The following is a 115343-nucleotide window of genomic DNA, read 5'->3' as shown; positions in this document are numbered from 1 at the left end:
GGTAGGCCACGGCGCGGGATATGACCTTGTGCTTGGTGGGCTTGCCAGTCAGCTTGAAGTACTGCTTGGCCAGCTTCCAGGCGGTCTCGACCGCCTCGCCGCCGCCGGTGGTGAAGAAGACCTTGTTGAGGTCGCCGGGCGCGTAGCCGGCCAGGCGCTCGGCCAGTTCGACGGCCTTGGGATGGGCGTAGCTCCACACCGGGAAGAAGGCCAGCTCCTGCGCCTGCTTGTACGCGGTCTCCGCGAGTTCGACGCGCCCGTGCCCGGCCTGCACGACGAACAGCCCGGCCAGGCCGTCGATGTAGCGCTTGCCCTGATCGTCGTAGATGTACGTGCCCTCGCCGCGCACGATCGTCGGCACGGGGGCGTTCTCGTACGACGACATGCGGGTGAAGTGCATCCACAGGTGGTCGTACGCCGTCTTGGAGAGGTCCGCGCTCATGGCTATCTCGTTCCCCAGGTGTAGGTCTGCTTACGGAGCTTGAGGTAGACGAAGCTCTCGGTGGAGCGCACGCCGGGCAGCGTCCGGATCCGCTTGTTGATCGTTTCGAGGAGGTGGTCGTCGTCCTCGCAGACGATCTCGATGAGGAGGTCGAAGGAACCCGCGGTGACGACCACGTACTCGACCTCGTCCATGGCGGTCAGCGCGTCCGCGACCGGGTCGAGATCGCCCTCGACGTTGACCCCGACCATCGCCTGGCGCCGGAACCCCACGGTGAGGGGGTCGGTGACGGCGACGATCTGCATCGCGCCCTGGTCGAGCAGCTTCTGCACCCGCTGCCGTACGGCCGCCTCGGACAGGCCGACGGCCTTGCCGATGGCGGCGTACGGGCGCCGGCCGTCCTCCTGGAGCTGTTCGATGATCGCCAGGGATACGGAGTCGATCGACGGCGTGCCGTTCTTGTCAGGTGTGGCCACGACGCTCACTGTGCACGAGCCTCGACGGTCTGGCAACCCTCGATCAATGAATTCCGTTGTTCGAAGGGTTTTAAATCACTGATTCCGTTGTTCTGGTGTGGCGGGTATGTTGAAAGCGTCGTCCTCGCGACTAGGGTGGTGTCTCACCCATTGGACAGCCGACAGGAGGGGTCGTACGTGACCACCGAGCTGCGTCGTTTGCGCAACTACATCGACGGGGAGTTCCGGGACGCCGCGGACGGGCGCACCACGGAGGTGGTCAACCCGGCCACGGGCGAGCCGTACGCCACGGCGCCACTGTCCGGAGCGGCGGACGTGGACGCGGCGATGAACGCGGCCGCGGCCGCGTTCCCGGCCTGGCGGGACCTGGTGCCCGGCGAGCGGCAGAAGGCCCTGCTGAAGATCGCCGACGCCTTCGAGGCGCGCGCGGAAGAGCTGATCGCGGTCGAGTCGGAGAACACCGGCAAGCCGATCGGGCTCACGCGGGACGAGGAGATCCCGCCGATGATCGACCAGATCCGTTTCTTCGCGGGTGCGGCGCGGATGCTGGAGGGCCGTTCGGCCGGTGAGTACATGGAGGGGCTGACCTCCATCATCCGCCGCGAGCCGATCGGGGTGTGCGCGCAGGTCGCGCCGTGGAACTACCCGATGATGATGGCCGTGTGGAAGTTCGCGCCGGCGCTGGCGGCGGGCAACACGGTCGTGATCAAGCCCTCCGACACCACCCCGGCCTCCACCGTGCTCTTCGCCGAGATCATCGGCGGGGTGCTGGCGGAACTGGGCCATCCGCAGGGCGTCTTCAACGTCATCTGCGGCGACCGTGACACCGGGCGGCTGATGGTCGAGCACGACGTGCCCGCCATGGCGTCCATCACCGGTTCGGTGCGGGCCGGTATGCAGGTCGCGGAGAGCGCGTCGAAGGACCTCAAGCGGGTCCACCTGGAGCTGGGCGGCAAGGCGCCGGTCGTGGTCTTCGAGGACAGCGACATCGCCAAGGCCGTGGAGGACATCTCGGTCGCGGGCTTCTTCAACGCGGGCCAGGACTGTACGGCGGCCACCCGCGTGCTCGTCCACGAGTCGATCCACGACGAGTTCGTGACCGCCCTGGCCAAGGCCGCCGCGGACACCAAGACCGGCGCCCCGGACGACGAGGACGTGCTGTTCGGCCCGCTCAACAACGCCAACCAGCTGACCCAGGTCAGCGGCTTCATCGAGCGGCTGCCCGCGCACGCCAAGGTCGAGGCGGGCGGCCACCGGGTCGGCGAGAAGGGCTTCTTCTACGCGCCCACCGTGGTCTCCGGGCTCAAGCAGGACGACGAGATCGTCCAGCACGAGGTCTTCGGCCCGGTCATCACCGTCCAGTCGTTCTCCGACGAGGCCCAGGCGGTCCAGTACGCCAACGGCGTGGAGTACGCGCTCGCCTCGTCGGTGTGGACCAAGGACCACGGCCGCGCGATGCGGATGTCCAAGGCCTTGGACTTCGGCTGCGTCTGGATCAACACCCACATCCCGCTGGTCGCGGAGATGCCGCACGGCGGATTCAAGAAGTCCGGTTACGGCAAGGACCTGTCGGCGTACGGGTTCGAGGACTACACCCGCATCAAGCACGTGATGACGTCGCTGGGTTGATGGCCCATAAGGGCCTTTGCGTCAGCGGCGGCTGAGCAGGGCGCAGAGGGTGCCGATGCGGTTGGTGGTGATCGCGTCGGCACCCGCCCGCAGCAGCCGCGCCATGGAGCGGCGGGTGTCGGCGGTCCAGGCGGAGACCAGCAGACCGTCGGCGTGGGCGCGTTCGACGAGGCCGGGGGTGACCAAGCCGAAGCGGTAGTTCAGCCAGCGGGGCCGCAGATCGGCCAGCAGGGTGGGCCGGGGCGGCGCGAGGGTCGTCCAGGTCAGGGAGATCTCGGCGCCGGGGTCCGCGCGGCGCACGCGGCGCAGCGCGGACAGCCCGCCGCAGTAGTACACCCGGTCCGCGGCCCCGGCCTCGCGCACCTCGGCGACGGCCGCGAGGGCGGCCGACGCGTCGGGCAGGTCGATCAGCAGCCGGGCCCCGCCGGTCGCGGCGAGCGCGTCGCGCAGCGTGGGTATGCCCCCGCCGGACAGCCGCCGCACCTCCTCGGCGGTCAGCGCGGACAGCGGCCGGTCGTGCCCCCACAGCCGTTTGAGGGTGGCGTCGTGGAGGAGGACCGGGACGCCGTCGCGGGTCAGCCGTACGTCGATCTCCACTGCGCCCGCCCCCGCGCGCACCGCAGAGCCGACCGACGCCAGGGTGTTCTCGCGGTGGGTGTACGGATCGCCGCGGTGGCCGACCGGGGTGAAGGCCGCGCCCACCGCCGTCATCGGCCCGCGACCGCCGTGTACGCGTCGATCTCGGCGGCCAGCCGCGCCTTGCCCGGCGCGTCCAGGAAGGACGCCTCGACGGCGTTCTTCGCGAGGGCCGCGACACCCGCCGCGTCCAGGTCGAGCAGCCGGGCGGCGACCGCGTACTCGGTGTTGAGGTCGGTGCCGAACATCGGCGGGTCGTCGCTGTTGATGGTGACCAGCACCCCGGCCTCGACCATCCGCTTGACGGGGTGCTCGTCGAGGGCGGCGACCGCGCGGGTGGCGATGTTGGAGGTCGGGCAGACCTCCAACGGAATGCGGTGCTCCGCGAGATGGGCGAGCAGCTTCGGGTCCTGGACGGCGCTGGTTCCGTGGCCGATCCGCTCGGCGCGCAGTTCGGTGAGGGCGTCCCAGACCGTCTGCGGCCCGGTGGTCTCGCCCGCGTGCGGAACGCTGTGCAGCCCGGCGGCGATGGCGCGGTCGAAGTACGGCTTGAACTGCGGGCGCGGCACACCGACCTCGGGCCCGCCGAGGCCGAAGGAGACCAGCCCCTCGGGGCGCAGGTCGCAGGCGATGCGGGCGGTCTCCTCGGCGGACTGCAGCCCGGCCTCGCCGGGAATGTCGAAGCACCAGCGCAGCACGGTGCCGAACTCGGCCTCGGCGGCCTTGCGGGCGTCCTCGATCGCCTCGGTGAACGCGGTGTCCGGAATGCCGCGCCGGGTCGAGCTGTAGGGGGTGACGGTCAGTTCGGCGTAGCGGATGTTCTGCCGGGCCATGTCGCGGGCGATCTCGTAGGTGAGCAGCCGCACGTCCTCGGCGTCGCGGATCAGGTCCACCACGGAGAGGTAGACGTCGATGAAGTGGGCGAAGTCACGGAAGACGAAGTAGTCGGCCAGCGCCTCCGGATCGGTGGGCACCTTGGAGTCCGGATGGCGGGCGGCCAGCTCGGCCACGATGCGCGGGGACGCCGAGCCGACGTGGTGCACATGCAGCTCCGCCTTGGGCAGTCCGGCGATGAAGGCGGTGAGATCGGTCAACGAGAACCTCCGGGTGACGGCCGCCGGCGGCGGGCTCCGGTCATCGTAGATGCGGGGGCCCGGGGCGGTGTTCGCAGGCCGTAGCATGGGCGGACATCGCTGTGGGGGAGATACATGGCTGACCAGCCCGACCAGGACCACCAGCAGCGGCAGCCGGAGCCGCGCGACCACGACCCCTGGGCCCCGCCGGCCCCGCGGACGTCCCTGGACAAGCCGCCGTCCCGGCCCTCGGTGGCCGAGCAGCAGACGCTCACCTCCCTGCCCACGGGGCCGCCCGCCCCGCCCCCGCCGCCCGTGCCGGGTCCGCCGCCTCCCGTCCCCGGGCCGCCGCCCGCCGCACCGGGTCCGCCGCCGGGCGGCGCGACGCTGCCGGGCGGTGCCGCCCTGCCGGGCGCGGTGCCCCCGCCGCCGCCCGCCCCGACCGGCCCGGGCACCCCGAGCGCGTACCAGGGCGGGCCGTACGGCACCGGCGGCTACGCTCAGCCGGGCTACGGCGGCCAGGCCCCGTACGGCGCCGGACCCGGCTACGGCTACCCCGGCACGGCGTACCCGGGCTCGGCGTACCCCGCCTACCCCGGCGGCGCCTACCCGGGCGCGGGCTACGGCCAGGGCTGGCAGCCGGGCGGGACCTATATGCCGGACAACGGCACCGGCACGGCCGCCCTGGTGCTCGGCATCATCGGGCTGGTCTTCTTCGCCAGCGTCGTACTGGGCATCATCCTCGGCGTCCTCGCGATCATCTTCGGGGTGCTCGGCCGCGCCAAGGCGGGCCGGGGCGAGGCGACCAACGGCGGCTCGGCCCTCGCCGGGCTCATCCTCGGGGCGGCCGCCGTGGTGGCGGGCGTGGTGATGATCTTCGTCTATGTCGCGGCCGCGAACCACGACAGCTCGGGCGCCTCCGACGACTCCGGCTACGCGGACATGTCGGTGGTGCGGGTGGTCCCGTCCGCCGATATGAGCCACTGACGCGCCTCCATCAGCGCGAACCCCAGCAGATTGAGGCCCCGCCAGCGGACCGGATCCGCCGCCCGCTCGTCGTCCGCCGCCAGTCCGATGCCCCATATGCGGTCCACCGGGCTGGCCTCCACCAGCACCCGGGAGTTGGTCCCCAGCAGATAGTCGCGCAGCGGCGGGTGCTGCCCGAACTTGTGCACACTGCCCTCGACGACCAGCGTGAAGCGGTGCGCCCGCCACCGCGCCTCGTCGAAACCGCGCACCGAACGCCCCGCGTCCTTGGCCTGCTTGGGGTGCGAGGCGGTCAGCGCCCGCCGCTCGGCGTCCGCATCGCCGAACAGCCGCGCCTTCCCGGCCATCATCCAGTGCTCGGCGGTCGGGTAGGTGATGCCGGCCACCTCGAACGGCGCGGGCCACCACTGGCTGAAGCACCCCGCGCCCAAGCCACCGTCGCGCCGCGGCCGATGGCCCCAGAAGTGCACGTACTCGAAGGTCTCGCCGCGCGCGGTCCGGTCCACCAGCTCCTCGACCGAGCGCGGGCCGCCGTCCGGCTCGGCCGGTACCGTCACCCCGTTCGTTTCCATGCCCCGGATTCTCGCACCGGCCACTGACAGCGCACCGGGATCCGAGGCCGGTCACCCTCGGGGCGTCGTCACCGAATCCGTCGAGAAACCAAAAAGCAACAACGGAATCCCTTGTTGAAGTGGGGGAGCTCTGCCAGGATCAGCCTCCGATTCCGGTTGGAGCTACGCCGCCTTCCCTCTGGGAGGGCGGTCCGGCGGAGGAGATCAGGCGATGGATCAGCGATGCGGTCCGACGGAGCGGCGGTTCGCCGAGGGGGCACAGCGTATGGAGTCACGGCACGAGCCCGAGAGCCTGTCCGCGCCGCAGCTCGCCGCGATCCGGCGCAGCGTGACCGGCGGCCGCATGGCGCTGAGCCGCCGTGGGCTGCTGCGTGCGGGCGGCGCCGGAGCGTTCGCCGTCGGCGGGCTCGGGGCGCTCAGCGGCTGCGGTATCCCGCCCGCCGGGCGCACCGGCGCCGCCGGCGCCGCCGACGACCACTCCGCCGAGGAGAAGCGAGTCGACTTCTCCAACTGGACCGAGTACATGGACGAGACCAAGGGCGGCCACCGCCCGACCCTGGAGGAGTTCCGGCGCCGCACCGGCATCACGGTGAAGTACACCGAGGACATCAACGACAACGTGGAGTTCTTCGGCAAGATCAAGCCGCAGCTCGCCGCCGGCCAGGACACCGGGCGCGACCTCATCTGCGTCACCGACTGGCTGGCCGCCCGGATGATCCGGCTCGGCTGGGTGCAGACCCTCGACGCGGCCAACCTGCCCCACGCCTATACGCACCTGGCGGCGGAATTCCGCGATCCGGACTGGGACCCGGGCCGCGCCCACTCCTATCCCTGGACCGGCATTCCCGCCGTCATCGCGTACAACAAGAAGGCCACCGGCGGCCGCAGCGTCACCTCCGTCTCCCAGCTGTTGGAGGACCCCCGGCTGAGGGGCCGGGTCGGCCTGCTCACCGAGATGCGCGACACCGTCGGGCTGACCCTTCTCGACATGGGCAAACGGCCCGAGGACGTCACCGCCGACGACTTCGGCGCGGCGATCGCCCGCCTCCAGAAGGCTTCCGACCGCGGCCAGATCCGCCGCTTCACCGGCAACGACTACACCGGCGACCTGACCCGGGGCGACCTCGCCGCCTGCATGGCCTGGGCCGGGGACCTCATTCAGCTCCAGGCCGACAATCCGGAGATCGAACTCGCCGTCCCCGACGCCGGTTACATGACCGCCACCGACAACCTGCTGATCCCGGCCAAGGCCCGTCACAAGAAGAACGCCGAACGGCTCATCGACTACTACTACGAGCCCGAGGTCGCCGCGAAGGTCGCCGCCTACATCAACTACGTCTGCCCGGTCGACGGCGTACGCGCCGAACTCGCGAAGATCGATCAGGCACTGGCGGACAACCCGCTGATCCTCCCCGACGAGGAGATGGCCGCCAAGTCCCATGCCTTCCGCTCCCTGTCGAGCAAGGAAGAGACGGCGTTCGAGGACGCGTTCGCCAAGCTCACCGGCGCCTGACGGCCTGACACGCGAGGATGCCCACCCCATGACCCAGCCCACCACCACCGGCGGCGACGTCCGGCTCGACGGGATCGGCAAGACCTACGGGTCCTTCACCGCCGTCCACCCACTGGACCTGCACATACCTGCCGGTTCCTTCTTCGCCCTGCTCGGCGCCTCCGGCTGCGGCAAGACCACCACCCTGCGCATGATCGCCGGGCTGGAGGAGCCCACCACCGGCACGATCCGGCTCGCCGGGGACGACATCACGGCCCTCCCGCCGCACCGGCGGCCCGTCAACACCGTCTTCCAGAGCTACGCCCTCTTCCCGCACCTCGACATCTACGAGAACGTCGCCTTCGGGCTGCGCCGACGCGGCATCAAGTCCGTCAAGAAGCAGGTCGGGGAGATGCTGGACCTCGTCCAGCTCGGCGACCTCGCCCGCCGCAAGCCCCAGCAGCTCTCCGGCGGCCAGCAGCAGCGCGTCGCCCTCGCCCGCGCGCTGATCAACCACCCCAGGGTGCTGCTCCTCGACGAGCCGCTGGGTGCGCTCGACCTCAAGCTGCGCCGCCGGATGCAGCTGGAACTGAAGCGCATCCAGACCGAGGTCGGCATCACGTTCGTCCATGTCACCCACGACCAGGAGGAGGCCATGACCATGGCCGACACGGTCGCGGTGATGAACGGCGGCCGCGTCGAGCAGCTGGGCGCCCCGGCCGAGCTGTACGAGAGCCCGGGCACCACCTTCGTCGCCAACTTCCTCGGCACCTCCAACCTCATCGAGGCCGAGATCACCGACAAGAGCGGCGGCGACCTCCTGCTCACGGCCGCCGGAGGCCGCCTCACCCTGCCCGTCGGGCGATGCCGCGCGGCCGTCCGTACCGGCGCCACGGTGCTGGTCGGGGTGCGCCCCGAGAAGATCTCCCTCACCCCCGCCGAGGGCTCCGGCGCCGTCCCCGCGACCCGCAACCGGATGACCGGCCGCATCGCGGACGCCGGCTTCATCGGCGTCTCCACGCAGTACGTCGTGGCCACCCCGGACGGCGCCGAACTGGCCGTCTACGAGCAGAACATCGAGCGCGACCCCCGGCTCGTCCCCGGCGCCGAGGTCGTCCTGCACTGGAACCCGGCCCACACCTTCGGCCTCGACCCGGCCCGGGGCCTCGACGCGGGCACCGACGCGGGCACCGGCCCCGGCTCCGCCACCGGCCCCGGCTCCGGCTCCGGCGCCGGCACCGGCGGGGAGGCGGCGTGACGGCCACGGAGACGCGCGACGCGGCCCCCGCCGCGGGTGCCACGCCCCGTAAGCCATCCGTACGCAAGCGGCTGGTGCCCTACTGGCTGCTGCTCCCCGGCATCCTGTGGCTGCTGGTCTTCTTCGCGGCCCCGCTCGTCTACCAGGCGTCGACCTCCGTCCAGACCGGCTCCCTTGAAGAGGGCTTCACCGTCACCTGGCACGTCCAGACCTACTGGGACGCGCTCACCGAATACGCCCCGCAGTTCCTGCGCTCGGTGCTGTACGCGGCCACCGCCACCGTGCTGTGCCTGCTGCTCGGCTACCCGCTCGCGTACCTCATCGCCTTCCGGGCGGGCCGCTGGCGCAATCTGCTCATGATCCTGGTCATCGCGCCGTTCTTCACCAGCTTCCTGATCCGCACGCTCGCCTGGAAGACGATCCTGGCGGACGGCGGCCCGGTGGTGGGGGCGCTGAACTCCCTGCACATCCTGGACGTGACCAGCGGTCTGGGGATCACCGAGGGGCAGCGGGTGCTGGCCACCCCGCTCGCCGTGGTCTGCGGGCTGACGTACAACTTCCTGCCCTTCATGATCCTTCCGCTCTACAGCTCCCTGGAACGCATCGACGGCCGGCTGCACGAGGCCGCCCGCGACCTCTACGCCCGCCCCAGCACGGTCTTCCGCAAGGTCACCTTCCCGCTGTCCATGCCGGGCGTGGTCGCGGGCACCCTGCTCACCTTCATCCCGGCCGCGGGCGACTACATCAACGCCGAGCTGCTGGGCTCCACCGACCAGAAGATGATCGGCAACGTCATCCAGTCGCAGTTCCTGCGGGTACTCGACTACCCGACGGCCGCCGCGCTGTCCTTCCTGCTCATGGCGGCGATCCTCGCGATGGTCACCGTCTACATCCGCAAGGCGGGGACGGAGGATCTCGTCTGATGGCCCTCATCCGCTGGACACGGCGCAACCTGGTGGTCCTCGCGGGGCTCGCCACCCTGGCGTACCTGATCCTGCCGAACGTCGTCGTCCTGGTGTTCTCGTTCAACAAGCCGAACGGCCGCTTCAACTACGCCTGGCAGCGGTTCTCCACCGACGCCTGGACCGATCCGTGCGGCGTCGCCGACCTGTGCGGCTCCCTCGCGCTGAGCCTGCGGCTCGCGGTGTGGGCCACGCTCGGCGCGACCGTCCTCGGCACGATGATCGCCTTCGCGCTGGCCCGCTACCGCTTCCGGGCCCGCCCCGCCGTCAACAGCCTGATCTTCCTCCCGATGGCGATGCCCGAGGTCGTCATGGCCGCCTCCCTCGCCACGCTCTTCCTCAACATGGGCGTCGGCTTCGGCTTCTGGACGATCCTCATCGCCCACATCATGTTCTGCCTGAGCTTCGTCGTCACCGCCGTCAAGGCGCGCGTCATGAGCATGGACCCCCGGCTGGAACAGGCCGCCCAGGACCTCTACGCCTCACCGGCGCAGACCTTTCTGCGCGTCACCCTGCCGATCGCCGCACCCGGCATCGCCGCCGGTGCGCTGCTGTCCTTCGCGCTCTCCTTCGACGACTTCATCATCACCAACTTCAACGCCGGATCCACCGTGACCTTCCCCATGTTCGTGTGGGGATCCGCGCAGCGCGGCACCCCCGTCCAGATCAACGTGATCGGAACGGCGATGTTCGCCCTCGCGGTGCTGTGCGTCCTCGCCGGTCAACTGGCCGGCGCCCGCCGAAAGAGGAGCTGACCACCATGGCCGCAGACGCCATGCCCCGCTCTCCCGGAGGCAGCGACGCTCCCGGACCGCCCGTCCTGGAAGCCCTCGCCGACGTCGCCTACACCCCGTACTGGCTGGACGACCCCGGACGGCCCCGCCCGAACCCCGCCCTGGTCGGCGACGAGCGCTGCGACCTGCTCGTCATCGGCGGCGGCTACAGCGGACTGTGGACCGCCCTGACCGCCAAGGAACGCGACCCCGGCCGCGACGTGGTCCTGGTCGAGGCCCAGGAGTCCGGCTGGGCCGCCTCCGGCCGCAACGGCGGCTTCTGCGCCGCCTCCCTCACCCACGGCCTCGGCAACGGCGCTGCCCGCTGGCCCCAGGAACTGGCCGCACTGGAACGGCTCGGCCACCGCAACCTCGACGCCATCGAAGCCGCGGTCGCCCGCTACGCCATCGACTGCGACTTCGAGCGCACCGGCGAGATCGACGTCGCCACCCGGCCCCACCAGATCGCCGAACTGCGCGAAACCGCCGCCCGGGCCGCCGCGCTCGGCGTCACCGAGCCCCGGTTCCTGGACCGCGACGCGGTGCGCGCCGAGGTCGACTCGCCCACCTTCCTCGCCGGGCTGTGGGACCGCCGGGGCGTGGCCATGCTGCACCCCGCCAAGCTCGCCTGGGGCCTGAAGCGGGCCTGCGCCGAGCTGGGCGTACGGATCTACGAACACACCCCCGCCGAGCAGCTGAGCCGCGCCGGAACCGGCACCTCCGGCATGCTGGCGCGCACCCCCTACGGCCGGGTACGGGCCCGGCGGGTCGCCCTCGCCACCAACGCCTTCCCGGCTCTGGTGCGCCGCGTCCGCCCGTACATCGTCCCCGTCTACGACCACGCCCTGATGACCGAGCCGCTGACCGGCGCCCAGCTCGCCGCGATCGGCTGGCAGCGGCGGCAGGGCCTCAGTGACACCGCCAACCACTTCCACTACTTCCGCATCACCGCCGACCACCGCGTCCTGTGGGGCGGCCACGACATCGTCTACCGCTACGGCGGCGGGGTGCGCGCCGAATACGACCACCACCCGGCCACCTACCGCACCCTCGCCCAGCACTTCTTCCGCTGCTTCCCGCAGCTGGAGGGCGTGCGGTTCAGCCATGCCTGGGGCGGCGCGATCGACACGTGCTCCCGCTTCTCCGCGTTCTTCGGCAGCGCACACGGCGGACGCGTCGCCTATGCCCTCGGCTACACCGGCCTCGGCGTCGGCGCGAGCCGCTTCGGCGCCGAGGTGATGCTCGACCTGCTGGCCGGGGACCACACCGAGCGGACCCGGCTGGAGATGGTGCGCAGCAAGCCGCTGCCGTTCCCGCCGGAACCGGTCCGCTGGGCGGGGATCGGCCTCACCCAGTGGTCGATGAGCCGGGCCGACGCCAACGGGGGACGGCGCAACCTGTGGCTCAAGGCGATGGACCGGATGGGGCTGGGCTTCGACAGCTGAGGTCCCTCTGCCCGCTTACCCGGTCTTTTGCCGTACGCGCAGGACCGCCCACAGCAGACAGCCGCACAGACACCAGCTCCCGGCCACGTCCAGCGGCCAGTGGTACGCCCGGCGGACCAGACCCACCCCCACCGCGAGGTTGAGCAGGACGACGGCGCCGATCAGCCACCCCCGGAGCCGTCCGCGCAGGAGAGGGAGCAGCAGCACGGCCGCCGCGCCGTAGGCGACGACCGCCGTCGCGGCATGGCCGGACGGGAAGAACCCGGTCTCGCCCGCCAGCGGGCCGGGCGGGCCCGGGCGGTCGATCAGCGCCTTGAGCGGCGCGACCAGGGCCGGGACCGCCGCCATCGCCAGCGCGGCGGCCAGCGGCCCAGGCCAGCGGCGCGCTGCCGCCGGGGAGCGCCACGCCGCGCAGGCGAGCGCGACGCCGAGGACCGGGAGCGCCACCGCCGTATTGCCGAGGTCGGCGAGGAACTCCGCGACGGGGGAGGGGAAGGGCGATCCGGCGATCGCGCGGCCGAGCCGCTCGTCGAGCGTCAGCAGCGGACCGTGGGCGGCGACCTGCCAGGCGCACAGCGCGAAGATCACCAGCAGCACCGTGGGGAGGGCGAGCGCCCGGAGGAAGACAGACGGCGGCCCCGGAACAGGGGGGGTGGTTCCGGGGCCGCCGTGGCGACCGGTGTGCCGCACGCCCCGGGGGGTTTGGGGCGGGCGGCCGTCCGATCGGTGAGGAGATCCGGAGCCGGAGGCTCCAGTGGTGTGCGCGAGGGCACAGCCGGGTCGGGGCTGGGGAAGCACCGGCTCGGCATCGCCCGCAGTCCCCTGCGAGCGGGGTGTTTCTCTCATCTGCAACGACCGTACGGCAGCGAGAGGCTGTCGGACAGGCCGATCACCCACCTGTCATCGGCCCCGCACATCTTCTTCACGCGGCTCGACGATCCACCCACAGTCACAGCTCGGCGAAGGCAGCCTCGAGGACGTCCAGCCCCTCGTTCAGCAGGTCCTCCCCGATCACCAGCGGCGGCAGGAAACGCAGCACGTTCCCGTACGTACCGCAGGTCAGGACCAGCAGTCCGGCGGCGTGGCAGGCCTTGGCGACGGCCGCCGTCGCCTCCGGGTTGGGGTCCTTCGTGCCGGGCTTCACCAGTTCGACGGCGATCATCGCGCCGCGGCCCCGGAGATCGCCGATGAGGTCGAACTTCTCCTGCATCGCGGACAGCCGGCCCTTCATGACCTCCTCGATGCGCTTGGCCTTCGCGTTGAGGTCCAGCTCGCGCATCGTCTCGATCGCTCCCAGCGCCGCCGCGCACGCCACCGGGTTGCCGCCGTAGGTGCCGCCGAGGCCGCCGGAGTGCGCCGCGTCCATGATCTCGGCGCGGCCGGTGACGGCGGCCAGCGGAAGCCCGCCCGCGATGCCCTTGGCGGTGGTGATCAGGTCCGGCACGATGCCCTCGTCCTCGCACGCGAACCACTGGCCGGTGCGGCAGAAGCCGGACTGGATCTCGTCCGCGACGAAGACGATGCCGTTGTCCTTCGCGAACTCGGCGATCCTCGGCAGGAAGCCCTTGGCCGGTTCGATGAAGCCGCCCTCACCGAGGACCGGCTCGATGACGATCGCGGCCACGTTCTCCGCCCCGACCTGCTTGCTGATCATGTCGATGGCCTGGGCCGCGGCCTCCTCGGCACAGTTCTCCGGGCCCGTCAGCCAGCGGTAGGGGTAGGCGAGCGGAACCCGGTAGACCTCGGGCGCGAAGGGGCCGAAGCCGTGCTTGTACGGCATGTTCTTGGCGGTGAGCGCCATGGTGAGGTTGGTCCGGCCGTGGTAGCCGTGATCGAACACGACGACCGCCTGGCGCCTGGTGTACGCGCGGGCGATCTTCACCGCGTTCTCGACCGCCTCCGCGCCCGAGTTGAACAGCGCCGACTTCTTGGCGTGATCGCCCGGCGTGAGCCGCGCCAGCTCCTCGCAGACCTCCACGTACCCCTCGTACGGCGTCACCATGAAACAGGTGTGCGTGAAGTCCGCCAGCTGCGCCGACGCCCGGCGCACCACGGCCTCGGCGCTGGAGCCGACCGACGTCACGGCGATGCCGGAACCGAAGTCGATCAGCGAATTGCCGTCCACGTCCTCGATCACACCGCCGCCCGCACGCACCGTGAAGACCGGCAGCACACTGCCCACACCGCCGGCGACCACCGCGTTCTTACGGGCGAGCAGCTCCTGCGACTTCGGGCCGGGAATCGCGGTGACGACGCGACGCTCCTGGGGGAGGGACGGGCCTCCGGACAGTTCGGTCATGAGGTACTCCACGGAAAGAAAGGGACGTGACAGGGGCTTTACTCGCAGGCTAGGCGCGCGGCGAGCGAAGCGGCATGTTCCGTTCGGGAGCACTGGGTGGGGTGCGTTGTCCGCGACGGCCATAGCCGTGGCCCCGGCGCCTTCCCGGCACCTTGTGAGGTGCCACCCCGGTGGGGTCGCTGAACTCCCCGGGCGGGAACACTAGATTGAGCGGTGGCGCGGTGGCGCGAAACGCAGAGGCACAGCCGGTCAGGGGGCAAGGGGTAGCAGATGGACACCGAGGGCACGTTCGACTCCCGCAACACCCGACCCACCCCCCCGCCCATCCCCCCTGCCCCGCCCGGGGTGCCTGACCGGCCTCCGTATGCCCAGCCGTACCCCGAGCAGGCGCCCGCGACGGCCGTGGGCCGGCCGGCGGGGCCGCCGCCCATGCCGTCGGCAGCACCCACGACCCCGTCCGCGACGGTCTCAGGCGCGCGGCCGTCCTTCGCCGCATGGCTGCGGGCGCCGCGCTCCGAGGAGGCGGGGCCGGGGGTGTGGCGGTATGGGCACAAGCCCAAGCCATCGGAGGATCCGGAAAGGATCCCCGGACGACGCCTGATCAGCGGCGCGCTGATCGCCGGCCTCTGCGGCTGGTTGGTCTGGTCGCTGCTCTGGAACGGGTACCTCGGCGGCTACTGGCTGTGGCCGATGTATCTGCTGACCCCCGACTCGTGGTACGAGCGCGGAGGCAACACAGACGCAGGCTGGTGGTCTCAGCGCATCTATATCGGCGTCTGCGTCGCCGTCCTCGCCGTCCTCTTCGGCCGCGTCGGCCACTGGGGCGAAGTCTGGCGCCGCTACGTCACGCCCCTCTTCCGGCGGGCCTGGGACGAGACGGACGCCGCGGCCGAGCCGAGTCGGCCCGAGGCCGACCCCGTCGAGTGGCCGCATCTGCGGGCCGCCGGGGCGCATGGGGCGGCTGATCGGCTGGCGGCCGACGCGCGGGCCGGGGCGATGAACGACGTCGATCACGCGCGGATCGAGCACGCCTGGCAGTCCGTGCGGGCCGGACGGAATTCGCTCGCCGCGTTCACCGACACCGTGCTGCGCCACGGCGCCGCCTCGCACGGCCATCCGTCCGGCGCCCGGGACCTCCCCGCGCGCACGGCCGAGCACGATCTGCTCGCCCGCCAGGTCCGCCTCGGGACCGCCCTCGACGATCCGCGCAATCCGTATCAGCACCGCGGCGCCGGGCTCGCGCTCGACCCCGATGTGCTGGGGACCTCGCTGCTCGCCGTCGGGCCGCCCGGGTCGGGGAAGACCGGGCGGCTGGTGCGGCCCGTCGTGGAGTCGCTGTGCCTGCAGGCGCTCGCCGGACGGGTCGCGGTGGTGGCCGTGGGGGCGGCGGGGGCGGGTCTGGGCACCGACGAGGCGTTCGACGTCGTCGTGAAGATCGGCCGGCCCGACTCCGTCTACGACTTCGACCTCTACGGCGGCACCACGGACCCCGACGAGGCCGCGGGCATCCTCGCCGAGGCGCTGATCGGCGACATGGCCGCCTCGCTGCCCGGCGGCGACAGCCGCCGGGCAGCGACGGCGCTGGCCCAGCTGCTCGGCCCCTATCGCGCCGCTCACGGCCGCTTCCCGGCCGTGCCGGAGCTGCGCGAGCTGCTCGACGGCGCGAAGACGGCGGTCGGCGCGCTGCGCGAGGCGCTGGAGGCGGCGGGGGAGCGGGCGCAGGCGCGGGAGCTGGAGGCGCGGGTACGGCAGTCGGGTGCGCCCGGGGACGTCGGCGCGCTGCTGGCCGACCGGATCGCGCTGCTGGACCGGCCCGCGTTCGCCGACTTCTTCGACACCACCGGCGACCGCCGTCCGTTCTCCCTCCGCGCCCTCGAACACCCGTTGCGGGTCCGGATCGATCTGCCCGAGCGCGGGCACGCCGAGGCGTCCCGCATGCTGGCCCGTCTCGTGCTCGCGCAGTTCACCGAGTGCGCCGTGGGCCGCGCCGACCGGTCCCTCTTCGCCTGCCTGGTCCTCGACGACGCGTCGCACACCATCACCCCCGAGGCGCTGCGCGGCATCCAGCGCCTCCGCGCCGCCCACGCGGGCGCGGTGCTCACCCTCCGCACCCTCGACGACGTTCCCGAGGCGCTGCGCAGCGCGCTGCTGGGGGCGGTCGGGTGCCGGATGGCCTGCGCCGGGGTGACGACGTGGGACGGGGCCCGGTTCGCCGAGGTGTGGGGCACGGAGTGGGTCGAGACCCGGGACGTCACCGACCGGCAGATCATCTCGGACGAGCCGTTCACCAAGGTCCTGCACTTCATTCGCAAGGTCGTGACGGGGAAGGCCGTCACGACCCAGTCCGTGACGGTGCGCAAGGTGGAGCGCGAGCGCTGGTCCGCCTCGGAGCTGGCGCATTCGGTCCCCGCCGGGCACGCGGTGCTGTCGGTGACGTCGGTACGGGGCGAGGGCGGGCCGCCGGTGCTGGTGGATCTGCGCGGGTGACCGGCCGGCGCCGTACGGCAACGGCGCGGATACCACGGATTCGTCCATTGAGGCAGAATCGGCAGTAGCCGTTCATACGGGGCGGTGCAGTCGCATTCCGTGAAGTCGCATTCGTCGTCGCATCCGCATCGAAGGTGCCATGCCTCCCACGCTCGCCTCACTCGTCCACCACACCGCGCTCAAGCTGTCCGTCCTCGCGGGAGAGGACCGGCTGGAGACGCCGGTGCGCTGGGCCCATGTCAGCGAGCTCGCCGACCCCGTGCCGTATATGGAGGGCGGCGAGCTGCTGCTCATCACCGCGATGAAGCTGGACGCCGAGGACCCGGCCGCCATGGCCCGCTACGTCCGGCGGCTGGTCGGCGCGGGGGTGGTGGGGCTGGGCTTCGCGGTCGGCGTCGCGTATGACGAGGTGCCGGGGGCGCTCGTGGCCGCGGCGAAGGAGGAGGGGCTGCCGCTGCTCGTGGTGCCGCGCCGTACGCCCTTCATCGCCATCAGCAAGGCCGTCTCGGCGGCGATAGCCGCCGACCAGTACCGCGCGGTGACCGCCGGATTCGAGGCGCAGCGCGAGCTGACCCGCGCCGCGATCGGCGCCGAGGGGCCCGCCGCGCTGCTCGCCCGGCTCGCCGCGCACGTCGACGGCTGGGCGGCGCTCTACGACGCCTCCGGCTCCGTGGTCGCCGCCGCCCCCGACTGGGCGGCCCGCCGCGCCGCCCGGCATACGGCCGACGCCGAGCGGCTGCGCGCCCGGCCCGCCCCGGCGAGCGTGGTGGTCGGCGGGGGCGGCGCGGAGGCGGGCGACGAGGCGACGGACCGGGTGGAGCTTCAGTCGCTGGGCACCGGGCGCCGTACCCGGGGCGTCCTCGCGGTCGGTACGGGCGCGCCGCTGGGCACCGCCGAGCGCTACGCCGTGCACTCGGCCGTGGCGTTGCTGACCCTGACCACCGAGCGCTCCCGGGCCCTGCGGGAGGCCGAGCAGCGGCTGGGCACCGCCGTGCTGCGGATGCTGCTCGCGGGGGAGCCGGACCATGCCCGTGCGGTGGCCGGGCGGCTGTACGGGGAACTGCTGGACGCCCCCTTCCGGATGCTGGTCGCGGAGGCGGTGCCGGGCGGTGGTGGGCAGGCGTCGCACACGGCGTACGCCACGGACGAGACGGCGGCGGAGACATCCGCGGACGGCGATACGAGCGGTGGCGCGGGCGACCCGGACCGCGCCGATCCCCTCGGCGCGCTCGTGGACGCCATGGAGGCGGCCGCGGCCCGCGCCGGCGAGGCGGTGCTCGTCGTGCCCGACGGCGAACGGCTGATCGTGCTGGCCCCGGACGGCGGAGCCGCGGTCGCCGGCTGTACGGAGCACGCCGAGGGGATCGAGAGCCGCCGCGGTACGGCGACCCGCCCCCGCGACCGCGGCGCCGCCGCGGCCCAGGGCGGCGACCTGGTCATCGGCCTGTCCGCCCCGGCGGGCCCCATCGCGGCGGCGGCCGCCTACCGGCAGGCGGAGCAGGCCCTGTCGGTGGCCCGGCGGCGCGGCCGGGTGCTGGTCGAGCACGAGCACGTCGCGGCGGGTTCGCTGCTGCCGCTGCTCGCCGACGACGCCGTACGGGCCTTCGCCGACGGCATGCTGCGCGCCCTGCGCGACCACGACGCGACGGGCCGCGGCGACCTGGTCGCCTCGCTGCGCGCCTGGCTGTCCCGGCACGGGCAGTGGGACGCGGCCGCCGCCGACCTGGGCGTCCACCGGCACACCCTGCGCTACCGGATGCGCCGCGTGGAGGAGATCCTGGGCCGTTCCCTCGACGACCCGGATGTCCGCATGGAGCTCTGGCTGGCCCTGAAGGCCACGGCCCCGGCGACGCCCACGCTGAAGTCGTCCTGAGGAAGCCACAGGGGGTCACGCCATTGCGGTGCGCTGCGGGCGCCGACTGCGCCGCCTCGGACAAACGCGCCGCGCGTCCCACGCGCCTACGGTGGGAGGCGAGAGACAACCGCACCATCACCCCACCACTTCAGAAGGGTCGGGATCCGCTGTGCCAGACACAAACGAAGCTGTCACCCATGCGTTCTGGCTCGCCGGTCGCGAGGCGACGGGCGAGAGCACGCTCGAGGTCACGTCGCCCTGGGACGGCCGGCGCGTCGGCGCGGTGAGCGTCCCCACCGAGGCACAGATCGAGGAGGCCGTGGCGGCCGCCGAGGCCGTGCGCGGGGAGTTCGCCGCGACGCCCGCGCACGTACGGGCCGCCGCCCTCGACCACGTCGCGCGACGGCTCGCCGAGCGCACCGAAGAGATCGCCCGGCTCATCTCGGACGAGAACGGCAAGCCCATGAAGTGGGCGCGCGGTGAGGTCGGCCGCGCCGTCTCCGTCTTCCGGCTCGCGGCGGAGGAGGCCCGCCGGTTCAACGGCGGCGAGGCCCAGCGGCTGGACACCGACGCCGGGGGTGAGGGGCGGCTCGCGCTGACCCGCCGCTTCCCGCGGGGCACCGTGCTCGGCATCGCGCCGTTCAACTTCCCGCTGAACCTGTGCGCGCACAAGGTCGCCCCGGCCCTCGCCGTCGGCGCGCCGATCATCCTCAAGCCGGCGCCCGCGACCCCGCTGTCCGCGCTGGTCCTCGGCGAGCTGCTGGCGGAGACGGACCTTCCGGCGGGCTCCTGGAGCGTGCTGCCGGTGCCGAACGACCAGATGCCCGCGCTGGTCCAGGACGAGCGGCTGCCGGTCATCTCCTTCACCGGTTCGGACAAGGTCGGCTACGCGATCCAGGCGTCCGTGCCGCACAAGCACTGCACGCTGGAGCTGGGCGGCAACGGCGCGGCGGTGGTCCTGTCCGACTACGCCGCCGACGCCGACCTCGACTGGGCGGCCACCCGCATCGGCACGTTCTCCAACTACCAGGGCGGCCAGTCCTGCATCTCCGTGCAGCGGGTGATCGCGGACGCGTCGGTGTACGAGCGGCTGCTGCCGAAGGTCGTCGCGGCCGTCGAGGCGCAGGTCACCGGCGATCCGTCCGAGGACGCGACCGATGTCGGCCCGCTGGTCAACGAGGACGCGGCCAAGCGCGTCGAGTCCTGGGTGGACGAGGCGGTCCAGGCCGGTGCGAAGCTGCTGACGGGCGGCAAGCGCGAGGGCGCGAGCTACGCCCCGACGGTACTCGCGGACGTCCCGGCGGACGTCACGATCTCCTGCGAGGAGGTCTTCGGCCCGGTGCTCACCATCCAGCGGGCGGCGGACGAGGAGGCGGCGTTCGCGGCCGTCAACGACTCCAAGTACGGGCTGCAGACGGGCGTCTTCACCCGCGATGTGCAGACCGCGTTCCGCGCGCACCGCGCGCTGGAGGTCGGCGGGGTGATCGTCGGCGATGTGCCGTCGTACCGGGCCGACCAGATGCCCTACGGGGGCGCCAAGAAGTCCGGCGTGGGGCGCGAGGGCGTGCGGTTCGCGATGGAGGACTACACCTACGAGCGGGTCATGGTCCTCACCGGGATCGACCTGTAGGCCCACCGCCGGATCGGATACGGCCCGCCCCGGGCTTCTACGGGCCCTCAGCCTTCGAAGCCGAGGCGGGCCAGCCGCAGGGCCCCGCGCAGCGTGACGTGGAGGTCGTGCACGCCGGTCGGTGGCGTGGGCAGATCGGCGCGGACGGCCGTGTACGCGTAGCGGCCGCCGGTGGGCGGGATGGCGACGGTGGCCAGGGGCGTGCCGTCGGCGAAGTGGAGTTCGACCGCCGCCTCGTCGACTGCCGCGCCGCTGTCCGTCGCGCCGCTGCCCGTCGCCCCGGCCGCCCCCTCGCGCGCCGCCTCGACCGTGACCGCCGTCGCGCCCGCGCCGAAGTCGCAGGCGCGGAAGAGCAGCCGGCCGACCGCCTCGTCGCCGCACGCCACGGCGTCACCGCGCGCCTTGGCGCGGTCGACGAGCACGGTGCCGTCCGCCGCGTCGTAGTCCGCGGCCTCCAGCCCGCGCCGCAGCACCGGGCGCGGGGCGGGTGGCGGGCCGTCGAGGGTGAGGGCGGTGGTGCGGCGGATGTCCGCGCTGGAGGCGCCCGCGTGGATCTCGTAACGGTCCGGGTCGACGGTCCAGCGGCCGTGCGCCACGTCCCAGAACCCCAGTGCCTCGTCCACCGGAACGGTGAAGAACAGCCGCACCCGCTCGCCCCGGCGCAAGGCCACCCGGCGGTGGGCGATCAGCCGTCGGTGCGGGCGCGGCACGCGCGCCCCCGGCGCGCTCACATAGATCTGCGCCACCTCGTCGCCGTCGCACGGGCCGGAGTTGGTGACCGTGCACTCGACGTCCAGCACCCCGGCAGGGGCGGTGTCGTCGTGCTGCCGCACCGACAGGTCGTCGTAGTCGAAACGCGTGTACGACAGGCCGTGCCCGAAGGGGAAGAGCGGGGCGCCGTCGAAGTAGAGGTAGGTGGCGCGGGAGGCGATGATGTCGTAGTCCAGCAGGTCGGGCAGCTCGTCCTCGGAGGCGTACCAGGTCTGCGGCAGCCGCCCGGCCGGTGAGACGTCGCCGAACAGCACCCGGGCCAGTCCGGTGCCCGCCGCCTGGCCGCCGTGCGCGGTCCACAGCAGGGCGGGCAGCGCGTCGGCCGCGTCCCCGACGGCGTACGGATAACTGCTGGTCAGCACCAGCGCGGTGCGCGGATTGGCGGCGTGGGCCGCGCGCCACAGCCGGTCCTGCCCGGCGGGCAGGGCGAGGGTGGCGCGGTCCTCGGTCTCGCGGCCGTTGATGTGCGGATCGTTGCCCAGGACGACGACGACCGTGTCGGCGGCCGCGGCGGCGCGCGCGACGGCGTCCTCGCCGCGTTCGACGACGTGCCGGTGGAAGACCTCGGCCCGGGAGCGGTCGGCAACCTTCAGGCCCTCGGCGGCGACACAGACATATCCGCCCGTCCCGCCGTGTCTGAGGAGATGTCCGTCCCCGTGCCGCTCCAGCGCGAACGTCTCCTGGACCACCCAGCCGCCGGGCTGCTCGGCGGCGGCCCGTACGAAGCCGTCCCCGGCGACCGTCAGATAGCGGCCGGAGGGGGCGCGCAGCGTGAACACGCCCCCGCCCCAGTCGGCCAGCGCCAGGTCGGTGGGGGTGTCGCCGATGGTCAGCGGCGGCAGATCGGTGCGCGCGGCCAGTTGCGCCGGATTGAGCGACGCCTCCCGCGCCCCCTCCCGGTCCCTATCCCCGGCCACGGCACCGGGCGGCACCCGAACCCAGCCCGCCGCGGTGCGCAGCCGTACGGTGTCCGTTCCCTCCACGTACACCACACGGTCCGCGCCGAGCCGCGCGGCCAGCGCCTCGCGCGGCGAACTGCGGCGCAGCAGAGCGCCGCTGTACCAGTCGAGCTTGCACTCGTCGGCGAGCGGGCCCACCACGGCCAGCGTGCCGGTGGTGGACGGCGACAGCGGCAGCAGCCCGTCGTTCTTGAGCAGGACGACGGCCTGTTCGGCGGCCTCCAGGGCGAGCGCCCGGTGCGCGGGCGTGTCGAAACCGGCGCTCCGCGGGTCGGCGTACGGATCGTCGTCCCCGTCGAACTCGCCCAGCGCGCACCGCATCGTCAGCAGCCGCCGCACCGCCGTGTCGATCACGGAGGCGTCGATGAGCCCGCGCTCCAGCGCGCCCCGCACCCGGCCGATCGTCTTCGAGGCGTCCTGGTCGTGGTCGGTGAAGCTGTCCACCCCGGCCAGCAGGGCGGCCGCCACGCCCTCCTCATGGGTGGCGAAGTAGTGCTCGGAGTCGACCAGGTTGGACGGCGCGCCCGCGTCCGAGCAGACCACCAGCTCCTGGCCGGTCCAGGTGCGCAAGTGGTCCCGCAGATACGGGGAGACATGGTTGGGCCGCCCGTTGACCAGGTTGTACGCGGGCATCACCCCGGCCACCGCGCCCGCCCGCACCGCGCCGCGGAAGGCCGCGAGGTCGTATTCGTGCAGGACGCGCGGGCGCACGGAGGACGACGTGGTGTCGCGGGCGGTCTCGTTGTTGTGCGCCAGCCAGTGCTTGAGGACCGGGGCGGTGCGCCAGCGGTCCGGATGGTCGCCGCGCAGCCCGCGCGTGTACGCGGCGGCCAGGGCGGAGGTGAGGTACGGATCCTCGGCGTACCCCTCCTCGTTGCGGCCCCAGCGCGGATCGCGCAGCAGATTGACCGTGGGCGCCCACACGTTGAGCCCGACCCGGGGGTCGCGGGCGCGCATGGCCCGTACCTCGGCGCCGACCGCCTCGCCGATCCGCCGCACCAGGTCCGGGCTCCAGGTGGCGCCGAGCCCGACGGCCTGCGGGAACACGGTCGCCGGTCCCATCCAGGCGACGCCGTGCAGCGCCTCCTGCCCGGTGCGGAAGGCGGCGAGGCCGAGCCGTTCCACCGCGGGGGCGTACTGGTGGAGCATCGCGATCCGCTCGTCGGGCGTGAGCCGGGTGAGCAGGTCGTCCACGCGGGCGCCGAGCGGCAGCCGCGGATCGCGGAAGGGCGGACGGGTCGCCGGCGCACCGGGCTCGCAACCGCTCACAGGTCTCCTCGCGGAGGTCGGAGGTGTGATTCGAAGCGCTTCGATGCTGGAGGGCCGAACCGCGCCCTGTCAAGGCTTGATCAGTCAACGCGCCTTTTCCGCCACCCGGTTGGGATGGCACAAGAATCAACGGGCCTTCGCCGACTCCTTCCCGCCCGGCCCTTGCGCGACCTGACCCCCCGACTTAATCTCAGCGCAATATCGAAGCGCTTCGACCATCGGTCGTACGGCGGGCTCGCCACGAAGGGTTGACGCAATGCCGAACTCCCAGGCTTCGGCCTCCACTTCCCCTCCCAGCCGGAGAACCTTCCTGGCCTCCACGGCGATCGCCGCGGCGGCCGTGACGGGAGGCGTTCCGCTGTTGTCCGCGTGCTCCACGGAGGACAGCGGCGGCAAGAACGGCACCACCTCCGGCAAGGACCTGAAGAAGCTGCTGCCGACCTATGTGGCCTCGAAGGTGGCGGACCCGGATATTCCGAGCGTCAACGGCTCCAGCCCCGGCTACACCAAGGCCCCGCCCGCCGCAGCCCTGGTCGCCTCCGTGAAGGGCAAGCCCGGCCACGGCGGCAGCTACACCATGTTCGAACCGCTGTGGGGCACTCCGCCGCCCAAGAACAACGCCTATTACAAGGCCGTCAACGAAGCGCTCGGCGCGACGATCAAACTTCAGCCACAGGACGGCAACACCTACGGTGAGAAGCTCAGCGCCGTCCTCGCCTCCGGAGACATCGCCGACATCGTGATGATTCCGCTGTGGGAGATGGGCGGGAAGATCCATGGCGCGGTCAGCGCCAAATTCGCCGACCTCGGCCCGTATCTCTCCGGCGACAAGGTCAAGAAATACCCCAACCTGGCCGCCATTCCCACCGCCGCCTGGCAGATGTCCGTCTTCGGCGGCAAGCTCCGCGGCCTGCCGATGCCCGCCCGCCCGCTCTCCGGGGTCATCCCGTACTACCGCGAGGACCTGTTCAAGAAGAACGGATATCAGGTCCCGAAGAGCCCGGACGAATTCCTCGCCCTCGCCAAGGAGATCACCCGGCCCAAGAGCAAGGTGTGGGCGTGCGACGACATGTGGTGGGCGGCGCAGAAATTCTTCGGCTGCCCGGGCGAGAAGCCGTACTACTGGGTGGAGAAGGACGGAAAGCTCGTCCACAAGGTGGAGACCGACAACTACCTCGAGGCCCTGGAGTGGTGCCGCAAGCTCTTCGCCAAGGGCTATGTCCATCCCGACGCGGTCGCGGGCAAGGCCAATGACGCGCTGACCCGCTTCACCTCCGGCCAGACCCTCATCTACAACGACGGCGACGGCAAATGGTACGGCGCCACCTTCGAACAGGCCGAGCCCAACCCCGGCTTCAAGATCCAGGGAATGGACTATTTCGGTCCCGACGGCGGCGACCCGGTCATCTATCTCGACCCGCCCGCCCAGATCTGGTCCTTCCTCAGCAAGAACCTCGGCAAGGAGCAGATCGAGGAAATCCTCGCCGTCGCCAACTTCATCGCCGCGCCCTTCGGCACCAAGGAGCAGCGGCTCATCGACTACGGCGTCGAGGGCGTGCACCACACCATGAAGGACGGCGTCCCGGTCAAGAACGCCACCGGTGTGCGGGATGTCCAGGACACCTACCGCTTCATCGTGTCCCCGCAGGCCAGCGTCGCTTACCCGGACTTCCCGCAGATGGTCAAGGACTACTGCGGCTGGATGCAGCGCATGGGCAAGTTCGCGAAGAAGCCGCTCTTCTACGGCATGCAGATCCAGGAGCCCAACCGCTACGCCTCCCTCTACACCCCCTTCGAGGACCTGGCCAAGGACGTCACCCGCGGCCGCAAGTCGATCAAGGACGCCCAGCGGGCCATCAGCGACTGGCGCAGCGGCGGCGGCGACCGGCTCCGCGACTGGTATGCCAAGCTCCTCGACGAGAACGGCAGCGGCGCCTGATGGCGGTGGACCTCCCCGACCGGAACCTCCGCGACCGGAACCTCCGCGACCGGAACCTCCGCGACCGGGCGGAAGCCCACGGCCGCCGCCCCGCGCATGGCGTCCGGTGGTGGCACCGGCTGCGCCGCGACCGCACCCTGCTGCTGATGACGGCCCCCGCCGTCGCTCTGCTCCTGCTCTTCACCTATGTCCCGCTGCTGTGGACCACGGTCGCCTTCAAGGACTACGACCCGTTCACCCAGGGGCTGTGGACCAGCCCCTGGACCGGGTTCGACAACTTCACCCTGCTCTTCCAGGACAGCCGCTTCTGGGACGCCTTCGCCAACACCCTCAGCATCACCTTCATCCAGCTGGTGCTGTTCTTCCCGGTGCCGGTCGCGCTCGCGCTGCTCCTCAACAGCGTGCTCAGCGACCGGCTCCGGGGACTGGTGCAGTCGATCCTGTATCTGCCGCACTTCTTCTCCTGGGTGCTGGTCATCACGATCTTCCAGCAGATGCTCGGCGGCGCCGGGCTCCTCGCCCAGCAGTTGCGCTCCCACGGGTACGAGGGCTTCGACCTGATGACCGACCCGGGCGTCTTCAAGTTCCTGGTCACCGCCCAGCTGGTGTGGAAGGACGCGGGCTGGGGTGTGATCGTCTTCCTCGCCGCGCTGTCCGCCGTCAACCAGGACCTGTACGAGGCGGCCGCCGTGGACGGCGCCGGACGGTGGCGCCGGATGTGGCACGTCACGCTGCCCGCGCTGCGCCCGGTGATCGCCCTGCTGCTCGTGCTGCGCGTCGGCGACGCGCTGACCGTCGGCTTCGAGCAGATCCTGCTCCAGCGTGACGCGGTGGGGCCGGGCGCCTCGGAGGTCTTCGACACCTATGTGTGGTGGGTCGGCATCGCCAACACCGACTACGGGATCGCCGCCGCGGGCGGCCTGATCAAGGGCGTCTTCAGCCTGATCCTGGTGCTGATCGCCAACAAAGTCGCCCATATGCTCGGCGAGCAGGGGGTTTACCGGAAATGACGCCGGACATGACCGTGACCGAGCGGCCCGCCGCCCCCGCCGCGACGCCCTCCGCCCAGCCCCTGCACCGGCGCGGCGGGGAGAAGCGCCCGGTGTGGGAGGAGGAGCCCGGCAAGGTCGGCCAGGGGCTCAAGGGCATCACCCTCACCGGAGTGTGCCTGGCGATCCTCGGCCCGCTGTGGGTGGTGATCGTCACCAGCCTCTCCGACCAGAGGACCATCACCGACGCCGGCGGTCTGGTCATCGTCCCCAAGACGATCACCTTCCGGGCCTATACCGAGCTGCTGAGCGGCGGCACGGTGACCCGCGCGACGCTCGTCAGCCTCGCGCTCACCGCGGTGGGCACCGCGATCAGCACGGTGGTCTCCGTGCTGTGCGCCTACGGACTGTCCCGCTCCGGGTCGTTCCTGCACCGTCCGATCCTGATGCTGCTGCTCGTCACGATGTTCTTCAACGCCGGTCTGATCCCCACGTATCTGCTGGTCACCGGGGTCGGCCTGGAGGGCAGCTACTGGTCGATGATCCTGCCGAGCGCCATCTCGGTCTTCAACGTGCTGGTGCTGCGCGCGTTCTTCCAGGACACCGCGCCCGAGCTGGTCGACAGCGCCCGCATCGACGGCGCGGGGGAGTGGCGGATCCTGTTCCGGATCGTGATGCCGCTGTCCAAGGCGGTGATCGCGGTGGTCTCGCTGTTCTACGCGGTCGGCTACTGGAGCCAGTGGTTCAACGCGATGCTCTACCTGAACGACCAGCAGATGTGGCCGCTGCAGATGATCCTGCGCCAGCTCGTCATCAAACAGCAGGCGCCGCAGGGCATGTCCCAGATGATCTCCAGCCAGCAGGTCCCGGGCCTGGCCGTGCAGATGGCCGTCATGGTGCTCGCGCTGATCCCGGTCGCGATCCTCTACCCCTTCGTCCAGAAGCACTTCACCAAGGGCATGCTCATCGGCGCCGTCAAGGGCTGATCCGAGCGAGCCGCCCGCCCGTTCCACCAGCCAGCCCCGACCCGAAAGAGCCGGAATGCCCGACCTGAACGACGCCACCCGCGGCCGCGTCCTCTACGGCGCCGACTACAACCCCGAGCAGTGGCCCGAGAGCGTCTGGCACGACGACGTCCGGCTGATGCGCGAGGCGGGCGTCACCACCGTCACGGTCGGCGTCTTCTCCTGGGCCACGCTCGAACCCCGCCCCGGGGCCCGCGACTTCGACTGGCTCGACCGGGTCATGGACCTGCTCCACCAGGGCGGCATCGAAGTGTGCCTGGCCACCCCGACCGCCTCCCCGCCGCCCTGGATGGGCGCCCGCCACCCCGAGACGCTGCCGCGCGACGAGACCGGCGGAGTCGTCTGGTACGGCTCGCGGAACCAGTTCTGCGCCTCGTCCCCCGTCTACCGCGACTACGCGCTGCGCATCACCGAGGACCTGGCCGAGCGCTACGGGAACCACCCCGCCCTGCGGATGTGGCACGTGGGCAACGAGTACGGCACCCACTGCTGGTGCGACACCACCGCCGCCCACTTCCGCCGCTGGTTACGCGCCAGGTACGGCCGCCTCGACGCGCTCAACGAGGCCTGGGGAACCGCCTTCTGGAGCCAGCGCTACGACTCCTGGGAGGAGATCATTCCGCCGCGCCGGGCCCAGTACCTCGGCAACCCCGGGCAGGCGCTGGACTTCCGCCGCTTCACCAGCGACGCGCTGCTGGAGTGCTTCACCGCCGAGCGCGACGCGCTGGCCGCCCGCACCCCGCACATCCCGGTGACCACCAACTTCATGTCGCTGTTCATCGGCCAGGACGGCTGGGCCTGGGCCGCCGAGGAGGACGTCGTCTCCGTCGACGTCTACCCCGACCCCAAGGACCCGCACAGCGGCGCGTACGGGGCGATGATCCACGACCTGACCCGCTCCCAGGCCGGCGGGCCCTGGGTGCTGATGGAACAGGCCGCGGGCCCGGTGAACTGGCGCGGCGTCAACCACCCCAAGCCACGGGGCCTGATGCGGCTGTGGTCGCTGCAGGCCGTCGCGCGCGGTGCCGACGGCGTCTGCTTCTTCCAGTGGCGGCAGTCCCGGCAGGGCAGCGAGAAGTTCCACTCCGGCATGGTCACCCACGCCGGGGAGCACAGCCGCACCTACTCCCAGGTGCGTGAACTCGGCGCCCAGCTGCGCGAGCTGGGCTCCGTCGCGGGCAGCGACGTGCCCGCCCGGGCCGCGATCCTGCACGACTGGCACGCCTGGTGGGCGAGCGTCCAGGACGGCCGCCCCTCCTCCCGGCTCCACTACGACCAAGTGCTGCGCGCCTGGCACCAGGCCCTGTGGGAGCGGAACCTCACCACCGACTTCGCTCATCCGCACGCCGACCTCGCCGACTACGCCCTGGTCGCCGTGCCCCATCTCTATCTGCTGACCGATGAGGCGCTGGAGAACCTGGCCGGTTACGTCCGCGGCGGCGGCACCCTCGTCTGCGGCTTCTTCACCGGCGTCGCCGACGAGGACGACCGGGTCCGCCCCGGCGGGGTCGACCAGCGGCTGCGCGACATCCTGGGCCTGCGGACGGTCCACGAGTGGTGGCCGCTGGACGAGGGCGAGACCGTGACCGCCGAAAGCCCCTGGCTCGGCCCCTTCACCGGCACCCTCTGGTCCGAGGACCTGGAGCCGGCCACCGCCGAGACCGTCGCCCGGATCAAGGGCGGCGAGCTGGACGGACTGCCCGCCGTCACCCGCAACGCCTACGGCGACGGCACCGCCTGGTACGTCTCCACCCTCCCCGAACCCGCCGCCCTGCGCGCCCTGCTGGCCCGCGCCGCCGGCGAGGCGGGCCTGCGGCCACCGCTGCCCGGCATCCCCGAGGGCGTCGAGGCCGTGCCGCGCGGCGACTGCCTCTTCCTCCTCAACCACGGCCGCGCCCCCGCGGTCGTCCCCCTCCCGTCCGCGCGGACCGACCTGCTCACCGGCCGCGTGTACGACACCCAGGTCCACCTCGACCGCTATGCGGCCGTGGTCCTGACCCCGCTCGATTCCCCCCACCCGAAGGGAGCAGCACCGTGCACCGAGCCGCTCGAAAGCTCTTCCTGACACCGCTGTTCGCGCTCCTCGCGCTCATCGGCTTCGCCGCCGCCCCCGCCCACGCCGCCACCTGGTCCTCCTCGGAGCAGTGGGGCAACTGGTCCACCGGCGGCTACACGCTCTACAACAACATCTGGGGCTCCGGCGCGGGCGCCCAGTCCATCTGGGCCAACTCCGCCAGCGACTGGGGCGTCTGGGCCAACCACCCGAACACCGGCGGCATCAAGTCCTACCCCAACGCCAAGAAGGTCGTCGGCAAGAAGATCAGCGCCATCAACAGCCTGAAAAGCAGCTACAACGTCACCGTGCCGTCCTCGGGCGCGTACAACACCTCGTACGACATCTGGGACAGCAACCACGCGTACGAGATCATGCTGTGGGTCAACAAGACCGGCCCGGTCGGCCCCCTCGGCACCTCCCAGGGCACCGTCACCCTCGGCGGTCACACCTGGACCGTCTACAAGGGCAGCAACGGCTCCAACCAGGTCTTCTCCTTCATCCGCAGCTCCAACTCCAGCTCCGGCACCGTGGACATCAAGTCCCTCGTGAACTGGATCAAGAACACCAAGGGCTGGTTCGGCGACGTGACCATCGGCGACGTCCAGTTCGGCTACGAGATCACCTCCTCGTCCGGCGGCCTGGACTTCAAGACCAACAGCTTCGGCGTGTCCTCCAGCTGATCCCGCCCGCCGCCACCGCGTGCCGCCGCTCCCCGGGAGCGGCGGCACACGGCGTTCAGGAGCGCCCTGCGCGCCGTCGGCGCAGGCCCTCCGCGCACACCCCGCACAACGCGCCCCACAGGGCGTTGACGGCGAAGAGCGGGACGATCGCGATCGGCTGGGCGAGCGGCCCCTGCAGCCGCCCGGTCAGCGCGGGCGAGAGGACGCCGCTCAGCACGAGGACGGCCAGCGCGTATCCGAGGCCGGCGGCGACAAGCGTCGGCACGGGTCCGGGCGCGCGGCCGAGGCCCACGACGAGGATCCAGGTCAGCGAGATGGCCGCGGTGAGGATGAGGGGCGTCGCCGGTTTCCCCAGCGCGTCACTCAGGCCGGTGACGGAGCACAGGGGCCGGATCAGCGCGACGGCGGTCAGGCCCGCCACCAGCGGCGGATGGAGCCGACGATGCCAGGGTGCGGTGCGGCGGCGCTTGTCGTACGCGTTCATGCCCGCAGCGTGGCGGTACGGCCCGCGGCCGGGCATCGGCCCGCCGACGACACCTGGGGTGCCCCTCCGGTTGCGCCCCCGCCGCCCCGCGTACTCCCCGAGTCGCGGTCCGGTCCGGGCCGCTCCGCCATGCGGAGGAGGGGCGCGTACGCGAGGCGGCTCTAGGGTGAGCGCATGGTGTCTCGCGGCTCTCTCGCGCGTGTGTGGCCGCCGCGCGGCCGGTGGGCGGACGCGGTGCCGGCCGGCGGTGTCTTCGTGCTGGCGGCGGTGGGCGGCATGAGGCCGCTCGTCGGCGAGCGCGCGGAGCCCTGGCCGGTGACGGCCTTCGGCTGGGCGATGATCGTCGCCGCCTGTGGGGCGCTCTGCTTTCGCCGCCGCCGTCCGGTGGCCGTCGCCCTCGGCGTGCTGGCCGCCACCGCCGCCTACTACCTCACCAGCACCTACGACGGGCCGCTCATGGTCGCGTTCGTCGTCGCGCTGTACGCGGTCGCGGCCCAGGGACAGCCGCGGGCGGCCGTCGCCGTCGCCGCGCTGAGCGTCGTCGCCGTCGGCGTCGGCACGCTGGAGGGCAACGGCGACGTCAACGGGGTCGCCCTCTTCATGCTCACCGGCTGGCTGGTCGCGGTGGTCGCGCTCGGCTGGGCGCGCCACACCCGCCTGGCCCACGTCCACGAGGTGGAGCAGCGCGCGGCCGGCGAGGAGCGGCTGCGCATCGCCCGGGAACTGCACGACGTCATCGGCCACCACATCTCCCTCATCAGCGTCCAGTCCTCGGCCGCCCTGCACCGCATCAGGAAGGACCCCGGGCAGGCCGAGACGGCCCTCGCCGCGATCAAGAAGTCCAGCCGTGAGGCGCTGCGCGAGCTGCGGACCACGCTCGGCCTGCTGCGGCAGGTCGACGAGGCGGCGCCCACAGCGCCGCCGCCGGGCCTGTCCCGGATCGGCGAACTCGTCGAGGCGGCGCGGTCGGCCGGGTTCGAGGTGCGCGCGGACACCAGCGGTGAGCGGGTGCCGCTGCCCACCGAAGTGGAGCTGGCCGCGTACCGCATCGTCCAGGAAGCGCTCACCAATGTGGTCCGCCACTCCCGGGCCACCGCCGTCACCGTCCATGTCGGTCACGCGCCCCGCGAGGTCCGGATCGAGATCACGGACAATGGGCGCGGCCCGCACCGGACCGCCCCCGGCAGCGGCATCAGCGGCATGCGCGAGCGCGTCCGCGCGCTGGGCGGCGAGCTGGTCGTCGGCCCCGGGGGACCCGGGCCGGGCGGCGGCTTCGCCGTACGGGCCAGACTGCCGCACCGGAACGGAGCACCATGGCAGCCATGATCAAGGTCTTGCTGGCGGACGACCAGCGGTTGGTGCGCGCCGGATTCCGTTCGATCCTGGAGGACGAGGACGACATCACGGTGGTCGCCGAGGCGGGCGACGGAGACGAGGCCGTCTCGGCCTGCCGCGCGCTGCGCCCCGACGTGGCGCTGCTGGACGTCCGGATGCCCGGAACCGACGGCCTGGAGGCGGCCCGGCGGATCACCGCGGACCCCCGCCTGGAGGGCGTCAAGGTCGTCATCCTGACCACCTTCGACCTGGACGACTATGTGTACGGCGCGCTGCGCGCGGGCGCCACCGGCTTCCTGGTCAAGGACACCGAACCGGAGGAGCTGATCCATGCTGTGCGGGTGGCGCACCGCGGTGACGCGCTGATCAGCCCCTCCGTCACCCGTCGGCTGATCGCCGAGTTCGCCGGACGGGTCAGGGCCCCGGAGCCGGGCCCGAGGCTGCGCGCCCTCACCGGCCGCGAGCGCGAGGTGATGGAGCTGGTGGCCGCCGGGCTGACGAACGACGAGATCGCCGCCCGGCTGGTGCTCAGCCCGGCCACCGCCAAGACCCACGTCAGCCGCATCATGACCAAGCTGGACGTGCGGGACCGCTCCCAACTGGTCGTGCTGGCCTACGAGTCCGGGATGGTCAGCCCCGGCTGGCTGGCCGGGTAGCGCGGCCCTTTCCGCGGACCACGGCCACGACCGCGACCGGGGCAGTACGCGGGCGCGGCGCCCGGCAACCCGTGGGGTACGGCAGATGTCCGCCCCGGGCCGACGCCCCGGGGCACACCGGGCCCGGATGCTGCGGCCCATGAGCGACAGAAGCGACACGAGCGACACGACCGCGACGACCGAGCCCCCGGCGGGCCGGACGCCCCACCCCGCGGGCGCCTTCGGGCGCCTCGCCTCCTGGTCCCAGACCCATCGCTGGGGCGCCCTGCTCCTGTGGGTCCTCGTGGTGGCCGCGATCACCCTCGGATCGCAGGCGGTCGGCAGCGCCTACCGCAACGACTTCGCCCTGCCCGGCACCGACTCGCAGACCGCCACCGACCTGATGGCCGAACACGGAGCCCGGCAGGCGGGCGACAGCGTGCAGATCGTCTTCAAGGACGAGGGCGAGGGCGGGCTGCGCGCCGAGCGCGGCCGCGTCGGGAAGACGCTCGCCCGGATCGGCGGCCTGCCCGGCGTCGCCGAGGTGCGCGGCCCGTACGCGGACGCCTCCGCGATCTCCCGGGACGGCACCATCGGCTATGCGACGGTCACCCTCGACGGCAAGGCGGAGCAGGTGCCGAAGGGGGACATCACCAGGATCATCGACATCGCGAAGGCCGCCGAGGGGCACGGCCTCACGGTCGCGCTCGGCGGCGAGGCGGTGCGCGGCGCCGAGGAGGAGGGCGGCGCGGCGGAGGGCGCGGGCATGCTCGCGGCGCTGGTCATCCTCGTCATGCTGTTCGGCTCGCTGATGGCGGCCGCGCTGCCGCTGGTCACCGCGCTGTTCGCGGTGGGCGGCGCCATCGGTCTGATCGCCCTGGCCTCGCACGTGTTCACGGTCGCCGACTTCACCCCGCCCGTCATGATGCTCGTCGGGCTCGGGGTGGGCGTGGACTACGCGCTGCTGATCTTCTACCGCTACCGGCACGAACTCATCGGCGGCGCCGCCTCGCACACCGCCACCCGCACCGCGCTGGACGCGGCCGGCCGTACGGTCTTCTTCGCCGGCTGCACCGTCATCATCGCGCTCCTCGGCCTGGTCGCCCTGGGCCTGGGCGCGCTGCGGGGCGTGGCGCTCGCGGTCGCGCTGACGGTGCTCGTCACCATGGCGGCTTCCCTGATCCTCCTGCCCGCGCTGCTCGCGGTCCTCGGCGGGCGCGTCAGGCGCCAGGTGCTGCGCCGCGCCGAACGCGCCCGGAGCAAGGGGAAGGAGGAGGGCCGGCGCTGGCGGGACCTGGCCCTCGCCGTGCAGCGGCGACCGCTGCCCGCGCTGCTGGCCGCCGTCATGGCGCTGCTCGCGCTGTCCGCCCCCGCGCTGGGCCTGCGTCTGGGCTTCGCCGACGCGGGCAACGACCCGGCCACGTCCACCAGCCGCCGCGCCTACGACCTGCTCGCCGAGGGCTTCGGCCCCGGGTTCAACGGCCCGCTGGTCGTGGTGAGCCAGGGCGACGCGGTGGCCGCCCGGGAGCTGCGCGCCACGCTCGCGCGCACCGACGGTATCGCCGCCACCACCCCGCCGCTGCCCTCGAAGGACGGCGCCGTCGCCACGGTCCTCGCCTTCCCCACCACCTCCCCGCAGGACGAGGGCACCGCCGACCTGGTGCACACGCTGCGCGACCGCGTCCTGCCGCGGCTCGGCGAGCGCACCGGCGCCGACTATCTGGTGGGCGGGTCCACGGCCGCCGCACAGGACTTCGCCGACTCCGTCGCGGACCGGATGCCGCTGTTCGTCGCCGTCGTGGTCGGCCTGTCCGCGCTGCTCCTCATGGTCGTCTTCCGGTCCGTACTGATCCCGCTCAAGGCCGCGCTGCTCAACCTGCTGTCCATCGCGGCCGCCCTGGGAGTGATCACCCTGGTCTTCCAGGAAGGCTGGTTCGGGGCCCAGCCCGGCCCGATCGAGGCGTTCGTTCCCGTGATGATCTTCGCGATCGTCTTCGGCCTCTCCATGGACTACGAGGTGTTCCTGGTCTCCCGCATCCATGAGGAGTGGGAGCGGACTCGGGACCACTCCCACGCGGTACGCGAAGGTCTCGCGGCCACCGGCAAGGTGATCACGGCGGCCGCCGCCATCATGATCGTGGTGTTCGCGGCGTTCGTCCTCAGCCCGAGCCGCATGCTCCAGCAGTTCGGCCTCGGCCTCGCGGTGGCCGTCCTGCTGGACGCGGTGGTGATCCGTTGTCTGATCGTGCCGGCCGTCATGCGGTTGCTCGGCAGGCACGCCTGGTGGCTGCCCGGCCCGCTCGCCCGGCGGCTGCCGAAGGTGGCGCTGGAGCGGCCGGCCGAGGGCTGAGCGGCCGGTCGACGGCTGAGGCGGGCGCCGACCGCCCGTCAGGGCTCCCGCACCGGCAGCCGGGCGCCGTCCCGCAGGAACAGCGGGATGCGGTCCAGCGGGGCGGGGACGGTCACCGACCGGCCGCCGTCGTACTCCTCGCCCGTCCAGGCGTCCGTCCAGCGCGCCCCCGCCGGGAGGTACGCCGTCCGATCAGTGGCGCCCGCCTCCAGGACCGGGGCGACCAGCAGGTCGGGGCCGAGCAGAAAGGCGTCCGCGACGCCCCAGGCCGCCTCGTCGCCGGGGAACTCCAGGAAGAGCGGGCGCATGGGCGGCAGCCCCTCCTCGTGGGCGGCGCGCATCTGCGCCAGCACATACGGCTTGAGCCGCTCGCGCAGCCGCAGACAGGAGCCCAGGACGCGCTCGGCCTCCTCGCCGTACGACCACACCTCGTTCGGGCCGCCGGTCATGCCGGGCCCGAGCGGCAGCCCGGGGTCGCGGAAGCCGTGCAGCCGCATGATCGGCGACAGCGTGCCGAACTGGAACCAGCGGATCAGCACTTCGCGGTAGGCCGGGTCGTCCGGGTCGCCGCCGTGGAAGCCGCCGATGTCGGTGTTCCACCACGGGATGCCGGACAGCGCCACGTTGAGCCCGGCGGCGATCTGGCGGCGCAGGGTCGCGAAGTCGGTGCCGATGTCGCCGGACCACAGGGCGGCCCCGTGGCGCTGGCTGCCCGCCCACGCCGAGCGGTTGAGGGTCACCACCTCCTCCTCGCCCGCCGCGCGCAAGCCCTCGTGGATCGCGCGGGCGTTCTCACGCGGGTAGAGGTTGCCCACCTCCAGACCCGGCCCCGCGTGATAGCGCAGATTCGCCGGGAAACCGGGCTTGATCTCCGGTTCGCAGGCGTCCAGCCAGAAGGCGCGGATCCCGTACGGCTCCAGGTAGTTCTCCCGCACCCGCGACCACATGAACTCCCGGGCCCGCGGATGCGTCGCGTCGTAGAAGGCGACGTGGATCCGCTCGCCCTCGCGCACATCGGGCCAGTCGGCGTGCGCCGTGGGCCCGTACTCGGTGCCCACCAGGAAGCCCCGCTGCTCCATCGTCTCGTGGTTCTCGCTCAGCGGGGAGACCGAGGGCCACACCGAGACCACCAGCTTGATGCCCAGGTCGTCCAGCTCGCGCGTCATCGCCGCCGGGTCGGGCCAGGCCACCGGGTCGAACTTCCAGTCGCCCAGGTGCGTCCAGTGGAAGAAGTCGCAGACGATCGCGTCGATCGGCAGCCCGCGCCGCTTGTGCTCGCGGGCCACGGCCAGCAGCTCCTCCTGGGTGCGGTAGCGCAGCTTGCACTGCCAGAACCCGGCCGCCCACGCCGGCAGCATCGGCGCGCGGCCGGTCACCGCGGAGTAGCGGCGCTGCGCGGCGGCCGGGTCCCCGGCCGTGATCCAGTAGTCGATCTGGCGTGCGCTGTCGGCGACCCAGCGGGTGCCGGTCGCGCCCAGCTCGACGCGCCCGATCGCCGGGTTGTTCCACAGCAGGGTGTAGCCGCGGCTGGAGGTGAGGAGCGGGATGGACACCTCGGAGTTGCGCTGCACCAGGTCGATCACGGCGCCCTTCTGGTCCAGCAGACCGTGCTGGTGCTGGCCGAGACCGTACAGCCGCTCGCCCTCGTAGGCCTCGAAGCGCTGCTCGATGCGGTGGTAGCCGTTGCCCGTGGCGGTGCGCAGCCGCGGCCCCGGCCACCAGAAGTGGGCGCGCTGCTCGGCGAGCAGTTCCCGGCCGCCCTCGGTGGTCTCGAACCGGATCATGCCCTCCGCGGAGATCCGGGCGGTGATCGCGCCGCAGGTCAGCGACGCCTCCCCGGCCCCGATCGCGACGCGCGCGGCCGCCTTCGGCGGGCCGTCGAGGAGCGCGCCGGGCAGGTCCTCCAGCAGCGGTCCGCTGAGCCGGGAGCGCACCCGGATCGCGTCGGGTCCCCACGGCTCCAGACGTACGGTCTCCTGCCGCCCGCTCCACTCCAGCGCGCTGCCGCGCTCGGCGAAGGTGCCGACGGTGGGGGAGGACTGGGCGAGCGAGTAAGAGGCGGGCGAGACGGAAGAGGCGGGCGAAGGCGGCGACGGGTTCACGGATGCGCTCCTCGGGGGTGCGGCGGTGAGGGGGCGTACGGTCGGTGCGTACGGGTCGCGGCGCTAGGGGCGCTAGGCGGGGGCCGGGCCCGAGCTGGCCCGTGCGGTCAGCTCCGGTGCCAGCAGCGCCACCTGCTCGGAGGCGTCGCCCTGCAGCTTGGCCACCACCAGCTCGACGGCCCGCCGCCCCATCTCCTGCGCGGGGATGGCGACCGAGGTGAGCCGCACGGACGCACTGGTGGCCACCTGGTCGGGGCAGATGGCGACCACCGAGACGTCCTCGGGGACCGCCCGCCCCTGCCGCCGCAACAGGCTCAGCAGCGGATCGATGGCCGCCTCGTTCTGGACGATGAAGCCGGTGGTGCCGGGGCGCTCGTCGAAGATCCGGGACAGGGTGCCGTCCATCGACTCGTAGCTGCCCTCGCACGGGCGGTGCAGCAGCCGCAGCCCCAGCTCGCGGGCGGTCGTGCGCAGCCCGTCCAGGGTCCGTTCGGCGAATCCGGTGTGGCGCTCGTAGACCGCCGCCGCCTCGCCGATCACCGCGATCTCCCGGTGGCCGAGGGCGGCCAGATGCTCAGCGCACAGCGCGCCGGTGGCGGTGAAGTCGAGATCGACGCAGGTCAGGCCGATGGTGTCGGCGGGCAGTCCGATCAGCACGGTGGGCTGGCGAGCCGCGTGCAGCAGCGGCAGCCGCTCGTCCTCCAGCTCGATGTCCATGAGGATCATGGCGTCGGCGAGCCCGCTGCCGGTGATCCGGCGCACCGCCGCCGGCCCCTCCTCACCGGTGAGCAGCAGCACGTCGTACCCGTGCGCGCGAGCGGTGGTGGCGACCGCGATGGCCACCTCCATCATCACCGGTACGTAGATATCGGTCCGCAGCGGCACCATCAGCGCGATGATGTTGGAACGGCTGCTGGCGAGGGCGCGGGCTCCGGCGTTCGGGTGGTAGCCCAGCTCCTTGATCGACCGCTCCACGCGCTCCCGGGTGGGCGCCGAGATCGAGCGCTTGCCGCTGAGGACGTAGCTCACCGTGCTGGCGGAGACTCCGGCGTGGCGGGCGACCTCGGCGAGAGTGACCATGCAGGGAACTCCGTCCGGCGGGGAGGGGACTGCGAAGCGCTTCGATGCAGACAGTAAGCCTCGAGGGGAGCACTGTCCAGAGTATGTCGAAGCGCTTCAACACGGTGAATCCGCGCCGCACCGCTTTGCCGACCCGGCCCGCCGGAGGCACACTGAACAGCGGTACGTGCCGGTAATGTCACGAGATCGTCATTTGCGGCAAGGGAGCACCGATGACCGCATCATCCGTCAGGCCGGTGTCCGAGCGTGAAGCGCGCCAGGTCGCCGAGGCCGCACGCGAACAGGTATGGCACAAGCCGAGTTTCGCCAAGGAGCTGTTCCTCGGCCGCTTCCGCCTCGACCTGATCCACCCCCACCCCGCCCCCGCGCCGGACGACGTGCGGCGCGGCGAGGCGTTCCTCGCCAAGCTCCATGAGTTCTGCGAGACCCGGGTCGATCCCGCCCGCATCGAGCGCGAGTCGCAGATCCCCGACGAGACCATCAACGGTCTCAAGGAACTCGGCGCGCTCGGCATGAAGATCGACACCAAGTACGGCGGCATGGGTCTCACCCAGGTCTACTACAACAAGGCCCTCGCGCTGGCCGGCTCCGTCAGCCCCGCCATCGGCGCGCTGCTCTCCGCCCACCAGTCCATCGGCGTACCGCAGCCGGTCAAGCTGTTCGGCACCCAGGACCAGAAGGACCGCTTCCTGCCGCGCTGCGCCCGCACCGACATATCGGCCTTCCTGCTCACCGAGCCGGACGTGGGGTCCGACCCGGCCCGGCTCGCCACCACCGCGATCCCGGACGGGGACGACTACATCCTCGACGGCGTCAAGCTGTGGACCACCAACGGCGTGGTCGCCGATCTCCTCGTCGTCATGGCCCGGGTGCCGAAGTCCGACGGCCACAAGGGCGGGATCAGCGCCTTCGTCGTGGAGACGGCCTCCGAGGGCGTCACCGTCGAGAACCGCAACGCGTTCATGGGGCTGCGCGGCATCGAGAACGGGGTGACCCGCTTCCACCGGGTCCGGGTCCCCGCGGCCAACCGCATCGGCCCCGAGGGCGCCGGTCTCAAGATCGCGCTGACCACGCTCAACACCGGGCGGCTCTCGCTGCCCGCGATGTGCGCGGGTGCCGGGAAGTGGTGTCTGAAGATCGCCCGTGAGTGGTCCGCGGCCCGTGAGCAGTGGGGCAAGCCGATCGCCCGGCACGAGGCCGTCGGCGCCAAGGTCTCCTTCATCGCCGCGACCACCTTCGCGCTGGAGGCGGTCATCGACCTGGCCTCCCAGATGGCCGACGAGGACCGCAACGACATCCGCATCGAGGCGGCGCTCGCCAAGCTGTACGGCAGCGAGATGGCCTGGCTGATGGCCGATGAACTGGTCCAGATCCGCGGCGGCCGCGGCTTCGAGACCGCGGCCTCCCTCGCCGCCCGCGGGGAGCGGGCGGTCCCCGCCGAGCAGATCCTGCGCGACATGCGCATCAACCGGATCTTCGAGGGCTCCACCGAGATCATGCATCTGCTGATCGCCCGGGAGGCCGTGGACGCGCATCTGTCCGTCGCGGGCGACCTCATCGACCCGGACAAGTCCCTGTCGGACAAGGGCAAGGCGGCCGCCAAGGCGGGCGGTTTCTACGCCCGCTGGCTGCCGGGCCTGGTCACCGGACCCGGCCACCTCCCGCGCGCCTACGCCGAGTTCTCCCCGCCCGGCCACCGGGACCTGTCCCCGCATCTGCGCTACGTCGAGCGCTCGGCGCGCAAGCTCGCCAGGTCGACGTTCTACGCCATGTCGCGCTGGCAGGGCCGGATGGAGACCAAACAGGGCTTCCTCAGCCGGATCGTGGACATCGGCGCGGAGCTGTTCGCGATGAGCGCGGCCTGCGTACGCGCCGAGATGCTGCGCAGCCGCGGCGACCACGGCGTCGAGGCGTACCAGCTGGCCGACGTCTTCTGCCGGCAGGCCCGGATCCGCGCGGACGAACTGTTCGGACGGCTGTGGACCAACACCGACGACCTGGACCGCAAGGTGGTCTCCGGGGTGCTCTCCGGCTCGTACGAGTGGCTGGAGGCGGGCGTCCTCGACCCCAGCGGCGACGGCCCGTGGATCGCCGACGCCACCCCCGGCCCGTCGACCAGGGACAACGTCCACCGCCCCATCAGGTGACCGCCGTACCGGCGGGCTGGATCCGGACGGCGGGATCCAGCCCGGCGGCCCGGGGCGGGCCGGGCCCGGTCATCCGCGGGCAGCGACACGGGCAACAATGGGCAGATGACGGATTCCCTGGCTGACCCGCATCTGCGCCCCCCGGCAGCCCCCGCCGACCCCGGCAGCCCCCGCGACATCGTGATCCTGGGCTCCACCGGATCGATCGGCACCCAGGCCATCGATGTGATCCTGCGCAACCCGGACCGCTTCCGGGTGACCGCCCTGTCCGCCGCCGGAGGGCGGGCCGGGCTGCTCGCCGAGCAGGCCCACCAGCTGAAGGCCGCCACCGTCGCGGTCGCCCGCGAGGACGCGGTGCCCGAGGTGCGCGCGGCGCTGTCCGCGCGGTACGGCGCGGGCGAGCCGCTCCCGGAGGTCCTGGCCGGGCCCGGCGCGGCCACCGAACTGGCCCGCTCCGAGTGCCACACCGTGCTCAACGGCATCACCGGCTCCATCGGCCTCGCGCCCACCCTGGCCGCCCTGGAGGCGGGCCGGGTGCTGGCACTGGCCAACAAGGAGTCCCTCATCGTGGGCGGGCCGCTGGTCAAGGCGGTCGCCAAGCCGGGGCAGATCGTGCCCGTCGACTCCGAGCACTCCGCGCTCTTCCAGGCCCTGCTCGGCGGCGGCCGCCAGGAGGTCCGCAAGCTGGTCGTCACCGCGTCGGGCGGCCCGTTCCGCGGGCGTTCGAAGCGTGAGCTGGCCCAGGTCACCCCGGATCAGGCGCTGGCCCACCCCACCTGGGACATGGGCCCGGTCGTCACGATCAACTCCGCGACCCTCGTCAACAAGGGGCTGGAGGTCATCGAGGCCCATCTGCTGTTCGACATTCCCTTCGAGGAGATTGAGGTGGTCGTCCACCCTCAGTCGTATATCCACTCGATGGTTGAATTCACCGATGGCTCGACGCTCGCCCAGGCGAGCCCGCCCGATATGCGGATGGCGATCGCGCTCGGCCTCGGCTGGCCCGAGCGGGTGCCGGACGCCGCCCCCGGCTGCGACTGGACCAGGGCCCACACCTGGGAGTTCTTCCCCCTGGACACCGAGGCGTTCCCCTCGGTGGACCTCGCCCGGCACGTCGGCGGCCTCGGCGGCACCGCCCCGGCCGTCTTCAACGCGGCGAACGAGGAGTGCGTGGACGCCTTCCTCGCCCGGAAGCTGCCCTTCAACGGAATTGTCGATACGGTCGCGGAAGTGGTCGCCGAGCACGGCGCCCCCTCCGCGGGAACTCAGCTCACCGTCGCGGACGTCCTCGAAGCCGAGACGTGGGCCCGTGCCCGCGCCCGTGAACTGGCCGCCCGCGCGGCGAAGGCGACCCCGGAGGGTCACGCATGACGACATTGATGACGGTCCTCGGCATAGTCGTATTCGCCGTCGGGCTGGGGATCTCGATCGCCTGGCACGAACTGGGCCATCTCTCCACGGCCAAATGGTTCGGCATCCGGGTCCCGCAGTACATGGTCGGTTTCGGGCCGACGGTCTTCTCCCGCAAGAAGGGGGAGACCGAGTACGGCATCAAGGCGATCCCGCTCGGCGGCTTCATCCGCATGATCGGGATGTTCCCGCCCGGCGAGGACGGCAAGGTCACCCAGCGCTCCACCTCGCCGTGGCGCGGCATGATCGAGGACGCCCGGTCGGCCGCCTACGAGGAGCTGGAGCCCGGCGACGAGAAGCGCATGTTCTACACGCGCGCGCCGTGGAAGCGCGTGATCGTGATGTTCGCCGGGCCGTTCATGAACCTGGTCCTCGCCGTGGTGATCTTCGTCGGCGTGATGATGAGCTTCGGCGTCAACACCCAGACCACCAGCGTCGGCACCGTCTCCGCCTGTGTGGTCCCGGCCTCGGCCGCCGCCGACAAGTGCCCCAAGGGCGCCAAGGACTCCCCGGCCAAGGCCGCGGGCCTCCAGCCCCGGGACAAGATCGTCGCCTTCGACGGCCACCGCGTCTCCGACTGGGGCACGCTCCAGAAGGACATCCGCGAGACCACCGGCCCCGCGACGATCACCGTCGAGCGGGACGGCGCCCGCAAGACCCTGCATGCGAACCTCATCACCAACAAGGTCGCCAAGTCCGACGGGAACGGCGGCTACGTCGAGGGCCAGTACGTCAGCGCCGGGTTCCTCGGCTTCACCCCGGCCAACGGCGTGGTGAAGCAGTCCCTCGGCCAGTCCGTGGACCGCATGGGCACCATGGTCGAGGACGGCGTCCAGTCCCTGGTCGACCTGCCCTCCAAGGTGCCCGACCTGTGGAACGCGGCCTTCGGGGACGCCCCCCGCAAGGCGGACTCCCCGATGGGCGTCGTCGGCGCCGCCCGGGTCGGCGGCGAGGTCGCCAACCTCGACATCCCGCCCTCGCAGCGCATCGCGACGATGCTCTTCCTCGTCGCCGGGTTCAACCTCTCGCTGTTCCTGTTCAACATGCTGCCGCTGCTGCCGCTGGACGGCGGCCACATCGCGGGCGCGGTGTGGGAGTCCCTGCGCCGGCGGCTCGCCCGTCTGGTCCGGCGGCCCGACCCCGGCCCCTTCGACGTGGCCAAGATGATGCCGGTCGCCTATGTGATCGCCGGCATCTTCATCTGCTTCACGCTGCTCGTTCTGGTGGCCGACGTGGTGAACCCCGTGCGAATTTCCTGATGATGTGAACTGTCCCGAAGTTCGCCTTTGGGTGGACTTCGGGGCCGGAGTGTGCTGGGGCACCACCCGGTGCCGTAATCTCGGATCCGGAGCCCGCTGATCTCGGGCCACTCAAACACCTTCTTGGGGCTACGAACCAGATGACTGCGATCTCGCTAGGAATGCCGTCCGTACCGACCAAGCTCGCCGACCGCCGGGTCAGCCGGAAGATCCAGGTCGGGCCGGTCGCCGTGGGCGGCGATGCGCCGATCTCGGTGCAGTCGATGACCACGACGGTGACCGCGGACATCGGGGCGACGCTCCAGCAGATCGCGGAGCTGACGGCGTCCGGCTGCCAGATCGTGCGCGTGGCCTGCCCGTCGCAGGACGACGCCGAGGCGCTGCCCGTGATCGCCAAGAAGTCGCAGATCCCGGTCATCGCGGACATCCACTTCCAGCCGAAGTACGTCTTCGCCGCGATCGACGCCGGATGCGCGGCCGTGCGGGTGAACCCGGGGAACATCCGGCAGTTCGACGACAAGGTCAAGGAGATCGCGCGGGCGGCCTCGGACGCGGGCGTGCCGATCCGCATCGGCGTCAACGCGGGCTCGCTGGACAAGCGGCTGCTGGAGAAGTACGGCAAGGCCACGCCCGAGGCGCTGGTGGAGTCGGCCCTGTGGGAGTGCTCGCTGTTCGAGGAGCACGGCTTCCGGGACATCAAGATCTCGGTGAAGCACAACGACCCGGTGGTGATGGTCAACGCCTACCGCCAGCTTGCCGCCCAGTGCGACTACCCGCTCCACCTCGGCGTCACCGAGGCCGGGCCCGCGTTCCAGGGCACGATCAAGTCGTCGGTGGCCTTCGGCGCGCTGCTGAGCGAGGGCATCGGGGACACCATCCGGGTCTCGCTGTCGGCGCCGCCCGCCGAGGAGGTCAAGGTCGGCATCCAGATCCTGGAGTCCCTGAACCTGCGCCAGCGGCGGCTGGAGATCGTCTCCTGCCCGTCGTGCGGGCGTGCGCAGGTCGACGTCTACAAGCTGGCCGACGAGGTCACCGCCGGACTCGACGGCATGGAGGTCCCGCTGCGCGTCGCCGTGATGGGCTGCGTCGTCAACGGCCCGGGCGAGGCGCGCGAGGCGGACCTCGGCGTGGCGTCCGGCAACGGCAAGGGGCAGATCTTCGTGAAGGGCGAGGTCATCAAGACCGTGCCGGAGTCGAAGATCGTGGAGACCCTGATCGACGAGGCCATGAAGATCGCCGAGCAGATGGAGAAGGACGGCATCGCCTCCGGCGAGCCCCAGGTCTCCGTCGGCGGCTGAAAACACAGGGGTGCCCCCGCCCTCCCGGCCGGGGGCACCTCCCAGCGGTAGCCAAGGGAGGCTCCCCCGGAGGCAGACCGAGCCTTCTCGGAAGAGGGCGGTACAGTGCGGGGAATCGACTCCCCTCCGGCCCGCAGGCCCCGCAACCGGTGAGGCAATCCGACACGTGCTGACGACGTCCACCACCAGGGTCCTCGAGCCCCAAGAGCTCGACTCGGCCCTCGCGGTGCTCAACCGCGACCCCATCTCCAATGCCTTCGTCGCCGCCCGCGTCCAGGTCGCCGGCCTGGATCCCTGGCGGCTGGGCGGCGAGATGTGGGGCTGGTACAACGGCGGACGGCTCGAGTCGCTCTGCTACGCGGGGGCCAACCTGGTCCCCATCTGCGCCACCCCCGAGGCCGTGCGCGCCTTCGCCGAGCGGGCCCGCCGGTCCGGGCGGCGCTGCTCCTCGATCGTCGGCCCCGCCGACACCACGGCCGAGCTGTGGTCCCTGCTGGAGCCCAGCTGGGGCCCGGCCCGTGAGGTCCGCGCCCGTCAGCCGCTCATGGTCACCGCCTCGATGCCCGCCGACGTCCCGCCCGATCCGCGGGTGCGCCGGATCCGCAGGGACGAGATGGACGTGATCATGCCCGCGTGCGTGGCGATGTTCACCGAGGAGGTCGGCGTCTCACCGCTCGCGGGCGACGGCGGACTGCTCTACCAGGCGCGCGTCGCCGAACTCGTCGCCGCCGGCCGCTCCTTCGCCCGCGTCGAGAACGGCCGCGTCGTCTTCAAGGCCGAGATCGGCGCCGCCACCCCGCACGCCTGCCAGATCCAGGGCGTCTGGGTCGCCCCCGAATACCGCGGCCGCGGGCTCTCCGAGACCGGCATGGCCGCCGTGCTGCACTACGCGCTGAACGAGATCGCGCCCGTGGCGAGCCTGTACGTCAACGACTACAACACCGCGGCCCGCGCCGCGTACCGCCGCGTCGGCTTCCAGGAGGTCGGCGCGTTCATGAGCGTGCTGTTCTGATCGCCGGACCGGGCCAGTAGGGTGCCGCCCATGCTGCAGATGCCCGGGGGCCATCCCCCGGACCCCCGAGGTGCCGTCGTCGGCCCGCTCGACCTCGCCGCACGCGTGGACGAGGCGCTCGCCGTGCAGGCCGTGGCCTTCGGGCTGACGGAAGAGGAGATCGGCGTACGGCGGCACATCGTGCTGCGCCACCTCACCAGCCCCGGCGCCCGCGCCCTCGGCGCGACCACCCCGCAGGGGCGGCTCGTGGGCTTCGTGTACGGCATGCCCAACGACCGCACGCACTGGTGGTCCACCATCGTCCAGCCCTATCTGCGCGCCGCCGGGCACGAGGACTGGCTGGACGACGCCTTCGTCATCACCGAGCTGCACGTCCACCCCGACTACCAGAACCACGGCATCGGGCGGCGGCTGATCACCGCCATCACCGACGGGGCCGTCCAGCCGCGCTCGATCCTCTCCGCCCTCGACACCGACAGCCCGGCCCGCTGCCTCTACCGTTCGCTGGGCTACCGCGACCTGGCCCGCCCGGTGCTCTTCCCGAGCGCGCCGAGCCCGTACGCCGTCATGGGCGCCCCCCTGCCGCTGCGGCGCTAGCGCGCGCCTCCGGATAGCGCATTTCCGGGTTGCGTCCCCGGGCGGCTAACCTCCTGACATCCATCTCGTACGCAGGAGAAGACCCCATGGCCAACGCCGCCCACGTCCAGCGCATGTCCACCTTGATGCTGAAGACGCTGCGCGAAGACCCGGCCGACGCCGAGACCGCCAGCCACAAGCTGCTCGTCCGGGCCGGCTACGTCCGCCGCGCCTCCGCGGGCATCTGGACCTGGCTGCCGGTCGGCAAGAAGGTCCTGGACAACGTCTCCCGGATCGTCCGCGAGGAGATGGACGCGATCGGCGCCCAGGAGGTGCTGCTGCCCGCGCTGCTCCCCAAGGAGCCGTACGAGGCGAGCGGCCGCTGGGAGGAGTACGGCGACCTGCTGTTCCGGCTGAAGGACCGCAAGGGCGGCGACTACCTCCTCGGCCCCACCCATGAGGAGATCTTCACCCAGACGGTCAAGGACCAGTGCACGTCCTACAAGGACCTGCCGGTGATGCTCTACCAGATCCAGACCAAGTACCGGGACGAGGCCCGGCCGCGCTCGGGCGTGCTGCGCGGCCGCGAGTTCCAGATGAAGGACTCGTACTCCTTCGACACCAGCGACGAGGGCCTGGCCGAGTCCTACCGGCTGCACCGCGAGGCCTACCAGCGGATCTTCGAGCGCCTGGGCCTCGACTACCGCATCGTCTCCGCGGTCTCCGGCGCCATGGGCGGCTCCGCCTCCGAGGAGTTCCTGGCCCCCGCCGCGGCCGGTGAGGACACCTTCGTGGACTGCCCGAACTGCGACTACGCGGCCAACACGGAGGCCGTCACCACCACCGTCCCGCCCGTCGAGGGCGGCCGGCACGGGCCGGTCGAGGAACTGGACACCCCCGACACCCCCACCATCGAGACCCTCGCCGAGCACCTGGGCGTCCCGGCCTCCGCGACCCTCAAGAACCTCCTGATCAAGGTCGACGGCGAGATCACCGCGGTGGGCGTCCCCGGCGACCGCGAGGTCGACCTCGGCAAGCTGGGCGAGCACCTGGCCCCGGCCGAGGTCGAGCTGGTCACCGCCGAGGACTTCGAGGGCCGCCCCGACCTGGTCCGCGGCTACGTCGGCCCGCAGGGACTGGCGGGCAAGTCCTTCCGCTACATCGCCGACCCGCGGGTCGCCCCCGGCACCTCCTGGGTGACCGGCGCCAACAAGCCCGACACCCACGCCCGCAACGTCGTCTGCGGCCGCGACTTCGAGGTCGACGACTACCTGGACGTCGTCGTCGTCGAGCCGGGCGACCCCTGCCCCAAGTGCGGCGCGGGCATCGCACTCGACCGGGCCATCGAGATCGGCCACATCTTCCAGCTCGGCCGCAAGTACGCCGACACCTTCCAGCTCGACGTGCTCGGCCAGAACGGCAAGCCGGTACGGGTCACCATGGGCTCGTACGGCATCGGCGTCTCGCGCGTGGTCGCCGCCCTCGCCGAGCAGACCCACGACGAGTCCGGCCTCTGCTGGCCCCGCGAGGTGGCCCCGGCCGACGTCCACATCGTCGCCGCGGGCAAGGCCCTCCAGACCGAGCTGGCCCTGGACATCGCCGAGAAGCTGGGCACGGCGGGCGTCCGGGTCATGGTGGACGACCGCGCCGGCGTCTCCCCGGGCGTGAAGTTCACCGACGCGGAGCTGATCGGCGTCCCGACGATCCTGGTCGTCGGCCGCGGCGCGAAGGACGGCGTGGTCGAGCTGAAGGACCGCCGCACCGGCGACCGCGAGGAGCTCCCGATCGACGAGGCGATCACCCGCCTCACGTCCTGACCCCCGCCCCGCACCCCGCCAAGGGTCTGCCACCGCATCCCCGGAGCCGGGCCCGCCCGCCCGGCCCGGGGGCTGCCGGGCCGACGCGTTGTGCCCCGCGGCGCCGGTCCCGGCCGTGGTTCGGCTACGTCCCGCGCCGGGGCTGCGCCCGCGCGTCCGGCCCGCGGCTGTGGCCCCGGTCCCGGCCGGCGCTCTGCTCGCTCCACGCTGGGCGTCGTGCCCGGGCCTGGGCCCGCGCACGGGGCCATGGTGCTGTGTGCCGTGCTGGTGGCTGGGTCTGTGCGTGCGTCCCGGGGGCTGCCGGGCCGACGCGTTGTGCCCCGCGGCGCCGGTCCCGGCCGTGGTTCGGCTACGTCCCGCGCCGACGCCGCGCCCGCGGCTGTGGCCCCGACCCTGGCCGTCGCTCTGCTCGCTCCACGCTGCGCGCCGGGCCCAAGGGGCTGTCCGGGCCCGTTGTGCTGCGCCTGTTGTGCGTCCGGCCCGGTGCTGACGGCCCCGCGCAGGGGGCCGTGGCGCCGGGCCCGGCCGTCGGGCTCTCGTCTCACGCTGGACGCCGCGCCTGGGCGCCAGGCCCAGGGGCCCGCGCCGGGGCTGCGCCCCTCCGCGCCCCGCTCGGGCGCGGAGCGCCCCTGCTTGCGTCGCGTGCCCTCCCCGCCGGGTGGCACCCGCGCGTCGGGGGCCGGGGGCGGAGTCCCTGCCACGCGGCGGAGCCGCATATCGACAGGTGCGGGAAGGGGCGGGGCGGGGGACTACAGCCAGCCCGCGAACTCCAGCAGCAGCTCGGCCCGCCGCCGGTCACCGGCCGCCCCGTACCGCAGGCCCGCCTCCACGGCCCGGAAGAGCGCCCAGCCCCGCAGCCGGTCGCGGTCCACGTCCAGCGAGTCGGCCAGCTTCGCGATGCGGCGGCGCGCGGCCGCGGCCGGGCCGGGGCCCGCGGCCAGGTCCTCGCAGCGGTCGAGGACCAGCCGCGCCAGGTCGTAGGCGCGCTCCCCGACGACAGGGGCGGGCCCCACCGCGAGCCAGGGCGCCCGCTCCCCGGCCAGGACCTTGCCCTGCCGGAAGTCGCCGTGCAGCAGCAGCCGTTCGGGCGGCTGGGCGGTCAGCCCGGACCGCAGCTCCAGGGCCTCGTCGGCCAGCGGGCGTACGTCGGCCGCCCAGACCCCCGAGGCGAGAACGGGCAGCACCTCGGCGGCCGCCCCCGTCCGCCCCTCGACGGAGTCGAACGGATGCTCGGCGGGCGCCGGCACCCACAGCCGCCGTACCGTGCCCGCCGCCTCCAGCAGCGCCTTCGCCTCGGGCAGGGAGCGCAGCGACACGGCGGACTGGAGCCGTTCGATCAGCAGCACGCCGTCGTCCTGGCCGGCGCGCAGGAGCCGTGCCGCGCCCCAGCCGTTCCAGTGCGCGAGGGCGGCCGCCTCATGGGCCGCGCCGGGACGGGGCACGGGGAGCTTGAGCGCGGCGGGGGTGCCGTCCGCCTGCCGTACGAGCACCACCAGGCCGCCGCGGCCGCCGGGGGCGACCACCCGCTCGGGGGTCAGCTCCCATTCCAGCAGCCGCCGCGCGGCCAGCTCCGGCAGGGCGGCGAGCCAGCTCCGTACGGGCTCGGCCGGATCGTCGCCCACCGCGTCCAGGAGCCGCTTCGGCACCTGGAGGGAGGCTCTGTCCCCGGTGCCGGGTTCCCGCTCCGCTGCCATTCCGAGCTGCCCCCTGTCACCCACGCACGTGCGCCACCGAACCAACGCACGTACACGATCGTCTCGAACTGTCAGACCCCGTCGGCGGCCCCGGTCGCCGAGGCGGACGGGGTGGCCGGCGCGGCGCGTTCGGTGAGCCCAGGGAAGGCTACGCCGCCGCCTCGCCAGCGCACCGACCGGACCGCCGCCTCGCGCAGCGCGCCCGCCGCCTGGCGCCGCAGGGCGCCGTCGGAGGTCCGTACGAGGTCGGCGTAGACCGCGGCCACCCGGCTCTCCAGTTCGGCGGCGAGCCGGACCGCGGCGGCCGAGTCGGGCACCGCGAACGGCAGGGCGTACGCGGGGGCGGCGCTCTGCGGCGTGCCGCCCATGCCGCGCACGGTGCGCACGAGGTCGTCGCGGCGGGAACGGTGCGCGGCGTACCCCTCGCGCGCCTCGGCGAGACGGTCGTCGCCGATCCGGCCGCCGACGACGCCGTATCCGTACACGGCGGCGTGCTCGGCGGCGAGCGCGGCCTGCGTGGCCTTGAGCGTCGCGGCACGGTTCATCCGGGTACTCCTTCCGCGCGGAGGGGGGCTGAAGAGGGGGAACGTCATGAGTCCGGGTCGGCCTGGGTGAGGAGGTACACATGGGCGGCCCCGCAGGCCGCGACGGAGGCCAGCAGCCGGGCCAGTTCGGGCGGCGCGCCGAGGAGCGCCGTGGTGCGGCTGTCGGCGGTGTGCCGTTCGGCCTGGGCGAGGGCGCCGAGGGCCTTCTTCTCTTCCTCGGGCACCTCGGGCAGCCGCCGCCCGCCCGCGGCCGGTGAGCGGGACGCGCTCGCGGAGGCGGACGCGGAGGGGTCCGTGGAGCCGAACGCCGCGATGTGCGCCGCCGTCTCCGCCCGCAGCGGCCGCAGCCGCCGCGCGAGCCCGGCATGGGCGTCGATGGTCGCGTCGTAGCGCGCGAGGAGCGCGGCCGAGTCCCGTACGCCCCGGGCGCGCAGCGCCGCGGCGGCAGCGGAACCGGACGAGCGGTGTCCGTCGTCCGAATCACCGGAACAGCCGACCAGCAGCGCGGCGGCCCCGGCCGAACCGCCGGCCAGCAGCAGACTTCGACGCCGCGGGGACGCGGCCTGGGGGAGTGACGGGGACGTGGGTCGAGGTGGGGGATTCGTGATCGACACGTTCCTCTTTCCGGGCTGCGGCAGCTCCCGGCCGCCGTTAGTGATCACAGCAGGCGAGCGTACCCGCGCGGGGCCGGAAAGCCGGGCAGCGGCCACCGAATCGTCAGCCCGCCGCCGGAACAGATAGGCTTTGAGCTGACACGCGACCTTCCCACAACAGCACACGCGGCCGAGGAGTCACCCGGATGAGCACGACCCAGAGCGAAAGGCTGCGCGGACTGCTGGAACCGCTCGTCAGCGCACGGGACCTGGATCTGGAAGAGGTCGAGGTGACACCGGCCGGGAAGCGGCGCGTCCTTCGCATCGTGGTGGATTCCGACGACGGCGTGCAGCTGGATACGTGTGCGGAGCTGAGCCGGGCGATCTCGCAGTCGCTCGACGAGTCGGACGCGATGGGTCAGACCCCGTACGTCCTGGAGGTCACTTCCCCCGGCGCCGAGCGCCCCCTGATAGAGCGGCGCCACTACCACCGGGCCACCGGCCGGTTGATGAAGGCGCAGCTGGTGGAGGGCGGCGAGCTGATCGCCCGGATCATCTCGGTGGATGACGACGGGCTGGATCTGGAAGTCCCCGGCGTGAAGGGGCGCAAGCCCACCGCGAGGCGGCTGGCCTTCGAGGAGATCTCCAAGGCGCGCGTGGAGATCGAGTTCAACCGCAAGCCCGAGGGCGACGAGAGCAAGGAGGAGGCGTAGCCGTGGACATCGACATGAGTGCCCTGCGGGGTCTGGTGCGGGAGAAGGAGATCTCGTTCGACCTGCTGGTCGAGGCGATCGAGTCGGCGCTCCTCATCGCCTACCACCGCACCGAGGGAAGCCGCCGCCGGGCCCGGGTGGAGCTGGACCGCACCAGCGGCCATGTGACCGTGTGGGCCAAGGAGGAGGCCGACGACCTCACGGAGGGCGAGGAGCCCCGCGAGTTCGACGACACCCCCTCCGGATTCGGCCGCATCGCCGCCATGACCGCCAAGCAGGTCATCCTGCAGCGGCTGCGGGACGCCGAGGAGGAGATCACCTTCGGCGAGTACGCCGGACGCGAGGGCGATGTCGTCGCGGGCGTCGTGCAGCAGGGCAAGGACCCGAAGAACATCCTGGTGGACATCGGCCGCCTCGAGGCGATCCTGCCGGTGCAGGAACAGGTGCCCGGCGAGGACTACGCGCACGGCACCCGGCTGCGTACGTACGTCGTACGAGTGGTCAAGGGTGTGCGCGGGCCGTCGGTGACCCTTTCGCGTACGCATCCCAATTTGGTGAAGAAACTCTTCGCGCTCGAGGTCCCGGAGATCGCGGACGGCTCGGTGGAGATCGCGGCGATCGCCCGTGAGGCGGGCCACCGCACCAAGATCGCCGTCCGGTCCACCCGTTCGGGTCTGAACGCCAAGGGCGCGTGCATCGGCCCGATGGGCGGCCGGGTACGCAGCGTGATGGCCGAGCTGCACGGCGAGAAGATCGACATCGTCGACTGGTCGGACGACCCCGCCGAACTGGTGGCGAACGCGCTGTCGCCTGCCCGGGTGAGCAAGGTCGAGGTCGTGGACCTGGCGGCCCGGTCCGCGCGGGTCACCGTGCCCGATTACCAGCTGTCACTGGCGATCGGCAAGGAAGGGCAGAACGCCAGGCTCGCTGCCCGGCTCACGGGCTGGCGGATCGACATCCGGCCGGACACCGATCAGTCCGCCGAGCAAGCCTGATTACAGCTGATCGAGCACAGATCAAGGCTTGTTCAAGCCGCGGACATGCGGGATCCAGCCGAAATCGTGTGACGGTTCGATCACTCCCCCCCAAGGGGTGAGGTCGGCGCAGGGAGGTAGACTTAAGCAGTGTCTGGCCGCACGCGAGCTCGTGCCTGCCCTGAGAGAACCTGTGTGGGATGCCGGGATCGGGCGGCCAAGGATGATCTGCTGCGCGTCGTGGCGGTCGAGGGTGTTTGCGTCCCCGATCGGCGCGGTACGCTGCCCGGTCGGGGAGCTTATATGCACCCCACACGGGTCTGTTTCGACCTGGCGGTCCGCCGCCGGGCCTTCCCCCGGGCCTTCAGGGGACCGGGGGCGTTCGACACCACGGCACTGCGCCGTTATGTCGAGCACCAGGGTGACCAGTCACCCCCGTAAGAAGAACGGCACGGGACAACCGTGCGGTCAGGTACCTCGCGAGTCGGAAGTAGGTCGAGATTGCGATGAGCACTCGATGAGTACGCGATGAGTACGCCCATGAAGTAGCGACGGTCCGGCGGTAACCCGGACCTAAAAGGAGCGAAGTGGCTAAGGTCCGGGTATACGAACTCGCCAAGGAGTTCGGCGTTGAGAGCAAGGTCGTCATGGCCAAGCTCCAGGAGCTCGGTGAATTCGTACGGTCGGCGTCCTCCACGATCGAGGCGCCGGTAGTCCGCAAGTTGACTGACGCTTTCCAGGGTGGCAATGGCTCCGGCCGTGCCTCCGGCAAGCCTTCGGCGCCGCGCAAGGCGACGCCCAAGCCCCCGACGCCCGGTCCGGCGTCGGCGGCCCGTCCCGCTGCCCCCAGGCCCCCGACGCCCGGCCCCAAGCCGGCCGCCGCCGAGGGTCCGAGCAGCACGCCGTCCGCGGCGCCCACTCCGGGCCCGCGCCCGACTCCGGGCGCCCGCCCGACCCCCGGTCCCAAGCCGGGTCCGGCGCAGCCCGCGGCTCCGGCGCAGCCCGAGTTCACGGCCCCGCCGGCCACGCCCGGCCCCAAGCCCTCCCCGGCCAAGCCGGGCCCGGGCGGCCCCGCCAAGCCGGGCGCCACGCCCGGCCCGCGCCCCGGCGCCCGTCCCGGCCCCGGTGGCCAGGGCGGTCAGGGCGGTCAGGGCCAGGGTGGCCAGGGTCAGGGCGGCCAGGGCGGTCGTCCCGGCGCCCCGCGTCCGGGTCAGGAGCGCGGTGGTCCGCGTCCGGGCGGCGGTCGTCCGTCCGGTCCGCGTCCGGGTAACAACCCCTTCACCTCCGGCGGCTCCACCGGCATGGCGCGCCCGCAGGCGCCCCGTCCCGGCGGCGGCGCCCGTCCGGGCCCCGGCGGCCAGGGCGGTGCCGGTCCGCGTCCGCAGGGCGGCGGCCAGGGTGGTCCCGGTGCCGGTCGCGGCCAGGGTGCCGGCGGTCCCCGTCCCACTCCGGGTTCGATGCCGCGTCCGCAGGGCGCCCAGGGCGGCGGCCCCCGTCCCGGCGGCGGCTCCGGCGGCCCGCGTCCGAACCCGGGCATGATGCCGCAGCGTCCGGCCGCGGGTCCGCGTCCGGGCCCCGGTGGCGGCGGCGGTCGCGGTCCCGGCGGCGCCGGTCGTCCCGGTGGCGGCGGTGGCCGTCCGGGTGGCGGCGGCGGTTTCGCCGGTCGTCCCGGTGGCGGTGGCGGCGCCGGTCGTCCGGGTGGCGGCGGTGGTTTCGCCGGTCGTCCCGGTGGCGGCGGTGGCCGTCCGGGCTTCGGCGGCCGTCCGGGTGGTCCCGGTGGCCGTGGTGGTACGCAGGGTGCGTTCGGCCGTCCCGGCGGTCCGGCGCGTCGTGGCCGTAAGTCGAAGCGGCAGAGGCGCCAGGAGTACGAGGCCATGCAGGCCCCGTCCGTCGGCGGCGTGATGCTGCCGCGCGGCAACGGCCAGACGGTCCGGCTGTCGCGGGGTGCGTCGCTCACCGACTTCGCGGAGAAGATCAACGCCAACCCGGCGTCGCTCGTCGCCGTGATGCTCAACCTCGGCGAGATGGTCACCGCGACCCAGTCCGTCTCCGACGAGACGCTGCAGCTCCTCGCCGACGAGATGAACTACAACGTCGAGATCGTCAGCCCGGAGGAGGAGGACCGCGAGCTTCTCGAGTCCTTCGACATCGAGTTCGGCGAGAACGAGGGCGGCGAGGAGATGCTCGTCGCGCGTCCGCCGGTGGTGACCGTCATGGGTCACGTCGACCACGGTAAGACGCGACTGCTGGACGCGATCCGCAAGACCAACGTGGTCGCGGGCGAGGCCGGCGGCATCACCCAGCACATCGGCGCGTACCAGGTCTCGACCGAGGTCAACGACGAAGAGCGCAAGATCACCTTCATCGACACCCCGGGTCACGAGGCGTTCACCGCCATGCGTGCCCGTGGTGCCAAGTCGACCGACATCGCGATCCTCGTGGTGGCGGCCAACGACGGTGTGATGCCCCAGACGATCGAGGCGCTGAACCACGCCAAGGCGGCCGACGTGCCGATCGTGGTCGCGGTCAACAAGATCGACGTCGAGGGCGCGGACCCGACCAAGGTGCGCGGTCAGCTGACCGAGTACGGCCTGGTGGCCGAGGAGTACGGCGGCGACACCATGTTCGTCGACATCTCCGCCCGTCAGGGTCTGAACATCGACGAACTGCTCGAGGCCGTCGTCCTCACCGCGGACGCCTCGCTCGACCTGCGCGCCAACGCGGAGCAGGACGCGCAGGGCATCGCGATCGAGGCGCACCTCGACCGCGGCCGCGGCGCCGTGGCCACCGTGCTGGTCCAGCGCGGCACCCTGCGGGTCGGCGAGACGATGGTCGTCGGCGACGCGTACGGCCGCGTCCGGGCGATGCTCGACGACAACGGCAACCAGCTCCAGGAGGCGGGTCCCTCGACCCCGGTCCTGGTGCTCGGTCTGACCAACGTGCCGGGCGCGGGCGACAACTTCCTCGTCGTCGAGGAGGACCGCACCGCCCGTCAGATCGCCGAGAAGCGTGCCGCGCGCGAGCGGAACGCCGCCTTCGCCAAGCGCACCCGCCGGGTCTCCCTGGAGGACCTGGACAAGGTGCTCAAGGCCGGTCAGGTCCAGCAGCTCAACCTCATCATCAAGGGCGACGCGTCCGGTTCGGTGGAGGCCCTGGAGTCCTCCCTGCTCCAGCTCGACGTCGGCGAAGAGGTCGACCTGCGCGTCCTGCACCGCGGTGTGGGTGCGGTCACCGAGACCGACATCGACCTGGCGACCGGCTCCGACGCCATCGTCATCGGCTTCAACGTGCGCGCCGACGGGCGTGCCACGCAGATGGCCGAGCGCGAGGGCGTGGACGTCCGCTACTACTCGGTCATCTACCAGGTGATCGAGGAGATCGAGGCGGCCCTCAAGGGCATGCTCAAGCCGGAGTACGAAGAGGTCGAGCTGGGCACGGCGGAGATCCGCGAGGTCTTCCGCTCGTCCAAGCTGGGCAACATCGCGGGTGTGCTCATCCGCTCCGGCGAGGTCAAGCGGAACACCAAGGCCCGCCTCGTCCGCGACGGCAAGGTCATCGCGGAGAACCTCAACATCGAGGGCCTGCGCCGCTTCAAGGACGACGTCACCGAGATTCGCGAAGGCTTCGAGGGCGGTATCAACCTCGGCAGCTACAACGACATCAAGATCGACGACGTCATCGCGACGTACGAGATGCGCGAGAAGCCGCGCGGCTGACGCGCTGCCTCTCATCCGGGGCCGGTCGGCGGAGAATTTCCGTCGATCGGCCCCGGCCCTTGCGTGTACGGTTCGAGAAGCCCGAACCTCCGAGGCCCCACGGGTGGCTTGACCCGGAATGCATGTATGTAGGGACGTTGTCCTTCGACCTGCTCCTCGGCGACGTACGGTCGCTGAAGGAGAAGCGCTCCGTCGTCCGCCCGATCGTCGCCGAGCTGCACCGCAAGTACGCGGTGAGCGTGGCGGAGGTCGGCGACCAGGACCTCTACCGCAGGGCCGAGATCGGCCTCGCGGCGGTCTCCGGGGACGCGGGCCACCTGACCGAAGTCCTCGACCACTGCGAGCGGCTGGTCGCGGGGCGCCCGGAGGTGGAGCTGCTGTCGGTACGACGGCGGTTCCACGGTGGCCACGACGAGTGAGGGCCGGGGGCCGGCGGCCGGTCGACGACCGTCCCTGACCATCGATGAGTGAAGCGAAGAAGAGAGAAGAAGACGCATGACCGACACCGCGCGGGCACGCAAGCTGGCGGACCGCATCCGGGTCGTGGTCGCGGAGACGCTGCAGCGGCGGATCAAGGACCCGCGGCTCGGCTATGTGACCATCACCGACACCCGGATCACCGGTGATCTGCGGGAGGCGACCGTCTTCTACACGGTCTACGGCGACGACGAGGAGCGCGCGGCCTCCGCCGCCGCCCTGGAGAGCGCCAAGGGCGTGCTGCGGTCGGAGGTCGGACGGCAGACCGGGGTGCGATTCACTCCGACCCTGACGTTCGTACCGGACGCGCTGCCGGACAACGCCCGTACGATCGACGACCTGCTCGCCAAGGCCAAGGCGGCCGACGCCGAGGTCCGCGAGGCGTCCTCGGGCGCCACGTACGCCGGTGAGGCGGACCCGTACCGCAAGCCCGGCGAGGAGGACGAGGACGAGGACACGGACGGGAACGACGGCGAGTCCCCCTCCGGCGGCAAGGGTGCCGCGGGCGCATGACACGCAAGGGCAGGGCCGCCTCCGCCGCGCCGGACGGCCTGGTGATCGTCGACAAGCCGGCCGGGTTCACCTCGCACGACGTCGTCGCCAAGATGCGCCGCTTCGCCGGTACGCGCCGGGTCGGGCACGCCGGGACGCTGGACCCGATGGCCACGGGCGTGCTCGTGATCGGCGTCGAGAAGGCGACCCGGCTGCTCGGCCATCTGGCGCTGACCGAGAAGGAGTACACGGCCACCATCCGGCTCGGCCAGACCACGGTCACCGACGACGCCGAGGGGGAGATCACCGCCTCGGCCGGGGCGGCCGGGACCGCGCTCGACGCCGTGCGGGCCGGGATCGGCGAGCTGACCGGGGACATCCAGCAGGTGCCGTCCAAGGTCAGCGCCATCAAGATCGACGGCAAGCGGTCCTACACCCGGGCCCGGGAGGGCGAGGAGTTCGAGATCCCGGCCCGGCCGGTGACCGTCTCGTCCTTCGTCCTCCACGACGGCCGCGAGGCGAAGACCGAGGACGGCACGCCCGTCCTGGACCTCGACGTCACGGTCGTGTGCTCCTCGGGTACGTACATCCGCGCCCTGGCCCGCGACCTCGGCGCCGGGCTCGGCACCGGCGGCCATCTGACGGCGCTGCGCCGCACCCGGGTCGGCCCGTACGGGCTGGGGGCCGCGCGGACGCTGGAGCAGCTGGAGGAGTCCCTCCGGATCATGCCCATCGCCGAGGCAGCGGCCGCCGCCTTCCCGCGCTGGGACGTCGACGCGCACCAGGCCCGGCTGCTGGGCAACGGCGTACGGATCGACATGCCGCCCCGCGAGGGCGCCGGGGCGGGCCCGGTGGCGGTCTTCGGGCCGGAGGGGCGCTTCCTGGCCCTGGTGGAGGAGTCGAAGGGCCGGGCCAAGAGCCTCGCCGTCTTCGTCTGAGGGGTCCGCGGGTCCCCCGCCGACCGGCCTCCGGTGCACGGCGGGGGCAGGCGGCATGGCAGTCTTAGATCTGCGAAAGCGATAAGTCGGCAGAGTCAAAGGTTCGGGCGAGGAGCGGGCATAGTGCAGCGCTGGCGTGGCTTGGAGGACATCCCCGAGGACTGGGGGCGCAGCGTCGTCACGATCGGTTCCTACGACGGAGTGCACCGCGGGCATCAGCTGATCATCGGCCGCGCGGTGGCCCGCGCACGGGAGCTGGGCGTACCGGCGGTGGTGGTCACCTTCGACCCGCACCCGAGTGAGGTCGTGCGGCCCGGCAGCCATCCGCCGCTGCTCGCCCCGCACCAGCGGCGTGCGGAGCTGATGGCGGAGCTGGGCGTGGACGCGGTGCTGATCCTGCCCTTCACCCAGGAGTTCTCGCGGCTCACCCCCGCCGACTTCGTGGTGAAGGTGCTGGTCGACAAGCTCCACGCGCGAGTGGTGGTGGAAGGCCCCAACTTCCGGTTCGGCCACCGGGCCGCCGGAAACGTCGACTCGCTGCGCGAGCTGGGCGCCACCTACGACTACGAGGTCGAGGTGATCGACCTGTACGAGCGCGGCGCGGCGGGCGGCGGCGAGCCGTTCTCGTCGACCCTGGTGCGCAGGCTGGTCGCCGAGGGGGACGTCACGGGCGCCATGGAGGTCCTGGGGCGGCCGCACCGCGTCGAGGGCGTCGTGGTCCGCGGCGCGCAGCGCGGGCGCGAACTGGGCTTCCCGACGGCCAACCTGGAGACGCTGCCGCACACCGCGATTCCGGCCGACGGCGTCTACGCGGGCTGGCTGACGGCCGAGGGCGAGGCCATGCCCGCGGCCATCTCGGTCGGCACCAATCCGCAGTTCGACGGGACCGACCGGACCGTGGAGGCGTACGCGATCGACCGGGTCGGCCTGGATCTGTACGGACTCCATGTCGAGGTGGACTTCCTCGCGTTCCTGCGCGGCCAGGAGAAGTTCGACTCCATCGAGGCGCTGCTGGAGCGGATGGCGGCCGATGTGAAGCGGGCGAGCGAGCTGGTGGAGGAGCACGGCAGCCGCCGCTGACCCCGCTTCTCCGTACGCAAGCGTCGTAACGAGGCGATCGCCCCGCCGGACCGGTGTTCAACCGGTCCGACGGGGCGATCGCCTTTCGTACGGGGCTACCGCGGGGGCGGAGGGGGCGGCGGCTGGTGCTGCCACGGCTGCCCCTCCTGCTGGGGCGGCGCCTGCTGGCCCTGCTGCCACGGCTGCCCCTCCTGCTGCCAGGGCTGGCCCGGCTGGGGCTGCTGCTGCGCCTGGTTCGGCTGCGGCGGCGGCTGCCAGCCCTGCTGCGGTCCGGGCTGGCCGGGGTGACCGGGCTGGCCCGGCTGGGGGTAGCCCGGCTGCTGCGGGGGCGGTCCCTGCTGCGGATAGCCGTACCCGTACGGCGGCGGCTGCTGGCCCTGCTGCGGCGCGTACGCCCCCGGGTAGGGCTGCTGGCCCTGCCCGGGCAGCGGCGGGGCCATCTGCGGCGGCTGGGCGCCGCCGTCGGCCGTCCACAGCCCCTGCGCCTGCTGCGCGCGGGAGAAGTCCTCGGCGACCATGGCGGAGAGGTTGAAGTACGCCTCCCGGGTCTTCGGGCGCATCATGTCGAGGTCCACCTCGGCGCCCGCCGACAGATGCTCGTCGAACGGCACGACGACCACGCCGCGGCAGCGGGTCTCGAAGTGCGACACGATGTCCTCGACCTTGATCATCTTGCCGGTCTCGCGGACCCCCGAGATGACCGTGATGGAACGCGACACCAGGTCGGCGTACCCGTGCGCGGACAGCCAGTCGAGCGTGGTGCTCGCGCTGCTCGCACCGTCCACGGAGGGCGTGGAGATGATGATCAGCTGGTCGGCGAGGTCGAGCACCCCGCGCATCGCGCTGTAGAGCAGACCGGTGCCCGAGTCGGTGAGGATGATCGGGTACTGCTTGCCCAGGACGTCGATGACGCGGCGGTAGTCGTCGTCGTTGAACGTCGTCGAGACCGCCGGGTCCACGTCGTTGGCGAGGATCTCCAGCCCGGAGGCCGCCTGCGAGGTGAACCGCCGGATGTCCATGTAGCTGTTGAGGTACGGGATCGCGGTGACCAGATCGCGGATGGTCGCGCCGGTCTCGCGCCGCACCCGGCGGCCGAGCGTGCCCGCGTCGGGGTTGGCGTCGATCGCGATGACCTTGTCCTGGCGCTCGGTGGCCAGGGTCGAGCCGAGCGCGGTGGTCGTCGTGGTCTTGCCGACACCGCCCTTGAGGCTGATCACCGCGATGCGGTAGCAGGAGAGGACCGGCGTACGGATCAGCTCCAGCTTGCGCTGCCGCTCGGCCTCCTCCTTCTTGCCGCCGAGCTTGAACCGCGAACCGCCGGTGTTGTTCTTCTTGGGCTTCTGCTTGCCCCGGATCAGCCGGTCCGAGGACAGCTCGACCGCCGCCGTGTACCCGAGCGGGGCGCCCGCGTTGCCCTGCCCGGCGCCCGGGCGCTGCCGCTGGTCGGGCGTGACGACAGGCCAGCCGCCGGTACGGGGATCGGCCGGTGCGCCGGCGTCGGGGCGCGGGTAGCCGTAGCCGTCCTGCGGCTGGGGCGGCTGCTGGTGGTGTGGCTGCGGCTGCTGGGGCTGCTGCGGGGCGGGCGGCGGGTACGGCCCCTGGCCCTGCTGGGGGCCGGGGTACGGCTGCTGAGGCGCGGGCGCGGGCGCGGGCGCGGGTGCGGGCGCGGGTGCGTCCGGGCGCGGATAGCCGTAACCGTCCGGGCCGGGCACCGGGGGCTGCTGTCCGGCCTGCGGATAGCCGTAGTGAGGAGCCTGGGGCGCTTGCGGAGCCTGCGGGGCCTGCGGGGCCGGGGGAGGAGCCTGGGGCCCCTGCGGGTTCTGCGCACTCTGCGGACCCTGGGGACCGTGCGGCCCCTGCGGCCCCTGCGGACCGGGCGCGAGGGGACCGCCCTGAGGGTAACCACCCGGCTGGGCAGCCGGATTCGGCTCCGCCGCGGGCTGTGGCCCCGGAGCCGGGGCGGCCGGACCGGGAGCGGGCTGACCCTGCGCACCCGTCATCGGCGGCGCCCAGGGACCGGCCTGCGGCGGCAGCGGACCACCGGCGGCGCCGGGCCCGCCCGTACGCTGCTCCGGGACCGGGGCCGGGCCACCGCCCGTACCGCCCGAATCCGGCGCGGCGGGCTGGAAGTCCGGCGGCAGCGGCGGCAGCCCGGACTGCGGAGCGGCGGGCGGCGCCCAGCTGTTGCCGGTCTCCTGCGGCGGTGCCGTGGAGTCGGGCGCGGCGTCCTGCTCGGCCTCGGCGCTCGCCGCCTTGGCGCGCTCCTCGGCTTCCCGGCGCAGCGACGCCGCCGAGAAGCGCATGGTGCCCTCGCTGCGCACCTCGCCGGTCCCGGTGTCGGCGTCGTCGTCCGTCCCGGCGGCGCCCGATTCGGCGTCGGCGGCCTGCTTCTGCTCCGCGATCTCACGCCGCAGCGAGGCGGTGGAGAACCGCACCGTGGAGTTGCCCCCCACGGCGCCGCTGTCGGGCTCGCCGTCGTCGTCGCCCGTTTCGGGCGTCTCGGCGGCGGCAACCGGCGGGGACGGGGGCGCGGCGGGCGCCAGCGCGTAGTCGTCGTCCTCGGCTGCGGCGTCGGGAAGGCCGGACGCGTGCTGCTCGACGCGGTCGCCGTCCGGCGTGTCGTCGTCACCTGTCCTGGCGTCAGCCGGGCCCGGAGCGACAGGGTTTGCGGCGAAATCGGGCAAAGAGGGTGTTCCGTCGGCTTCGTCGTCCCGCGGCCTGGCTTCCGCCTCCGCGTCGCCCGCGTCCTCGGCGGTCCCGTCCGGCGCGGCCTGGTGCACGGAAGGCTCGACCGGCGCGGGCTCGGGGGAGGGCGCCGCGGGCGGAGGCGTCCACGCCCCCTGGAAGCTGTCCGGTTCCGGCGGCCCGGGCATGGACACCGGGTTGCCGACCGGCGGCGGGGGCGGCGGAGGCGGTACCGCCCCGGCCCCCGCGTCCGCCCCGGTCCCCGTGGCGGGTGCCGACGGCGAAGCGTTCTGCGTGTACCAGGCCGGTGGGGTGTAGTCGATGGTGAACTCGCCCGTGTGCTCGGTCTCGGCGTCGGACCGATCATCGCCGGGTGTGGTTCCGCCCGTGCGGATCTCGTCCCGATCGCTGCTCACAATGCCTCCTGGTGTGGTCGAACACCCTTGAACTTCATGGCGAGGCCGATCTGTTGCCGATCGCTACTGTCGTCCGACCGTTCGGCTTTCCCCTGTTGCGACCCGGGGAGCCTGATCAGGTTCTCCACCGCGTACACACCAAGCCTAATCACCATGAGCGACCCTTTGGCAGGCCCGTCCCACCCCGCGGTGCCGGGAGTGCGTCAGTCCACCCGGCGCGGGGCTCCCAGGAGCCCGGATTCCGCGTCGGTCGCCTGCAGCGATACGTAGCGCCGCGATCCGCGCGTACACCACAGGGTGACCCAGTCGGGGATGTTGGACAGGGCCGTGACATCCGCCTGCGGCAGTGCCATGATCCGGCCGATCTCCTTCGCCTCGTCCGGCGAGACCCGCTGGATCCCGACCAGTCCGGCGTGCTCCAGCAGCCGGGGGGCCGCGGGACTCAGATACGGCAGCAGCGTGAGCACCGACTGCCAGGGCAAGGCGGAAACCCGGCCGCGCGGCGGCCGCATGCCGCAGTCCCGCACGACCAGCACCGGGCTGCTCACCGAAGGACCCTGCGGGGGCACGCGGCCCACGTCGAAGACGGTCATGCACTGTTGTCCGCCGCCCGCGGCCTGCACGAGATTCGCCCACATCCGGGGGCGGCCGGTTTCGACGGCGATCCGCGTGCCCGTACCGGCGGCTCGCAGCGCCAGCGCCTGTGCTGTCCACAGACCGCCGATCAGCACCACATCGAACGGTTCCGGGCGGCTGAAGCCGAGAACCGCCGGCTGCCCCTGCTCGTCGGCGCCGACGACCACGCCGTCGTCACCGACGGGGAGTGCCAGCCCCTCCAACTGGTCCGCCGACAGCAGATGCCGTTCCCTTCGTGGTCCGATGAGCCCGAAGCCGGGCCGCGTCCTGAGCGCCGCGGTGGGCGCGTTCGGGTCCTGCGGGTCCGAAGAGGTGGTGCCCCCGCGGGGAGCGGCGGTGATGGCCATCAGCGTGTGCCTCCCAACGGCAGAGTGGCGAGCATGCCCGGCACCTGCTCGCGGTCCAAGCGTACGAGCCCGACCTTCACGCCCCGGGCCGCCCGTTCCAGCGTCTTGCGCGAGTCGACCAGCTCGGAATCGCTGCGTCCGGTGATCCGCACGTGCGCACCTGCCCGCAGGTCGCTTCCGTTCCGGCTCGCGTGGGACAAAGTGAGGCTGAAGGTGGTCGCGAGGGCGGGCAGGGAAGTGAGGAGCGCGACGACCTGCGGCAGCGGGGTGCTGCCCGCGCCCAACTGCGGCCAGCGCGCCATCCAGTAGGTGGTGTGCCAGCGGTCGTCACATCGCCAGGCGCGTGAGGTTTCGACCGTGCGGCGCGAGGACGTGTTCGCGCGTCCTGCCTGGGTGGTCGCCATCGGGTTGGAGCACGCGGACGTCGCGACGGCGGCGGCCAGTTCGCTCTCGTCCAGCGCTTTGGCCGCGAAGCCCGCGCCCGTCAACCGGCTCGACAGCTGGTCGACGGCCCGCACAAGACAGCGCTGCACACCTTCCAGTCCGCCTCCGCGTGCCTCGATCGCCTCGGGGCACAGCTCCGGATGCAGCTTGAGCGCCACCCAGGTCGTGCGGACGGCAGGAGCGCCGCTTTGTTCATGGAGCGGCGCATAGCTCCGCGCGGCGACCGACTGCTGGGGCAGATGCGGTGCGGGCGCCGGCTGGGTGTGCAGCACGATCTGGACGGACTCCAGGCGGATGTCGTCCACCGTCAGCGTGTCGTGCAGCAGCTCGACCGGCAGCGGCCGTTCTGTGCGCGCCGGGCGCAGCGGGCTGTCCGTGCCCTGGACCTGGAGGACGGCGGTGAGGAAAGTCCCGTCGCCGATCATTCCGATCTGCCGTCGGTCACGAGCGACGTACGTGGACGTGCGCAGCGCCGGGTCGCATTCGACCGCAGGTGCGAGAGAGGGGTCGATATCGGCGGGAATCGGTTCTTTGGCGAGCTTCTGGCGGTGACGCAGTGCGCTCGCCGTGGATATCCATTCGGAGATCGGCTGCTGTCGGCGGCGCAACACCGCGAAGAGAATGAAGGGCAGGGCGGCGACCGCCAGCAGTGGCCTGTTCCACGCGATCAGGAGCAGCGCGGCGGCGACCTCGAGGAGCACGAGCTGTTGCAGCCGCAGAAACCTGAATCCCGTGCCACGTGAAGGCTGCCGCGAGGCGCCACGCTCGGGAGAGCGTGCGCGGGTGTGAGTGGCAGAGCTCATCAGGAGACCACTTTGTCCTTTTTCGTTGGTACAACACGGCTCGCGGGACGGCGGATCGCGCTGTCACGGTATCGGAAAGCCGTATGGCTGTTGAGCACCGTCTTGCCTTCCTCGCCCACCTCGATCGCGCGCCCGCATCGCTTACCGGCATAGTAGAGAGCCGGGGGCCGGTAGCGGGCCCGAGTCGGCGCCTGATTGTTCGGGCCAAGGACACATAACCGGGGAGAAGCGGCGACACATGGCATCGCGGCGAGATGAGCTCAACGCTTACACCTTTGCGAAAAAGCGGACTGTTGCGGCGTTTCTACGGCCTTCGTTCGGCGTCTCGGAAGAGGCCGCACCGCGGCCATTGCGCTCGGTCGTGCCAGGCGTTGTGATCGGGGCGCTGATTCTGGCGGGGTTCGGGGCGTGGGGCATGTTCAAACCCACGGCGCCCAAGGGCTGGGACGAGCCCGAGTCCCACATCATCGTCGGCAGCGATTCGACGACGCGCTATGTGATCCTCAAGACCGGTGGCAAGAAGCAGCTTCATCCAGTGCTCAACTTCGCCTCCGCCAAGCTCCTCCTCACGCCGGACAAGTCCAGCATCGTCGACGTGAAGGAGTCGGAGCTGGACGACGGTCACATTCCTCGCGGGCCCACCCTGGGTATCCCGTATGCCCCGGACCGCATGCCGTCGGAGAGCGAAGCCCGCAAGAGGAAGCGCTGGGCGGTCTGCGAACAGCCCGGCGGCAACCAGAACACCACGCAGAAGGCGGTCTTCCTGTTCGCCGACCGCGAGGCGAGGAAGGTCGAGGGCACCCAGCGGCTGCGCGGCAACAAGGCCCTCTACGTGGAGGGCAGCGGGGGAGCGCGCTACCTCGTGGATCCGAATGGTACGAAGTACCTGATCGGGGGCGAGAAGGGCAAGCAGTCCACGAGCGAGGGCGAGTACAACCTCCTGCTGCGTGTCCTCTTCCACGACGGGGCGAAGCCCCAGCAGGTGACCAACGACTGGCTCAACACCTTCAAGGACGGCTCGCCCATCCGCTTCCCCTCGGTCCAGGGGGAGATCAAGGCCGATGCCGGGGTCGACACTCTGAGCGCGAAGGCCAACCGGGTGGGCATGGTCTTGCAGGCCAAGACGGGGCCGGGGACCCAGCACTATGTGGTGCTGCCCGGCAAGGTCGCACGCATCTCGGACTTCGTCGCCAGGCTGCTGCTCGGCAGTGATCAGCTGCGTTCGCTCGATCAGGCCGGGGTGCCGGAGCGCGTCAGCGCGGCCGACTTTGCGTCCGACGGCGGGGAGTTCTACGGCGACAACGACTGGCCCAGCCTCGCGCCGCGGCAGGCCAACTCCGTCAACGCCGCCGAGGGCGGCGCGGCGCGTGACACGGTGTGCAGCATCCTCGAAGGGGTCAGCGGCAACGGGACCCCCAAGCTGGGTGCTTGGGCGGGCACCGAATACCCCGCGACCGTCGTCGACGGCGCCACCAGCGCATACGTCACCCCCGGCACCGGACTCCTCTACCGGCAGTACAAGGGCAGGGGAACCAAGACCGGATCGGTCTTCCTGGTGACCGACACCGGCCTGCGCTACCAGGTCCAGTCGAACGGTGACAGCAGCGCGGGGAAGCCGAAGGTCGGCGACGGCGATGCCAAGGCCGACCAGACGAACCCGTCGAACGTCAACCAGGCGCAGATCCGGCTGGGTTACGAAGGTGTTGACCCGCTGCCGATTCCGGCGACGTGGTCGGAGTTCCTTCCCATCGGACCGCGGCTCGACTACAACAGCGCCAGGAAGCCGCAGGGATCGTAGTGCCGAAGAAGAAGCCACGGGTGAACCCACTGAACGCAGTGCCGTCCACGAAGCATGTCGCCAGGCTGGTGGCAGCGGGCCTGCTCGTCGGACTCACCGGAGCCGTGGGCCCCGTCCACTCCGCGGCGGCCGACTCCCCGTCGTCCAATCCCTCCCGCACGGTCCCGGACGGGAGCGGCGAATGCACGTTCCCGATGAAGAAGCAGATCAAGGGCACCCCTTGGGCTCTGCAGCGCATCGTTCTCGATCAGCTGTGGAAGGACACCAAGGGCCGCGACTCCAAGGGGAAGCCGGTGCGGGTCGCCGTGATCGACACGGGAGTGGACGACACCAACCCCCAGCTCAAGACGGCGATCGAGGCCGGCAGCGGATACAACTACCTCCCGAAGGACAAGAACGCGCCCGAGTCCGAGAAACCGCCGTCCAAGGACGGCACGGACGATCTGGTCGGCCACGGCAGCAAGGCGGCGGGCATCATCGCCGCGCGTCCACATGAAGGGACCGGCTTCGTGGGCCTGGCCCCGGAGGCGAAGATCATCCCCCTCCAGCAGAACGACGAGCGCGGCCGGGGCACCCCTGCGACGATGGCGCAGGCCATCAAGAGGGCCGTCGGCGAGGGGGCTGGGGTCATCAACATCTCTCAGGACACCAAGGGGGCCCGCCCCTCGACCGTCCTGGAGGAGGCGGTGGCCTACGCGATCGAGCGCAATGTCGTCGTCGTCGCCTCCGCCGGCAACGACGGCGCCGACGGCAAGTCGAAGAACACCTACCCCGCCTCCTATCCGGGCGTGCTCGCCGTGGCGGCCTCCGACCGCAACAACGAACGTGCGGTCTTCTCGCAGAGCGGTGACTTCGTGGATGTCGCGGCACCGGGGGTCGACATCGTCTCGACCGTCCCCAAGGGCGGCCAGTGCGTCGACAACGGAACCAGCTTCTCGGCCCCCTACGTGGCGGGCGTCGCGGCTCTCGTCAGGGCCAAGCATCCGGACTGGAAGCAGAACCAGGTCGTCGCCCAGATCGAACAGACCGCGGAGCGCGGCGTCAGCGGACATGACCGCTTCGTCGGCTGGGGGGTCGTGGACCCGGTCCGCGCCCTCACCGACGACGCCCATGCCATCGACCGGCCCACCGAGAACCGCGGAGCCACCAAGAACGTTCCGCAGCCGCAGGCCGCGAAGCTCATCCAGGGGGAGACACCCCAAGAGCGTCAAGAGCGGCTTGCCACCTACGCCCTGGGCATCGCCGCGGTTCTGGTCTCGCTCACGGCGGGCGGAGCGGTCGTCCTCCGCGACTGGCGTCGTCGGCGGCCTCATGGGGAATAGCACTGGACAACTCGGTCGCACTCGATCAAAGTCGTAACGGCGCTGTCACAACCGGCCACCTCGCCAACCCCATTGTTTCGTGGGCGGTTAGAGTGACTGGCGACGACATGAATCCACGCCCCGGCGAGGTGCCGTCGAGGTGGCGGCCGTCTCATACCGGATTTCATGGGGGAAGGTGCGATATGGCAGACAAGCTTCGGCTTACAGGTAGCGAGATCGACAAGTTGATCAAAGATCTCCAGCACATGGAAGACGGGCTGACCGGCAGGCTCAACGCGCTCAACGAGGTGATCAACTCGGTTGAGGGGCACTGGAAGGGCATCGCGGCCAACGCGTACAACCATCTGCAGACACAGGCGAACGAGGACGTCAAGCGCATCCAGAAGCTTCTGGCCTTCACCAGGGAGGCGGTGGAGGCGAGCAAGGGGGGCTTCGACGCGCAAGAGGTCGAGCATCTCAACGAATTCAAGCGGGCCGCGGAAGGCGTGGGAAGCAACCACGTGCTCGACCAGTTCCAGGTCTCCTGATCCCCCTCACCCGCCCGCATCGTCATAGGAGACACAGCTTCCATGGAGATTACTTACTCTCGCGTCGTTGAGGCCGCGAACCAGGTCAAGCACACCGCCAACACCATGAAGAGCGAGCTCGACACGCTCATGGGCCAGGTGAAGAGGGTCGTCGCCACCTGGGACGGTGAAACCCAGCGGGCGTTCTACGACCGTCAGCGCGACTGGGAAACGCAGGTGGGCAACCTTCACGAGCACCTGCTGTCGATTTCGTCGAAGATGACGAAGGCCACCGAGGGCTACCAGAGCAACGACAAGGCCCAGGCTCGCCGCTTCCAGGGCTGAAGGAACGGGCCGGAAACGGTCGGGGGGATTCTCCGACTTCGTGGGTGTGAGATGCGATCAGAGCATCTCACACCCACATCTGTCGATTTCAGGAATAACGGGGAGGTGCGTTGTGGGGCACGAAGAGTCGGGGGGGAAGAAACATGGCTCCTCCCAAGGCAAGCTCGATGTCGGTGAAGACCTGGGGGAGTTCAAGAAGCGTGTCGACAGGCTGATCGATGACTTGGACAAGTCGGAGGCCAGCCACAAGAAGATGACGGGCAGCAAGCTGGCCCAGACCGCGTTCGGGTCAAAGAGCTTCACGGAGGCCGGCGTGTTCGCCACGGCCTACGAGACGGTGCACGCGCAACTGGAACTGCTGTCCGCGACGCTCGGGCAGCAGCTCGAGGCTATGGGGATCACGGTCCACATGGCTGAGGGCGACTACAAGCAGATCGACGAAGAGGAGGCGCTGCGCCTCCGGAGGATCCAGAAGCGCACCGAGCGGTTCTGGGAGCAGCACCAGAAGGAAAAGAATCCCCCCAAGCCGCCCGAGCACGGCAAGGAAGATGGTGGCGGCAAGGGCAAGGGCAGCGGCGGAGCCGGTGGTTGACTTGAACGGGGTGCACGGACATGGGTGATCCAAAGGAGAAGGCGCCTTCCTGCTCGGACGGGAACCACCTCATGACGCGGGATCTCGACGAGCTTCTTTCCATGATCGAGGGCGCGGACTGGCAGGCCATCCAGGACAAGGGTGATGCTCTCAAGAGCGCGTCGAAAGCGCTCGACAAGATCGGCGACGAGCTGAAGAAGCGCGTGGAGCGGGTCAAGTGGGAGGGCGAGGGCGGCGATGCTTTCCGGGAGTGGGGAGACCAGTTCGCCAAGGAAGTGCTGAAGCTGTCGAAGTTCACGGGGGACGTGGGCGCCCTTATGGACCACGCAAGCACAGCTGCCCACAAGGCCATCAAGAACAAGCCCGGGCTGCCGCCGTGTGAGAAAGACGAGACGCTGGCCGAGCGGAAGGAGAAGACGGACCAGCTTCGGGACGACTTCGCTACTAAGTACATGATCCCGCTGGCCAACGCCTACACCTCGGGCAAGATGGCCATTGACAATTCCAAGCCGCCGGTCTTCAAGCCACTGCCCACTCAGATCGTTCCAGATCCCCAACTCGGAGAAGGCCAGTCCGCATACGGTTCCTCCGGAGGCGTCGGGGGCGTGCAAGCAGCCCCGTACGCTGGCGGTTCGTCCGGCAATCAGCATCTCTCCGTCTCTCCGGCGGATGTGGGATCTGGGGGGAGTGCTGGGGGCGGTCCCAAAGACGTCGGGCAAGTGCACGTCCCTGAGGCGACAGGTACGAACATCGACGGAACGCACATGCCGGAGGCGCCGCCTGTCACACCAACGCCGTCCGATGCGCGCACCGTCCCTTCCCCAACTCCCGGGGACCCTGGCCCGGGACGCGTGATGCCGCCCGTTCCCACCGGCACTCCCCCCATGACGACTGGGGGACGCTCCGGGAAGGGCCCGGGCCCCATGCCGACTGTAGGACGGCCCGGCCCGGGTCCCGGGCCCGTGGGGCGCGTCACGCCCACCGGCCCCGGACCGGTGGGTCCTGGAACGAACCCTCAGAGTCGGCCTCCCCTCACGCCAGGCCCCAACAGGCCCATCGTGGGAGGCATGCCGACGCATGGCCCAACGAACGCGCCACGAGGTCAGGTGCGCGGCACGGTCATCGGTAATGAGTCCTCCCAAGCCGTCGGGCGCGGAATGATGGGTGGCGGAACCCATGGAGCGGTGGGCGGCGGTCCCCGCTCGTCCGGAACCCAGGGGGCGCGCAGGAACTTCACTTCCGGCGGCTCCGGACTGGTCCGCGGGGCCACGAACGCCAACGGCTACGTGGGACCGATCGGTGGCACGCCCGCGAAGATTCGGCGCCGGAACGATGACCGTGAGGAAGGGGCACGCCCGGGCTACCTCATGGACGATGATGATCAGAACATCGGACGGCGCGACATCGTGCCTCCCGTGATCGAGTAGGACGGGCTGTGGGAGCAGCAGCCGTCGATGGTGAGTGAAGAACGGTGGGTGGCATGGAAGCGACAGGCACGCTTGCGTGGAGGAAATGGCGAGCGGTGACCTCCCTGCTCGCTTCCATGCTCGTCGTCGGGGGCGTCATGGCCCCCTCCGCTGCGGCAGAGACCATGCGTGACCGCGAGTGGTATCTCGATCGTATGCAGGCCGAGCGGGTGTGGAAGGTCAGCACGGGCAAGGGCATCACGGTCGCCGTGGTGGACGGCGGGGTCAACGCCTCCGCGCCGGAGTTGAAGGGCAAGGTCCTCAAGGGGAAGAACTTCGTCGAACCGGACAAGGACGCTCGTCAGGACCCGGATGGTCACGGTACGGCGATGGCCATGCTCGTTGCCGGCAATGGCTTGAACGGCCAGGGAATCAAGGGTCTTTCCCCGGATGCGCGCATCCTTCCGTTGACGGTATTTGGTTCGACCAAAGAGGCTGGTACGAACAATGTGCCTGCCCTGATCAAATCGATCCGTTATGCGGCCGACAGTGATGCGCAGATCATCAGCATGTCGCTGGGGACCCCGTATTATCAAGTCACGGCTACTCAAAGGTCGCAGCTTCAAAAGGCGATTGACTACGCAATAAGTCGCGGCAAGTTGCTGTTCGCTGCGTCAGGGAATTCTGGCGACGAAGGAAATGACGTGACGTATCCGTCGGTCAGCAACGGTGTGGCCGCTGTCGGAGCGGTAGACGACACGTTCACCGTGACGAAGTTCTCGTCATACGGCCCGCATGTGGCGCTCGCGGCCGCGGGTGACGACATCCCCATTCGCTGTATGAACAACAAGCCCGGCTACTGCAAGAGTCGGGGCACCAGCCAGGCAACAGCCATCACCTCCGCCTCCGCCGCCCTCATCTGGGCCAAGCACCCCAAGTGGACCGGCAACCAGGTCCTCCGAGTCATGATGCAGACCGCGGCCAAGCCGACCGAGGGCAAGATCCCCAGCCGCTACATCGGCTACGGCACCGTCCGCCCCCGCATCAACCTGCTGGACGGCAAGGGCGATCCGGGGCCGGCTGATGTGAATCCACTCGTGAAGGCGAACAAGCCGGACGATTCTTCTTCGGGTGACTCCAAGAGCCCCGCGCCGTCGGCGCCTTCGAAGAGCAAATCCGCCGCACCCGCCGATTCCTCGGCAGGCGCGGCGGACAAGGCGGTGGGCAAGAAGAGCAAGGGCAGCGGCGTCATTCCCTGGGTTATCGCCGGCGTCGCTGTTGTGGTCGTGGCGGCCCTCGCACTGTTCGTGGTCCTTCGCCGCCGAAAGGCCGGAGCGCAGTCGCTCCCGCCTCAGCCGAGCGCACCGCCCTTCGCGTACACGCCGTACGGAGCTCCGCCGCCCCCGACGACTCCGCCCCACCAGACACCCCCGAACTCGTTCGGCCCCCCGCCGTAGTAGGACGGACGCTGGTCGTTCACATCCGGCAACGGCCCCCGGTCACTTCGCTGAGCGAGTGACCGGGGGCCGTTGGTTGTGACCTCCCGGTGAAGATTGATTCATTCCTGTCAGGGGGACGATTCAATTGGAGTGCCACGCGTGATAATTGATGCCCCAGCGTCAGTGTCGTGCTAGCGTTCGAGAGTCGAGTTCCGGATGGGCGTGCGGCCTTTGATGTGTGAACGCAAGGGGCAAAAGGATCGTACGCGGCCAGACAGGGGGAAGTGTGACTGACGACATCTTTCGAGGGATGCGGGAGTTCCAGCAATATGCGGAACAGCTCCAGCAACTTATGACGGATATGCAGGAGCAGATTCCGCAACATGCTGTAGGCGAAGACGTGCAGGGGGCCGTCACTGTCCAGCTGGGTCCTGACAAACTTCCAGAGTCCATCAAAGTGGCCTCCGACTGGGAACGCAGGCAGAGCCCGGACGGCCTCGGTCAAGCAGTCTTCGAGGCGTATGAGTCCGCGTTGCGGGAACTGATGGAAGGCTGGTCACGCAGCCTCGAACAAACAGGGTGGGAGGAGCGGGCCGAACGGATCGACAAAGACTTCGAACTGTCCGAGTCGTCGGCGTCGCCCCCCATCCCGCAATGGATGGGCAGCCAGGGGGCGCACCAGGCCGTTCACCGCCCCGCACAGGATGCGATCGAGGACACACTCTCGGCTTTCGAGGCCCTTGAACGACTTGACACGGACTCGTTCCAGCCGCCCGAGGTCAGGGGAGAGTCCGCCGCGCGCCGCGTCATCGTTGCCGTGACCCCGCAGACCCTCGTCTCCTGCGAGATCGATCCCCAGTGGGCAAGTAAGCAGTCAACTGTCCGGTTGAACCAGGCGCTCAGCGAAGCGTTGAACAACGCCCGCGCCAAGTTGGCCACGACTCAAAGTCCCGGTGCGGCCGGCGCTTCGAACTTGGGGGCGCAGGGCCAAGGCCTTATGAGCGAGTTTCTCGCCATGCTCAACGATCCTCAGCAGCTTCGCTGACTGGCTCTGAAGGGAACTGACAGCATATGAGTAAATCGCATCTCAAGGTCGTGACAGACGCGATACGCAGTGAAGCCCGGATGTGGGACCGGCAGGCCAAAGCCATAGGCGAGGTCGGGACCACGATCAAGGGGCTGCGCCCCGGACTGGTCGAGTGGGGCATGTTCACGCCTCTTGTATCCGCTTACACGGGCGCCATCGATCACCTGGCCGATCGTTGCTCCGAGGGGAAGAACCGGATGACGGAAATAGCCGACGCACTGGTCGAGAACGCGAAGGCGTATGACAACCATGAGGCAGAAACCAAGAAATCCGTCGAAGGCGCATACTAGCAGTCGGAAGCTGGAGAGGCGGGGAAGGTAATGGAGTTCAGTAAGACGGCGTTTGAAGAACTCATCGAGAAAATCGAGCGCAATATTCGGAAGCTCGGGGAGCATAATGCCGATTTCGCCAAGAAAGGCGAAAGTGCGGCAAATAAATGGTATATACCCGGCCCGCTTGCCCGGGTGATTATTGCTGCGGTGAACAAGCTGGTCAAGTTCATTAACTGGGTGACCAAGAAGCTCACTGATCTTTTCAAGGGCTCGTTCGCTCCTCTCACGCTGCACCTGGACTCTCTCGTCTGGCAGGACGAAACCGTACGGGGAAAGGCGAGCAGCGCCTCCTCCAATACTATGAAGGTAAACCTGCTGGCGCCTAGGAAGTGGGAAGGGGATGGTGCCGACAGCTATGTAGGTGCCATTTGGGGGCAGTCAGCCGCCGCGGGTCGAGTGAGCACCAGTGCTGTTTCCATATCAGATACGCTCAGCTCAGTTGCCAATGCGGGCATTCTCTTCTACGCAGCGATGGGCGCCTTCTTGGTCCAGTTCATCTTCGCCGTGATCGCTGCCGCTGGCACGGCGGCTACTGGGATCGGCATCCCCATCGCTGTGGTCACGGCCATGGGCGAGGGGGCGGCCGGCTGGCTCGTCGTCGGCGGTGCTCTGGCGGCACTGGCGAAAATACTCAGTGAAGCGTCGAAGGCCCTCGGAGATTTGAAGGGTGACTCCGTGGACGACACCGGGTTCCCGGAGGACGGCCACTGGCCGAGCGGAACCGCCTGACCCGAGAAGATTGGAGTGGACCTGTGCTCGCTCGCCTTGTCGCCTGGACCATCACGGGTCTGGCGGTGTTGTGGTTGCAGATGCCAGTTCTCACTGACCATGCCGTCGGGCCTGCGCCCAAGCCGGTGATCATTATCCTCTGTGTGCTGGGTGCAGGATCTCCGGCCGTGGGTGAGGTGATTGCGCGACGGCAACAGCAGCGCGAGCGTCGCTGACCACCGCTGCGTGGTCCTGCCGTTCGTGGCAAACGAAGCCTTGAGGGCCCCGGACCGCACCCGGGGCTCGGGCGTCACCGCTGCCTCACTCCTCCCGCAGCCAGGCCGTCGGGGGCAGCGATGCGTCGCCCGGGATACGGCTGCCGATGAGGGTGTCCATGTCGGCGACGATTGGTTCCAGCGTCTCGTGTCCGTCTTGAAGGACCGCCAGCCGTCGATGATCAGGAAGGCGTCGCCCCACAGTTCGCCCGGCAGCTGTCCGAAGGCGTGGAGCTGACGGTAGGTGGCGATGGAATCGATGTTGTTGTCCCGGAAGAACTTCTCACGCTGGTTGAGGATGCCTGTGACCTGTTGAGGTATCCGCCTCGTCGTTCGGTTCAAGAGGTGAGGAGTCGGTATGTACGGGCCTCGGATTGTCCTGTGGTGCGCCACAATTCTGTCGTTCGGGTGGTTTGGCATGGGAGTGTGGACCGGTGATGCCAGAAACTCGCCGAGTAATATTTACTTGATCTCCGTACTCTTTTTCGTCGCCGCTCTCGGCCCGGTATGCGCGGAATCGTACGCGCAGCGCCGCAAGCGACGTGAGTGGTATGCGAGTAACTTCTCGTCGATCGACGAACTGCGTGCGTCGCTGGATATGGACGAGCTGCGGCGGATCCGGGCGAAGAAGGGGGAGTGGCTGGCTGTCCTCGCCGTTCGGGCCCGATACAGGTTGCTTCCCAAGGATGTCGCGCGCCAGCTCGTCAGGGAGTTGTGAGAGCTGCACGCCGGGGGCCAACTTCTGGGTTCCGCGTCACTTCATCGCACCGCAATGACTCTGTCACAGCAGACGACAAAAGCATCAAGAAGCGACACAACCTTACCCACCCCCCCGTAATCTTGTCCTGGTTCCTCGGGATCTGACATGCCATACGGGGGTGTGGGGATGGGTGTCGTCTTACCGGATGAGTTGGCCTTCGTGCTCGACCTCATCGGCGTGGCCTGGCCGAACGTGGATGAGGACGACTATCGCGACATGGCCGACGCGCTGCGTACGTTCGCGGACGACGTCGACACGGGGCGGGGCGACACCAACACCGCCCTGAACAGGCTGATCTCCACCAACCGCGGCGAGATGGCCGACGCCATCGACGCGCACATGCGCAAGCTCAACGCCGAGCATCTGCACAATCTCGCCCAGGCGGGCCGGTTGCTGGGTGGTGCGCTGGACGGGGCCGCGGTGATCGTCGAGAGCGCCAAGGGCGCGGCGATCGTCCAGCTCGGCATTCTCGCCGCGGAGGTCGCGGCCCCCAGGCCGCGGCGCCCTTCACGCTGGGCCTGTCCGAACTCGGGGCCGTGGCGGGCGTGGCGACCACGCGCACCATCGTGAAGCGGTTGCTGAAGGAGGCCGCCGAGTACGCCGCCGAGGAACTGCTCGCCATCGCCACCGGACCCGTCTTCGCCGCGCTGGGTGCCATGGCGACGGACCTCATCGTCCAAGTAGCCGCCGACGGGGCGGGTATCCAGGACGGGGTCGACCTGGGGCAGACCGCACAGGCCGGCAAGGACGGCGTGCAACTGGCGAGCGCCGGGGGCGGCGGGCTGGTGCTCGCCGGCGTGGGAAGCGGGGGAGCGGGCGGCGGCGTCGGCGATCTCGTCTTCGACGATCACGAGCACGGTTTGTTCGCCACCCGGGTGAGCGACCATTCCCGCCACCTTGACGAGAAGGGCGGGGCCCACCTCGGCCGGGGGCGCATGTCCTTCAACCGCACCAAGGGTCGTGGGTCGCTGGCCCAGGCGATCGAAGGGGTCGTCGAGGAGGCGATGACGTCCCTCGGCGACGCGCACAGCAAGCTGAAGACGCATCTGAACAAGGTCGGGGACGGGCTGGTCAAGGCCGGCGGGGGGCAGACGGCCCAGAACCAGAAGGCGCGCGCGAGCTTCGAGAAGGACCGCGATCCGAACGGGGCCTGCCTCCCGCGAACGGGGGCGGCGGTGGCGGCAACCCTCCCGGCGGCGGCGCCGGCGGATCGGGCGGCGGGCCGAACTGGCATGGCCGCACGGCCCGGGAGACACGGCACCACCGTCTGGACGTCCGTGATGTCCGGGGTCGGCCTCCCGAGGAGCAGAGGCGGGCGCTGGAGGAAGAGTCGAAACGCCTTGCCGATAAGGCGAGAGAACCGCGGCCGCAGAGCGAAAAGGGTGTGGCGCCCATCGGAAAGAGCCGTGTGCAGACGGGCTGCGCCGGAAGCTTGATGCACGACGGGCAGATCACCTCGCACACCAGCTTTCAGGCGAAGAAGGTGAGCGATGACCTGCCGGAGCACGAGCGCGCGAGGGAGCAGGCTGGGCAGACGCCGGATGTGCATCCGGCCCTGCAACGTACCCTGGACAGCATCGAAGCGGATGCCGACGCGGGTAATGGAGTCAAGGGGATCGGGCACGGCAAATGTGCTGAAGTAGCTCTGATTTCCGATCGCTTGCATCAACTCGACCCCACGGGCCAGTCCATCACGACAGAGGATGACATACGCGAGAAACTGTTCGGGAGCAGTCGTTCATACCCGGCAGATCGGAAACCAGAAGGGTGAGATTCCCCTCGCGCACGGAGACTACAAAGAGCCGTGCGATTCCTGTAGGACCATGCTCCCCCGGTTGGGGATCGAGGCCCATCGATAGCCTCGTCCACGGAGAAAGGACTTCCCAATCGTGATGTCAAGCCGCTCCCGTGACGGGAGGTGAACCTTGATAGCACTGTCCGTCACGGATCATCGCCCACAGGACGTTGAGCCTGCGGCGGGCGAGCGCGAGCAGGGCCTGCTTGTGGCCCTTCCCCTCGCTCCGCTTGCGCTGGTAGTACGCCTTGGACGCGGGGCACGTCGTGGTGCTGACCATCGCCGAGAGATACATCGACCGCAGCAGGCCGCGGTGGTATCGCCTGGGCCTGCGGAGGTTGCCGCTGACGCGGCCGGAGTCGCGGGGTCTGGGAGCGAGGCCGGCGAAGCCGGCCAGGCGGTCGGCGCTGCCGAAGGCATCCATGTCGCCACCGGTCGCGGCGATGAACTCGGCACCGAGCTTCGGGCCCATGCCGGGCAGGCTGCGGATCACCTCGGCATGCGGATGCTCGCGAAACCGGGCCTCGATCAGGGCGTCGAGCTCGGCGATCTCCTCATCGAGGGCCATCACCCCCTTCGCGAGGCGGGCCACCATGGCGGCGGCCAGCTTCTCACCGGGCAGCGCGGTCTGCTGGGCCTGGGCGGCCTCCACGGCCGTCCTCGCGAGGACGGCGGCGCTGCGGACCTTGCGGTTCTTCAGCCAGGTCTCGATCCGCTTGGCACCGGCCCGGCGAATTGCGGCGGGGGTCTGGTATCCGGTCAGCAGCATCACCGGCCCCTTGTTGACGAGCTCCAGCGACCGCTCCAACGCGGGGAAGATCTCCAGCAGTTGGGCCCGGAGACGGTTGAGCTGCCGGGTGCGGTCGAAGACCACGTCCAGGCGCCGGGTCGTCAGCGTGCGCAGGTCGACGGCGATCTCGTCGCCCGGCCGCAGCAGGCCGAGATCCTTGCGCATGCGGGCCTGGTCGGCAATGACGAAGGCGTCCTTCGCGTCGGTCTTGCCCTCGCCGCGGTAGGTGGCCGAGGCGCGGTAGACCGCCAGGCCGGTCAGGTAGGCCATGGGCTGGTCGTGGCTGAGCAGCAGGCCGATCAGCAGGGCGGCGCCGCCATGGTTGAGGTCGACGGTCCAGCACGTCGGTGGATATCGCCAGGACGTCGCCGATGAGCTGGAGCAGCTCGGTCTCGTCGTTCAGGACCCGGCGGGACAACAGCCGCTTGCCGTCCGTGTCGATCACCACGCAGTGGTGGTGTTCCTTGCCGATGTCCACTCCGGCCCAGATCTCGGGCACGTTCCCCTCCGCCAGCTCGCCGTGTCACATCACACCCGCAGACGACCTCGCCGACGTTGTCCTACAGCAGCGATCGGAGTCGCGTCTCCCAATTGGCGGTCGAGTCGTCGCGGGGCTCCGGGCGGCCAAGTCCTTTGAGCCATCCAACCGGCTTGCCCATGGCAGCCATACCCAGAACCCCTGGGCCCTCCGATCTTACGAATGACCAGAGCAACCACCCTTGAAAGGTAGGACAACCCATGCACCGGCCCATGCACCGGCCCTCTTCCGCTGGTGAACTCGAAGACTGGCTCGCCGAGCACGGATGGTCCCCAGGGCGAGACATCGGAGACCGTGCTGACGCGCTCATCGCTGAGCGGATCGAGGACTTTCACAGCCAGGGGCAGGAGTTGGCCTCGCTGTCCACCGCACGTTCCTTCCTGCACTCCTACGGCTTGCTGAGGCTCCCCATCAGTCCGACGGTCACCCTCGTACTCGACCCGACGGGCGGCTACGAAGAGGATGCCGAGGACATCGTTGAGCTGGCCGGAGACCTCGGTGTCCCGTTGTTTCCCGTGGGGTACGAAACCTATGAAGGAGGCGTTCTCCTCATCGACGAGGACAGCCGCTTCTTCTACCTGCACGACACAGGGCCCTACTTCCTCGGCCGTGGACCCACTGAGATGTTGGTCAATCGCTTGACAGGAAAGACTGTGCATGCGAGTCAGTACTATGTCTGACATCGACCTCGGAGTTTCCTCGAGTCTGCTGATCCAGGGAAACATCTTCAGCCAGACGAACCTCACGGGCGACGGAGAGCCTGACCTTCACCCCGCGGTGAGCGCGTTCTTCGGCGCACTCCCCACCCGGCTGCGTGAGCCGTTCCTCGGCTACTGTGCCGAATCCGCGCTGATCTCGGACCAGCTGTGGTCCCTGGACGAGTCCCGGCCCGACGGGGGCCGGACCGGGCTCGACGAGGTCGGGGGCATTTCGCGGGGGCGGTGATCGTCTCCAAGCTGATCCGGGAACACGGCGACCCCGAGCATGGCCGTACGACCAGGCCCTGCCGCTCCTGCACCGCTCTCCTCGAGCGGCTCGGCGTGGAGATCATGCAGCCGTGAGCGGCAGAGGTCGCGAGGCGCTGACGGTTGCTGGGTGGCGTCCCGGACGGGACGAAGGGCAGCGTGCCCTGATGAGCATGCTCGAGACGACGAGCGTGGTGGCTCTGGACGGAGCTTCCGCCTGACAGCCGTTTCCCGCTGCCGAGCGGGCGTTACGGGAATTCCACGGCCTCACCGTTGCCCCGGCCGGGCCGGGGATCGATGTCGCGCCCACCGGCTGTGTGGTCGATCCGACTCTGGGGTGCCACGCCGTGCGCACCTTCGCCGGTCTGGCCGAGGAGCTGGGGAGCCGGCTGTTTCCCTTCGGCCGCACCGAGGCCGACGCGTTGTTGGCGGTGGATGAGAAGGGACGGATGTTCGCCGTTGATCACAGTGGCGGGTGGCTGCTGGGCGAGTCCGCGGCCGAGGGGCTGGTGTCGCTCGCCGAGGGCCGCGCGCCCCGTCGCGTCGAGCCCTGGAGCCAGGAGTGGGAGCTGTCCCGCGCCGCAACAGCAGACGTCGTATCCGACCTGGTCAGAACGGCCCTGGTGCTCGCCTATGTGCTGCACCGCCACGGACTCCTGACGACTCGCGCGGTGGGGGCTCGAATCGTCGGGTTCCGGGGGCATGGCACGGTGCACATGGAGCGGGAGTTCCGGCTGCGCCGCGGGACGCTAGAGGACAACGCCGACCCCCTCGTGGACGCCATGGAGCAGGCGCTGGGCCCGGTGCCCCTGGGGACCGCGGAGGTGCGGCTGGACCTCCTCACCGCCACCCCGGAGCCCCCGTGGCGCCCTGCCGTCGGCTGTTCCCTGGCCGCGGGCGGACAGGGCGTGCGCGGGATCCTCGTACGGATGACGGCCCGCGCAGCGGCCGTGCTCGACGCGGACCGTCACCGGGCCCTGCTGGACGCGGCGGCGGAGGTGGACGGGTACGCCACCGCGCGCGGTGACACGAACGGTTGAAGCCCTCGGCGGTCCAGGACCGCCGAGGGCTTCAACCGTTTCGCTGCCCGGATCAGTCGGTGGGCAGCCAGGCTGTCTGGACCAGCGACGCGTCTCCCCGGCGGGAGACGAACACGGCACGGCCGGGGGGGAGCGGACGTGCCTTCACCGGGCCCATGAGTTCACCCTCGGCGGAGGGGCCCGACAGCAGTACGCCCTGCGCGCCGAGTTCCTTGAAGCGCTGGATGAACTGCTCGTACGACGAGCGGCCGGCGCCCGCGGTGTTGCGGGCCACGATGATGCTGACGCCCGCGTCACGCGCGTAGGGAAGGTTGTCCACCAGCTGGGCCATGGGGTTGCCGGAGGACGTGGCGACCAGGTCGTAGTCGTCCACCACGATGAAGGCCCGCGGCCCCTTCCACCAGCTGCGGTTGCGCAGCTGCTGGGGTGTGACGTCGGTGCCGGGGATACGGCTGCCGATGAGGGTGTCCATGTCGGCGACGTACTTGTCGAAGGCGTTCTGTGTGGTGGCGTAGCCGGCCAGATGGGGTTGGGGTACGCACTCCAGCAGGCTGCGCCGGTAGTCGCCGACGATGAACAGCGCTTCGTCGGGGCCGTACCGCTCGGTGATCTGCTTGATCAGCAGCCGCAGCAGCGCGGTCTTCCCGGACTCCGTCTCTCCGTAGACCGCGAGGAACGGGTCGTTGTCGAAGTCGATGAAGACCGGCTTGAGGTGCATCTCGTCGATGCCGATGGCGACCCCGCGGTGGGGTTCGTCGGCACCGCCTGGGATGTCCCGGACCGGCAGCGTCCTCGGCAGCATCCGGACCTGCGGCGCGTGAGGGCCGGGCCAGTTGTCGACCACCGCCTTGACGAAGGTCGCGGTGGCCGCCGCCTGCCCGTCCTCGGAGGTGCTTTCGAGCTGGGGAAGACCGCCCAGGAAGTGGAGCTTTTCGGGGGTGAGCCCTCGGCCCGGTGAGCCGACCGGCACGTTTGCCGCGACCTTGCGGTCGAACTCGGAGTCCAGGGGGTCACCGAGCCGCAGCTCCAGGCGGCCGAGGAACTGGTCCTTGAGCGCCGCCCGCATTTCCATGTAGCGGGTGACCGTGGCGACCAGGTGGACGCCGAGGCCGAGACCGCGCGTGGCGATGTCGGCGACGATCGGCTCCAGCATCTCGTAGTCCGTCTTGAAGGACTGCCAGCCGTCGATGAGCAGGAAGACATCGCCCCATGGCTCGCCCGGCAACTGCCCGGAGGCGCGCAGCTGACGGTAGGTGGCGATGGAATCGATGTTGTTGTCCCGGAAGAACTCCTCACGCTGATTGAGGATGCCCGTGACCTCGGCGATGGTACGACGGATCTTCTCGGGGTCGAGGCGGGACGCCACTCCGCCGATGTGTGGCAGATCATCGATGGCGATCATGCCGCCGCCACCGAAGTCCAGGCCGTAGAACTGGACCTCGTGCGGTGTGTGGGTGAGGGCGAAGGTGCTGATGAGCGTGCGCAGCACGGTCGACTTCCCGGAGCGGGGGCCGCCGACGACGAGCATGTGGCCGGCCGCGCCCGAGAAGTCGCGGTAAAGGATCTCCCGCCGCTGCTCGATGGGCTTGTCGACGATGCCGAGCGGGACGACCAGGCCGCCGCTGCGCGCATAGTCCGTCACATGCAGGCCGCGCTCCGGCGAGACGGCGAGCGTGGAGAGGATCTGGTCCAGGGCCGGGGCTTCGTCGAGCGGCGGAAGCCATACCTGGTGGGCTGCCGGCCCCTGGCCCTCTATGCCCCGCACGATCACATCGAGGACCGTGTCGGCGAGGGCGTCGTCAGTGCGTTCCGGCGTGTAGGTGAAGTCCGCGTCGGGCTCCACATAACGCACGGGCACCGGTGTGGCGGTGAACAGCATCGGCCGCCGGTCGGTGGGGAGGGGGCCGCTTCCCGCCACCATGGTGGTGGCGGCCCGGTAGGTCCCGGAGACGTAGGCGGCCTTGAAGCGCACCATCTCTTCGGTACCGAACTTGAGATAGCCGGAGCCGGGCACCGAGGGCAGGTGGTAGGCGTCGGGCACACCGATGGCGGCGCGGGACTCGGCGGCGGAGAAGGTACGCAGACCGACCCGGTAGGAGAGGTAGGTGTCCAGTCCGCGCAGCCGCCCTTCCTCCAGCCGCTGCGAGGCCAGCAGTAGATGGACACCCAGTGAGCGGCCGATGCGCCCGATCTGGATGAACATCTCGATGAAGTCGGGTTTGGCGCTGAGGAGTTCGCTGAACTCGTCGATGACCAGGACGAGGGAGGCCAGCGGCTCCAGGGGCGCCCCGGCGGCGCGGGCCTTCTCGTAGTCGTGAAGGTTGGAGTAGTTGCCCGAAGAGCGCAGCAGTTCCTGTCGGCGCTGCAGCTCACCGCTGATCGAGTCCCGCATGCGGTCGACCAGGGTGAGGTCGTCCGCGAGGTTGGTGATCACGGCGGCCACATGCGGCATGGTCGCCATTCCGGAAAAGGTCGCACCGCCCTTGAAGTCCGCGAGGACGAAGTTCAGCGTCTCGGAGGAGTGGGTGACGGCCAGGCCCAGTACCAGCGTGCGCAGCAGCTCCGACTTGCCGGAGCCGGTCGCCCCCACGCACAGGCCGTGCGGACCCATGCCTTCCTGAGCGGCTTCCTTGAGGTCGAGCATGACCGGTGAGCCGTCCTCGCCGATACCGATCGGCACGCGCAGCCGCTCCGCGGTCGACCGGGGGCGCCAGGTGACGTTCGTGTCCACGGCCGCCGCGTCGCCCAGTCCGAGCAGATCGGTGAATTCGAGATTGGAGAGCAGGGGCTCGTCGTCCTCGCCGCCGACGCTCATCCGCAGCGGTGCGAGTTGGCGTCCCAGCGCTTCGGCCGCTTCGACCGACAGTGTGTCCGGCTTTCCGCGGTAGACGGCCGTACCCGCCTCGACCCGCAGCCGGTCCGGATGCACGACCAGGGACAGTCCGCCCCTGGGCTCGTCCATCTGTTGGGGCACGACCTCCACCACGGTCACCCCCTGGAGCCCTTCCGGGGCGGCCAGGAGCGAGTCCGGCGGCACCGAGCATCCCTGGAGCACGACCACGACGTGCGGCTGGTCCAGCAGCGGTTGTCCCTCGGGGTTGAACCGCGACCGCCCGTCCAGCCAGCTCTTCAGCAGATCCTCGACTTCAGGAACGTTGTCGCTGAACAGCCGCTTCGTCCCGGCTCCGTCGACTGTGCCGGGCACCTGCGCGTGCGGCAGCCACTTGATCCAGTCCCACTGGTCCGTCGTCCCGGCCGCCGTCACGACGGCGACCACCAGGTCGTCGGGGGAGTGCAGCGCGGTGAGGCTCGCGATCAGCGAGCGCGCGCTGCCGAGTACCGACTCCTGCTCTCCGGAGATGGTCATGTGGTAGAAGGCCCGCAGCGACACGGCCATCGGCAGGTCCTCGAGCGTGCCGTGGACCGCCAGGAACTGCTGCATGGCCCCGGCGGACAGGGGCTCCAGCTCATCCACCGGTGCCGTCTCGGGCGCCACCAGGGGCGTCCACAGTTCCTGAGGGCCCAGACCGATGCGGACCTGCCCGAAGTCGTCGTCGCCGATCCGCCGCTCCCACAGTCGGCTGCCCTCGGCCACCAGCGACCACAGCTGCTCGGGGCTGGGGTGCAGATAGAACTGGGTGTCCCGCTGAGCGCGGGCCGTGCGCTGCACTTTCCGGCGGGCGTTCGCCAGATACTTCAGATAGTCACGGCGGCCTTCGGCCGCTTCCCCCTGGGAATCCTTGCGGGCCCGGGCGACCTGCGCGATCACCATGGCGACCGTCGACACCAGCATCATCGCGCCCATGATCTTCATGAACGGGGCAGAGTTCGGCATGAAGAAGAAGACGACCGACGAACCCATGCCGAGCATCGGCAGGAGTTGCATCGCCATGCCTTCCCGCTGGCCGCGGGAAAGCTCGGGAGGCGCCTCGAGGCGTAGTTCATTCGTGGGAACTTCGGGCGGAGTGGCCCGAGGTGGTCGCTTCACGACGATCTGACTCACCGGCGTATCAATCCCTCGGCATGGGCTGGACAGTTGTGGACCGGCGCCCCCGTGGCGGCACCTCGCGCGCGACGCAGGGCGATACTACGTGCATGGGCGTCGGATGGTTCCCGGTAGGGTGATTCGCCGCAGCGTGCGCGACAGCGAGTAAGGGGAACCTGCAGATGAATTCGACCATTACGACCGGCTTTTGCCGAGTTACGGTCGTCGCGCCCGACAGTCGGATCGATGTCGCTCTTCCGGATGATATCGCCGTGGCGGATCTTTATCCGGAAATTCTGCGGCTGACCGGTCAGAGCCAGGCTGTGGGCGCCCCGGTCGGATTTCACCTGGTCCGCCGTGACGGCACCGTCCTGGACGGTCACCGCTCACTCGCGGCCCAGCGGACGCTCGACGGCGATCTGCTGTTCATGCGCCCGTTCTCGCAGTCCCTGCCGCCCGCGGTGCACGATGACGTCTCCGACGCCATCGCCTCCGCGGTCACCCGTGACCGGACCCTGTGGGACGAGGGCCTCCTGCGTGTCTCCGGCCTCGTCGGCGGGTCCCTGCTACTGATCCTCATGGGCTTCGCGGCCTGGTTCGCCGACCCCGTCCGGCACGACATGCACAGCCTGCCCGGCATCATCGCCGGCCTGGTCAGTGTGCTCCTGGCGGGTTACGCGGGCGTTCGCGCCAGGGTGTATCAGGACCAGGCATCCGCCATCACCCTCGGCCTGGCCTCCCTGCCCCACGCCATGATCGCGGGTTCGGGGATTCTCCCGCTGGACCGAGGGGAGGGCATCGGGCGGCTGCAGTTCCTGCTCGGCTGTGTGTGCGTCCTGGTCGTCTCAGTTGCCCTGGTGGCGTTGATGCCGTCCGGTGACGCTCCCTTCGTGGCCGCGGTCTTCCTCTCCGTCTTCGGCACTCTGGCGTCGTTCTGCCAGATCCTCACCGGCGCCGGTGCCGCGGACACGGCGGCGGTCAGCATGGCGGTCGGGGTCGGTGCCATCGCGTTCCTGCCCGGTCTCTCCGCTCGTGTCGCCCGCCTGCCCATCGCCTACGTCGCCCCCCGGGGCCAGGCCGACCGGATCGATCTCGACGAGGACCCGGAGAGCCCGGCCCCGGCGGAGCCCGTCGACGCCGAGCGCATCGCCGTCCAGGCGCGGCGTGGCCACGAACTTCTGCTCGGACTTGTCGGCGGCTGTTCCGCGGTCGTCGTCGGGGCGGCGGCCGTGCTCGGCTTTTCCTCGTCCGTCTGGGGGCAGCTCCTCGCCCTCGCCGGTGGCCTGTCGATGCTGTTCCGCGGTCGGCTGTTCCGTTACACCGCACAGGTGATGTGCGTGCTCGGCGCCGGGCTCGCGGCCATTGCGCTGCTCATTCTGGGGCTGTCACTCAACCCGCCGGCCTCCGCGGTGCGGGAGCTCGTGCTGGGGCATCACGGCGACATGGACGTCCGTACCGTCTGGCTGACGGCGGCCGTCGCCGCGGGCGCCGCGCTGATCACCGCGATCGGTCTGATCGTCCCGAAGAAGGGCCTCACACCTTTCTGGGGCAGGTTCTCGGACCTCGCCGAGGGTGCCCTGCTGCTGTCCCTGGTGCCCCTGTGCCTGGCGGTTCTGGACCTGTACTCCTCTGCGCGGGGGATGACCAGCTGACCGGGTGCTGAAGGGGTCAGTCCCGCAAGCCAAGGGGCGCGCGCCGCATGGTGCACGCCCCTTGCTGTGCTGGGCGCCGCTGTTTCCGGGCCGCCGACGGCCGTCATTTGGCGGCAGAGTTGGGGTGGGTAGGGTGGAGGGCGCTACGGATTCCGCGGGCATGCCCATCAGCTCGAGCGGCATCGTTCAGTAGACCACGGGGGGGAGCATGGAGCCGCTGAGCTGGGATGACCCGCGGCGGATCGGGCCGTATCACCTCGTCGCGCGGTTGGATCCGGGTGCGGGGGATGTCGCGCTGGTGGTGCGGTGTTTCATCGGTCGCAGTGGCGGTGGTGATCGTACGGTCGTCGTCAGTGCGCCGCCGATGGGGTCGGTGGACGACGTCGGGTATCGGGAGCGGTTCCGGGCGGAGGCGGAGAACGCGCGGTTGCTGGCCAGTGCCTTGCACTGCCGGTGGATCGTGCCCGTCACGGAAGTCGCGGGCGACGGTTCGGGCGGTGACGGTACGCGCCCGGGGGACCGTGCGGAGCTGCCGTGGAGCGCGTCGCCCTATCTCCCGATGCTGCCGTTGTCCGCCGCGTTGGAGGCGTATGGAGGGCCGCTGCCGGTGCATATCGTGCGGGCGGTGGGCGCGGCGTTGGCTGAGGCGCTGGTCCAGGTGCACGGGGCGGGGTTCACGCATGCCGGGGTTGCGCCGGGCACGGTGTTTTTGGCGGGTGATGGGCCTCGGCTGGCCGGGTTCGGTGCGGTGCGGGCTGCGGGGCCGGATGGTGTGGCGCGGGCCGGGTTGCCGGGGCTGGACGCCGGTGCTCTGCCACCGGAGCAGGCCGCGGGCGGGAGACCGCGGCCGTTGGGGGATGTTTTCGCGCTGGGCTCGGTGCTGGCGTATGCGTTGACGGGACAATCGCAGCCTGAAGCGGATGCGCTGCCGGAGGAGTTGAGGGACGCGTTGCGCTCGTGCCTTGCTCCGGATCCGGTGGATCGGCCGACGGCGCGGGTGTTGCTGGAGGAGTTGATGCGTGGCGTACGTGGCCCCTTGCCTGCCGCGAGTGCGGCCCGGGCACCTGTGGGTGCGATGCGCACGGTTGTCGACGGCGTCTCCGGTGGTCCGCCCGTGCAGGGCGGCGGCCCGGGGGCGACCGCTCTGGACGCCGGGGTCAGCCGTGCCGCGGGCCTGCTGGGTCCGGGCTGGCTGCCGGTGGGCCTGGTCATCGCGCTGTCCGAGCAGTCCTCGGCGGTGCTGGCCGCGGAGGTCGAAGCGGTGGCGCCGGCCGAAGCGGCGGAGACGGCGACCCCACAGGAGGTGGTGGCCCCCGCCGGGACCGGCCTCACGGCCACGCCCGAGCGCACCACCGCCGACCGGCGCGGCACGACCGGCGTCCCGCATCCGCCGACCCATGTGTCCGGGCGCTCTGACACCGCCGAAGGCACCGGGGCGAAGGACGCCGCCCCTCCCTCCCGACGAGCCCTGCTCATCGGCGCGGCCTGTGGCACGGCAGGCGCCGCCGTGGGAGGGGGCACGATGTGGGCCGGGACAGCCGAGGACGCCCCGCCGCTCTCACCGGCCGAACGCCTGGCAGCCGCCCATTCCTCCCGCCGCCGACTCGAAGGTGCCCCGCCCAGGCCGCTGTGGCGATACGACGTCGAGGGCAGGCCGTCGGCACAGGTTCCGCTCGTCTGCGCGGGCAGGACCGTCGTCCTCATCACTGACAAGGACGTCACGGGCCTCGACGCCCGTACGGGCAAGCGGCTTTGGACCCGGAACGACGTCCGCGCCCGGGGCCCGCTCCAGCCCGTCGGAGACAACCTGGTGCTCGTGCCGGGTGCCGAGCTCGCGGCTGTGGATCCCCGAACAGGAGACATGGAGTGGCTGCCGAAAGAGTTCCGCTCCGGTGGCAGAACTCCGTACGGCGCAGTACTCGCGGCGGAGAGCGGCACTGTCTGGATCACGGTGGAAGGCCGGAAGGAGGGGGTCGACAGCCGTGCGGTGATCGCCTATGACCTCAACAGGCGGGCGGAACTGTGGCGTAGCCCGCTGCCCGGCCGCTTCGACGAGGGATACCTGACGAAGGACGCCCTTGTCGTACGCGGCGAACAGTTCATGGCGTTCGACCGTACCGGTGGGACGCGCCGGTGGAGGCGCTCCTACGAGGACGTGACGGCAGGGACACCGGTCGCCGTCGCGGCTGACAACGCCTTCGTCGCCGCCGTCCGCACCACCCTGCGCGGATACGACATGGCACGCGGCACCCGGCCTGTGTGGACCGTCAAGGCAAAGGGCGAGGCCGAATCCGGGGGCCCGGCCGACTTCGGCTCCCCCGTCGTGCACGGTGACACGGTGTACGCCGCCGACGGCGGCTATGCGGTACACGCGCTGTCCAGGGCCACCGGGGGCGTGCGGTGGCAGCGCACGTATGCCTTCGCTATGGCGGGGGTGTCCGGGACTCGTGCACCCGATACGGCGGTGAACCCTTCAGGAGACACCGTGCTGATGGCGAACGACGTAGAGCTGGACGCCTTTGACGCGGATGACGGCACACTGCGGTGGCGTTTCACCGATGGTGGTGCCGCGGTCGGCAAGGGGACCGTCGTGGCACGGCGCAGGGTGGCTCTCACGGACGACCTGGCGGTCGTCGTCAGCGGTAGGAGCGTTTACGCACTGCCGTTGCGCTGAGTCACGGCCGTCCGGAGGAGTGAATGGAATCCCAGCAGCAGACCGAGCCCACGGCGCTCGGCCCATATCGCTTCCTCGGCATGCCGGGCGCCGAGGAGCACACCGACGACGCTCGTCGCCGCATCGCGCGGGACGACCGCACGGGTGGTGTGGCCTTGCTGATGCTGCCGCACGAAGAGCTCGCAGACGATCTCGGCTACCGGGTTCGTTTCCGGTCGGAGGCCGAGAACTCCCGCCGTATGACGGGCTTCTGGGAGGCCCCGGTCATCGACGTGGGACCGCCCGACGCGAGCCTCCCCTGGGTCGCGTATGCCTGCCTCCCAGCCCTTTCGCTCCCCTCCGCCCTGGCCGCTCACGACGGTCCGCTGTCGGAATCCACGGTGCGAGCCCTGGGCGCGGTCCTCGCGGATTCGCTCGCCCACTGGCATGCGAGCGGCCTCGTACACGCAGGGATATCGCCGGGAGCGACGTTCCTGATGGCCGACGGCCCCCGGCTGACCGGGTACGGACTGGCGCGGGCCGCAGCACTGGCCGGGTCCTGTGGCCCTCGGCCGTACGGCATCGACCCCTTCAGTCTCCCGCCGGAGCAGGCGGCGGGTGAACGGCCGCGGCCGGAGGGAGACGTATACGCGCTGGCCGCGGTGCTCTGCTACGCCGCGACGGGGCGCAGGGATCTCACCGACGAGACTCGCGCGCTGATGCCGGGCGGGCTGGGCGACCTGATCGTCGCCTGCCTGTCCCACGAACCCGGACAGCGGCCCCAGCCGGCTGCTCTGGCGAGGAGTCTCCGCGCGTCATCGGCCCGCGACACCGCGAACAGTCTCCCGAGGACCGTCGTCGCGGCTATCGGTGAGCAGGCCGCGGAGTGTTCCGCGAAGGCCCCCGGGAGTCCGCCCGGCCCCTTTGACGAATCGCCCTCCGAGGAGGCGCGCGCCACCGCACGGCCGCGGCCGTCCCGGCGCGCGGTGCTCATCGGTGCCCTCTCCGGCGCTGGGGGCCTCGCACTCGGAGCGGGTGGGGTGGCCGGATGGCGGGCGGCCGGGGAAGAGTCAGGACCTCGTCGGACGGCCATGCTGCGGGGCACCGCGCCCGCGCCGCTATGGCGCTATGACTTCGGGAGCGAACTGGACCGGGCAGAGCTGCCACGGCGGGGGATGACCGCCCTCGTCGCGACCGCCGAGTCCGTGACCGCGCTGAATCTGCGGAGCGGCAGAAAGATCTGGTCACGAAACGATCTTTACCCCATGGATCCTCTGACACTGCTCGGGAACGGCATGTTCCTTTCCCCGGACACCACCGCCTTCTCCGGCGTCTCGCTGGCCACCGGAAGGATCAGGTGGGTGGAGAGGCGGTACAGCGGCGTCGAAAAGCCCATGATTTACCAGACCCTCGGGGCGGACGGGGACACCGTGTGGTTCAAGATCAAGAAGTACACGGATGGGGATTTGTCGGGCAGTGACCACGCGCTCGTCCGCTATGACTGCGGAAAGCGGAAGGAAGTATGGCGCACCCCGCTTCCCGCACCGTATCGGGCAGAGGGTTCGGATCAACCGGATGGTCCGCCCTCCGCGTTTCTGCTCAACACCATGCTGCTGTTGCCGGCCTATGACGACGAGGGCGAGGAGACCGGGTCGTTCATGGCCCTCGACCGCCGTACTGGCCGGAAACAGTGGAGTCGGACGTATCGGGGTGCGAAGAGCGATTCCGACGAGGCACGTCTGGTGGTCCCCGGAAACCTTCTGATCTTCTGCGGAGACGACGGGATAAGGGCGCACGACATCCACAGTGGTAAGGAGCGGTGGCGGATCGGGACCGAAGGAAGCTCGCCCGGCAGCCCGGTGGCCCACGGGCGATCGGTCTACGTTACGGATCGCAACGCCGTCACGCATGCCGTCGATGTGCGCAGTGGCCGTCTGCGCTGGCGGCGCCGGAGCTCCATTCCCACCGGGTCCACCTGGCTGACGAGTCAGACTGCGGTGAGTCATTCGGGAGACACGGTGTTCCAGGTGACCGACTCGGAAATCGAGGCCCTCGATGCGGCGGACGGTTCGCTGCGGTGGCGCTTCGCGCCGACTGGAAAGGGGCAAACGGCCGCCGTTCCCGGCCTTGTCGTGGGCTCCACGCCAGGACGCGTCTTCATTCTGAACGGACAGAACCTCTACGCACTGCCAGTGGACTGATACCGATACCGATGGTTGCTCCTCTCACCCACGACGACCCGCGAACCCTTGGGTCGTACACCCTCATCGTGCGCCTCGGCAGCGGCGGAATGGGCACTGTCTACCTCGCCCGCTCTTCCACGGGACGCATGGTCGCTTTGAAGACCGTGCACGCCCACTTTGCCGAGCAGGCCGAATTCCGCACGAGGTTCCGGCTGGAGACCGATGCCGCCCGCGTCATCGGCGGACGGTACGGCGCGCAGGTCGTCGATGCCGATCCGCTTGCTCCAACGCCCTGGCTCGCCACTGAATATGTCCTCGGTCCGCCGCTCGACGAGGCGGTCGCGCTTGCCGGGGCGCTGCCGGAGCCGACCGTGCGCGTCCTGGGCGCGGTGCTGTGTGACGCGCTCGCCCAACTGCACCGCTCGGACGTTGTGCACCGGGACCTCAAGCCGTCCAACATCCTGCTGACCGCCCTCGGTCCCAAGGTGATCGACTTCGGCATTGCCCGGGCGGCGGGCGACGACCGGCTGACCCGTACGGGCGCGGCGGCCGGAACGCCCGCCTATATGTCGCCGGAGCAGGCGGTGGGTGGCGAACACACACCGGCGGGCGATGTCTTCGCCCTCGCCGGGGTGCTGGTCTTCGCGGCGACCGGCCGCCCGCCCTTCGGCAGCGGACAACCCGCGGACCTGCTCTACCGGGTGCGGTACGCGGAGCCGGAACTCTCCGAAGTACCGGAGGGGGTGCGCGCGACGTTGGCGGAGTGCCTCGCCAAGGACCCCGGCCAACGGCCGAGTGCGGCGCAGCTGGCTGAGCGGCTGGGCAGCACCGGCACCAGGCAGTTCGCGGCCCATCTGCCGCCCCTCGTCCTGGCGGAGGTCGCGCGGCTCGGGGCCGCCGTATGGGAGATCCAGCCAGCCAGACTTCCCGCGCCCGAGACGGAGCCCAGCACGGAAACGGCTCGGACGAGGGAGCTCGGTGCCCGGCTCTCCCGGCGCAAGCTGATCGCCGCCGTGGGTGGTGGCGGTGCGCTCGCGGCAGGTGCGGCGGCCGGCACCTGGGCCTTGGTCCGGTCGGACAGCACGCCCGGTGAAAAGTCAGCTGCAAAGGCCCGTTCCACCCGACGCCCGGCCGGTGCGGCGCCGCTGTTGGGATGGAAGGTACGGGTGCCCTCGGCATTCAGCGAGCTCAAGACGCTCATCGTGGGCGATCATGTCGTCATCGTGCACGACGACGGACTCCTCTGTGTGGATGCCAAGACGGGCGAAAAGCGTGGGGAGACCGACCGGACGCTTCCCGTCGTCGTCGACGGCGACCGGCTGCTCACCTATCAATCGGACAGCGCGGACGATGCCTCCGGCATCCTCCCTGTCAACCTCGAAACGGGAAACCTCGAGTCGCCGATCGTGGGTACCGACGATTTGGGCATGCAGGTCAAGCTCCTCACCGTGGCGGACGGCACGCTGTTCACAGAGGCTTATACGGGAAGTGGCGACGAGCGCTCCGCCGTAAGTCTGCACACGGGCAAGCGGCTCTGGCACCGTGCCATCGCCCCGAACACCAGTGACCCGGTTGCCGCGGCTTCCACCGGTTCCTCGCTCCTGCGCTTCTCCGGTGACCGGGCCGCTTCGATCGATCCGCGCAAGGGGACCCCGCGCTGGTCGAAGAAGATCCCGCGCGGATCGGACGCTGTGACGTCCCTGGACACCTGCTTCGCAGCCGCGGGGAATCGAGTGTTCACCGGTGGACGGGAACTCTTGGCGCTGCACGCCTCCGACGGAGAGATCGCCTGGCGATTCGGCAAGGGGCGGAAGTTCGGCGACACCTACGATCCGGCGAAGGAGCACTACGGACCACCAGTCGTCAAAGATGGCGTGGTCTTCTGTACGGAGCGCGGGAACGGCCTCCTCGCCCTGGACGCTGAGCGCGGCGACCTCCTGTGGGAGGAGAAGAAGGAAGCCGGGAGGCAAATGACGACCTCCGAAGCCTATGAATCCACGCCGCTCGTCGGCGAGAAATACATCTACTGCGCGCCCGAGGACAACCAGTGGGCCAGAGCTGTCGACTTGCGGACCCATCGCACCGCGTGGACATTCCAGGGCCCCTCCGGCGACAAGGACACCTTTTCCCCTTCCGTCATGGCGGCGCACCACCGCGCGGGCATGGTCATCATCACCAACGGGAAAACCGTGTGTGCCATCCCGCTCGAATGACCTTTTCTCTCCCCCGCCCCTCGGCTTCCGTCCCCCAATCGCCAGGAGACCCGGCCCCATGAACCCCCTTGGCACTGGTGATCCCCGTCGCCTCGGTCCGTATCGCCTTACGGGTACTGGGGTCGGCGGGGTGGCGCGTGTGCTGGCGCCGCAGGCCGAGGGCGGGCGGCCGTGGATCGCTACGGAGTTCCTGGTGGGGCCACGCTCGATCAGGTGGTCGAGCGGTGCGGGGCGCCGGGCGACAGGGCTGGGTGCGGCGCTGGTGAGGACGCTGCGGGAGATCCACGGGCCGGACTTGTGCACCGTGACCTCAAGCCGTCGAACATCGTGCTGACCTCGCGCGGCCCCAGGATCATCGACTTCGGTATCGCCCGCCCCGAATACGGCCTCACCTTCACGACCACCGCGGTCGCTCGCCACTCCGGCTATGCCGCGCCCGACCAGGTCCTGGGGTGGCGGACCGGGCCTGTATAAGGGCGGGCAGTGGCCGCCATGCCCGGTGACGAGCTGTCCCGCTCTGCCCGGCGCAGGCTGCTCGCCATCCTCGCGGCGGGGGGCGTGATGGCCGCTGAGCGGCGGCGAGGATACGGCGGGCGGTGCGCGGCCCTGGGATGCGAAGCCGCTGGCGCACTACGAGGAGGGCACCGCGCCGCCGCCCTGTGGGGCCCCGTCGACATCGGCTCCCTGAAATCCGGAGGCACGGCGGTATCGAGTCCGCTTCCGGTCCACGACCTGGGCGGCATCTGGCTCACCGAGCGGTCAGTTCCCCTGGTTTCAGCTTCCCTGCACGGAGCGAGATCCGGTACACGTCACCCTGGGCCTCCGCAGGGAAGCCGCGGGACGTGCCGAGGGGGCGTACGCCCGCCGGTGTGCGCCCCCTGCGCGCATCGCGCGAACCGCGCTCAGCGCACGTCGAATTCCCCGTCCCGCGCGCCGAGCACAAAGGCGCGCCACTCGGCTTCCGTGTAGCGCAGCACTGTCTCGGGGTCGGCCGAGTTGCGCATGGCCACGGCCCCGTTCGGCAGATAGGCGATCTCCACTCGTTCCTCGGTGGTGCTGCCCGGCGCGCTGAGCCACTCGACACCGGAAATGTCGAGGGCGTACAGCTCGGCCTTCTCTTTGGCGTCAGCCATCGGTGGAGAATCCCTTCGCAATACCGCGGGAACGACCCGCACGGCTCTTGACGGACAGTCTCATCCACCACTGCGCAAAGCGGCAATCGAACACCGCCAGTCCATGCCGAAAGGAGGTGGCCCTGAGCCGCCGGGTAGGGTGACTGCCGCGCGCATGACACGAGCAGGAAGCAGTACAACGAGGGGGCCTTGCACGTGAGTACGTTCGCTGCGACCTGTTTCGGTATGAGCACAGGCATGGGCGCAGGCGCGGACAGCGGAGCCTGAGCGGTGGCTGACGTGGTGCACACCCCCGTCGGCGGTGGGAGGCGCTCGTGGAGCCGCTGAGCCGGGACGACCCGCGGCGGATCGGGCCGTATCACCTCGTCGCGCGGTTGGATCCGGGTGCGAGGGACGTCGCGGTGGTGGCGCGGTGCTTCATCGCCCGCAGCGGCCGCGGCGATCGTACGGTCGTCGTCAGTGCGCCGCCGGTGGCGTCGGCGGACGACGCCGGGTACCGGGAGCGGTTCCGGGCAGAGGCGGAGAACGCGCGGCTGCTGGCCGGTGCCTCGCGATGCCGGGGGATCGTGCCTGTCGTGGAGGTCTCGGGCGACGGTACGGAGCCACCGTGGAGCGTGTCTCCGTACCTGCCGATGCTGCCGCTGTCCGCCGCGCTGGAGGTGTACGGCGGGCCGCTGCCGGTGCGCACCGTAAGGGCGGTCGGCGCGGCGCTGGCTGAGGCGCTGGATCAGGTGCACGAGGCGGGTTTCACGCATGCCGGGGTCGCGCCGGGCACGGTGTTCCTGGCGGACGACGGTCCCCGGCTGGCCGGGTTCGGCGCGGTACGGGCCGCCGGGCCGGACGGCGCGGCGCGAGCCGGGCTGCCGGGGCTGGACGCCGACGCCCTGCCCCCGGAGCAGCTCGCGGGCGGTCGGCCGCGCCCCCTGGGGGACGTCTTCGCGCTGGGCTCGGTGCTGGCGTACGCCGCGACGGGGCGGCCGCGGCCCGAAGCGGACGCGCTGCCGGAGGAGTTGAGGGACACGCTGCGCTCGTGCCTCGCCCCGGACCCGGCGGACCGGCCGACGGCGAGGGCGCTGCTGGACGAGCTGATGCGCGGCGTACGCGTCCCGCTGCCCGCCCCGAGCGCGGCTCGGGCACCCGCGGGGGCGCTGCCCGCGGTCGTCGACGGCGCCTTCGGCGGTCCGTCCGCGACGCACGGCTGCGGGCCGGGGGCGACCGCTCTGGACGCTGGGATCAGCCGGGCCGCGGGCCTGCTCGGACCGGGCTGGCTGCCCGGGCGGTTGGTCGTCGCGCTGTCCGAGCAGTCCTCGACGGTGCTGGCGGCCGAGATCGAGCCGGACCCGCAGTCGGTGCCCGAGGCCGGGACGGCGGCGGGTGCGCTGCCGACCGAGGCTACGGAGGCGTCCGGCGGGACCACCGAGGGGACGCCCGCGTCCCCGAAGGTCCTCAGCCCCTCCCGGCGCTCCCTGCTCGTGGGCGTTGCCGGAGGCGCGGCGGGTCTCGCCGCGGGCGGCGGTCTCACCTGGGCGGTGACGGAGCCGGACCCGCCCGCCCCGCCGACCCCGGCCCAGCGCCTCGCCGCCGCCCGCCGCTCTCGGCGGCGTGTGGAGGGCGCGCCGCCCGCGCCCGCGTGGCGCTACGGCATCGAGGGCGCGGCTCCGGTGTACGCCCCGTTCATCTGGCGTGACGCGGTCGCGGTCCTCACCGGGGAGCGATCCGTCGCGGGAATCGATCTGCGGACCGGCAAGCGGCTCTGGACGCAGGACGGACTCCGCCCGAAGGGACAGCCCTGGGCGGGTGGCGAGGACGCGCTGTTCGTGCCGGGGGACGGGATCGCGGCGCTGGAGCCGCGGACCGGGCGTATCCGGTGGCGGTCGAAGGACTTCCGGTCGGGCGCGCCGACGTCCTTCGAGGGGCTGCTCGCGGTCGATGGGACCACGGTGTGGTTCACGGCCGAGACGCGGGAGGGGAGCGGCCGTGTCGTGGTCGCCTATGACGTCGGTCGACGCGATGAGGTGTGGCGCGGTGCGCTGCCGGCCGGTTTCACCGAGGGGCATCTCCTCAAGGACGCGCTCGTGGTGTTGAGCCATGGTGGCCAGAGGGCGAAGACCAAGGAGGCCATGGCCTTCAGTCGGAGTGTCGGAAAAAAGCTGTGGCAGCGGGTTTATCCGGATGTGAGCGCAGAAGGGATGGTCACGACCGACGCCGAGCGCACACTGATCGCCGCGGTCGGCAGCACCCTGCGGGGGTTCGACGCGGTCCGGGGCGGCAAGGGGCTGTGGTCCGTCGCGGCCCTCGGGAAGGACGGCGAGGGCCATCGCACCGACTTCGGGCTGCCCCTCCTGCACGGGAAGACCGTGTACGCCGCGGACGGTGGTTATGCCCTCCACGCGATCGAGGCGGCGACCGGCCGGATCCGCTGGCAGCGCACGTACGGATTCGTGATGAAGGCACTGTCCGCGCCGCGCACCCCCGACACGGTGGTCAGCCCGGCGGGACACCGGATGCTGATCGCCGGGGACACGGAAGTGGACGCGTTCGACGCCGAGGATGGCGCGTTGCTGTGGCGTTTCGCCGACGCGGGCGGCGCCGCGGGCAAGGGGCCGACCCGCCGCAAGGTGGCGGCGACGGACGACCGGGTCGTCGTGATCGGCCACAAGAGCGTGTACGCGCTGCCGCTGGACTAGGGAAGGAACCATGGAACCGCCGTACGTGCACGGCCGGGTCGGTGCGACCGACGACGGTACGGAGCGGATCGGCCCGTACCGTGTCCTCACCCCGTGGGACGGGGACACCGCGGGCGGAGCCGCGCGCTCCGACGGACACGGCGCGGCCCAGGATGCGCGCCGCTGCCTCGCGCGCGACGACCGTAGGGGCCGCACCGTGGTCCTGACGCTGCCGCACCCGGCGCTGGTCGACGACCCGGCCTATCGGGTGCGATTCCGGGCGGAGGCCGAGAACTCCCGGCGGGTGACCGGCCGTTGGACAGCGCCTGTCGAGGCGATTGCGCCGGCCGACGCACCGCTCCCCTGGGTCGCCCACGGCTGCTTCCCCGCGCTCACCCTCCCCTCCGCCCTAGCCGTGCACGGCGGCCCGCTTCCGGAGCCCGTGGTCCGTGCGCTGGGCGTGGCCCTCGCCGAGACGCTGGTGGGCGCGCATGCCAACGGCCTGGTGTTCGCTGGGGTTTCGCCGGGGGCGGTGCTGCTCACCGCCGATGGCCCGCGGCTGACCGGCTACGGGCTGGTCCGGGCCGCGGCGCTGGACCGGACCGAGCGTGCGGGACTGCTCGGCGTGGACTCCGCCGCCCTGCCGCCGGAGCAGCGGGCGGGCGAACGGCCGCACCCGCACGGCGACGTGTACGCGTTCGGCGCGGTGCTGGCCTACGCCGCGACGGGCCGGATACCGGGCGGGACAGCGGCGTCGCCGGGCGATACCGGAGCGCTTCCGGAAGCCTTCCGGGGAGTGATCACCGCCTGTCTGTCCGTGGACCCCGCGCACCGGCCCCAGCCCGCCGCCCTGTTCCAGGCGCTCCGTACGTCCACGGGCTCGGGCGGCGGCGGTCTGCCGGAGCCCATCGCGACAGCCCTCGCCGAACAGGTCGCACGCCATCCGGTGGAGGTGGCGCCGGACGCGACGGAGCCCACGGGCCGCGACGAGGGCAGCGGACCGTCCCGGCGTTCACTGACCCTCGGTGGCCTGGCCGGTGTGGCGGGGCTCGTCCTGGGGTCGGGAGGGGTGGCCGCGTGGCGCGCGACGGCGGACGACGGACCCACCCGTCCGGCTCCACTGTCCGTACGCGGGGCCGCTCCCGCCCCGCTGTGGCGGCGCGACATCGACTTCGTCCTCGAAGGTCCGCCCGTGCTCGCGGGCGGGGAAGTCGCCTTGATGGCCGGAACGAGCGCCGTGACGGCGGTGCGACTGCGCGACGGCAAGAAGCTCTGGACCCGCGAGAACATGTGGGCCTCGCAGACGCTCATGCCTCTCGCCGGGGGACTCTTCCTCAGCTCCCGCGCGGGCATGGCCGAAAGCGAGTTCGCGGCCGTCTCGGTGCGCACCGGAAAGGTCACGTGGACCGAGCGGAGGTACGACGGTGGCAAACTCCCCGCGTTTCTGGGCCCCTTGGCGAACCGCGGCAACACGCTCTGGTTCATGGCCGGGACCTCCGGCGGGGGAGACCGCCCGAAGCCGATGGTGATCGCCTATGACCTCGAGAAGCGTGAGGAACTGTGGCGCACTCCGCTGTCTTCCTTTGGCTCGGCCGGCGACGAGCAGGGCCCCGGAGTGCCCAACGGCGGCACGCTCATCGTCGAGAACAACGGCCCGCCGGGCAGCGGCTTTCTCGGCACCGAGGAGAAGACCTGGTCGTACGCGGCGCTCCGGCAGCGGGACGGCAAGACGCTGTGGACGCGCACCTATGACGGTGTGACCGCCGCATACCAAGGGGTCTTCCGGACCGTCGCCCCCGGAGACCTGTTGATCGCCAGTGACAACAGGGCCGTCCGCGCGCACGACCTCACCAGCGGCAGGCGGCGCTGGCGGTTCACGACCAAGGGATACATGTACACCAAGCCCGCCATCCGGGGCCGCACCCTCTGCGTCACCGACGAGGACAGTGTCACGTACGCCGTCGACACACGCACCGGTCGACTGCGGTGGCGGCACGCGGCGGCCGTCGAGGCCATGGGCCAGATGCGCTACAGCGAGACGGTGATCAGCCACGCGGGCCGGACCGTGCTCCAGATGAACGCCTCCGAGATCGACGCGCTCAACGCTGCCGACGGATCGCTGCGCTGGCGCTTCACCCCCGTCGGCAGCGGCCAGGGCGCCGGCGCCTTCAGCGGCTATGTGGACACCGCGCCCGGCCTGGCCCTCGTCGTGAACGGAAGCTCCCTCTACGCACTGCCGGTGGACTGATTCGGACATGGCGCATCCCCTCACCCACGACGACCCCCAGCGGCTCGGCGCGTACACCCTCGTCGCCCGCCTCGGCAGCGGCGGCATGGGCACCGTGTACCTCGGCCGGTCGGCCGGAGGTCGCACGGTCGCGCTCAAGACCATGCACCGGCAGTTCGCCGCGCAGACCGAGTTCCGCACCCGCTTCCGGCTGGAGATCGACGCCGCCCGCGTCGTCGGCGGACGGTACGGCGCGCAGGTCGTCGATGCCGATCCGCTTGCTCCGACGCCCTGGCTCGCCACTGAATATGTCCTCGGTCCGCCGCTCGACGAGGCGGTCGCGCTTGCCGGGGCGCTGCCGGAGCCGACCGTGCGCGTCCTGGGCGCGGTGCTGTGTGACGCGCTCGCCCAACTGCACCGCTCGGACGTTGTGCACCGGGACCTCAAGCCGTCCAACATCCTGCTGACCGCCCTCGGTCCCAAGGTGATCGACTTCGGCATTGCCCGGGCGGCGGGCGACGACCGGCTGACCCGTACGGGCGCGGCGGCCGGAACGCCCGCCTATATGTCGCCGGAGCAGGCGGTGGGTGGCGAACACACACCGGCGGGCGATGTCTTCGCCCTCGCCGGGGTGCTGGTCTTCGCGGCGACCGGCCGCCCGCCCTTCGGCAGCGGACAACCCGCGGACCTGCTCTACCGGGTGCGGTACGCGGAGCCGGACCTGACCGGCGTGCCGGACGGGCTGCGCCCCGCACTGGAGCGATGCCTTGCCAAGGACCCGGCGCGGCGCCCGGGCACGGCGGAACTCGGCACCCTCTTCCACGACGGGGCGGCTGACGGCATCGGCGACATCGTGGACCACCTTCCGGACGCGGTGCTCGCCGACATCGCGCAGCGCAGCGCGGCCGTATGGGAGATCCAGCCCGCCCGACTGCCCGTACCGGAGGAGGACTTCACCACCCTGACCTCTCCGTCGCGACGGCCCCGCGTCACCCGCCGCAGGCTGCTCGCCCTCGGCGGGGGCGTGCTCGTCGCGGGCGGCGCGGCGAGCGCCTGGGGCCTGCTCGCCCGCAACGACGACAGCGCGGGCACCCCGGGGACGGGGCCGTCCCCGAAGGCGTCCGGGGGAGCGCCGCGCATGGTGTGGAAGGCCAACGTCGAGGGCGAGGGCATCGGAGACATCGTCCCGTTCCCCGTCGGAGACGACCTGGCGCTGGTCACCGAGGGCCGGCTGCTCCTCGTCGACGCGAGGACCGGCGAGCGGCGTGCGGAGAGCGAGCTGGTGGGTGACCCGAAGACCGTCCTGTCAGACGGTGAGCGGCTGTTCACGCTGGACGACAGGGACCCGCAGCACCTCGTCCCCGTCGACCTCGGCACGGGCAGCTTCCGGGCGCCGCTGGCCCGGATCGACGGCCTCGACGTGCTGGAGACGCGTCTGGTGATCGCGATGGGCCGCTCCCTGGTCCTGGAAGGGAAAACCCGCAAGGGCTGGGTGCGGTTCGCCGTCGACTCCCGGACCGGCAAGGAGGTGTGGCGCCGCCGGATGCCCACGCCGGCCGACACCTTCGACGACCTGACCGCGACCCCCATGGGCTCGTCGTATCTCCGCACACAGGGGGAGTCGGTCTCCCGGATCGACGCCCGCACCGGGGCGACCCGCTGGTCGGCGCGGGTCCCCAAGAAGAACACGGGCGGTCTGAACGGGGGGAGGCGGCATGCCGTTTCCTCGGACCACCTGTTCCTCGGTGCCGAGGAACTGCTCGCGCTGCGGCTCTCCGATGGCGGGACCACGTGGAGCTTCGGCAAGGGCCGCAAGTTCGGCGAGGACTACGACGCGTCGGCCGGCCACTACGGCCCGCCGGTCTTCAAGGACGATGTCGTCTACACGACGGAGCGCGACAACGGCCTCATCGCCCTGGAGGCCCGCAGCGGCCGCCTGCTGTGGGAAGAGGACAAGGCCAACGCGTCGTCGCTCTCCTTCGCGGCCAACTCCACCGTGAGCGGGAGGTACTTCTACGTCTCGCCGGACAACGACGCCCAGTGGATCGCCGCGATCGACTTGCGGACCCACCGCGTGGCCTGGACCTTCCAGAGCCCCCTCGGCGACCGGGGCGGCATATCCCCGACGATCATGACGCTCCCCAAGGCCAAGCGGCTCATCGCCGTGCGCGGTACCAGCGTGTGCGCCCTTCCACTCGACGAGTAGTGGACGAGCAGACGAGCAGCTATGGGCCATCCGCTCATCGACCATCCCCACCCACTACAGGAGCCCCATGAACCCCCTCGGCACCGGCGATCCCCTCCGCCTCGGCCCGTACCGCCTCACCGGTGTGCTCGGCGCCGGCGGGATGGGGCAGGTGTACCTCGGGCGGGACGCGGCGGGCCGGACCGCGGCCGTCAAGGTGCTGCGGCCCGAGCTGGCGCACGATCCGGAGATGGCCCGGCGCTTCCTGCGCGAGGCGTACGCGGCGCAGGCCGTGCGCAGCGGCGGGGTGGCGCGGGTGCTGGCGGCGCAGACCGAGGGCGGACGGCCGTGGATGGCCACGGAGTTCCTGGTGGGGCCCACCCTCGACCAGGCCGTCGAACGGTACGGGGCCCTCGGTGAACCCGCTGTCAGGGCACTGGGCGCGGCGCTCGTGACGACGCTTCGGGAGATCCACGGGGCCGGGCTCGTGCACCGTGACCTCAAGCCGTCGAACATCGTGCTGACCTCGCGCGGCCCAAAGATCATCGACTTCGGCATCGCCCGCCCCGAACACGGGCTCACCCTCACCACCACCGGACAGACGCTCGCCACCCCCGGCTACGCCGCGCCCGAACAGGTGCTGGGGCGGCGGACCGGGCCCGCGGGAGACGTGTTCTCCCTCGGCGTGGTCCTGGCGTACGCGGCGGGCGGGCGGCCGGTCTACGAGGGCGGGCACGTGGCTGCCATGCAGTACCAGGTGGTGCACGGCGAACCGGAACTCGGCGCGGTGCCGGAGGAGATACGGGCCCTGGTCGCCCCCTGCCTCGCCAAGGAGGCCGCGGCCCGGCCCGCCCTTGACACCATCGCCGGGCAGCTGGCGCCGCCCCGCGGCGCCGGCCGGGTCTGGCGGACCGGGCCGCTCGCGGCGGACATCGCGCGGCGCGAGACGGACGCCCGCCGGATGGCCACCATGCCCGGAGACGAGGAGTCCCGCCCCACCCGGCGCAGGCTGCTCACCACCCTTGCCGTGGGCGGCACGGTGCTCGCTGCGGGCGGCGGGACCGGGGCGTGGTGGCTGCTGCGCGACGACGAGGACGCGGCGGACGGTACGCGGCCCTGGGACGCGAAGCCGCTGGCGAAGTACGACGAGGGCACCGCGCCGTCGCCCCTGTGGGGCCCCGTCGACATCGGCCCCCTGCGCCTCGCCGACAAGGCCGTGCCCGCGCCGCTCCCCGTCCATGACCTGGTCGTCGTCCCGTCGGCGGGCGGCCGTCTGCGCGCCTATGGCGTACGCGACGGAAAGCCGCGATGGACGTCGAAGGCCACCGGCCTGACCGGCCGCGCTCTCGCGGTCCCCGGCGATACCGAAGACACGGACGGCACCGTTCTCGCGACTGACGCCCATGGCGCGGTATGGGCGCTGCGCGCCGCGGACGGCAAGCAGCGGTGGAAGGCCGACCGGGCGGACGCGCGCGCTCTGCTCGCCGCCGACGAACAGACCGTCTACCTCACCACCCGCGACGGCCGGATCCGCGCCGTATCGCTCACCTCCCGTGCGGCCCTGTGGACGGCTCCGGGGCCCGGCGGCCGAGACACCCCCGCCGCGGTGGTGGCCGGAGGCCGGCTGGTGGTCCACGCTGCTGACGGCAAGGTGACCGGGTACGACACCGCCGACGGCAGGCCCGTCTGGCGCCGCGATCAGCACGGGTCCGACCCCGTCGCCCCGGCCGTCGCCGACGGCACGGTCTTCCTGGGCGGACGCACCCTGGCCGCGCTCTCGCTCGCGGACGGCGACGAGAAGTGGGCGCGCACCGCCACCGGCGAACTGGGCTGGAGCGCACCGGCCGTGCGCGACGGCGTCGTCCACGCCGTGGACGCCACCGACCTGACCGCCCGCCGGGCATCGGACGGCTCGGACACCTGGACGGTGCCCTTCGCGTCCGAACAGCATCCGCTCACGCCGCCGGTGGTGCAGGGCAACAGCGTCTGGGCGATGATCGACGACTTCGGCCAGCGGGGCATCGTGGCCGTGGACGCCCGCAGAGGAAGCGTCGCCTGGCCGTACGCCCAGGGCGGCGCGGGCGGCTGGCGGCTGGCCGGAGCCGGAAACCGGGTCTTCCTGCTGCACAACGAGAAGCTGACGGCCATGCCGGTGTTCTAGGACGGCCGTTCCAGGACTACAGATTGATTCACCGCCACACCGACGCGATCATCCGGAGACACCCTTGGACAGCGACGCGCTGGACGCGTACATACGGGCCCGACTGACACTGGCCGGGGTCGACATCGACCAGCTCCCCGACGTGGCCGACCCCGAGACCGGCGCGCCCACCCGGGCTGTGATCATGGTGGCGCTGCGCGAGTTCGTCGCCACGACCCCCGGCGCGTTGGCCGACTGGGCGCCGCCGACGGGCGGCGTGGGCGGCGCGCCGGGGGCGGCGTACGCGCAGCAGGAGGCCGCGCCGCTCGCGTACCCGTCGATCACCACCGGCTGGACCGGGGAGGCGGACCGCTGATGGGCCGCGACCTCAACCGCCGTACGTTCCTCGCCGCTTCGGCCGCCGCCGGTGGCGGTGGCGCCCTCGCCGCGTCCGCCGCACCGGCCGCCGCGGCCCCGGCCCGTAGGCCGGAGGCTCCTGCCGTCCCCGCTGTCTCGGTGCCCGATCTGCCGGTGCGCGAGGCGGCGCGGCACGACCCCACGGAGGCCACGCTCGCCGAGGCCGTCGTCCTGATCCGCGGCGGCCGCCTCACCTCCGCGGACCTCGTCCAGGCGTATCTGGACCGTATCGATAAGTACGACAAGACGTACCAGGCGTACGCCGAGGTGACCGGCAAACAGGCGCTGCTCTCTGCCTATGCGGCAGACCAGGCGCACAAGAACGGAAAGCGCGGGCCGCTGGCCGGGGTTCCGTTGTGCGTCAAGGACAACTACTTCACCAAGGGCGTGCCCACCCGCGCCAACTCCTTCATCTTCGAAGACTTCGTGCCGGTCACCGACGCCACCGCCGTCGCCCGGCTCAAGGTGGCGGGCGGCATCCTGCTCGGCAAGGGGCAGATGGGACCGCTGGCCACCACCCGTGCCACCACGCCCAACGGCCTGATCACCACCGTCAACGCCTGGACGCCCGACAATCCGCTCATCGACCCCGGCGGTTCGTCCACGGGACCGGCCTGCGCGGTCGCCGGGCGGATGGCGTCGTCCTCCATCGGTACCCAGACCGGTGGCTCCATCGTCAACCCGGCCAACCGGCAGAACCTCACCGGCCTGAAGCCCACCATGGGCCGGGTCTCCCTGAACGGCGTCATCCCGCTGTCGTACACCCGGGACCACTGCGGTCCGATCGCCCGCGACGCGATGGACGCGGCGATCATGCTCACCGTCATGGCCGGGCCGGACGCCGAGGATCCGAGGACCCAGGGCCTGCCGCGCCTGCCCGACCTGGTGCGCGCGGCCACCCCCGTGGTCTCGCCCAAGGGGAAGGTACGGCTGCGCCGGCCCACCCGGATCGGGGTGCCGCCGGGGTTCACCGACGGCATCGCCCGGCGCCAGGCGCTCCTGGACACCCTGGCGGATCTGCCCGGCGTCACCCTCGTGGAGGTCCGCTACCCCGCCGACTGGTCGCTGCTGACCGGTAGCGCGTTCAACGCCGCGCGCCTGAGCGAGCGCACCGAGCCCTTCCGGCACTGGCTGCGCCAGGACCTGACGAAGTTCGGCGTCTCGGTGCTGGGCTGGCTGCAGGGGCTGATGATCTCCGGCGACGAGTGGATCACCGCGCAGCGCGCCAAGCACCACTTGCTGCGCGCGGTGCTCGACGGTCCGTTCGACCACTGCGACGTGCTGCTGCAGACCAGCCCGGTACCGTTCGACATCCTGGGCCTTCCGGAGATCGGCTTCCCCATCGGCTTCACGGCCGGTGTGCCGACCGGCGCGATCCTCGGCGGGGCGCCGTACGAGGAGGATCGCCTGCTGGAGGTGGTCGCCGCCTATCAGGCGGTCACCGACTGGCACGAGCGGCGCCCGGTGGATCCGGCCCTGGAGCCCGTCAAGCGGGTCGTCCGCCCGCTGCTGGACGCCGTGGAGGCCGCGGCCGCCAGTGCGTAGTGCTGCGGCGGCCCGTGCCCAGTGACCGTCCGGCGGCGGCTGCCCGGTGACCATCCGGCGGCGGCCTGGAGGACCCCGCCCGGGACACTGGTACTCTGTGTGCTGGCCGTTTGCGTACGCGCCCCCGGAGCCTTCTGCGAAGGTCCTGGAGACAGCGCCCAGCGGACCCCGCCTTCCGAGTCACGGAAGATCCCCTGAGACACCGACCAGGGGCACTCGGCGGCTGAAACTGAGAAACCTAGGAGTACGTGTGTCGCTCGACGCCGCTACGAAGAAGCAGATCATGACCGAGTTCGCCACGAAGGAAGGCGACACCGGCTCCCCGGAGGTCCAGGTCGCGCTGCTCTCGCGCCGCATCTCGGACCTGACCGAGCACCTCAAGACCCACAAGCACGACCACCACTCCCGCCGTGGTCTGCTGCTGCTGGTCGGCCAGCGCCGCCGGCTGCTGCAGTACCTGGCGAAGAAGGACATCACGCGCTTCCGTGCGCTGGTCGAGCGCCTCGGCATCCGTCGCGGTGCGGCGGGCGCCAAGTAAGTCGTCGTGAAGGGAGCGGTTCCCGGGTCAGGGGGCCGCTCCCTTTGCCGTACGCGGCTTCTTGCGCCGCCTCGGCCCCTCGGCACGGAGCGTATGTCCGCTACGTCCCGTACGCGCCAGACCAAAGACCCATCGTGATGATGGCCGAAGCTTTGTAGTCTGGTCCCAACAACGCCATAACGCACGAGGAGGAGCGCCTCATTCCCGCCGCACCGGCGCCATAGGAGCCGGTCCTCGGTAGTGGCTCCCGGAATTGGCAATTCCGGTGGCTTCGATCGAAGACCGGCCCGGCAGCCGGACAGCAAGGCCCGGAGGCGCTGCTCCACCACCGTCCACCGTCATACGGACGGGGACGCAGACGAGGAGATTTCCCTGGTGGAGAACGAGACCCACTACGCCGAGGCCGTCATCGACAACGGCACCTTCGGCACCCGCACCATCCGTTTCGAGACGGGCCGCCTGGCCCGTCAGGCCGCCGGCTCGGCCGTGGCCTACCTGGACGACGACACCATGGTGCTGTCGGCCACCACCGCTTCGAAGAACCCCAAGGACCAGCTCGACTTCTTCCCGCTGACGGTCGACGTCGAGGAGCGGATGTACGCCGCCGGGCGCATCCCCGGCTCGTTCTTCCGCCGTGAGGGCCGCCCGTCCGAGGACGCGATCCTCACCTGCCGCCTCATCGACCGCCCGCTGCGCCCGTCCTTCAAGAAGGGCCTGCGCAACGAGATCCAGGTCGTCGAGACGATCATGGCGCTCAACCCCGACCACCTCTACGACGTGGTCGCGATCAACGCCGCCTCCTGCTCCACCCAGCTGGCGGGCCTGCCCTTCTCCGGCCCGATCGGCGGCACCCGCGTCGCCCTGATCAAGGGCCAGTGGGTCGCCTTCCCGACCCACAGCGAGCTGGAGGACGCCGTCTTCGACATGGTCGTCGCCGGTCGCGTCCTGGAGGACGGCGACGTCGCGATCATGATGGTCGAGGCCGAGGCCACCCAGCAGACCATCCAGCTGGTCAAGGACGGCGCCGAGGCGCCGACCGAGGAGATCGTCGCGGCCGGCCTCGAGGCCGCCAAGCCGTTCATCAAGGTCCTGTGCAAGGCCCAGTCGGACCTCGCCGCCAAGGCCGCCAAGCCCACCGGCGAGTTCCCGATCTTCCTGGACTACCAGGACGACGTGCTGGAGGCGCTCACCGCCGCCGTGCGCGACGAGCTGTCCCAGGCGCTGACCATCGCGGGCAAGCAGGAGCGCGAGGCCGAGCTGGACCGCGTCAAGGGTCTGGCCGCCGAGAAGCTGCTGCCGCAGTTCGAGGGACGCGAGAAGGAGATCTCCGCCGCGTACCGCTCGCTGACCAAGTCCCTGGTGCGCGAGCGCGTCATCAAGGAGAAGAAGCGCATCGACGGCCGCGGCGTCACGGACATCCGTACGCTCGCCGCCGAGGTCGAGGCGATCCCGCGGGTCCACGGCTCGGCGCTGTTCGAGCGCGGCGAGACCCAGATCCTGGGCGTCACCACGCTGAACATGCTCCGCATGGAGCAGCAGCTCGACACGCTCTCGCCCGAGACGCGCCGCCGCTACATGCACAACTACAACTTCCCGCCGTACTCCACCGGTGAGACCGGCCGCGTCGGCTCCCCGAAGCGCCGCGAGATCGGCCACGGCGCGCTGGCCGAGCGGGCGCTGCTGCCGGTGCTGCCGACCCGCGAGGAGTTCCCGTACGCCATCCGCCAGGTCTCCGAGGCGCTCGGCTCCAACGGCTCGACCTCCATGGGTTCGGTCTGCGCCTCCACGATGTCGCTGCTGAACGCCGGTGTGCCGCTGAAGGCCCCGGTCGCGGGCATCGCGATGGGCCTGATCTCCCAGGAGATCGACGGCGAGACCCACTACGTCACCCTCACCGACATCCTCGGTGCGGAGGACGCGTTCGGTGACATGGACTTCAAGGTCGCCGGCACCAAGCAGTTCGTGACCGCCCTCCAACTGGACACGAAGCTGGACGGCATCCCGGCGTCCGTCCTGGCCGCGGCCCTCAAGCAGGCCCGCGACGCCCGGCTGCACATCCTCGACGTGATGATGGAGGCCATCGACACGCCGGACGAGATGTCCCCGAACGCCCCGCGGATCATCACCGTCAAGATCCCGGTGGACAAGATCGGTGAGGTCATCGGCCCCAAGGGCAAGATGATCAACCAGATCCAGGAGGACACCGGCGCCGAGATCACCATCGAGGACGACGGCACGATCTACATCGGTGCCGCCGACGGCCCGGCCGCCGAGGCCGCCCGCGCGACCATCAACGGCATCGCCAACCCGACGATGCCCGAGGTCGGCGAGCGCTACCTGGGCACGGTCGTGAAGACCACCACCTTCGGCGCCTTCGTCTCCCTGCTCCCGGGCAAGGACGGGCTGCTGCACATCTCGCAGATCCGCAAGCTCGCCGGTGGCAAGCGCGTGGAGAACGTCGAGGACGTGCTCGCGGTGGGCTCCAAGGTGCAGGTCGAGATCGCCGAGATCGACCAGCGCGGCAAGCTCTCGCTGCACCCGGTCATCGAGGGTGAAGACGACAAGGCCGACCAGGACGACGAGGCGAAGGACGAAGCCGCCAAGTGACGTCCCGCGACGACGTGACGACGGCCCGCACCTCTTCGGAGGGGCGGGCCGTCGCCCGTACCCAAACGCTTCTCCCGGGCGAGAACGGCATCGGGACGGTCCGCAGGACCACGCTCCCCAGCGGCCTGCGCATCCTCACCGAAACCCTGCCGTCCGTGCGCTCCGCCACCTTCGGCATCTGGGCGCACGTGGGCTCCCGCGACGAGACCCCCACGCTGAACGGCGCCACCCACTACCTGGAGCACCTGCTCTTCAAGGGCACCCGGCGGCGCAGCGCGCTCGACATCTCCGCGGCCATCGACGCCGTCGGCGGCGAGATGAACGCGTTCACCGCCAAGGAGTACACCTGCTACTACGCGCGGGTGCTCGACACCGATCTGCCGCTGGCCATCGACGTCGTCTGCGACATGCTGACCGGCTCGGTGATCGACGCGGCGGACGTGGACGCCGAGCGCGGCGTCGTCCTCGAAGAGATCGCGATGACCGAGGACGACCCGGGCGACTGCGTCCACGACCTGTTCGCGCACACCATGCTGGGCGACACCCCGCTCGGCCGCCCGGTCCTGGGCACCGTCGACACCGTCAACGGGCTCGGCCGCGACCAGATCGCCCGCTTCTACAAGAAGCACTATGACCCGACCCACCTGGTCGTCGCCGCCGCGGGCAACGTCGACCACGACGCGGTCGTCCGGCAGGTGAGCGACGCCTTCGAGCAGGCGGGCGCCCTCACCCGCGCCGACGCGGTCCCGGTCGCCCCGCGCGCCGGTTCCCGGGCGATCCGCACCGCCGGCCGGGTGGAGCTGCTGAACCGCAAGACCGAGCAGGCGCACGTCATCCTCGGCATGCCCGGCATCCCGCGCACCGACGACCGGCGCTGGGCGCTCGGCGTGCTCAACACGGCGCTCGGCGGCGGCATGAGCTCCCGGCTCTTCCAGGAGGTCCGGGAGAAGCGCGGCCTCGCCTACAGCGTCTACTCGTACAACTCCGGCTTCGCCGACTGCGGACTCTTCGGCGTCTACGCGGGCTGCCGCCCGAGCCAGGTGCACGACGTCCTCAAGATCTGCCGCGACGAGCTGGACCAGGTCGCGCGCGACGGTCTCACCGACGAGGAGCTGCGGCGCGCCATCGGCCAGCTCTCCGGCTCCACGGTGCTCGGCCTGGAGGACACCGGCGCGCTGATGAACCGCATCGGCAAGAGCGAGCTGTGCTGGGCCGACCAGATGTCGGTGGACGACATGCTCGCCCGGATCCAGTCGGTCACCCCGGACGAGGTGCGCGAGGTGGCCCGCGATGTACTGGGGCAGCGTCCTTCGCTGTCGGTCATCGGCCCGCTGAAGGACAAGCAGGCGGCCCGGCTGGACGAGGCCGTCGCCTAGCCGGAGAAGAGCCGCCCGGCCGGAGAAGCCGTCCGACCGGAGAACGCGAAGGAAGAGGAACGATGAGCAAGCTGCGCGTGGCCGTCCTCGGTGCCAAGGGCCGGATCGGCTCCGAGGCCGTACGAGCCGTCGAGGCCGCCGAGGACATGGAACTGGTCGCCGCGCTGGGCCGGGGCGACAAGCTGGAGACCATGGTCGAGGCGGGCGCCGAGGTCGCGGTCGAGCTGACCGACCCGGGCTCGGTGATGGGCAACCTCGACTTCTGCGTACGGCACGGCATCCACGGCGTCGTCGGCACCACCGGCTGGACCGACGAGCGCCTCGCGCAGCTGCGCGGCTGGCTCGACGGCTCGCCCCGCACCGGCGTGCTCATCGCCCCGAACTTCTCCATCGGCGCCGTGCTGACCATGCGCTTCGCCCGCCAGGCCGCCCGCTTCTTCGAATCGGTCGAGGTCATCGAGCTGCACCACCCCAACAAGGTGGACGCTCCCTCGGGCACCGCGGCCCGTACCGCCCAGCTGATCGGCGAGGCCCGCCGCGAGGCGGGCTGCGCCCCGCAGCCGGACGCGACGGCCACGGCGCTGGAGGGCGCGCGGGGCGCCGAGGTGGACGGCGTGCCGGTGCACTCGGTACGGCTGCGCGGGCTCCTCGCCCACCAGGAGGTCCTGCTCGGCGGCGAGGGCGAGACCCTCACCATCCGGCACGACTCGATCCACCACAGCAGCTTCATGCCGGGCATCCTGCTCGGCGCGCGGCGCGTGGTGACCACCCCCGGCCTGACCTTCGGCCTGGAACACTTCCTCGATCTGGACTGAGGGCACACCGGTGCGCGCAAAGATCACGTATTTCGTCCTCGCGGCCGTCCTGGTCGTCTACTTCGTGCTGGTCGGCGACCGCGGGGTGCTCCTCATCCGGGAGGGCACCCCGGTGACTATCGCCTACGGCGCGGCCGTGCTGGTGCTGCCGCTCATCGGCGGCTGGTTCCTGTGGCAGACCACCCAGTTCGCGCGCAACGCCGACCGGCTCGCGCGCGAACTGGACGCCGAGGGCGGCCTTCCGGTCGACGAGCTGGTACGGACGCCCGGCGGGCGCATCGACCGGGACTCGGCGGACGCGGTCTTCGCCAAGCGGCGGGCCGAGACGGAAGCGTCGCCGGAGGACTGGCGCTCCTGGTTCCGGCTCGCCATCGCGTACCACGACGCCCGCGACACCGCCCGCGCCCGCAAGGCGATGCAGCGCGCCATCGCCCTCCACGACGGCAAGCCGGTCCGGGCCGCGGACAGCTCCGGCTGACGGCGCCACGGGCTCAGCGGGCGCGCCGGGCCGCTTGCTCGTCGAGTGCGTCGGCGGCCGCCCGGAAGGCCTCGGGGCGCCCCAGGAAATCGGTGTCATGGCTGGTGATCAGGGTCAGCGGGGCGCCGCCCGACGTCCGCTCGGCGAGCACCGCCTGCCCCTGCACCGTGAGCGGAAGGCCCAGCCGGCGCACCGGCTGCTGGACCGTACGTATCGACGCGACGTCCTGCCAGGCGACCGTGGTGGACGAGAGCAGCCCGGTCCGCCGCAGCCCCCGCTCGTTCGCCCGGACGCCCGCCTGCACCATCCGGACCGCGAAGCCCATCACCAGCGCCGCCGCGGCGACGCACACCCCCGCGGCCGATCCCGAGCCCGCCAGGGCGATGATCAGCGCCGAGAAGAGGAGGTACGAGGCGAGCAGCAACAGCACCGCCGCTCCGCCCACCTTCCAGGGCCCCGGCCGGTACGGGCGGCGCCAGCGCTCGGGGTCCTCGTAAGCGACATCGGCATGCGTGACGTCGACATGCGCGAGCGGGGCCGCTTCGGGCCCCGCTCGGTCGTCGTCATGTGCGCGGTCGGCTGTCAGGAAGGGCAGTGGCACGGATTGTCCTCACTCACACACACGTCCGGTGGTCTGTGCTGAGTGAGGCTATCTCAGCACAGCTCAGCGCCCGTTCGAGGCCTCCTGCGCCTGGTGAGTGGGGTGCGACTGACTGTCGAGCGCGGGCATGCCGAACATCAGGGCGCCGACGAAACCGGCGACGATCGTCAGCCCCATCAGCGTCCGGCCGGTTATCTCGGACCGGGACGCCCGGGGGCGGGGTGGCGGGGTGACATTACTGCGGAAACGGTCGGCTTCGGCGACGAAGGCGAACGGTACGGGCTCTCGCCGGCGGAACATGAGCGGGCTCTCCTTGGAACCTCGAGCGCGGGTACTTCAGTGTGTAGGACGTGTGAACGACCGTCCTGGTGCCCTGTTTCAAGAACTTCAGTCAAAATTTTCTGCGGGGGTCCGGGCGCGTGTTCGCGCGAGTGCCCGTGCGGGGGTCCGGGGGAGCGGAGCTGTCGGTGGCGGCCCGTAAGCTGGGCCCGCCCCGAGCGATGCGACATGGAAGGACCCGTCGGTGAGCGACACCCCCGCCGAGAGCCCGGCCGAGACCGAGAAGGCCAGTTTCCGCAGCGATGTGACCGTCGAGCTGGTGAAGCACAGCGCCGCCGACTCCGACGTCCTGTGGGCCGCGAGGGTGTCCACCGCGGGTGAGCAGTCCCTAGAAGAGCTGACGAAGGACCCGGAGCGCTCCAAGGGCCTGATCAACTTCCTGATGCGCGACCGGCACGGCAGCCCGTTCGAGCACAACTCGATGACCTTCTTCATCAGCGCCCCGATCTTCGTCTTCCGCGAGTTCATGCGGCACCGCGTGGGCTGGTCGTACAACGAGGAGTCCGGCCGCTACCGCCGTCTGGAGCCGGTCTTCTACGTGCCCGGCGAGGACCGCAAGCTGGTCCAGCAGGGCCGCCCGGGGAAGTACGAGTTCGTCGAGGGCACCCCCGAGCAGCACGCGCTGACCGGCCGCGCGATGGAGGACGCCTACCGCCACGCGTACGAGGCGTACCAGGAGATGCTGGCCGCCGGGGTCGCCCGCGAGGTGGCCCGCGCGGTGCTCCCGGTCGGCCTGTACTCCTCGATGTACGCGACGTGCAACGCGCGCTCGCTGATGCACTTCCTGGGCCTGCGCACCCAGCACGAGCAGGCCGCCGTGCCGTCCTTCCCGCAGCGGGAGATCGAGATGGTGGGCGAGAAGATGGAGGAGGCGTGGGCCGGGCTGATGCCGCTCACCCACGCCGCGTTCAACGCCAATGGCCGGGTCGCTCCGTAGCGCGAGCGAAGTGTCCGTATTGCGACGTTTCGAGAAGTTCATCTAGGCTGAACAAAGGGGCCCGGCACTGCTTGAACCCCCGAGCAGGCAGTGCCGGGTCCTCTCTGATGGCGCTGTTCCGCCGCCCCGAGCGAGCGCCGCGGGGCGCGCTACGAGTAGCGTGGTGCCCATGGCACCGACATCCACATCGCAGACCCCTTTCGGGCGGGTGCTGACCGCCATGGTCACGCCATTCACCGCTGACGGAGCGCTCGACCTCGACGGCGCCCAGCGGCTCGCCACTCATCTGGTGGACGCCGGCAATGACGGCCTGATCGTCAACGGCACCACCGGCGAGTCCCCGACCACCAGCGATGTGGAGAAAGCCGAGCTCGTACGAGCCGTGGTCGAGGCGGTCGGCGACCGCGCCCACGTCGTAGCCGGAGCCGGCACCAACGACACCAGGCACAGCGTGGAGCTGGCCCGCGGGGCGGAGCAGGCGGGTGCCCATGGCCTGCTCGCGGTCACGCCGTACTACAGCAAGCCCCCGCAGGAGGGCATCCTCCGCCACTTCACGGCCATCGCGAACGCCACCGGCCTGCCGGTCATGCTCTATGACATCCCCGGCCGCAGCGGCGTTCCGATCAGCACCGAGACCATGGTCCGGCTCGCCGAGCACCCGCGCATCGTCGCCAACAAGGACGCCAAGGGCGACCTCGGGCGTGCCAGCTGGGCCATCGCCCGCAGCCGCCTCGCCTGGTACTCCGGCGACGACATGCTGAACCTGCCGCTGCTGTCGGTCGGCGCTGTCGGCTTCGTCTCCGTGGTGGGCCACCTCGTCAGCCCCGAACTGCGCGCGATGCTCGAGGCCCACCTCCAGGGCGACGTCGCGAAGGCAACGGAGATCCACCAGCAGCTGCTCCCGGTCTTCACCGGTATGTTCCGCACCCAGGGCGTCATCACGTCCAAGGCCGCGCTCGCCCTCCAGGGCCTGCCGGCGGGGCCGCTGCGCCTGCCGCTCGTCGAGCTGACCCCCGAGGAAACGGAACAGCTCAAGCGCGATCTTGCCGCCGGCGGGGTACAGCTCTAGTCAAAGACGCGATGATCGCACCTTCATACTTCACAACTGCATACAGACACATCAGCAAGTGCACGAATGTCACGCGCGCCATGTGCCCCAGGGGGCATGTGGCGCGCGTGGTGAGGAGAGTCTTTTGAGTCATCCGCATCCCGAGCTCGGCCCGCCGCCGAAGCTCCCGGAGGGTGGCCTGCGTGTCACCCCTCTCGGTGGCCTCGGCGAGATCGGCCGCAACATGACGGTCTTCGAATACGGTGGCCGGCTGCTGATCGTCGACTGCGGGGTGCTCTTCCCCGAGGAGGAGCAGCCCGGAGTCGACTTGATCCTGCCGGACTTCACGTCCATCCGGGACCGCCTCGACGACATCGACGGCATCGTGCTCACGCACGGCCACGAGGACCACATCGGCGGCGTCCCGTTCCTGCTTCGCGAGAAGCCGGACATCCCGCTGATCGGCTCCAAGCTGACGCTCGCCCTGATCGAGGCGAAGCTTCAGGAGCACCGGATCCGCCCCTACACGCTGGAGGTGGAGGAGGGGAACCTGGAGCGGATCGGCCCCTTCGAGTGCGAGTTCGTGGCGGTCAACCACTCCATCCCGGACGCCCTCGCGGTCGCCATCCGCACCCCGGCCGGCCTGGCCGTGCACACCGGCGACTTCAAGATGGACCAGCTGCCGCTGGACGGCCGTCTCACCGACCTTCCCGCCTTCGCCAAGCTCGGCGAGGAGGGCATCGACCTGCTGCTGGTGGACTCCACCAACTCCGAGGTCCCCGGTTTCGTCCCGCCGGAACGCGACATCTCAGGCGTTCTGGGCCAGGTCTTCGCGAGTGCCCAGAAGCGCATCATCGTCGCGAGCTTCGCCAGCCATGTGCACCGCATCCAGCAGATCCTCGACGCGGCCCATGAGTACGGGCGCCGGGTGGCCTTCGTCGGCCGCTCGATGGTCCGCAACATGGGGATCGCCCGCGACCTGGGCTATCTGCGGGTCCCGGCGGGCCTCGTGGTGGACGTGAAGACCCTCGACGACCTCCCGGACGACGAGGTGGTGCTCGTCTGCACCGGCTCCCAGGGCGAGCCGATGGCCGCGCTGTCCCGGATGGCCAACCGCGATCACCAGATCCGCATCGTCCCGGGCGACACGGTGATCCTGGCGTCGTCGCTCATCCCGGGCAACGAGAACGCGGTCTACCGGGTCATCAACGGGCTCACGCGCTGGGGCGCGAACGTCATCCACAAGGGCAACGCCAAGGTGCACGTCTCCGGCCACGCCTCGGCCGGTGAGCTGCTGTACTTCTACAACATCTGCAAGCCCAGGAACCTGATGCCGGTCCACGGCGAATGGCGCCATCTGCGCGCCAACGCCGAGCTGGGCGCCCTCACGGGGGTCCCGAAGAACCGCTGTGTCATCGCCGAGGACGGAGTGGTGGTCGACCTCGTCGACGGCATCGCGAAGATCACCGGCAAGGTGCAGGCGGGCTATGTGTACGTGGACGGCCTCTCGGTCGGCGACGTCACCGAAAGCTCGCTCAAGGACCGCCGCATCCTGGGCGAGGAGGGCATCATCTCGGTCTTCGTGGTCGTCGACAGCACGACCGGCAAGATCGTGGGTGGTCCGCACATCCAGGCACGGGGCTCCGGCATCGAGGACGGCGCTTTCGCCGCGGTCCTCCCGAAGATCGAGGACTCCCTGGCCAAGGCGGCTTCCGACGGCGTCGCGGACTCGCACCAGATCCAGCAGCTCGTGCGCCGCGCCGTGGGCAAGTGGGTGTCCGACAGCTACCGCCGGCGCCCGATGATCCTCCCCGTGGTGGTCGAGGTCTGACGCGACCTCAGCTCCAGGAGAGCGCTGAACCCCGGGCGGGGCTCCTCGATTTGCATCGAGGAGCCCCGCTCCAGTACGTTTACGGCTCCGCCAGAGGGGGAACCCGGAGCACTCATACCGCTTCGGAGGAGCCCGAAGGCGGGGGTGGAAATCCGGCTCAGAGGATTCTGATAAAGTCGGAGACACCGAAAGGGAAGGCCCTCCAACGGCCACCGGAAGCGGAATTCGGACCGGAAACGGAACGGAAAACGGATCTGGTAAGGTTGGAAACACGAAAGGCCGGAAAGCCGAAAGGCTGAAAGGCCGGAGGGAAA

89 protein-coding genes and 3 pseudogenes (1 of these 92 running past the window's edge) are annotated in these 115343 nt (G+C 71.0%); 70 read left to right on the top strand and 22 right to left on the bottom strand.

The annotated features are described in order from the left end of the window. Both ACFZCY_RS27120 and ACFZCY_RS27115 read right to left on the bottom strand, forming a co-directional pair. On the bottom strand, positions 1 to 442 hold the 5' portion of the coding sequence (locus tag ACFZCY_RS27120; protein WP_391178576.1) for an aspartate aminotransferase family protein. It extends 920 nt beyond the left edge of the window; the window shows 442 of its 1362 coding nt (coding positions 1–442); its start codon is at positions 440 to 442; its stop codon lies beyond the left edge, outside the window. 2 nt (positions 443 to 444) lie between these two features. Continuing rightward, a complete protein-coding gene (locus tag ACFZCY_RS27115) occupies positions 445 to 918 on the bottom strand; it encodes an Lrp/AsnC family transcriptional regulator (protein WP_055556792.1) in 474 nt (157 codons plus the stop codon). Between the two features lie 177 nt (positions 919 to 1095). On the opposite strand from ACFZCY_RS27115, the gene ACFZCY_RS27110 reads away from it, so the two are divergent. Continuing rightward, a complete protein-coding gene (locus ACFZCY_RS27110) occupies positions 1096 to 2547 on the top strand; it encodes an aminobutyraldehyde dehydrogenase (RefSeq protein WP_391178572.1) in 1452 nt (483 codons plus the stop codon). A gap of 21 nt (positions 2548 to 2568) precedes the next feature. Here the strand turns inward: ACFZCY_RS27110 and ACFZCY_RS27105 are convergent, their stop codons facing one another. Next, positions 2569 to 3258: a glycerophosphodiester phosphodiesterase family protein gene (locus ACFZCY_RS27105; protein WP_391178570.1), complete on the bottom strand. Its 690-nt coding sequence runs from the start codon at positions 3256 to 3258 to the stop codon at positions 2569 to 2571. Next, positions 3255 to 4277 (bottom strand): adenosine deaminase, encoded by a 1023-nt coding sequence (locus ACFZCY_RS27100; RefSeq protein ID WP_391178566.1) that lies wholly within the window; start codon positions 4275 to 4277, stop codon positions 3255 to 3257. Before ACFZCY_RS27100 ends, ACFZCY_RS27105 begins: the two co-directional genes overlap by 4 nt. A gap of 114 nt (positions 4278 to 4391) precedes the next feature. Between ACFZCY_RS27100 and ACFZCY_RS27095 the strand changes: the two genes are divergently transcribed. Then, on the top strand, positions 4392 to 5243 hold the full coding sequence (locus tag ACFZCY_RS27095) for a DUF4190 domain-containing protein (protein ID WP_391178563.1): 852 nt from the start codon (positions 4392 to 4394) through the stop codon (positions 5241 to 5243). Here ACFZCY_RS27095 and ACFZCY_RS27090 read toward each other — a convergent pair. Next, positions 5189 to 5815 (bottom strand): NADAR domain-containing protein, encoded by a 627-nt coding sequence (locus ACFZCY_RS27090; RefSeq protein WP_391178559.1) that lies wholly within the window; start codon positions 5813 to 5815, stop codon positions 5189 to 5191. The genes ACFZCY_RS27095 and ACFZCY_RS27090 overlap by 55 nt on opposite strands. 265 nt (positions 5816 to 6080) lie before the next feature. Here ACFZCY_RS27090 and ACFZCY_RS27085 point away from each other — a divergent pair, with 265 nt between their 5' ends. From ACFZCY_RS27085 to ACFZCY_RS27065, 5 genes are read left to right on the top strand one after another with little or no spacing between them, the layout of a single operon-like run. Next, positions 6081 to 7328, top strand: a complete 1248-nt coding sequence (locus ACFZCY_RS27085) for an extracellular solute-binding protein (protein ID WP_391178557.1) — start codon at positions 6081 to 6083, stop codon at positions 7326 to 7328. 28 nt (positions 7329 to 7356) lie between these two features. Continuing rightward, the gene (locus tag ACFZCY_RS27080; protein ID WP_391178554.1) at positions 7357 to 8565 is read left to right on the top strand and encodes a polyamine ABC transporter ATP-binding protein; all 1209 of its coding nucleotides are present in this window, start codon (positions 7357 to 7359) and stop codon (positions 8563 to 8565) included. Beyond that, positions 8562 to 9488 (top strand): ABC transporter permease subunit, encoded by a 927-nt coding sequence (locus tag ACFZCY_RS27075; protein WP_391178552.1) that lies wholly within the window; start codon positions 8562 to 8564, stop codon positions 9486 to 9488. Before ACFZCY_RS27080 ends, ACFZCY_RS27075 begins: the two co-directional genes overlap by 4 nt. Continuing rightward, entirely contained in the window at positions 9488 to 10282 is a 795-nt protein-coding gene (locus ACFZCY_RS27070) for an ABC transporter permease subunit (protein ID WP_391178550.1), read from the top strand. Before ACFZCY_RS27075 ends, ACFZCY_RS27070 begins: the two co-directional genes overlap by 1 nt. A gap of 5 nt (positions 10283 to 10287) precedes the next feature. After that, complete coding sequence (locus ACFZCY_RS27065) at positions 10288 to 11745, top strand: FAD-dependent oxidoreductase (protein ID WP_391178548.1); 1458 nt, start codon at positions 10288 to 10290, stop codon at positions 11743 to 11745. A gap of 15 nt (positions 11746 to 11760) precedes the next feature. On the opposite strand, the gene ACFZCY_RS27060 is transcribed toward ACFZCY_RS27065, so the two are convergent. Continuing rightward, positions 11761 to 12435: a phosphatase PAP2 family protein gene (locus tag ACFZCY_RS27060; protein ID WP_391178545.1), complete on the bottom strand. Its 675-nt coding sequence runs from the start codon at positions 12433 to 12435 to the stop codon at positions 11761 to 11763. A 259-nt stretch (positions 12436 to 12694) separates the two neighbouring features. Beyond that, the gene (gabT, locus tag ACFZCY_RS27055) at positions 12695 to 14044 is read right to left on the bottom strand and encodes a 4-aminobutyrate--2-oxoglutarate transaminase (RefSeq protein WP_391178541.1); all 1350 of its coding nucleotides are present in this window, start codon (positions 14042 to 14044) and stop codon (positions 12695 to 12697) included. Between the two features lie 270 nt (positions 14045 to 14314). On the opposite strand from gabT, the gene ACFZCY_RS27050 reads away from it, so the two are divergent. The 3 genes from ACFZCY_RS27050 (at position 14315) to ACFZCY_RS27040 (ending at position 20016) form a co-directional block, all read left to right on the top strand. Next, positions 14315 to 16531 (top strand): ATP-binding protein, encoded by a 2217-nt coding sequence (locus tag ACFZCY_RS27050; protein WP_391178539.1) that lies wholly within the window; start codon positions 14315 to 14317, stop codon positions 16529 to 16531. A gap of 139 nt (positions 16532 to 16670) precedes the next feature. Continuing rightward, positions 16671 to 18404 (top strand): PucR family transcriptional regulator ligand-binding domain-containing protein, encoded by a 1734-nt coding sequence (locus ACFZCY_RS27045; protein ID WP_391178536.1) that lies wholly within the window; start codon positions 16671 to 16673, stop codon positions 18402 to 18404. A 151-nt stretch (positions 18405 to 18555) separates the two neighbouring features. Next, the gene (locus ACFZCY_RS27040) at positions 18556 to 20016 is read left to right on the top strand and encodes an aldehyde dehydrogenase family protein (RefSeq protein WP_391178534.1); all 1461 of its coding nucleotides are present in this window, start codon (positions 18556 to 18558) and stop codon (positions 20014 to 20016) included. Between the two features lie 47 nt (positions 20017 to 20063). Here the strand turns inward: ACFZCY_RS27040 and ACFZCY_RS27035 are convergent, their stop codons facing one another. Beyond that, positions 20064 to 23015 (bottom strand): glycoside hydrolase family 3 C-terminal domain-containing protein, encoded by a 2952-nt coding sequence (locus ACFZCY_RS27035; protein WP_391178531.1) that lies wholly within the window; start codon positions 23013 to 23015, stop codon positions 20064 to 20066. Between the two features lie 256 nt (positions 23016 to 23271). On the opposite strand from ACFZCY_RS27035, the gene ACFZCY_RS27030 reads away from it, so the two are divergent. Genes ACFZCY_RS27030 through ACFZCY_RS27010 form a run of 5 tightly spaced genes read left to right on the top strand, consistent with a single transcriptional unit; the run spans position 23272 to position 29704 of the window. Then, positions 23272 to 24954 carry an extracellular solute-binding protein gene (locus tag ACFZCY_RS27030; protein WP_391178528.1) on the top strand — a complete coding sequence of 561 codons (1683 nt, stop codon included), beginning with the start codon at positions 23272 to 23274 and terminating at the stop codon, positions 24952 to 24954. Beyond that, positions 24954 to 25964 (top strand): ABC transporter permease subunit, encoded by a 1011-nt coding sequence (locus ACFZCY_RS27025; protein WP_391178525.1) that lies wholly within the window; start codon positions 24954 to 24956, stop codon positions 25962 to 25964. Before ACFZCY_RS27030 ends, ACFZCY_RS27025 begins: the two co-directional genes overlap by 1 nt. A gap of 8 nt (positions 25965 to 25972) precedes the next feature. Continuing rightward, entirely contained in the window at positions 25973 to 26929 is a 957-nt protein-coding gene (locus ACFZCY_RS27020) for an ABC transporter permease subunit (RefSeq protein ID WP_391178522.1), read from the top strand. A gap of 55 nt (positions 26930 to 26984) precedes the next feature. Then, on the top strand, positions 26985 to 29033 hold the full coding sequence (locus tag ACFZCY_RS27015) for a beta-galactosidase (RefSeq protein ID WP_391178519.1): 2049 nt from the start codon (positions 26985 to 26987) through the stop codon (positions 29031 to 29033). After that, positions 29003 to 29704, top strand: a complete 702-nt coding sequence (locus ACFZCY_RS27010) for a hypothetical protein (RefSeq protein WP_391178516.1) — start codon at positions 29003 to 29005, stop codon at positions 29702 to 29704. The genes ACFZCY_RS27015 and ACFZCY_RS27010 overlap by 31 nt, the downstream gene beginning before the upstream one ends. Before the next feature lie 55 nt (positions 29705 to 29759). Here ACFZCY_RS27010 and ACFZCY_RS27005 read toward each other — a convergent pair whose 3' ends face one another. After that, positions 29760 to 30188, bottom strand: coding sequence for a hypothetical protein (locus ACFZCY_RS27005; protein ID WP_391178513.1), 429 nt, complete (start codon positions 30186 to 30188; stop codon positions 29760 to 29762). Between the two features lie 174 nt (positions 30189 to 30362). Here ACFZCY_RS27005 and ACFZCY_RS27000 point away from each other — a divergent pair, with 174 nt between their 5' ends. The 3 genes from ACFZCY_RS27000 (at position 30363) to ACFZCY_RS26990 (ending at position 34508) form a co-directional block, all read left to right on the top strand. After that, positions 30363 to 31514, top strand: a complete 1152-nt coding sequence (locus ACFZCY_RS27000) for a histidine kinase (protein WP_391178510.1) — start codon at positions 30363 to 30365, stop codon at positions 31512 to 31514. After that, entirely contained in the window at positions 31511 to 32179 is a 669-nt protein-coding gene (locus ACFZCY_RS26995; protein ID WP_391178508.1) for a response regulator, read from the top strand. Before ACFZCY_RS27000 ends, ACFZCY_RS26995 begins: the two co-directional genes overlap by 4 nt. 139 nt (positions 32180 to 32318) lie before the next feature. Beyond that, the gene (locus ACFZCY_RS26990) at positions 32319 to 34508 is read left to right on the top strand and encodes an MMPL family transporter (protein ID WP_391178505.1); all 2190 of its coding nucleotides are present in this window, start codon (positions 32319 to 32321) and stop codon (positions 34506 to 34508) included. 38 nt (positions 34509 to 34546) lie between these two features. Here the strand turns inward: ACFZCY_RS26990 and ACFZCY_RS26985 are convergent, their stop codons facing one another. After that, positions 34547 to 36610 carry a TIM-barrel domain-containing protein gene (locus tag ACFZCY_RS26985; protein WP_391178502.1) on the bottom strand — a complete coding sequence of 688 codons (2064 nt, stop codon included), beginning with the start codon at positions 36608 to 36610 and terminating at the stop codon, positions 34547 to 34549. Positions 36611 to 36682: 72 nt separating this feature from the next. Continuing rightward, a complete protein-coding gene (locus tag ACFZCY_RS26980) occupies positions 36683 to 37690 on the bottom strand; it encodes a substrate-binding domain-containing protein (protein ID WP_391178500.1) in 1008 nt (335 codons plus the stop codon). Positions 37691 to 37902: 212 nt separating this feature from the next. Between ACFZCY_RS26980 and ACFZCY_RS26975 the strand changes: the two genes are divergently transcribed. The 7 genes from ACFZCY_RS26975 to ACFZCY_RS26945 all read left to right on the top strand — a co-directional run bounded on the left by ACFZCY_RS26975 (position 37903) and on the right by ACFZCY_RS26945 (position 47209). Next, on the top strand, positions 37903 to 39837 hold the full coding sequence (locus ACFZCY_RS26975) for an acyl-CoA dehydrogenase family protein (RefSeq protein ID WP_391178497.1): 1935 nt from the start codon (positions 37903 to 37905) through the stop codon (positions 39835 to 39837). Between the two features lie 105 nt (positions 39838 to 39942). Next, entirely contained in the window at positions 39943 to 41208 is a 1266-nt protein-coding gene (gene dxr / locus ACFZCY_RS26970) for a 1-deoxy-D-xylulose-5-phosphate reductoisomerase (protein ID WP_391178495.1), read from the top strand. Next, the gene (locus tag ACFZCY_RS26965; RefSeq protein ID WP_391178492.1) at positions 41205 to 42506 is read left to right on the top strand and encodes a site-2 protease family protein; all 1302 of its coding nucleotides are present in this window, start codon (positions 41205 to 41207) and stop codon (positions 42504 to 42506) included. Before dxr ends, ACFZCY_RS26965 begins: the two co-directional genes overlap by 4 nt. A 140-nt stretch (positions 42507 to 42646) precedes the next feature. Continuing rightward, a complete protein-coding gene (gene ispG / locus ACFZCY_RS26960; RefSeq protein WP_361485846.1) occupies positions 42647 to 43804 on the top strand; it encodes a flavodoxin-dependent (E)-4-hydroxy-3-methylbut-2-enyl-diphosphate synthase in 1158 nt (385 codons plus the stop codon). 166 nt (positions 43805 to 43970) lie between these two features. Next, positions 43971 to 44816: a GNAT family N-acetyltransferase gene (locus tag ACFZCY_RS26955; protein WP_391178488.1), complete on the top strand. Its 846-nt coding sequence runs from the start codon at positions 43971 to 43973 to the stop codon at positions 44814 to 44816. A gap of 30 nt (positions 44817 to 44846) precedes the next feature. Beyond that, positions 44847 to 45413, top strand: a complete 567-nt coding sequence (locus ACFZCY_RS26950; protein ID WP_391178485.1) for a GNAT family N-acetyltransferase — start codon at positions 44847 to 44849, stop codon at positions 45411 to 45413. An 86-nt stretch (positions 45414 to 45499) separates the two neighbouring features. Beyond that, the gene (locus tag ACFZCY_RS26945; RefSeq protein WP_391178482.1) at positions 45500 to 47209 is read left to right on the top strand and encodes a proline--tRNA ligase; all 1710 of its coding nucleotides are present in this window, start codon (positions 45500 to 45502) and stop codon (positions 47207 to 47209) included. Between the two features lie 749 nt (positions 47210 to 47958). On the opposite strand, the gene ACFZCY_RS26940 is transcribed toward ACFZCY_RS26945, so the two are convergent. The 3 genes from ACFZCY_RS26940 to ACFZCY_RS26930 all read right to left on the bottom strand — a co-directional run bounded on the left by ACFZCY_RS26940 (position 47959) and on the right by ACFZCY_RS26930 (position 50062). Further along, positions 47959 to 48903 (bottom strand): aminoglycoside phosphotransferase family protein, encoded by a 945-nt coding sequence (locus ACFZCY_RS26940; protein ID WP_391178480.1) that lies wholly within the window; start codon positions 48901 to 48903, stop codon positions 47959 to 47961. Positions 48904 to 48974: 71 nt separating this feature from the next. Next, positions 48975 to 49448, bottom strand: coding sequence for a ferritin-like domain-containing protein (locus tag ACFZCY_RS26935; RefSeq protein WP_361485836.1), 474 nt, complete (start codon positions 49446 to 49448; stop codon positions 48975 to 48977). 44 nt (positions 49449 to 49492) lie between these two features. Next, entirely contained in the window at positions 49493 to 50062 is a 570-nt protein-coding gene (locus ACFZCY_RS26930; RefSeq protein WP_391178477.1) for a hypothetical protein, read from the bottom strand. Between the two features lie 185 nt (positions 50063 to 50247). Between ACFZCY_RS26930 and rimP the strand changes: the two genes are divergently transcribed. The 8 genes from rimP to ACFZCY_RS26890 all read left to right on the top strand — a co-directional run bounded on the left by rimP (position 50248) and on the right by ACFZCY_RS26890 (position 58431). Then, positions 50248 to 50754 (top strand): ribosome maturation factor RimP, encoded by a 507-nt coding sequence (gene rimP, locus ACFZCY_RS26925; protein WP_391178475.1) that lies wholly within the window; start codon positions 50248 to 50250, stop codon positions 50752 to 50754. Between the two features lie 2 nt (positions 50755 to 50756). Then, entirely contained in the window at positions 50757 to 51749 is a 993-nt protein-coding gene (gene nusA / locus ACFZCY_RS26920; protein WP_391178472.1) for a transcription termination factor NusA, read from the top strand. 129 nt (positions 51750 to 51878) lie between these two features. Further along, positions 51879 to 52169, top strand: coding sequence for a DUF448 domain-containing protein (locus tag ACFZCY_RS26915; RefSeq protein ID WP_391178470.1), 291 nt, complete (start codon positions 51879 to 51881; stop codon positions 52167 to 52169). A gap of 146 nt (positions 52170 to 52315) precedes the next feature. Next, positions 52316 to 55444: a translation initiation factor IF-2 gene (gene infB, locus ACFZCY_RS26910; protein WP_391178468.1), complete on the top strand. Its 3129-nt coding sequence runs from the start codon at positions 52316 to 52318 to the stop codon at positions 55442 to 55444. Between the two features lie 122 nt (positions 55445 to 55566). Beyond that, on the top strand, positions 55567 to 55863 hold the full coding sequence (locus ACFZCY_RS26905; protein ID WP_055556847.1) for a DUF503 domain-containing protein: 297 nt from the start codon (positions 55567 to 55569) through the stop codon (positions 55861 to 55863). A gap of 76 nt (positions 55864 to 55939) precedes the next feature. Further along, complete coding sequence (gene rbfA / locus ACFZCY_RS26900; RefSeq protein WP_391178463.1) at positions 55940 to 56434, top strand: 30S ribosome-binding factor RbfA; 495 nt, start codon at positions 55940 to 55942, stop codon at positions 56432 to 56434. Then, on the top strand, positions 56431 to 57351 hold the full coding sequence (gene truB, locus ACFZCY_RS26895; RefSeq protein WP_391178459.1) for a tRNA pseudouridine(55) synthase TruB: 921 nt from the start codon (positions 56431 to 56433) through the stop codon (positions 57349 to 57351). Before rbfA ends, truB begins: the two co-directional genes overlap by 4 nt. 123 nt (positions 57352 to 57474) lie before the next feature. Continuing rightward, positions 57475 to 58431, top strand: coding sequence for a bifunctional riboflavin kinase/FAD synthetase (locus tag ACFZCY_RS26890; protein WP_391178456.1), 957 nt, complete (start codon positions 57475 to 57477; stop codon positions 58429 to 58431). Positions 58432 to 58526: 95 nt separating this feature from the next. Here ACFZCY_RS26890 and ACFZCY_RS26885 read toward each other — a convergent pair whose 3' ends face one another. From ACFZCY_RS26885 to eccE, 3 genes are all read right to left on the bottom strand, one after another. Further along, on the bottom strand, positions 58527 to 61532 hold the full coding sequence (locus tag ACFZCY_RS26885; protein WP_391178453.1) for an SCO5717 family growth-regulating ATPase: 3006 nt from the start codon (positions 61530 to 61532) through the stop codon (positions 58527 to 58529). Positions 61533 to 61735: 203 nt separating this feature from the next. After that, the gene (locus ACFZCY_RS26880) at positions 61736 to 62515 is read right to left on the bottom strand and encodes a hypothetical protein (protein ID WP_391178450.1); all 780 of its coding nucleotides are present in this window, start codon (positions 62513 to 62515) and stop codon (positions 61736 to 61738) included. Beyond that, positions 62515 to 63762 (bottom strand): type VII secretion protein EccE, encoded by a 1248-nt coding sequence (eccE, locus tag ACFZCY_RS26875; protein ID WP_391178448.1) that lies wholly within the window; start codon positions 63760 to 63762, stop codon positions 62515 to 62517. Before eccE ends, ACFZCY_RS26880 begins: the two co-directional genes overlap by 1 nt. Before the next feature lie 238 nt (positions 63763 to 64000). Here eccE and eccB point away from each other — a divergent pair, with 238 nt between their 5' ends. The 14 genes from eccB (at position 64001) to ACFZCY_RS26805 (ending at position 76103) form a co-directional block, all read left to right on the top strand. Beyond that, positions 64001 to 65560, top strand: coding sequence for a type VII secretion protein EccB (eccB, locus tag ACFZCY_RS26870; protein WP_391178445.1), 1560 nt, complete (start codon positions 64001 to 64003; stop codon positions 65558 to 65560). A 20-nt stretch (positions 65561 to 65580) separates the two neighbouring features. Continuing rightward, positions 65581 to 66882, top strand: coding sequence for a type VII secretion-associated serine protease mycosin (gene mycP, locus ACFZCY_RS26865; RefSeq protein ID WP_391178441.1), 1302 nt, complete (start codon positions 65581 to 65583; stop codon positions 66880 to 66882). A 182-nt stretch (positions 66883 to 67064) separates the two neighbouring features. Next, the gene (locus ACFZCY_RS26860) at positions 67065 to 67409 is read left to right on the top strand and encodes a WXG100 family type VII secretion target (RefSeq protein WP_391178438.1); all 345 of its coding nucleotides are present in this window, start codon (positions 67065 to 67067) and stop codon (positions 67407 to 67409) included. Between the two features lie 42 nt (positions 67410 to 67451). Next, complete coding sequence (locus ACFZCY_RS26855; protein WP_391178435.1) at positions 67452 to 67733, top strand: WXG100 family type VII secretion target; 282 nt, start codon at positions 67452 to 67454, stop codon at positions 67731 to 67733. A gap of 112 nt (positions 67734 to 67845) precedes the next feature. After that, positions 67846 to 68325, top strand: a complete 480-nt coding sequence (locus ACFZCY_RS26850; protein WP_391178433.1) for a hypothetical protein — start codon at positions 67846 to 67848, stop codon at positions 68323 to 68325. A 71-nt stretch (positions 68326 to 68396) separates the two neighbouring features. Further along, positions 68397 to 69752 carry a WXG100 family type VII secretion target gene (locus tag ACFZCY_RS26845; protein WP_391178431.1) on the top strand — a complete coding sequence of 452 codons (1356 nt, stop codon included), beginning with the start codon at positions 68397 to 68399 and terminating at the stop codon, positions 69750 to 69752. Positions 69753 to 69847: 95 nt separating this feature from the next. Further along, positions 69848 to 71188: a S8 family serine peptidase gene (locus ACFZCY_RS26840; RefSeq protein WP_391178428.1), complete on the top strand. Its 1341-nt coding sequence runs from the start codon at positions 69848 to 69850 to the stop codon at positions 71186 to 71188. Positions 71189 to 71456: 268 nt separating this feature from the next. Then, complete coding sequence (locus ACFZCY_RS26835; RefSeq protein WP_391178425.1) at positions 71457 to 72215, top strand: YbaB/EbfC family nucleoid-associated protein; 759 nt, start codon at positions 71457 to 71459, stop codon at positions 72213 to 72215. Between the two features lie 26 nt (positions 72216 to 72241). After that, entirely contained in the window at positions 72242 to 72547 is a 306-nt protein-coding gene (locus ACFZCY_RS26830) for a hypothetical protein (RefSeq protein WP_391178422.1), read from the top strand. Positions 72548 to 72577: 30 nt separating this feature from the next. Continuing rightward, positions 72578 to 73318, top strand: a complete 741-nt coding sequence (locus ACFZCY_RS26825; RefSeq protein WP_391178419.1) for a hypothetical protein — start codon at positions 72578 to 72580, stop codon at positions 73316 to 73318. Positions 73319 to 74038: 720 nt separating this feature from the next. Then, positions 74039 to 74290: a hypothetical protein gene (locus tag ACFZCY_RS26820; RefSeq protein WP_391178417.1), complete on the top strand. Its 252-nt coding sequence runs from the start codon at positions 74039 to 74041 to the stop codon at positions 74288 to 74290. A gap of 168 nt (positions 74291 to 74458) precedes the next feature. Then, positions 74459 to 74902, top strand: coding sequence for a hypothetical protein (locus ACFZCY_RS26815; protein ID WP_391178415.1), 444 nt, complete (start codon positions 74459 to 74461; stop codon positions 74900 to 74902). Continuing rightward, positions 74878 to 75768, top strand: coding sequence for a hypothetical protein (locus tag ACFZCY_RS26810; protein WP_391178412.1), 891 nt, complete (start codon positions 74878 to 74880; stop codon positions 75766 to 75768). Before ACFZCY_RS26815 ends, ACFZCY_RS26810 begins: the two co-directional genes overlap by 25 nt. Beyond that, positions 75768 to 76103: a YwqJ-related putative deaminase gene (locus ACFZCY_RS26805; RefSeq protein ID WP_391178409.1), complete on the top strand. Its 336-nt coding sequence runs from the start codon at positions 75768 to 75770 to the stop codon at positions 76101 to 76103. The genes ACFZCY_RS26810 and ACFZCY_RS26805 overlap by 1 nt, the downstream gene beginning before the upstream one ends. A gap of 124 nt (positions 76104 to 76227) precedes the next feature. On the opposite strand, the pseudogene ACFZCY_RS26800 reads toward ACFZCY_RS26805, so the two are convergent. Beyond that, positions 76228 to 77416 (bottom strand): annotated as a pseudogene (locus ACFZCY_RS26800) (IS110 family transposase). Positions 77417 to 77655: 239 nt separating this feature from the next. On the opposite strand from ACFZCY_RS26800, the gene ACFZCY_RS26795 reads away from it, so the two are divergent. The 4 genes and pseudogenes from ACFZCY_RS26795 to ACFZCY_RS26780 all read left to right on the top strand — a co-directional run. Next, positions 77656 to 78135: an SUKH-3 domain-containing protein gene (locus tag ACFZCY_RS26795; protein ID WP_391178407.1), complete on the top strand. Its 480-nt coding sequence runs from the start codon at positions 77656 to 77658 to the stop codon at positions 78133 to 78135. After that, positions 78128 to 78400: a YwqJ-related putative deaminase gene (locus ACFZCY_RS26790; RefSeq protein ID WP_391178404.1), complete on the top strand. Its 273-nt coding sequence runs from the start codon at positions 78128 to 78130 to the stop codon at positions 78398 to 78400. Before ACFZCY_RS26795 ends, ACFZCY_RS26790 begins: the two co-directional genes overlap by 8 nt. Continuing rightward, positions 78397 to 78516, top strand: coding sequence for a hypothetical protein (locus ACFZCY_RS26785; protein ID WP_391178401.1), 120 nt, complete (start codon positions 78397 to 78399; stop codon positions 78514 to 78516). Before ACFZCY_RS26790 ends, ACFZCY_RS26785 begins: the two co-directional genes overlap by 4 nt. Before the next feature lie 140 nt (positions 78517 to 78656). Beyond that, positions 78657 to 79460, top strand: a pseudogene (locus ACFZCY_RS26780) (SUKH-3 domain-containing protein); the annotation flags it as partial. A gap of 52 nt (positions 79461 to 79512) precedes the next feature. Here ACFZCY_RS26780 and eccCa read toward each other — a convergent pair. After that, on the bottom strand, positions 79513 to 83463 hold the full coding sequence (gene eccCa / locus ACFZCY_RS26775; RefSeq protein ID WP_391178399.1) for a type VII secretion protein EccCa: 3951 nt from the start codon (positions 83461 to 83463) through the stop codon (positions 79513 to 79515). 164 nt (positions 83464 to 83627) lie between these two features. Between eccCa and eccD the strand changes: the two genes are divergently transcribed. From eccD to ACFZCY_RS26750, 5 genes and pseudogenes are all read left to right on the top strand, one after another. Beyond that, positions 83628 to 85097, top strand: a complete 1470-nt coding sequence (gene eccD, locus ACFZCY_RS26770; protein WP_391178396.1) for a type VII secretion integral membrane protein EccD — start codon at positions 83628 to 83630, stop codon at positions 85095 to 85097. Positions 85098 to 86172: 1075 nt separating this feature from the next. Next, a complete protein-coding gene (locus ACFZCY_RS26765) occupies positions 86173 to 87771 on the top strand; it encodes a PQQ-binding-like beta-propeller repeat protein (RefSeq protein WP_391178393.1) in 1599 nt (532 codons plus the stop codon). A 23-nt stretch (positions 87772 to 87794) separates the two neighbouring features. Next, entirely contained in the window at positions 87795 to 89951 is a 2157-nt protein-coding gene (locus tag ACFZCY_RS26760; protein WP_391178390.1) for a PQQ-binding-like beta-propeller repeat protein, read from the top strand. A gap of 68 nt (positions 89952 to 90019) precedes the next feature. Then, positions 90020 to 92146 carry a PQQ-binding-like beta-propeller repeat protein gene (locus tag ACFZCY_RS26755; RefSeq protein ID WP_391178387.1) on the top strand — a complete coding sequence of 709 codons (2127 nt, stop codon included), beginning with the start codon at positions 90020 to 90022 and terminating at the stop codon, positions 92144 to 92146. Between the two features lie 58 nt (positions 92147 to 92204). After that, a pseudogene (locus tag ACFZCY_RS26750) lies at positions 92205 to 92614 on the top strand (serine/threonine protein kinase); the annotation flags it as partial. Positions 92615 to 93048: 434 nt separating this feature from the next. Here ACFZCY_RS26750 and ACFZCY_RS26745 read toward each other — a convergent pair. Beyond that, positions 93049 to 93279, bottom strand: a complete 231-nt coding sequence (locus ACFZCY_RS26745; RefSeq protein ID WP_055556888.1) for a DUF397 domain-containing protein — start codon at positions 93277 to 93279, stop codon at positions 93049 to 93051. Positions 93280 to 93593: 314 nt separating this feature from the next. Between ACFZCY_RS26745 and ACFZCY_RS26740 the strand changes: the two genes are divergently transcribed. From ACFZCY_RS26740 to ACFZCY_RS26690, 11 genes are all read left to right on the top strand, one after another. Next, positions 93594 to 95966, top strand: a complete 2373-nt coding sequence (locus tag ACFZCY_RS26740) for a PQQ-binding-like beta-propeller repeat protein (protein WP_391178383.1) — start codon at positions 93594 to 93596, stop codon at positions 95964 to 95966. A 10-nt stretch (positions 95967 to 95976) separates the two neighbouring features. After that, on the top strand, positions 95977 to 98193 hold the full coding sequence (locus ACFZCY_RS26735) for a PQQ-binding-like beta-propeller repeat protein (protein WP_391178379.1): 2217 nt from the start codon (positions 95977 to 95979) through the stop codon (positions 98191 to 98193). Between the two features lie 7 nt (positions 98194 to 98200). Beyond that, positions 98201 to 100378 (top strand): PQQ-binding-like beta-propeller repeat protein, encoded by a 2178-nt coding sequence (locus ACFZCY_RS26730; protein WP_391178376.1) that lies wholly within the window; start codon positions 98201 to 98203, stop codon positions 100376 to 100378. Positions 100379 to 100445: 67 nt separating this feature from the next. Next, positions 100446 to 102518, top strand: coding sequence for a PQQ-binding-like beta-propeller repeat protein (locus ACFZCY_RS26725; protein ID WP_391178374.1), 2073 nt, complete (start codon positions 100446 to 100448; stop codon positions 102516 to 102518). 64 nt (positions 102519 to 102582) lie between these two features. Continuing rightward, on the top strand, positions 102583 to 102873 hold the full coding sequence (locus ACFZCY_RS26720) for a hypothetical protein (RefSeq protein ID WP_391178371.1): 291 nt from the start codon (positions 102583 to 102585) through the stop codon (positions 102871 to 102873). Continuing rightward, positions 102873 to 104459: an amidase family protein gene (locus tag ACFZCY_RS26715; RefSeq protein WP_391178368.1), complete on the top strand. Its 1587-nt coding sequence runs from the start codon at positions 102873 to 102875 to the stop codon at positions 104457 to 104459. The genes ACFZCY_RS26720 and ACFZCY_RS26715 overlap by 1 nt, the downstream gene beginning before the upstream one ends. 250 nt (positions 104460 to 104709) lie before the next feature. Next, a complete protein-coding gene (rpsO, locus tag ACFZCY_RS26710) occupies positions 104710 to 104997 on the top strand; it encodes a 30S ribosomal protein S15 (protein ID WP_009714645.1) in 288 nt (95 codons plus the stop codon). A 375-nt stretch (positions 104998 to 105372) separates the two neighbouring features. After that, on the top strand, positions 105373 to 107604 hold the full coding sequence (locus tag ACFZCY_RS26705) for a polyribonucleotide nucleotidyltransferase (RefSeq protein WP_391178364.1): 2232 nt from the start codon (positions 105373 to 105375) through the stop codon (positions 107602 to 107604). Next, positions 107601 to 108980 carry an insulinase family protein gene (locus tag ACFZCY_RS26700; protein WP_391178361.1) on the top strand — a complete coding sequence of 460 codons (1380 nt, stop codon included), beginning with the start codon at positions 107601 to 107603 and terminating at the stop codon, positions 108978 to 108980. Before ACFZCY_RS26705 ends, ACFZCY_RS26700 begins: the two co-directional genes overlap by 4 nt. A gap of 62 nt (positions 108981 to 109042) precedes the next feature. Beyond that, on the top strand, positions 109043 to 109795 hold the full coding sequence (dapB, locus tag ACFZCY_RS26695) for a 4-hydroxy-tetrahydrodipicolinate reductase (protein WP_055556904.1): 753 nt from the start codon (positions 109043 to 109045) through the stop codon (positions 109793 to 109795). A 10-nt stretch (positions 109796 to 109805) separates the two neighbouring features. Then, a complete protein-coding gene (locus ACFZCY_RS26690; RefSeq protein ID WP_391178357.1) occupies positions 109806 to 110273 on the top strand; it encodes a hypothetical protein in 468 nt (155 codons plus the stop codon). Positions 110274 to 110286: 13 nt separating this feature from the next. On the opposite strand, the gene ACFZCY_RS26685 is transcribed toward ACFZCY_RS26690, so the two are convergent. Together ACFZCY_RS26685 and ACFZCY_RS26680 are read right to left on the bottom strand one after the other, a co-directional pair. Next, a complete protein-coding gene (locus ACFZCY_RS26685; RefSeq protein ID WP_391178354.1) occupies positions 110287 to 110874 on the bottom strand; it encodes a hypothetical protein in 588 nt (195 codons plus the stop codon). 63 nt (positions 110875 to 110937) lie between these two features. Continuing rightward, the gene (locus ACFZCY_RS26680) at positions 110938 to 111174 is read right to left on the bottom strand and encodes a hypothetical protein (RefSeq protein ID WP_055556910.1); all 237 of its coding nucleotides are present in this window, start codon (positions 111172 to 111174) and stop codon (positions 110938 to 110940) included. A gap of 223 nt (positions 111175 to 111397) precedes the next feature. Between ACFZCY_RS26680 and thyX the strand changes: the two genes are divergently transcribed. The 3 genes from thyX to ACFZCY_RS26665 all read left to right on the top strand — a co-directional run bounded on the left by thyX (position 111398) and on the right by ACFZCY_RS26665 (position 115029). Continuing rightward, on the top strand, positions 111398 to 112150 hold the full coding sequence (thyX, locus tag ACFZCY_RS26675) for an FAD-dependent thymidylate synthase (RefSeq protein ID WP_391178351.1): 753 nt from the start codon (positions 111398 to 111400) through the stop codon (positions 112148 to 112150). Positions 112151 to 112319: 169 nt separating this feature from the next. Next, positions 112320 to 113219 carry a 4-hydroxy-tetrahydrodipicolinate synthase gene (dapA, locus tag ACFZCY_RS26670; protein WP_391178348.1) on the top strand — a complete coding sequence of 300 codons (900 nt, stop codon included), beginning with the start codon at positions 112320 to 112322 and terminating at the stop codon, positions 113217 to 113219. Between the two features lie 124 nt (positions 113220 to 113343). Continuing rightward, on the top strand, positions 113344 to 115029 hold the full coding sequence (locus tag ACFZCY_RS26665) for a ribonuclease J (RefSeq protein ID WP_055556916.1): 1686 nt from the start codon (positions 113344 to 113346) through the stop codon (positions 115027 to 115029). Positions 115030 to 115343 lie beyond the last annotated feature (314 nt).

The organism is Streptomyces sp. NPDC007983 (assembly GCF_042958345.1).
Taxonomy (GTDB): domain Bacteria; phylum Actinomycetota; class Actinomycetes; order Streptomycetales; family Streptomycetaceae; genus Streptomyces.
This window is presented reverse-complemented; position numbering and strand designations above follow the sequence as displayed.

Excerpts from the sequence above, each read along its gene's own strand:
- ACFZCY_RS27105 (WP_391178570.1), bottom strand. The coding sequence starts at position 3,258 with ATGACGGCGGTGGGCGCGGCCTTCACCCCGGTCGGCCACCGCGGCGAT.
- ACFZCY_RS27095 (WP_391178563.1), top strand. The coding sequence starts at position 4,392 with ATGGCTGACCAGCCCGACCAGGACCACCAGCAGCGGCAGCCGGAGCCG.
- ACFZCY_RS27090 (WP_391178559.1), bottom strand. The coding sequence starts at position 5,815 with ATGGAAACGAACGGGGTGACGGTACCGGCCGAGCCGGACGGCGGCCCG.
- ACFZCY_RS27085 (WP_391178557.1), top strand. The coding sequence starts at position 6,081 with ATGGAGTCACGGCACGAGCCCGAGAGCCTGTCCGCGCCGCAGCTCGCC.
- ACFZCY_RS27080 (WP_391178554.1), top strand. The coding sequence starts at position 7,357 with ATGACCCAGCCCACCACCACCGGCGGCGACGTCCGGCTCGACGGGATC.
- ACFZCY_RS27070 (WP_391178550.1), top strand. The coding sequence starts at position 9,488 with ATGGCCCTCATCCGCTGGACACGGCGCAACCTGGTGGTCCTCGCGGGG.
- ACFZCY_RS27065 (WP_391178548.1), top strand. The coding sequence starts at position 10,288 with ATGGCCGCAGACGCCATGCCCCGCTCTCCCGGAGGCAGCGACGCTCCC.
- gabT (WP_391178541.1), bottom strand. The coding sequence starts at position 14,044 with ATGACCGAACTGTCCGGAGGCCCGTCCCTCCCCCAGGAGCGTCGCGTC.
- ACFZCY_RS27050 (WP_391178539.1), top strand. The coding sequence starts at position 14,315 with ATGGACACCGAGGGCACGTTCGACTCCCGCAACACCCGACCCACCCCC.
- ACFZCY_RS27045 (WP_391178536.1), top strand. The coding sequence starts at position 16,671 with ATGCCTCCCACGCTCGCCTCACTCGTCCACCACACCGCGCTCAAGCTG.
- ACFZCY_RS27030 (WP_391178528.1), top strand. The coding sequence starts at position 23,272 with ATGCCGAACTCCCAGGCTTCGGCCTCCACTTCCCCTCCCAGCCGGAGA.
- ACFZCY_RS27025 (WP_391178525.1), top strand. The coding sequence starts at position 24,954 with ATGGCGGTGGACCTCCCCGACCGGAACCTCCGCGACCGGAACCTCCGC.
- ACFZCY_RS27020 (WP_391178522.1), top strand. The coding sequence starts at position 25,973 with ATGACCGTGACCGAGCGGCCCGCCGCCCCCGCCGCGACGCCCTCCGCC.
- ACFZCY_RS27015 (WP_391178519.1), top strand. The coding sequence starts at position 26,985 with ATGCCCGACCTGAACGACGCCACCCGCGGCCGCGTCCTCTACGGCGCC.
- ACFZCY_RS27005 (WP_391178513.1), bottom strand. The coding sequence starts at position 30,188 with ATGAACGCGTACGACAAGCGCCGCCGCACCGCACCCTGGCATCGTCGG.
- ACFZCY_RS27000 (WP_391178510.1), top strand. The coding sequence starts at position 30,363 with ATGGTGTCTCGCGGCTCTCTCGCGCGTGTGTGGCCGCCGCGCGGCCGG.
- ACFZCY_RS26995 (WP_391178508.1), top strand. The coding sequence starts at position 31,511 with ATGATCAAGGTCTTGCTGGCGGACGACCAGCGGTTGGTGCGCGCCGGA.
- ACFZCY_RS26990 (WP_391178505.1), top strand. The coding sequence starts at position 32,319 with ATGAGCGACAGAAGCGACACGAGCGACACGACCGCGACGACCGAGCCC.
- ACFZCY_RS26980 (WP_391178500.1), bottom strand. The coding sequence starts at position 37,690 with ATGGTCACTCTCGCCGAGGTCGCCCGCCACGCCGGAGTCTCCGCCAGC.
- ACFZCY_RS26975 (WP_391178497.1), top strand. The coding sequence starts at position 37,903 with ATGACCGCATCATCCGTCAGGCCGGTGTCCGAGCGTGAAGCGCGCCAG.
- dxr (WP_391178495.1), top strand. The coding sequence starts at position 39,943 with ATGACGGATTCCCTGGCTGACCCGCATCTGCGCCCCCCGGCAGCCCCC.
- ACFZCY_RS26965 (WP_391178492.1), top strand. The coding sequence starts at position 41,205 with ATGACGACATTGATGACGGTCCTCGGCATAGTCGTATTCGCCGTCGGG.
- ispG (WP_361485846.1), top strand. The coding sequence starts at position 42,647 with ATGACTGCGATCTCGCTAGGAATGCCGTCCGTACCGACCAAGCTCGCC.
- ACFZCY_RS26950 (WP_391178485.1), top strand. The coding sequence starts at position 44,847 with ATGCTGCAGATGCCCGGGGGCCATCCCCCGGACCCCCGAGGTGCCGTC.
- ACFZCY_RS26945 (WP_391178482.1), top strand. The coding sequence starts at position 45,500 with ATGGCCAACGCCGCCCACGTCCAGCGCATGTCCACCTTGATGCTGAAG.
- ACFZCY_RS26940 (WP_391178480.1), bottom strand. The coding sequence starts at position 48,903 with ATGGCAGCGGAGCGGGAACCCGGCACCGGGGACAGAGCCTCCCTCCAG.
- ACFZCY_RS26935 (WP_361485836.1), bottom strand. The coding sequence starts at position 49,448 with ATGAACCGTGCCGCGACGCTCAAGGCCACGCAGGCCGCGCTCGCCGCC.
- rimP (WP_391178475.1), top strand. The coding sequence starts at position 50,248 with ATGAGCACGACCCAGAGCGAAAGGCTGCGCGGACTGCTGGAACCGCTC.
- ACFZCY_RS26905 (WP_055556847.1), top strand. The coding sequence starts at position 55,567 with ATGTATGTAGGGACGTTGTCCTTCGACCTGCTCCTCGGCGACGTACGG.
- rbfA (WP_391178463.1), top strand. The coding sequence starts at position 55,940 with ATGACCGACACCGCGCGGGCACGCAAGCTGGCGGACCGCATCCGGGTC.
- truB (WP_391178459.1), top strand. The coding sequence starts at position 56,431 with ATGACACGCAAGGGCAGGGCCGCCTCCGCCGCGCCGGACGGCCTGGTG.
- ACFZCY_RS26880 (WP_391178450.1), bottom strand. The coding sequence starts at position 62,515 with ATGGCCATCACCGCCGCTCCCCGCGGGGGCACCACCTCTTCGGACCCG.
- eccE (WP_391178448.1), bottom strand. The coding sequence starts at position 63,762 with ATGAGCTCTGCCACTCACACCCGCGCACGCTCTCCCGAGCGTGGCGCC.
- eccB (WP_391178445.1), top strand. The coding sequence starts at position 64,001 with ATGGCATCGCGGCGAGATGAGCTCAACGCTTACACCTTTGCGAAAAAG.
- ACFZCY_RS26860 (WP_391178438.1), top strand. The coding sequence starts at position 67,065 with ATGGCAGACAAGCTTCGGCTTACAGGTAGCGAGATCGACAAGTTGATC.
- ACFZCY_RS26855 (WP_391178435.1), top strand. The coding sequence starts at position 67,452 with ATGGAGATTACTTACTCTCGCGTCGTTGAGGCCGCGAACCAGGTCAAG.
- ACFZCY_RS26845 (WP_391178431.1), top strand. The coding sequence starts at position 68,397 with ATGACGCGGGATCTCGACGAGCTTCTTTCCATGATCGAGGGCGCGGAC.
- ACFZCY_RS26830 (WP_391178422.1), top strand. The coding sequence starts at position 72,242 with ATGAGTAAATCGCATCTCAAGGTCGTGACAGACGCGATACGCAGTGAA.
- ACFZCY_RS26825 (WP_391178419.1), top strand. The coding sequence starts at position 72,578 with ATGGAGTTCAGTAAGACGGCGTTTGAAGAACTCATCGAGAAAATCGAG.
- ACFZCY_RS26815 (WP_391178415.1), top strand. The coding sequence starts at position 74,459 with ATGGGTGTCGTCTTACCGGATGAGTTGGCCTTCGTGCTCGACCTCATC.
- ACFZCY_RS26805 (WP_391178409.1), top strand. The coding sequence starts at position 75,768 with ATGCACGACGGGCAGATCACCTCGCACACCAGCTTTCAGGCGAAGAAG.
- ACFZCY_RS26795 (WP_391178407.1), top strand. The coding sequence starts at position 77,656 with ATGCACCGGCCCATGCACCGGCCCTCTTCCGCTGGTGAACTCGAAGAC.
- ACFZCY_RS26790 (WP_391178404.1), top strand. The coding sequence starts at position 78,128 with ATGTCTGACATCGACCTCGGAGTTTCCTCGAGTCTGCTGATCCAGGGA.
- eccD (WP_391178396.1), top strand. The coding sequence starts at position 83,628 with ATGAATTCGACCATTACGACCGGCTTTTGCCGAGTTACGGTCGTCGCG.
- ACFZCY_RS26765 (WP_391178393.1), top strand. The coding sequence starts at position 86,173 with ATGCGCACGGTTGTCGACGGCGTCTCCGGTGGTCCGCCCGTGCAGGGC.
- ACFZCY_RS26760 (WP_391178390.1), top strand. The coding sequence starts at position 87,795 with ATGGAATCCCAGCAGCAGACCGAGCCCACGGCGCTCGGCCCATATCGC.
- ACFZCY_RS26745 (WP_055556888.1), bottom strand. The coding sequence starts at position 93,279 with ATGGCTGACGCCAAAGAGAAGGCCGAGCTGTACGCCCTCGACATTTCC.
- ACFZCY_RS26735 (WP_391178379.1), top strand. The coding sequence starts at position 95,977 with ATGGAACCGCCGTACGTGCACGGCCGGGTCGGTGCGACCGACGACGGT.
- ACFZCY_RS26730 (WP_391178376.1), top strand. The coding sequence starts at position 98,201 with ATGGCGCATCCCCTCACCCACGACGACCCCCAGCGGCTCGGCGCGTAC.
- ACFZCY_RS26725 (WP_391178374.1), top strand. The coding sequence starts at position 100,446 with ATGAACCCCCTCGGCACCGGCGATCCCCTCCGCCTCGGCCCGTACCGC.
- ACFZCY_RS26715 (WP_391178368.1), top strand. The coding sequence starts at position 102,873 with ATGGGCCGCGACCTCAACCGCCGTACGTTCCTCGCCGCTTCGGCCGCC.
- dapB (WP_055556904.1), top strand. The coding sequence starts at position 109,043 with ATGAGCAAGCTGCGCGTGGCCGTCCTCGGTGCCAAGGGCCGGATCGGC.
- ACFZCY_RS26680 (WP_055556910.1), bottom strand. The coding sequence starts at position 111,174 with ATGTTCCGCCGGCGAGAGCCCGTACCGTTCGCCTTCGTCGCCGAAGCC.
- dapA (WP_391178348.1), top strand. The coding sequence starts at position 112,320 with ATGGCACCGACATCCACATCGCAGACCCCTTTCGGGCGGGTGCTGACC.